107 protein-coding genes, 2 tRNA genes, 1 pseudogene and 1 riboswitch (2 of these 111 cut by a window edge) are annotated in these 115,343 nt (G+C 52.6%); of the genes and pseudogenes, 32 read left to right on the forward strand and 78 right to left on the reverse strand.

Annotated elements, in window-relative coordinates; genetic code table 11:
• Positions 1 to 1,127 carry the 5' portion of an aminotransferase class I/II-fold pyridoxal phosphate-dependent enzyme gene (locus KJS42_RS03845; RefSeq protein ID WP_213621997.1) on the reverse strand. The gene continues 250 nt to the left of window position 1, outside the view, so 1,127 of the gene's 1,377 nt are visible here — the first part of the coding sequence; its start codon is at positions 1,125 to 1,127; the stop codon falls past the left edge of the window.
• Positions 1,128 to 1,319: 192 nt separating this feature from the next.
• On the opposite strand from KJS42_RS03845, the gene KJS42_RS03850 reads away from it, so the two are divergent.
• Both KJS42_RS03850 and KJS42_RS03855 read left to right on the forward strand, forming a co-directional pair.
• Positions 1,320 to 1,730: a hypothetical protein gene (locus KJS42_RS03850; protein WP_213621998.1), complete on the forward strand. Its 411-nt coding sequence runs from the start codon at positions 1,320 to 1,322 to the stop codon at positions 1,728 to 1,730.
• The gene (locus KJS42_RS03855; protein WP_213621999.1) at positions 1,727 to 2,794 is read left to right on the forward strand and encodes a phosphodiester glycosidase family protein; all 1,068 of its coding nucleotides are present in this window, start codon (positions 1,727 to 1,729) and stop codon (positions 2,792 to 2,794) included. The genes KJS42_RS03850 and KJS42_RS03855 overlap by 4 nt, the downstream gene beginning before the upstream one ends.
• Positions 2,795 to 3,769: 975 nt before the next feature.
• Here KJS42_RS03855 and KJS42_RS03860 read toward each other — a convergent pair.
• From KJS42_RS03860 to KJS42_RS03885, 6 genes and pseudogenes are all read right to left on the reverse strand, one after another.
• Entirely contained in the window at positions 3,770 to 4,015 is a 246-nt protein-coding gene (locus tag KJS42_RS03860; RefSeq protein ID WP_155607094.1) for an AbrB/MazE/SpoVT family DNA-binding domain-containing protein, read from the reverse strand.
• A 91-nt stretch (positions 4,016 to 4,106) separates the two neighbouring features.
• A pseudogene (locus KJS42_RS23400) lies at positions 4,107 to 4,271 on the reverse strand (DapH/DapD/GlmU-related protein); the annotation flags it as partial.
• A gap of 155 nt (positions 4,272 to 4,426) precedes the next feature.
• A complete protein-coding gene (gene trmL, locus KJS42_RS03870) occupies positions 4,427 to 4,891 on the reverse strand; it encodes a tRNA (uridine(34)/cytosine(34)/5-carboxymethylaminomethyluridine(34)-2'-O)-methyltransferase TrmL (RefSeq protein WP_155607093.1) in 465 nt (154 codons plus the stop codon).
• Positions 4,892 to 5,059: 168 nt separating this feature from the next.
• Positions 5,060 to 6,148 (reverse strand): 3-phosphoserine/phosphohydroxythreonine transaminase, encoded by a 1,089-nt coding sequence (serC, locus tag KJS42_RS03875; protein ID WP_213622000.1) that lies wholly within the window; start codon positions 6,146 to 6,148, stop codon positions 5,060 to 5,062.
• A 162-nt stretch (positions 6,149 to 6,310) separates the two neighbouring features.
• Complete coding sequence (locus KJS42_RS03880) at positions 6,311 to 7,195, reverse strand: hypothetical protein (RefSeq protein WP_213622001.1); 885 nt, start codon at positions 7,193 to 7,195, stop codon at positions 6,311 to 6,313.
• A 20-nt stretch (positions 7,196 to 7,215) separates the two neighbouring features.
• Positions 7,216 to 9,945 carry a GH36-type glycosyl hydrolase domain-containing protein gene (locus tag KJS42_RS03885; RefSeq protein WP_213622002.1) on the reverse strand — a complete coding sequence of 910 codons (2,730 nt, stop codon included), beginning with the start codon at positions 9,943 to 9,945 and terminating at the stop codon, positions 7,216 to 7,218.
• 254 nt (positions 9,946 to 10,199) lie between these two features.
• Here KJS42_RS03885 and KJS42_RS03890 point away from each other — a divergent pair, with 254 nt between their 5' ends.
• Positions 10,200 to 11,216, forward strand: a complete 1,017-nt coding sequence (locus KJS42_RS03890) for a LacI family DNA-binding transcriptional regulator (RefSeq protein WP_213622003.1) — start codon at positions 10,200 to 10,202, stop codon at positions 11,214 to 11,216.
• 70 nt (positions 11,217 to 11,286) lie between these two features.
• Here KJS42_RS03890 and glnA read toward each other — a convergent pair whose 3' ends face one another.
• The 18 genes from glnA to metA all read right to left on the reverse strand — a co-directional run bounded on the left by glnA (position 11,287) and on the right by metA (position 32,457).
• Positions 11,287 to 12,711 carry a type I glutamate--ammonia ligase gene (glnA, locus tag KJS42_RS03895; RefSeq protein ID WP_155607088.1) on the reverse strand — a complete coding sequence of 475 codons (1,425 nt, stop codon included), beginning with the start codon at positions 12,709 to 12,711 and terminating at the stop codon, positions 11,287 to 11,289.
• 228 nt (positions 12,712 to 12,939) lie between these two features.
• Positions 12,940 to 13,983, reverse strand: a complete 1,044-nt coding sequence (gene aroF, locus KJS42_RS03900) for a 3-deoxy-7-phosphoheptulonate synthase (protein ID WP_213622004.1) — start codon at positions 13,981 to 13,983, stop codon at positions 12,940 to 12,942.
• Between the two features lie 415 nt (positions 13,984 to 14,398).
• The gene (locus KJS42_RS03905) at positions 14,399 to 15,091 is read right to left on the reverse strand and encodes a CAP domain-containing protein (protein ID WP_213622005.1); all 693 of its coding nucleotides are present in this window, start codon (positions 15,089 to 15,091) and stop codon (positions 14,399 to 14,401) included.
• 157 nt (positions 15,092 to 15,248) lie between these two features.
• Entirely contained in the window at positions 15,249 to 16,208 is a 960-nt protein-coding gene (locus tag KJS42_RS03910) for a 4-hydroxy-3-methylbut-2-enyl diphosphate reductase (RefSeq protein WP_155607085.1), read from the reverse strand.
• Positions 16,209 to 16,273: 65 nt separating this feature from the next.
• Complete coding sequence (locus tag KJS42_RS03915) at positions 16,274 to 17,731, reverse strand: sensor histidine kinase (protein WP_155607084.1); 1,458 nt, start codon at positions 17,729 to 17,731, stop codon at positions 16,274 to 16,276.
• A gap of 2 nt (positions 17,732 to 17,733) precedes the next feature.
• The gene (locus tag KJS42_RS03920) at positions 17,734 to 18,423 is read right to left on the reverse strand and encodes a response regulator transcription factor (protein WP_193418325.1); all 690 of its coding nucleotides are present in this window, start codon (positions 18,421 to 18,423) and stop codon (positions 17,734 to 17,736) included.
• A 151-nt stretch (positions 18,424 to 18,574) separates the two neighbouring features.
• The gene (locus KJS42_RS03925) at positions 18,575 to 20,200 is read right to left on the reverse strand and encodes a S1C family serine protease (RefSeq protein WP_213622006.1); all 1,626 of its coding nucleotides are present in this window, start codon (positions 20,198 to 20,200) and stop codon (positions 18,575 to 18,577) included.
• A 127-nt stretch (positions 20,201 to 20,327) separates the two neighbouring features.
• On the reverse strand, positions 20,328 to 20,981 hold the full coding sequence (locus tag KJS42_RS03930) for a response regulator (RefSeq protein WP_155607082.1): 654 nt from the start codon (positions 20,979 to 20,981) through the stop codon (positions 20,328 to 20,330).
• A complete protein-coding gene (locus tag KJS42_RS03935) occupies positions 20,944 to 22,020 on the reverse strand; it encodes a HAMP domain-containing sensor histidine kinase (RefSeq protein ID WP_155607081.1) in 1,077 nt (358 codons plus the stop codon). Before KJS42_RS03935 ends, KJS42_RS03930 begins: the two co-directional genes overlap by 38 nt.
• Positions 22,021 to 22,024: 4 nt before the next feature.
• Positions 22,025 to 22,984, reverse strand: coding sequence for a cell wall-active antibiotics response protein LiaF (gene liaF / locus KJS42_RS03940; protein ID WP_155607080.1), 960 nt, complete (start codon positions 22,982 to 22,984; stop codon positions 22,025 to 22,027).
• A 167-nt stretch (positions 22,985 to 23,151) separates the two neighbouring features.
• Entirely contained in the window at positions 23,152 to 23,301 is a 150-nt protein-coding gene (locus tag KJS42_RS03945; protein WP_016312938.1) for a hypothetical protein, read from the reverse strand.
• Positions 23,302 to 23,430: 129 nt separating this feature from the next.
• Positions 23,431 to 24,117 carry a 3D domain-containing protein gene (locus tag KJS42_RS03950; RefSeq protein WP_244868369.1) on the reverse strand — a complete coding sequence of 229 codons (687 nt, stop codon included), beginning with the start codon at positions 24,115 to 24,117 and terminating at the stop codon, positions 23,431 to 23,433.
• 328 nt (positions 24,118 to 24,445) lie between these two features.
• Positions 24,446 to 26,383, reverse strand: coding sequence for a threonine--tRNA ligase (thrS, locus tag KJS42_RS03955; protein ID WP_193418333.1), 1,938 nt, complete (start codon positions 26,381 to 26,383; stop codon positions 24,446 to 24,448).
• A 445-nt stretch (positions 26,384 to 26,828) separates the two neighbouring features.
• A complete protein-coding gene (locus tag KJS42_RS03960; RefSeq protein ID WP_213622007.1) occupies positions 26,829 to 27,737 on the reverse strand; it encodes a putative sporulation protein YtxC in 909 nt (302 codons plus the stop codon).
• A 116-nt stretch (positions 27,738 to 27,853) separates the two neighbouring features.
• The gene (gene mqnC, locus KJS42_RS03965) at positions 27,854 to 28,990 is read right to left on the reverse strand and encodes a cyclic dehypoxanthinyl futalosine synthase (RefSeq protein ID WP_193418337.1); all 1,137 of its coding nucleotides are present in this window, start codon (positions 28,988 to 28,990) and stop codon (positions 27,854 to 27,856) included.
• Between the two features lie 164 nt (positions 28,991 to 29,154).
• Positions 29,155 to 30,318 carry a trans-sulfuration enzyme family protein gene (locus tag KJS42_RS03970; RefSeq protein ID WP_155607076.1) on the reverse strand — a complete coding sequence of 388 codons (1,164 nt, stop codon included), beginning with the start codon at positions 30,316 to 30,318 and terminating at the stop codon, positions 29,155 to 29,157.
• Complete coding sequence (locus KJS42_RS03975) at positions 30,315 to 31,505, reverse strand: aminotransferase class I/II-fold pyridoxal phosphate-dependent enzyme (protein ID WP_280516395.1); 1,191 nt, start codon at positions 31,503 to 31,505, stop codon at positions 30,315 to 30,317. The genes KJS42_RS03970 and KJS42_RS03975 overlap by 4 nt, the downstream gene beginning before the upstream one ends.
• 16 nt (positions 31,506 to 31,521) lie before the next feature.
• Complete coding sequence (gene metA / locus KJS42_RS03980) at positions 31,522 to 32,457, reverse strand: homoserine O-acetyltransferase MetA (protein WP_155607074.1); 936 nt, start codon at positions 32,455 to 32,457, stop codon at positions 31,522 to 31,524.
• Positions 32,458 to 32,575: 118 nt separating this feature from the next.
• A riboswitch (SAM riboswitch) is annotated at positions 32,576 to 32,709 on the reverse strand.
• Positions 32,710 to 33,196: 487 nt separating this feature from the next.
• Here metA and corA point away from each other — a divergent pair.
• Positions 33,197 to 34,132 carry a magnesium/cobalt transporter CorA gene (gene corA, locus KJS42_RS03985; protein ID WP_155607073.1) on the forward strand — a complete coding sequence of 312 codons (936 nt, stop codon included), beginning with the start codon at positions 33,197 to 33,199 and terminating at the stop codon, positions 34,130 to 34,132.
• A gap of 356 nt (positions 34,133 to 34,488) precedes the next feature.
• Here the strand turns inward: corA and KJS42_RS03990 are convergent, their stop codons facing one another.
• Positions 34,489 to 35,493, reverse strand: a complete 1,005-nt coding sequence (locus tag KJS42_RS03990) for an HRDC domain-containing protein (RefSeq protein ID WP_193418343.1) — start codon at positions 35,491 to 35,493, stop codon at positions 34,489 to 34,491.
• 237 nt (positions 35,494 to 35,730) lie between these two features.
• Here KJS42_RS03990 and KJS42_RS03995 point away from each other — a divergent pair, with 237 nt between their 5' ends.
• Positions 35,731 to 36,033, forward strand: a complete 303-nt coding sequence (locus KJS42_RS03995) for a DUF3055 domain-containing protein (RefSeq protein ID WP_155607071.1) — start codon at positions 35,731 to 35,733, stop codon at positions 36,031 to 36,033.
• 203 nt (positions 36,034 to 36,236) lie between these two features.
• Here the strand turns inward: KJS42_RS03995 and KJS42_RS04000 are convergent, their stop codons facing one another.
• The 9 genes from KJS42_RS04000 to KJS42_RS04040 all read right to left on the reverse strand — a co-directional run bounded on the left by KJS42_RS04000 (position 36,237) and on the right by KJS42_RS04040 (position 42,140).
• A complete protein-coding gene (locus KJS42_RS04000) occupies positions 36,237 to 37,118 on the reverse strand; it encodes a 5'-3' exonuclease (RefSeq protein ID WP_213622121.1) in 882 nt (293 codons plus the stop codon).
• Between the two features lie 37 nt (positions 37,119 to 37,155).
• Positions 37,156 to 37,518, reverse strand: coding sequence for an arsenate reductase family protein (locus KJS42_RS04005; protein ID WP_193418347.1), 363 nt, complete (start codon positions 37,516 to 37,518; stop codon positions 37,156 to 37,158).
• Between the two features lie 13 nt (positions 37,519 to 37,531).
• The gene (locus tag KJS42_RS04010) at positions 37,532 to 38,515 is read right to left on the reverse strand and encodes an RluA family pseudouridine synthase (protein WP_193418349.1); all 984 of its coding nucleotides are present in this window, start codon (positions 38,513 to 38,515) and stop codon (positions 37,532 to 37,534) included.
• The gene (locus KJS42_RS04015) at positions 38,512 to 39,078 is read right to left on the reverse strand and encodes a cob(I)yrinic acid a,c-diamide adenosyltransferase (protein ID WP_193418351.1); all 567 of its coding nucleotides are present in this window, start codon (positions 39,076 to 39,078) and stop codon (positions 38,512 to 38,514) included. The genes KJS42_RS04010 and KJS42_RS04015 overlap by 4 nt, the downstream gene beginning before the upstream one ends.
• A 127-nt stretch (positions 39,079 to 39,205) precedes the next feature.
• A complete protein-coding gene (locus KJS42_RS04020; RefSeq protein WP_193418380.1) occupies positions 39,206 to 39,424 on the reverse strand; it encodes an aspartyl-phosphate phosphatase Spo0E family protein in 219 nt (72 codons plus the stop codon).
• 198 nt (positions 39,425 to 39,622) lie between these two features.
• Positions 39,623 to 40,831 (reverse strand): aminotransferase class I/II-fold pyridoxal phosphate-dependent enzyme, encoded by a 1,209-nt coding sequence (locus tag KJS42_RS04025; RefSeq protein WP_213622008.1) that lies wholly within the window; start codon positions 40,829 to 40,831, stop codon positions 39,623 to 39,625.
• Positions 40,832 to 40,844: 13 nt separating this feature from the next.
• On the reverse strand, positions 40,845 to 41,345 hold the full coding sequence (locus tag KJS42_RS04030) for an Lrp/AsnC family transcriptional regulator (RefSeq protein ID WP_213622009.1): 501 nt from the start codon (positions 41,343 to 41,345) through the stop codon (positions 40,845 to 40,847).
• A gap of 147 nt (positions 41,346 to 41,492) precedes the next feature.
• Positions 41,493 to 41,879: a spore coat protein gene (locus tag KJS42_RS04035; protein ID WP_213622010.1), complete on the reverse strand. Its 387-nt coding sequence runs from the start codon at positions 41,877 to 41,879 to the stop codon at positions 41,493 to 41,495.
• A gap of 27 nt (positions 41,880 to 41,906) precedes the next feature.
• The gene (locus KJS42_RS04040) at positions 41,907 to 42,140 is read right to left on the reverse strand and encodes a hypothetical protein (RefSeq protein WP_193418355.1); all 234 of its coding nucleotides are present in this window, start codon (positions 42,138 to 42,140) and stop codon (positions 41,907 to 41,909) included.
• A gap of 185 nt (positions 42,141 to 42,325) precedes the next feature.
• On the opposite strand from KJS42_RS04040, the gene KJS42_RS04045 reads away from it, so the two are divergent.
• On the forward strand, positions 42,326 to 43,567 hold the full coding sequence (locus KJS42_RS04045; protein WP_193418357.1) for an NAD(P)/FAD-dependent oxidoreductase: 1,242 nt from the start codon (positions 42,326 to 42,328) through the stop codon (positions 43,565 to 43,567).
• A gap of 5 nt (positions 43,568 to 43,572) precedes the next feature.
• Here KJS42_RS04045 and KJS42_RS04050 read toward each other — a convergent pair whose 3' ends face one another.
• From KJS42_RS04050 to KJS42_RS04065, 4 genes are all read right to left on the reverse strand, one after another.
• Positions 43,573 to 44,775 carry an MFS transporter gene (locus tag KJS42_RS04050; protein ID WP_213622011.1) on the reverse strand — a complete coding sequence of 401 codons (1,203 nt, stop codon included), beginning with the start codon at positions 44,773 to 44,775 and terminating at the stop codon, positions 43,573 to 43,575.
• 171 nt (positions 44,776 to 44,946) lie between these two features.
• Complete coding sequence (locus KJS42_RS04055; protein ID WP_213622012.1) at positions 44,947 to 45,537, reverse strand: hypothetical protein; 591 nt, start codon at positions 45,535 to 45,537, stop codon at positions 44,947 to 44,949.
• A gap of 138 nt (positions 45,538 to 45,675) precedes the next feature.
• On the reverse strand, positions 45,676 to 46,092 hold the full coding sequence (locus KJS42_RS04060; protein WP_155607061.1) for a DUF350 domain-containing protein: 417 nt from the start codon (positions 46,090 to 46,092) through the stop codon (positions 45,676 to 45,678).
• Between the two features lie 36 nt (positions 46,093 to 46,128).
• On the reverse strand, positions 46,129 to 48,495 hold the full coding sequence (locus tag KJS42_RS04065) for an endonuclease MutS2 (RefSeq protein WP_213622013.1): 2,367 nt from the start codon (positions 48,493 to 48,495) through the stop codon (positions 46,129 to 46,131).
• 154 nt (positions 48,496 to 48,649) lie between these two features.
• On the opposite strand from KJS42_RS04065, the gene KJS42_RS04070 reads away from it, so the two are divergent.
• Together KJS42_RS04070 and KJS42_RS04075 are read left to right on the forward strand one after the other, a co-directional pair.
• Positions 48,650 to 49,012 carry a phage holin family protein gene (locus KJS42_RS04070; RefSeq protein ID WP_155607059.1) on the forward strand — a complete coding sequence of 121 codons (363 nt, stop codon included), beginning with the start codon at positions 48,650 to 48,652 and terminating at the stop codon, positions 49,010 to 49,012.
• Between the two features lie 221 nt (positions 49,013 to 49,233).
• Positions 49,234 to 49,620: a cupredoxin domain-containing protein gene (locus tag KJS42_RS04075; protein WP_155607058.1), complete on the forward strand. Its 387-nt coding sequence runs from the start codon at positions 49,234 to 49,236 to the stop codon at positions 49,618 to 49,620.
• A 75-nt stretch (positions 49,621 to 49,695) separates the two neighbouring features.
• Here KJS42_RS04075 and zapA read toward each other — a convergent pair whose 3' ends face one another.
• The 3 genes from zapA to pheS all read right to left on the reverse strand — a co-directional run bounded on the left by zapA (position 49,696) and on the right by pheS (position 54,864).
• Positions 49,696 to 51,243 (reverse strand): cell division protein ZapA, encoded by a 1,548-nt coding sequence (gene zapA, locus KJS42_RS04080; protein WP_213622014.1) that lies wholly within the window; start codon positions 51,241 to 51,243, stop codon positions 49,696 to 49,698.
• Positions 51,244 to 51,358: 115 nt separating this feature from the next.
• Positions 51,359 to 53,800, reverse strand: coding sequence for a phenylalanine--tRNA ligase subunit beta (gene pheT, locus KJS42_RS04085; protein WP_213622015.1), 2,442 nt, complete (start codon positions 53,798 to 53,800; stop codon positions 51,359 to 51,361).
• A 29-nt stretch (positions 53,801 to 53,829) separates the two neighbouring features.
• Complete coding sequence (pheS, locus tag KJS42_RS04090; RefSeq protein ID WP_213622016.1) at positions 53,830 to 54,864, reverse strand: phenylalanine--tRNA ligase subunit alpha; 1,035 nt, start codon at positions 54,862 to 54,864, stop codon at positions 53,830 to 53,832.
• Positions 54,865 to 55,519: 655 nt separating this feature from the next.
• Here pheS and KJS42_RS04095 point away from each other — a divergent pair.
• Positions 55,520 to 55,726, forward strand: coding sequence for a YwbE family protein (locus tag KJS42_RS04095; RefSeq protein ID WP_155607054.1), 207 nt, complete (start codon positions 55,520 to 55,522; stop codon positions 55,724 to 55,726).
• Positions 55,727 to 55,743: 17 nt separating this feature from the next.
• Here the strand turns inward: KJS42_RS04095 and KJS42_RS04100 are convergent, their stop codons facing one another.
• The 8 genes from KJS42_RS04100 to KJS42_RS04135 all read right to left on the reverse strand — a co-directional run bounded on the left by KJS42_RS04100 (position 55,744) and on the right by KJS42_RS04135 (position 62,030).
• The gene (locus KJS42_RS04100; protein ID WP_213622122.1) at positions 55,744 to 56,376 is read right to left on the reverse strand and encodes a GyrI-like domain-containing protein; all 633 of its coding nucleotides are present in this window, start codon (positions 56,374 to 56,376) and stop codon (positions 55,744 to 55,746) included.
• Positions 56,377 to 56,389: 13 nt separating this feature from the next.
• Positions 56,390 to 56,671 carry a zinc ribbon domain-containing protein gene (locus tag KJS42_RS04105; RefSeq protein ID WP_239484046.1) on the reverse strand — a complete coding sequence of 94 codons (282 nt, stop codon included), beginning with the start codon at positions 56,669 to 56,671 and terminating at the stop codon, positions 56,390 to 56,392.
• A gap of 65 nt (positions 56,672 to 56,736) precedes the next feature.
• The gene (locus tag KJS42_RS04110; RefSeq protein ID WP_239484053.1) at positions 56,737 to 57,651 is read right to left on the reverse strand and encodes a helix-turn-helix transcriptional regulator; all 915 of its coding nucleotides are present in this window, start codon (positions 57,649 to 57,651) and stop codon (positions 56,737 to 56,739) included.
• A gap of 115 nt (positions 57,652 to 57,766) precedes the next feature.
• The gene (locus KJS42_RS04115; protein ID WP_213622017.1) at positions 57,767 to 58,306 is read right to left on the reverse strand and encodes a DoxX family protein; all 540 of its coding nucleotides are present in this window, start codon (positions 58,304 to 58,306) and stop codon (positions 57,767 to 57,769) included.
• 205 nt (positions 58,307 to 58,511) lie between these two features.
• Positions 58,512 to 58,585 (reverse strand) — tRNA-Gly (locus KJS42_RS04120).
• Between the two features lie 34 nt (positions 58,586 to 58,619).
• Positions 58,620 to 58,693 (reverse strand) — tRNA-Pro (locus KJS42_RS04125).
• Positions 58,694 to 58,822: 129 nt separating this feature from the next.
• Entirely contained in the window at positions 58,823 to 60,925 is a 2,103-nt protein-coding gene (locus KJS42_RS04130) for a putative bifunctional diguanylate cyclase/phosphodiesterase (RefSeq protein WP_213622018.1), read from the reverse strand.
• A gap of 139 nt (positions 60,926 to 61,064) precedes the next feature.
• Entirely contained in the window at positions 61,065 to 62,030 is a 966-nt protein-coding gene (locus KJS42_RS04135) for an aldolase catalytic domain-containing protein (RefSeq protein ID WP_155607516.1), read from the reverse strand.
• Between the two features lie 462 nt (positions 62,031 to 62,492).
• Here KJS42_RS04135 and KJS42_RS04140 point away from each other — a divergent pair, with 462 nt between their 5' ends.
• Genes KJS42_RS04140 through KJS42_RS04150 form a run of 3 tightly spaced genes read left to right on the forward strand, consistent with a single transcriptional unit; the run spans position 62,493 to position 64,982 of the window.
• On the forward strand, positions 62,493 to 62,735 hold the full coding sequence (locus KJS42_RS04140) for a FeoA family protein (protein ID WP_155607517.1): 243 nt from the start codon (positions 62,493 to 62,495) through the stop codon (positions 62,733 to 62,735).
• Positions 62,732 to 64,762 carry a ferrous iron transport protein B gene (feoB, locus tag KJS42_RS04145; protein ID WP_213622019.1) on the forward strand — a complete coding sequence of 677 codons (2,031 nt, stop codon included), beginning with the start codon at positions 62,732 to 62,734 and terminating at the stop codon, positions 64,760 to 64,762. The genes KJS42_RS04140 and feoB overlap by 4 nt, the downstream gene beginning before the upstream one ends.
• Before the next feature lie 34 nt (positions 64,763 to 64,796).
• On the forward strand, positions 64,797 to 64,982 hold the full coding sequence (locus KJS42_RS04150) for a FeoB-associated Cys-rich membrane protein (protein ID WP_155607519.1): 186 nt from the start codon (positions 64,797 to 64,799) through the stop codon (positions 64,980 to 64,982).
• Positions 64,983 to 64,984: 2 nt separating this feature from the next.
• On the opposite strand, the gene KJS42_RS04155 is transcribed toward KJS42_RS04150, so the two are convergent.
• From KJS42_RS04155 to ilvB, 7 genes are all read right to left on the reverse strand, one after another.
• On the reverse strand, positions 64,985 to 66,091 hold the full coding sequence (locus tag KJS42_RS04155) for an ATP-binding protein (protein ID WP_155607520.1): 1,107 nt from the start codon (positions 66,089 to 66,091) through the stop codon (positions 64,985 to 64,987).
• 298 nt (positions 66,092 to 66,389) lie between these two features.
• Positions 66,390 to 66,800, reverse strand: a complete 411-nt coding sequence (locus KJS42_RS04160; protein ID WP_155607521.1) for a hypothetical protein — start codon at positions 66,798 to 66,800, stop codon at positions 66,390 to 66,392.
• Positions 66,801 to 67,066: 266 nt separating this feature from the next.
• On the reverse strand, positions 67,067 to 68,146 hold the full coding sequence (gene leuB, locus KJS42_RS04165) for a 3-isopropylmalate dehydrogenase (protein WP_213622020.1): 1,080 nt from the start codon (positions 68,144 to 68,146) through the stop codon (positions 67,067 to 67,069).
• 166 nt (positions 68,147 to 68,312) lie between these two features.
• Positions 68,313 to 69,845, reverse strand: coding sequence for a 2-isopropylmalate synthase (locus KJS42_RS04170; RefSeq protein ID WP_213622021.1), 1,533 nt, complete (start codon positions 69,843 to 69,845; stop codon positions 68,313 to 68,315).
• Between the two features lie 109 nt (positions 69,846 to 69,954).
• Positions 69,955 to 70,947: a ketol-acid reductoisomerase gene (gene ilvC / locus KJS42_RS04175; RefSeq protein ID WP_155607524.1), complete on the reverse strand. Its 993-nt coding sequence runs from the start codon at positions 70,945 to 70,947 to the stop codon at positions 69,955 to 69,957.
• A gap of 218 nt (positions 70,948 to 71,165) precedes the next feature.
• Entirely contained in the window at positions 71,166 to 71,654 is a 489-nt protein-coding gene (gene ilvN, locus KJS42_RS04180) for an acetolactate synthase small subunit (protein ID WP_193415412.1), read from the reverse strand.
• A complete protein-coding gene (gene ilvB / locus KJS42_RS04185; RefSeq protein WP_213622022.1) occupies positions 71,651 to 73,396 on the reverse strand; it encodes a biosynthetic-type acetolactate synthase large subunit in 1,746 nt (581 codons plus the stop codon). Before ilvB ends, ilvN begins: the two co-directional genes overlap by 4 nt.
• Positions 73,397 to 74,121: 725 nt before the next feature.
• Here ilvB and KJS42_RS04190 point away from each other — a divergent pair.
• Positions 74,122 to 74,577, forward strand: coding sequence for a GNAT family N-acetyltransferase (locus KJS42_RS04190; RefSeq protein ID WP_213622023.1), 456 nt, complete (start codon positions 74,122 to 74,124; stop codon positions 74,575 to 74,577).
• 5 nt (positions 74,578 to 74,582) lie between these two features.
• Here the strand turns inward: KJS42_RS04190 and KJS42_RS04195 are convergent, their stop codons facing one another.
• From KJS42_RS04195 to KJS42_RS04235, 9 genes are all read right to left on the reverse strand, one after another.
• Positions 74,583 to 74,882 (reverse strand): hypothetical protein, encoded by a 300-nt coding sequence (locus KJS42_RS04195; protein ID WP_155607527.1) that lies wholly within the window; start codon positions 74,880 to 74,882, stop codon positions 74,583 to 74,585.
• Positions 74,883 to 75,091: 209 nt separating this feature from the next.
• Positions 75,092 to 76,051 (reverse strand): ABC transporter permease, encoded by a 960-nt coding sequence (locus tag KJS42_RS04200; protein WP_155607528.1) that lies wholly within the window; start codon positions 76,049 to 76,051, stop codon positions 75,092 to 75,094.
• Position 76,052: 1 nt separating this feature from the next.
• Positions 76,053 to 77,126, reverse strand: coding sequence for an ABC transporter permease (locus KJS42_RS04205; protein ID WP_155607529.1), 1,074 nt, complete (start codon positions 77,124 to 77,126; stop codon positions 76,053 to 76,055).
• Entirely contained in the window at positions 77,119 to 78,657 is a 1,539-nt protein-coding gene (locus tag KJS42_RS04210) for an ABC transporter ATP-binding protein (RefSeq protein ID WP_155607530.1), read from the reverse strand. Before KJS42_RS04210 ends, KJS42_RS04205 begins: the two co-directional genes overlap by 8 nt.
• A gap of 127 nt (positions 78,658 to 78,784) precedes the next feature.
• Positions 78,785 to 79,873 carry a BMP family lipoprotein gene (locus KJS42_RS04215; protein WP_193415417.1) on the reverse strand — a complete coding sequence of 363 codons (1,089 nt, stop codon included), beginning with the start codon at positions 79,871 to 79,873 and terminating at the stop codon, positions 78,785 to 78,787.
• 516 nt (positions 79,874 to 80,389) lie between these two features.
• Entirely contained in the window at positions 80,390 to 80,749 is a 360-nt protein-coding gene (rplT, locus tag KJS42_RS04220) for a 50S ribosomal protein L20 (protein ID WP_193415418.1), read from the reverse strand.
• Positions 80,750 to 80,792: 43 nt separating this feature from the next.
• Complete coding sequence (gene rpmI, locus KJS42_RS04225) at positions 80,793 to 80,993, reverse strand: 50S ribosomal protein L35 (RefSeq protein ID WP_059046389.1); 201 nt, start codon at positions 80,991 to 80,993, stop codon at positions 80,793 to 80,795.
• An 87-nt stretch (positions 80,994 to 81,080) separates the two neighbouring features.
• Positions 81,081 to 81,575 carry a translation initiation factor IF-3 gene (infC, locus tag KJS42_RS04230; protein WP_155607533.1) on the reverse strand — a complete coding sequence of 165 codons (495 nt, stop codon included), beginning with the start codon at positions 81,573 to 81,575 and terminating at the stop codon, positions 81,081 to 81,083.
• A 445-nt stretch (positions 81,576 to 82,020) separates the two neighbouring features.
• A complete protein-coding gene (locus KJS42_RS04235) occupies positions 82,021 to 83,262 on the reverse strand; it encodes a glycosyltransferase family 2 protein (RefSeq protein WP_155607534.1) in 1,242 nt (413 codons plus the stop codon).
• 612 nt (positions 83,263 to 83,874) lie between these two features.
• Here KJS42_RS04235 and KJS42_RS04240 point away from each other — a divergent pair.
• Complete coding sequence (locus KJS42_RS04240; RefSeq protein WP_213622024.1) at positions 83,875 to 84,402, forward strand: phosphatase PAP2 family protein; 528 nt, start codon at positions 83,875 to 83,877, stop codon at positions 84,400 to 84,402.
• Positions 84,403 to 84,451: 49 nt separating this feature from the next.
• Positions 84,452 to 85,591 (forward strand): MGDG synthase family glycosyltransferase, encoded by a 1,140-nt coding sequence (locus tag KJS42_RS04245; RefSeq protein ID WP_193415419.1) that lies wholly within the window; start codon positions 84,452 to 84,454, stop codon positions 85,589 to 85,591.
• Positions 85,592 to 85,662: 71 nt separating this feature from the next.
• Here the strand turns inward: KJS42_RS04245 and trmB are convergent, their stop codons facing one another.
• On the reverse strand, positions 85,663 to 86,373 hold the full coding sequence (gene trmB / locus KJS42_RS04250; RefSeq protein WP_155607537.1) for a tRNA (guanosine(46)-N7)-methyltransferase TrmB: 711 nt from the start codon (positions 86,371 to 86,373) through the stop codon (positions 85,663 to 85,665).
• A gap of 333 nt (positions 86,374 to 86,706) precedes the next feature.
• Here trmB and mnmL point away from each other — a divergent pair, with 333 nt between their 5' ends.
• The 4 genes from mnmL to KJS42_RS04270 all read left to right on the forward strand — a co-directional run bounded on the left by mnmL (position 86,707) and on the right by KJS42_RS04270 (position 90,029).
• Positions 86,707 to 87,660, forward strand: a complete 954-nt coding sequence (gene mnmL, locus KJS42_RS04255) for a tRNA modification radical SAM protein MnmL/YtqA (RefSeq protein WP_213622025.1) — start codon at positions 86,707 to 86,709, stop codon at positions 87,658 to 87,660.
• A 6-nt stretch (positions 87,661 to 87,666) separates the two neighbouring features.
• Complete coding sequence (mnmM, locus tag KJS42_RS04260) at positions 87,667 to 88,248, forward strand: tRNA 5-(aminomethyl)-2-thiouridylate-methyltransferase MnmM (protein ID WP_213622026.1); 582 nt, start codon at positions 87,667 to 87,669, stop codon at positions 88,246 to 88,248.
• A gap of 30 nt (positions 88,249 to 88,278) precedes the next feature.
• Positions 88,279 to 88,677, forward strand: coding sequence for a VOC family protein (locus KJS42_RS04265; protein ID WP_155607540.1), 399 nt, complete (start codon positions 88,279 to 88,281; stop codon positions 88,675 to 88,677).
• A 401-nt stretch (positions 88,678 to 89,078) separates the two neighbouring features.
• Entirely contained in the window at positions 89,079 to 90,029 is a 951-nt protein-coding gene (locus KJS42_RS04270) for an alpha/beta hydrolase (protein ID WP_213622027.1), read from the forward strand.
• Positions 90,030 to 90,106: 77 nt separating this feature from the next.
• On the opposite strand, the gene KJS42_RS04275 is transcribed toward KJS42_RS04270, so the two are convergent.
• The 6 genes from KJS42_RS04275 to recQ form a co-directional block, all read right to left on the reverse strand.
• Positions 90,107 to 92,056, reverse strand: coding sequence for an FtsX-like permease family protein (locus KJS42_RS04275; protein ID WP_213622028.1), 1,950 nt, complete (start codon positions 92,054 to 92,056; stop codon positions 90,107 to 90,109).
• Positions 92,031 to 92,801: an ABC transporter ATP-binding protein gene (locus KJS42_RS04280; protein WP_155607543.1), complete on the reverse strand. Its 771-nt coding sequence runs from the start codon at positions 92,799 to 92,801 to the stop codon at positions 92,031 to 92,033. The genes KJS42_RS04275 and KJS42_RS04280 overlap by 26 nt, the downstream gene beginning before the upstream one ends.
• Positions 92,802 to 93,013: 212 nt before the next feature.
• Positions 93,014 to 94,021, reverse strand: coding sequence for a sensor histidine kinase (locus KJS42_RS04285; protein WP_213622029.1), 1,008 nt, complete (start codon positions 94,019 to 94,021; stop codon positions 93,014 to 93,016).
• A complete protein-coding gene (locus KJS42_RS04290; RefSeq protein WP_213622030.1) occupies positions 94,018 to 94,734 on the reverse strand; it encodes a response regulator transcription factor in 717 nt (238 codons plus the stop codon). The genes KJS42_RS04285 and KJS42_RS04290 overlap by 4 nt, the downstream gene beginning before the upstream one ends.
• Positions 94,735 to 94,749: 15 nt before the next feature.
• Positions 94,750 to 96,561: a B12-binding domain-containing radical SAM protein gene (locus tag KJS42_RS04295; RefSeq protein ID WP_213622031.1), complete on the reverse strand. Its 1,812-nt coding sequence runs from the start codon at positions 96,559 to 96,561 to the stop codon at positions 94,750 to 94,752.
• Between the two features lie 12 nt (positions 96,562 to 96,573).
• Entirely contained in the window at positions 96,574 to 98,406 is a 1,833-nt protein-coding gene (recQ, locus tag KJS42_RS04300; protein ID WP_213622032.1) for a DNA helicase RecQ, read from the reverse strand.
• 185 nt (positions 98,407 to 98,591) lie between these two features.
• Between recQ and KJS42_RS04305 the strand changes: the two genes are divergently transcribed.
• The 6 genes from KJS42_RS04305 to KJS42_RS04330 all read left to right on the forward strand — a co-directional run bounded on the left by KJS42_RS04305 (position 98,592) and on the right by KJS42_RS04330 (position 105,054).
• On the forward strand, positions 98,592 to 100,286 hold the full coding sequence (locus tag KJS42_RS04305; protein WP_244868370.1) for a spore germination protein: 1,695 nt from the start codon (positions 98,592 to 98,594) through the stop codon (positions 100,284 to 100,286).
• Positions 100,234 to 101,331: a GerAB/ArcD/ProY family transporter gene (locus tag KJS42_RS04310; protein WP_213622033.1), complete on the forward strand. Its 1,098-nt coding sequence runs from the start codon at positions 100,234 to 100,236 to the stop codon at positions 101,329 to 101,331. Before KJS42_RS04305 ends, KJS42_RS04310 begins: the two co-directional genes overlap by 53 nt.
• The gene (locus KJS42_RS04315) at positions 101,324 to 102,547 is read left to right on the forward strand and encodes a Ger(x)C family spore germination protein (protein ID WP_213622034.1); all 1,224 of its coding nucleotides are present in this window, start codon (positions 101,324 to 101,326) and stop codon (positions 102,545 to 102,547) included. Before KJS42_RS04310 ends, KJS42_RS04315 begins: the two co-directional genes overlap by 8 nt.
• Before the next feature lie 12 nt (positions 102,548 to 102,559).
• Complete coding sequence (locus tag KJS42_RS04320; RefSeq protein ID WP_193415428.1) at positions 102,560 to 102,745, forward strand: CLC_0170 family protein; 186 nt, start codon at positions 102,560 to 102,562, stop codon at positions 102,743 to 102,745.
• A gap of 94 nt (positions 102,746 to 102,839) precedes the next feature.
• Entirely contained in the window at positions 102,840 to 104,285 is a 1,446-nt protein-coding gene (gene rlmD, locus KJS42_RS04325) for a 23S rRNA (uracil(1939)-C(5))-methyltransferase RlmD (RefSeq protein ID WP_213622035.1), read from the forward strand.
• A gap of 19 nt (positions 104,286 to 104,304) precedes the next feature.
• Positions 104,305 to 105,054 carry a GNAT family N-acetyltransferase gene (locus KJS42_RS04330; RefSeq protein WP_155607552.1) on the forward strand — a complete coding sequence of 250 codons (750 nt, stop codon included), beginning with the start codon at positions 104,305 to 104,307 and terminating at the stop codon, positions 105,052 to 105,054.
• Between the two features lie 32 nt (positions 105,055 to 105,086).
• Here the strand turns inward: KJS42_RS04330 and KJS42_RS04335 are convergent, their stop codons facing one another.
• On the reverse strand, positions 105,087 to 106,121 hold the full coding sequence (locus KJS42_RS04335; protein WP_213622036.1) for a HAMP domain-containing sensor histidine kinase: 1,035 nt from the start codon (positions 106,119 to 106,121) through the stop codon (positions 105,087 to 105,089).
• Positions 106,118 to 106,828 carry a response regulator transcription factor gene (locus KJS42_RS04340; protein ID WP_213622037.1) on the reverse strand — a complete coding sequence of 237 codons (711 nt, stop codon included), beginning with the start codon at positions 106,826 to 106,828 and terminating at the stop codon, positions 106,118 to 106,120. Before KJS42_RS04340 ends, KJS42_RS04335 begins: the two co-directional genes overlap by 4 nt.
• Positions 106,829 to 107,024: 196 nt before the next feature.
• Here KJS42_RS04340 and KJS42_RS23340 point away from each other — a divergent pair, with 196 nt between their 5' ends.
• The 5 genes from KJS42_RS23340 (at position 107,025) to KJS42_RS04365 (ending at position 111,269) form a co-directional block, all read left to right on the forward strand.
• Complete coding sequence (locus tag KJS42_RS23340) at positions 107,025 to 107,303, forward strand: thioredoxin family protein (protein WP_368858218.1); 279 nt, start codon at positions 107,025 to 107,027, stop codon at positions 107,301 to 107,303.
• Positions 107,303 to 107,995 (forward strand): cytochrome c biogenesis CcdA family protein, encoded by a 693-nt coding sequence (locus KJS42_RS04350; RefSeq protein ID WP_213622038.1) that lies wholly within the window; start codon positions 107,303 to 107,305, stop codon positions 107,993 to 107,995. The genes KJS42_RS23340 and KJS42_RS04350 overlap by 1 nt, the downstream gene beginning before the upstream one ends.
• 185 nt (positions 107,996 to 108,180) lie before the next feature.
• The gene (locus KJS42_RS04355) at positions 108,181 to 109,350 is read left to right on the forward strand and encodes a DUF4317 domain-containing protein (RefSeq protein ID WP_213622039.1); all 1,170 of its coding nucleotides are present in this window, start codon (positions 108,181 to 108,183) and stop codon (positions 109,348 to 109,350) included.
• A gap of 35 nt (positions 109,351 to 109,385) precedes the next feature.
• On the forward strand, positions 109,386 to 109,952 hold the full coding sequence (locus KJS42_RS04360) for a DUF4256 domain-containing protein (protein WP_213622040.1): 567 nt from the start codon (positions 109,386 to 109,388) through the stop codon (positions 109,950 to 109,952).
• Positions 109,953 to 110,369: 417 nt separating this feature from the next.
• Positions 110,370 to 111,269 (forward strand): spermine/spermidine synthase domain-containing protein, encoded by a 900-nt coding sequence (locus KJS42_RS04365; RefSeq protein ID WP_213622041.1) that lies wholly within the window; start codon positions 110,370 to 110,372, stop codon positions 111,267 to 111,269.
• Positions 111,270 to 111,315: 46 nt separating this feature from the next.
• Here KJS42_RS04365 and KJS42_RS04370 read toward each other — a convergent pair whose 3' ends face one another.
• Positions 111,316 to 111,816, reverse strand: coding sequence for a CarD family transcriptional regulator (locus KJS42_RS04370; RefSeq protein WP_155607560.1), 501 nt, complete (start codon positions 111,814 to 111,816; stop codon positions 111,316 to 111,318).
• Positions 111,817 to 111,965: 149 nt separating this feature from the next.
• On the opposite strand from KJS42_RS04370, the gene KJS42_RS04375 reads away from it, so the two are divergent.
• Positions 111,966 to 112,406: a MarR family winged helix-turn-helix transcriptional regulator gene (locus KJS42_RS04375; RefSeq protein ID WP_244868371.1), complete on the forward strand. Its 441-nt coding sequence runs from the start codon at positions 111,966 to 111,968 to the stop codon at positions 112,404 to 112,406.
• 39 nt (positions 112,407 to 112,445) lie between these two features.
• Here KJS42_RS04375 and KJS42_RS04380 read toward each other — a convergent pair whose 3' ends face one another.
• Both KJS42_RS04380 and KJS42_RS04385 read right to left on the reverse strand, forming a co-directional pair.
• Positions 112,446 to 112,850, reverse strand: a complete 405-nt coding sequence (locus tag KJS42_RS04380; protein ID WP_244868372.1) for a hypothetical protein — start codon at positions 112,848 to 112,850, stop codon at positions 112,446 to 112,448.
• Between the two features lie 89 nt (positions 112,851 to 112,939).
• Positions 112,940 to 113,818 carry a LysR family transcriptional regulator gene (locus KJS42_RS04385; RefSeq protein WP_193415437.1) on the reverse strand — a complete coding sequence of 293 codons (879 nt, stop codon included), beginning with the start codon at positions 113,816 to 113,818 and terminating at the stop codon, positions 112,940 to 112,942.
• A 185-nt stretch (positions 113,819 to 114,003) separates the two neighbouring features.
• On the opposite strand from KJS42_RS04385, the gene zwf reads away from it, so the two are divergent.
• Positions 114,004 to 115,343: the 5' portion of a glucose-6-phosphate dehydrogenase gene (gene zwf / locus KJS42_RS04390; protein WP_155607563.1), read on the forward strand. Its footprint extends 193 nt past the window's final position; the window shows 1,340 of its 1,533 coding nt (coding positions 1–1,340); it begins with the start codon at positions 114,004 to 114,006; its stop codon lies beyond the right edge, outside the window.

Genomic DNA, 115,343 nt, shown 5'->3' on the forward strand with positions numbered 1-115,343 from the left:
ACGCAGGCGCCGCGCCAAGCGGGCGCCTGCAGCAGCTCCAGCGCGAGCGCGCGCCGCGCGGCATACGCCGCCGCAGCCTCGGCGGCGGCGGCGCTCCCGCGCCCCGGCGGCTGGGCGAGCCAGGCGTGGAGCCGCCCGGCTCGCTCGGCCACGGCCGCCCCCGCGGCGCTGGAGCTGCCCAGCGATGGAACGCGGCGCAGCCGTTCCATCGTTTTCGCTTCGCCGCGCAGCCAGGCCAGCGGCAGCTGCGGCGTCAGCGTCCGTTCCAGAGAGCCGAGGCTGACGATCTCGGCTCCCCATAGGCCCGCTTGCTGGCGCAGCACATCCAGCGACGTCGTGTCCCCTTGTCCCCCGTTTTCTTTCAGATCCTTGGATAGGTCCTCTACTTCTGTTCCCGCCATCTCCTTAGCCGTACCTTCACACTCTGTCCCCGCCGTCTGCTCCAGTAAATCCTTGCTTCCCTTCTCTTCCCTATCGGTTACCAGATCTCCCACTTCGGCGAACGGCACCAAGCTCGCCGTATCATCCATAACGATCGGCAGGCCCAGCCGCTCGCTGAGCTCCAGCAGTGCCAGCTTGCGCTGCCGGCTCCACACCCGGCCGGACGGGTTCGAGTAATGCGGCGTTACATACGCCATAGCCGGGCGCCCCCCGGCCGCCTCGCATTTCCGCCGCAGGTCGTCCGGCAGCATGCCGTCCCGGTCGCAGTCCACCGGGACCGCCCGGATGCCGCGGCGGCGCATCAGCTCCAGCGCCTCCGGTGCAGCCGGCGTCTCAACGAGCACCGTGCCGCCGCCGGGAACCAACGCCCGCAGCAGCAGGTCTAGCGCCCCATCGGCGCTTTCGGCCAGTATCCATTGCTGCGGTTCCTTGCTAATGCCTTCGGCTTCTTCGTATGCCGAAGCCAACCAATCCAGCAGCGTGCGAATCCCACTACGCTCCGCCGGCTCCCCCTCTTGCCCATTGTTGTCCACGCTATATTCCCGATCCAGGCGTGCTCCGACTCCGTTCCCATGCGGCCCAGCCAGCGAAATCAGGTTCCCTTCCCGCAACCGATCTTCGATTTCCCGGGCGAAAGCCGGCGGCAGTCGGCGCTTCAACATATCCAGACCCGTATCCACAAGCACACCCCGCTTTCATCTTGTATAAGCGATTGTACCTCAGGACAAATTTCCCAGACAATGGGGACCTAACTGCGCGTCATGCCTGATTTTGACGAATCATTGGCAAATCTATCATTTTTGCGAACCTAGTGTCGTCATGATAGAATGAAAACTGCATCATGACAACTTTTAATATTACTTATGAGGTGATTTACCATGTCTTACTCTACGGAACCTGCAACCGTCACCGAAACGAGTCGCAGCAGGAAGACACGGCGGCCTTCCGTAGCCATGATCTTGTTGATTTGGGTCCTATTGATCGGCGCCGGGGTTACCGCGGCCTACATGTATAGCAATCATTTGAAGCAATCGATGATCGACCAGTTGGACATCAAATGGCAAAGTGAAGCCGAACAAATGAAGGCGGATTATACAGCTCAGCTAACGGCTTTGTCCGGCGAGGTGAAGGATTTGCAAAGCAAGGTGGAAGCGTTCAACGAATTGCTTGAATTCACGAAAGACAACAGCAGCGAAAAAACGGATAACAGCAACAAATTGTATTCGCAATTGAGCGAGGTCAAGCAGCAGCTAGCCGCGCTTCAGAAGAAAATGGACCTGCTCAAATGATTACGCCGGTCAAGCAAATCAACCGTTTTTTTCTGCTGACTACCGGCCCGTTGATCGGAATGCTGATTGCACTCTTCATCAGCGGAGCCGCCATCGAATGGAACCGAGTTCCCCATCCCATCACGCATGACGCTGAAGTTTTCCAAACCACGGCTTCGATTTTGGAAGGATTAACCAAGGCGGAGAAAGATGCCAAAACGACGATCTCCTCCATCCGCCAAACGGCCGAACTTTACCAGAAAACAACCCAAACGATGAGCACCATCGTCAAAACGGCAAAAACGACGGCAACTCGTCCTGAATCCATTTATAACCGACGTATTACGTCCAAGTTAGGTTCCCCCTTTGAGACCATTCAAAGTGACATGATTCGCATCGAATTGTACAAGGTTAACCCTGGCACTTATCGAGGGTATGCGATGAAGATCCGACTCAAGTCGCCGGACGCCATGAAAATGACGTTAGGGAAGGACCGTGTGGGTGGGGCGGAGACGACGAAGCAAGCCGTGCAGCGACATGGCGCGGTCGCTGGTATTAATGCCGGTGGATTTGCAGATTCCCGCGGGGAACGCTACCCTTTGAGCACCACGATCATGAACGGTCAGTACGTTAACGGCTTCGAGCCGACATATAAGGATTTGTTTTTTGTTGGAATGAATCGGTCGGGCCAACTGGTCGGCGGCAAGTTTCAGAGCAAGGCGAGCCTCGACAAGCTGCAGCCCAAGTTCGGCGCCTCCTTCGTGCCGATCCTGCTGCAGAACGGTGTGAAACTCCCGATCCCCCAAAAATGGAAGACGTCCCCGCTGCGCGCACCGCGTACGGTGATCGGGAATTACAAGGATGATCAGTTGCTTGTGCTAGTTGTCGACGGCGATAACGAAAAGGGACGTTCCGGTGCTACACTGGAAGAATTGCAGAACAAGCTGTGGAAGATGGGGGTACAGGATGCCTATAATTTGGACGGGGGTGGCTCTTCTACCCTGGTCGTCAATGGCCGAGTGATCAATAACCCATCTGATGGCGCACTTCGCCCAGTGCCCACTCATTTCTTGTTTTTCAAATAAGCATTGCGCCTCCACGCGATCGATTTGTCTATGAAATATTTCACATTTTGGATTTATTTTTGGGCCATCGCCGGGTATAATAGGATAAGGAGTACAACGTGGAGGTGTTCGGCTTTGTCATTCTCTTTAACGTTCTGGATTATTACTATCGTTTTGGCTATGTTTTTGTGCGGGATTTTGACTGCAGCCTATAACGAAGATAAAACCAAAGGCCTTTAATAGGTTAGTCAAAAAAGCGGCTTCCCATCACGAAGTAGTTCAATGTAGAAGGCTCGGCGTCGAATCTTAGGATTCAGCCGGGCCTTCCGTTGCTCTCGTAGCCCCTAGCTACGCTCCGCTACTCCGTCCCTAAGCTTCTTCCAACCTTCTCGGTGCTGAAAACCCTCCCTTTTGACTTTAGATTGAACCGGTTAGTCAAAAAGGCGGCTTCCCATCACGAAGTAGTTCAATGAAGAAGGCTCGGCGTCGAATCTTAGGATTCAGCCGGGCCTTCCGTTGCTCTCGTAGCCCCTAGCTACGCTCCGCTACTCCGTCCCTAAGCTAACGGACACCAGAGATGCTATTACACGCATTTTGGGATCCGCCAAACTCTAACGGACCCAGGAGACCTTATTTCGCACAAAAAGGGCTCAAACGCCGCTCGAAGGTGCCGATAAGGTCTCTGGAGTCCGTTACAGCGGGAAATAACCGGGAAATCGGCAAATAAGGTCGCTACGGTCCGTTAGCGCTGACTGCGGCTCTGCTGCATTCAACCTCGAGGCCCTCAACAAAGACGATCTGCCACAGTCGGTGGCATCTTCCACTAGAATCATTCTGCGACGCATCGGCCACTAACCATCATCCTCCCCTGCGCTTAGCGCATGCGTCAGACAGAAATCGACGCAAGCCGACAAAATAAATAAACTTCCCGCGAGGGAAGCTTATTTATTGTTGTGCTCTGGTGCTGCTAAACGTATCAAACGTCCTGAAATGGATCTAGGACAGTTGGCTCATTTCGACCAGGCATTGATTGCAAATGGAACGCTCTTTGAAATCGCTCACGCCTTCCATCGATCCGCAGAAAACACATTTCGGCCGGTAACGCTCCAAAATGATGTGATCGCCTTGCACCAAAATCTCGACGGGATCTCCCTCGTTCATTTGATATCTCTTGCGAAGCGACTTGGGTAACACGATTCTCCCGAGTTGATCCACTTTACGGACCACACCAGCAGGTTTCATAAAATTGTACACCTCTCCTGAAAAATAGTTATGTAAAAATAGAACCAAATACCTAATCTATTATATTTCGCTATTTTTTTCAGGATTCCTGCTACATTTCCACGTTTTTAATTATTTTCGCAGGATTGCCCCCAACAACGGCTCCATTGGGCACATCTTTCGTCACGACCGCACCCGCGGAAATTACCGCGTTATCACCGATGGTTACCCCGGGAACGATCACGGCCCGACCGCCAATCCATACGTTGTTACCGATGTTCACCGGTTTGCCATATTTGGCCCCGGAGTTGCGTTCAGCCGGATCCAGCGGATGGGTTGCGGTATAAATGTGTACCCTTGGCGCCATAAAGCATTATTCCCCGATCCGCACCTCGCACACGTCCAAGGTCCTCTCTCTTTCGTCACTAAAACTTACTGCATCCCCGGAAAATCAAGCTGCCGCAGTGCCTCGTACACAATGATAGCCGCAGAGTTCGACAAATTGAGCGATCGGACCTTGTCGGTCATCGGCATGCGCATGACCGTTTCGGGATGGGCGGCCAAAATTTCAGGTGCCAAGCCTTTGGTTTCTTTACCAAACACGAAGAAATCTCCGTCCTGGAACTGAAAATCCGTATAACGCTTGTCCGCCTTTGTTGTAGCAAAGAAGAACCGGCTACCCGCATACTTCTCCTCTACTTCCTGAAAAGAATCGTGGTATTCGATATGCACCGCATACCAATAATCCAAACCAGCCCGCTTCATCGTAGCGTCGTCTGTCCGAAAACCAAGCGGACGCACCAGGTGCAGATGGATGCCCGTCGCTGCGCAGGTTCTGGCGATATTTCCCGTATTGGCCGGAATTTCCGGCTCCACCAGCACAATATGTAAGGCCATGATGATCGAACTCCTCGTCCTAAATAATAAAATCGGCCCATCAGAGACCGTACTTGTTCCATTATAGCAAATTTTGTCCGCAAAAAACCTCCAACCCTCACCTAGCAACAGGCGGGTTTGGAGGTTGCGGCGTAACGGAGCGTTCCGAGGGAAGCCCCGCTATACACTTTATCCGTGCGTTTTTTGAAATTGATTCATGAAATCGACAAGCGCTTGAATATTCGCCTTCGGTACCGCGTTGTAAATCGATGCGCGCAGGCCGCCAACGCTGCGATGGCCTTTGAGCCCAACGAAGCCTTCCTTCTCGGATTCCTTCACGAACAGTTTCTCCAGCTCCTCGCTCGCGAGACGGAAAGTGACGTTCATCGTCGAACGGCTTTCTGGACGTACGCAACCCCGGTAGAATCCGCCGCTTCCATCAATCGCTTGATACAGCACATCAGCTTTATCTTGGTTCTTCTTCTCGATGCCTTCAAGCGCCCCTTGCTCTTCGATCCATTTCAGCACTTCATTCACCATATAAATCGAGAAGGATGGCGGAGTATTGTACAACGAGTTGTTCTCGGCATGCGTATCGTACCGGAACATCGTCGGCAGATGTTTCGGCGACTCGCGCAGCAGCTCCTCGCGGGCGATCACCACGGTTACCCCCGATGGTCCCAGATTCTTCTGTGCGCCGGCATAAACCATTCCGAACTGGGTCAAATCAAACGGACGGCACAATATATCGCTGGACATATCCGCGATCAGCGGAATGCTGCCGGTGTCCGGGAAATCGCGGAACTGCGTGCCTTCTATCGTTTCATTCGAGGTTACATGCAGATAAGCGGTGTTATCCGGCAGACGTAGGCTGCTGACGTCCGGGAGCGACATGTACTTGTCTTCTTCCGAGGAGGCCGCTACGAATGTTTCACCGATGAGTTTAGCTTCTTTTAACGCTTTCGTAGCCCAACTGCCCGATTTCACGTATCCAGCCGCCTTGCCTTCCGTAAGCAGGTTCATCGGCAGCATGGCGAATTGAGTGGAAGCCCCGCCCTGCAGGAACAACACCTGATAACCGGATGGAGTGCCGAACAGCTTCAGCAGCCGGCTGGCCGCTTCATTATGGACCGCTTCATAAACTGCGCCCCGATGAGACATCTCCATAATCGACATGCCTGTCCCGTGAAAATCAACAAACTCCGCCTGCGCCCGTTCCAGGACCTCCAGCGGCAACGCGGCTGGGCCCGCGTTAAAGTTATAAGCTCTGTTACTCATTTCTCCCCATCCCTTCCCTTTACAATCCATGTCTGGTTTCGAATATAATTAACGATTATCATAGCAACTATTCGATCTCCCAGCAAGCCGTTATTTCGCAAAAATTCACTATTTTGCAGAATTGACACATTAACGCTTCATTAAGGGAAAGGAGTAATGGGTTTATTCAACGCTAAATTCATAGATCCGTGTCCAGCTTTGTCGTTCTCCCGGCGCCACATGAACCGCGAAGAACATTTCCGGGGAAATGACATGTCCGTGTCCCCAAACGGCAGCCGAGCTTAACGGAAGCTTGCTCAACTCGCGTACGGTCAGGCCACTGGGATGGTGCGTCAATTCCCACAACCACGGAACCTCACGTCCGTCAAAATGGTCCATCCGGAAATAAAAATCCTTCTCCGGACGCCGCTCCCAGGTTACGTGATCCCCTTTAAACTCTAAGCCCTCTAGCGTCTCTGGTTCGTCGCTCCAAATTTTCGGAACAAACGGCAGCTTCAGCACGTAATCCGACCCAACCGCATATCCATCGATACCTAAAAAGTTATGACTGTATTCGTCAGTCAAAATCGCTCGGTTTCCAGTGTTCTCCACTGTATAGGTGACAAACAACTGGTTACCCGAAATTTCAATATTCTTGAGCATGCGCACGGCATATCCCCGGCATTCTGCCGGTTGGGTCGTAAAGCAGATCTGCTGCGCACTCTTTTGCTCTATTTCCGTCTCAAACCGTCTGCAGGCATATTCCCGGTAGAACCGGTATTCCGCTTCGTCCGGTCGGGTCAGCAAACCAACGCCCAGCTTGGGAAAAAGCTCGCCTACACGGGCATCCTCATACCCGATCGCTTCTTTAATGCCAAATTCGCTGCACAACCCGATCCCGCCTGTACCTGTACCCGGCGTCAGGCTTTCCGGCACGCAGAACTGGTGCCGTCCGTTCAGCTCGATACCGGTAATAATTCCGGACCCGTCGAACCGGGTCCCGCGGTACGCTTCGCCGAGTTCGGCAATTTTCACGCTCAATCGGTCGTTTTGTAAATGATAAGCCATCGACAATTCCTTCCTATCCGTTACGCTTTCAGCGTAATTTCTATGCGGTGAACGACTCCTTCCGGCAGTGTCTCGATCGCCTGACGCGGAATGAGGCAGACCTCACGATGAGGCGGGCAATCCAGCGCCTTGCCGTTTAAGGCAACACCTCCGATTCGATACTGTCCATATTCGGTATGCTGCAGGTTTCGGTAAACGATCTGCAGTTTCCGACCGGCGAAACTGGTGATCACGGAAGCTTCTCCTTCCGCATCGAATTGCTCCAAAGTCAACTTCGGCTCCAGACGCAGATCACCGTAATCGCCTTTCACCCCGTATACTTCTGTCAACAGCGACAACAGCAGCCAGCTAGCCGATCCCGTTAAATAAGTATACATGCCGCGGCCCCGTTCGTTAATATATTCCGGAACCCCTGGATACATCCGGCTCCGTTCGAAATCGGCGGACAAGCGGTAGACGGAATCCAGCACCTGCTTGCCGGCCTGGACAAATCCGCGTTTATACAGCGCGTTGGCGTACATCACGGTCATGTGACTGAACATCGCCCCGTTTTCTTTATGGCCGAAGGCAAATCCGAACGCCCGCCCCAGGTTTTGTTGGATTTCGCCAAATCGTGAGTTCAGGCGGTAACCGATTTGCTCATCCTTGAGGTACCGATCAACCGCAGCCGTGATTTTTCCGACTTGCTCCTCCGTCGCAATGCCGCCCATGATCGTAAACACTTGACCGGTTAACGTCATGCGTACTCCGTTTGGATGATCCCCTTCCACCCGCACGGCATCGTTGTTGTAATATCCGTTAAACCACTCGAACCCTTCCTTGCTGCGAATCCATTCCTGCTTCCGCAAATGTCCAAACGCCCAATCCGCTTTCCGCCGAAGGTCCTCGGACACCTGTTGAACACTTAACTTCCGCTTCTGCCCGCTGACGGCCGGGACAACAGAATCGAAGTAACGGTCCAGCAACTCCTGTTTAGCAGGGATACTCTCATAGTCGACTGGCGTTTCTAGGCTATCCAACAAAACGGCGATTTCTTCGGCGATCTCAATCGTGTCCGTTCCGCCTGGCGCATGTTCCAATCGGGCGATCAACTCGGAAAGTTCTCGCAAATTGCTGGCGTAGAACGCCGTAAAAGCGACGCTCTCCCCGCGTGCCGGCGCCAAATCAAGGCCGTCGTTCCAGTCCGCACCTTCCAGCTTAATATTGCCGTGTTCCCCAACGTTAAAGAACGGCACGATATTTTGGAGGAGGATATGCTCTAAAATGGTCCCTTCGTAAATGCGTCCGTCGTCCGAGTGCAATTTGTTTCCCTGATCCGGTGTCCAAGTGAGATCGCGCTCCCGGCATCGTTTGGTGAAAACGTCGCGAAAATACGTCTGCGGTTTCAGCAAGAATCTCAGATCCCCGCTTTGATGGATGTATAACAGCGTTGTCAACAGCGGCCAGGCACCATGATCCATCCATACCCGTGGAATATTGTTGCGGTCGGCGATAAATTCACCCGGCTTTGCACCGATAATTGTCGCGTTGCTGCCGTCGATCCGAACACCGGCATAGTTATTGTAGAGTAAATGGCCAACTTCGTCCGGCTCCATAACCAGCAATGCCAAACAGTCTTGCCACAAATCTCGCCAGCCCCGTCCGCCGCGTCCATAGTCGTGATACGGGAGGAAAGAATTCCCGTACATGCGTCTCAAAATGGGCTGGAGCGTGACCCATTTCATCCAGAGATCCTGTTGTTCGTCTCCGGATTGGAAGGAGAGCGTATCCAGCTTACCCAACCAATAGGATTGGTTTTGCTCCAGCAACTCGTTGAATCGCTGCTCTGACAAATACTCTGCGGCAACACGCTTGGTATCCATACGGTCGTCGGCGATGATCATGGCTACAATATAGGACACCGATGCTCCCGGCGCCAGCCGGACCGTGTCGAACCGCAACGCGCCAACCGCCTCGTATCCCTCTGCAACAGCCCCCGCTTCGACGTAGTGGCGGCGATTGGCGACCACGGCCTGCGGCCAGTCCAAGGCCCCGCCTTCGCCGATGAAATCCTCGGTTACCGGGAAGAAGCCGACTGGGGCTTTACCGTCCTGCGCCGCACCAAAAACGCCGTAAGTTGTTTGGTTGACACGATGCCCGCGCTCATCGAAAGACAGCGACGGTTGAACCTCAACGCCGTGGACGGAGGTATAAATCCGGTGAAGCAAGGACGTGACATGCCGGTGATCCCGCAGGTCGTCCGCCGAACGCGCATACAGCGGAATCGCGGCAGTTGGCGTGAACATGAGTTCCGTGTTACCTGTATTGGTCAGCCGAACCTTCATCAGTTCGATTTTGTCATCTGTCACGGGTACGAAGCTGGTCGTTTCTGCCCGCAGGTTCAGAAGGTTATTCTCCCGGGTCAACTTATGCCACAAGAACCCTGCCTCCAACGAGGAATGCTCGTTCTTCTCCGAAAACAACGCGGCGTTTTGCCGCGCCGAGTTTCCGGTCGCGGACCAAGCCCCGAACCCTTCGAGGTAGACCCAAAAATTCCGCGCCGCTTTGGAGTTATGCAGGCTCTCCACCGAGATCGGCTCCAGCAGAAACGAATTATGCCCCGTTGTCGATTGCCCATGCAGGGTTGGGGACACCGAGGACATCATTCCGGCTTCGTTCACCAAAGGAAAATACAAATAACTGCTCAACTCGGGCTGTTCAAGCCGAAACACGCCCTCTTTCCCCTGAAATTTCCAACCACTTGTCGCCATAAAGCTACTTCCTTTCCATATTGTATTGGCATATTCCGAAAATTTTCGGCCACTCAAACCATTATTGTGATAAAAACCAATTCCAGGACAAATACCCGAAACCGGTTTCGGTAACTCCATTATCCTTGCTATCCTTCAGTTTGTAAAGGGTTTCAACTCTTGATTTCCGATGAGTTATTGACGATGACGTGAAAGATCGGTATGCTAGGTTCACGAAAATATTTTCGCTAGAGAGAAACGGAAGGCTGAAGCGTATGAATATGAAACAGATTGCAGAATTAGCCGGCGTATCGGTGGCTACCGTGTCCAAGATCGTCCACAATTACAGCGATATTTCAGAGGAAACTCGAGCCAAGGTGCTTGAGGTCATGCGGCAAACCGGATATGTTCCCGCCCACACGGCAAAGACACTGGCGCAGAAGCAAACCCCGATCATCGGAATCGTCTTCGCCGGGAGACGGCATGCAGATTTTGCCCATCCTTTTTTTGCGGAGGTATTAAACGCATTTCAGAAGCAGGTGGGGTTGTTCGGCTACGACTTGCTGTTTCTTAACCCCGATCATAAGAGCAGCGGAAACGCCGATTATTTAACGCGTTGCCGACAGTATCGGACGGCTGGATGTTTTATCGTCAGCGGGCAAGAGGTGGGTACCGAGATCCGTGCGCTGGATCAGAGCGAAATTCCTTGCATCGGCATCGACATCCCGTTGCACGGGCGAAGCTCTGGCTATCTCATGTCCGATCATGCCAACATGTCGGCAAAAGCGGTGGAGCATTTCTATCTGCTGGGTTATCGGGAGCTTGGGTACATCGGCAGCACGGTCGAGTCCGATATCTCCAGGGAGCGGGAGCAGGGATATCGAAATGCCCTGGAGAGCTACGGACTCCCCCTCCGTGAGGAATGGTTCGCAGGCGGCGACAGCTTCTATGAAGCCAGCGGTTACGAGGCCATGACCCGCATGATCCAGGCCGGCTCATTGCCTAAGGCGATTTTTGCTGCCTCGGATTTGCTGGCCATCGGCGCTTTGCGAGCGCTGAGAGAACACGGGCAGCGTGTTCCTGAGGAGGTTGCCTTAATCGGCTGCGATGATATTGAAGCCTGCCGTTACGTAAGTCCTTCCCTTACGACCATTCGTCAAAACAAGGAGAAGTTAGGTCGTCTAGCCGCTTCTTTGCTCTTCGATCTGATTCACAACCAGTCGGTAGCCAGCTCCGTCGTCGTTGAGCCTGAGCTGGTTGTGCGGGATTCATGCGGAAGCAGGAGCGCTTAAGTAGATCGTGAATTCAAAAAACTCCCCATCCGTTGGATGGGGAGTTTGTCGTATGATAGCTAATTCAGCTTTACAGATCGTAATAAAGGCCAAATTCGTAAGGATGTACTCGCACGGCGACAGCTCTCGCTTCGGCGCGCTTCAACTCTACAAAGTTGTCGATGAACGCCTTCGTGAATACACCGCCTTGGGTCAGGAACTCATAATCGTTTTCCAAAGCGCTTAGCGCTTCGTCCAAGGAACCCGGAACACTGCGAATCGTCGCTTTCTCTTCATCGGACAATTCATAGATGTTCTTGTCGAACGGTCCGTAACCCAGTTTGACCGGATCGATTTTGTTCTTGATGCCGTCAAGGCCTGCCATCAGCATGGCAGAGAAGGCCAGGTACGGGTTCGCCGTGGAGTCCGGGGTACGGAACTCAATGCGGCAGCCCTTTGGTGTTACCGCGGCTACCGGGATCCGGACGGCAGCTGAGCGATTCCCCTTCGAGTAAACCAGGTTTACCGGAGCCTCGAAGCCAGGAACCAAGCGTTTAAACGAGTTCGTGCTTGGATTCGTAAACGCAATGATCGCTGGAGCGTGGTACAGGATGCCGCCGATATAGTTCAAGGCGATTTCGCTCAGGTTTGCGTAAGCCCCTTTGTCGTAGAACAGCGGAGTGTCGCCGTTGAAGATGGATTGATGCACGTGCATCCCGCTACCGTTGTCGCCAAACAGGGGTTTCGGCATAAACGTTGCCGTTTTCCCGAACTGAGCGGCGGTGTTGTGCACGATATACTTGTAAACCATCAGGTTATCCGCGGTTTTCAACAGCGTATCGAAGCGGAAGTTGATTTCCGCTTGACCGGAAGTCGCTACTTCGTGGTGATGACGCTCCACGCGGATGCCGGATTCTTCAAGCAAACGGCACATTTCGCTGCGGATATCCTGTTGCTTGTCGGTTGGCGCTACCGGTACGTAGCCGCCCTTGACCGGCACTTTATAACCCAGGTTGCCGCCTTCTTCCGAACGCCCCGTATTCCATGCCGCTTCCTCGGAATCTACCGAGTAGTACGTTTTGTTCATGCCACTTTCAAAGCGGACATCGTCGAAAATAAAGAACTCGGATTCCGGGGCAAAGAATGCCGCCGTGCCCACGCCGCTTTGCTTCAGGTATTCTTCTGCACGCACTGCAATGCTGCGTGGATCACGCTCATATCGGTCGCCGTCCGGCGTATAAATGTCGCAAAATACGTTCAACGTCGGATGCGCGGTAAACGGATCGACGAATACGGAACCATGGTCCGGCATCATGACCATGTCGGATTCTTCAATGCCGCGGAACCCGGGGATCGAAGATCCGTCGAAAGCTACGCCGTTCACGAAAGTTTCCTCATTCACTTCTTTAGCCGGAAGGGTAATATGATGTGCCCGTCCCGATAGATCAACAAAACGGAAGTCTACCCACTCAATTTGCTTTTCCTTGATTGTTTTTAAAACGATCTCTGCTGACATACTCTTTCCTCCCCAAATCACGAACATTAAATCTTATTTTTGCGATTAACGTTCATCCTTTAGTATGATTATGTCGTCATTATAGGACTGTGGGGGCGAAGTCGTCAATACTTATGTAAGGTATTTTTACATCCGAAATAAGGTATTATTACGCATAGTACAAATTTGTCTACAAAAAGTATAAAAGCCCACTCGCCGCAGGGCGAATGGACTTTAAGTCATTCTATGTTACACATGAAGTGCGGCCTTCGGGGTATCAAAGCGTTTCCCTATCAGTGGGGCCAATTTCTCCAAATCTTGCAATAAAGCGGCGAATTGGTCAGGGAACAAAGACTGTACGCCGTCACCGGTCATCGAGTTGTCCGGATCGGTGTGCATTTCGATGATCAGACCGTCTGCCCCGGCGGCCACGGAGGCCTTCGTCATCGGTTCCACGAGCTCACGACGGCCCGTGCCATGGCTCGGATCGGAAATGACCGGCAGATGGCTTAAGCCCTGGAGCACCGGAATCGCGGACAGATCCAGCGTATTACGGGTGTAGGTTTCGAATGTTCGGATCCCGCGTTCGCACAGCATCACGTTCGGGTTGCCGCCCGCCAGGATGTATTCCGCCGCGTTCAGGAACTCGTCGTAGGTGGCGCTGAAGCCTCGCTTGAGTAATACCGGCTTGTTGCAGGTGCCCAGCTTGCGCAGCAAATCAAAGTTCTGCATATTGCGTGTTCCAACCTGCAAAATATCGGCGTATTCAGCGCAGACATCGACGTACTCCGGCGTCATCACCTCTGTAATGGTCAGGAGGCCATGCTTCTTGCCCGCTTCCGCCATCATGACAAGGCCTTCCACGCCAACCCCTTGGAAGCTGTACGGACCGGTACGGGGCTTAAACGCCCCTCCCCGCAATACTTGCCCGCCGGCCGCCTTCACCAAACGAGCGATTTCGTCGATTTGTTCCGGCGATTCTACTGCGCAAGGGCCGCCCATAACAACCAGCTCGCCGCCGCCGATCTTGACATCACCGATAGAAATGACCGTATCTTCCGGATGAAAATCTCGGCTAGCCAATTTATAGGACTTCGAAATCTTAATGACATTCTCGACGTCCTTCATTTGGCGAAGATGTTCGGCGAGCTTCGGTTCGATCAGGCCGATCAAACCGATGACGGTACGATCCTTCCCGCGGGAAACATGGGTCTGCACTCCTTCCTTCTCAATCACGGCGATAATTTCCTGAACGCGCTCCTCAGGGGTTTGGTTTGATGTAATAACGATCATTCCGATTCCATCCTTTCTTAATAAGACGATTGTATGCAGGCTAAAAACCATTATTCGAACGCACAAGCACTATTTCGCTTGAACGCTTGTGTGCTTTTAAGCTTTTATTCACTAAAGTAACTATAGCTGAATTTGTCTCTCCCGTCAACCCCAATGGTCATAGGCTAGTGCTTAAATGACGTAACGCTCGGTCCATCACGCCTTGTCCGGACGTTTGCATGATTATCCCGTTAAGTCAGATCGTAGATGGCAGGTTACCTAGTTGGAAACACACCCCCTACCTTACTCCTGAACAAAAGGGATGATGGCGAAACGGACCGTACAAAGACATTGATCCCCACCTTTTCTATACGGCGAACAAATAAAAAAAGACCGGAGAATCGTGCTCCCCGGCCTTTCCTGTTTATGAAGCTATTTATCTTCCAACAAACTCCTGTGCCCAATATCCGTTATAATAGCCGACACCGATCAGATTGTAATTGGCGTTCAAGATATTGGCGCGGTGGCCTTCGCTGTTCATCCAGGCGTTGACGACCTCAGTTGGCGTCTTCTGCCCCATCGCGATATTCTCGCCCGCATAACCGAATTGAATGCCGAACTTCTTCATCATGTCAAACGGCGAACCATAGGTTGGAGAGGTATGGCTAAAATAGTTATTATCGCTCATATCCTTCGCTTTAGCCCAAGCCATATTGTTTAACTCTGCATTACCCGTGAGCGGCTTGAGGCCCTGTTTCGCACGCTCCTGATTCACCAGGGTAATAACCTGAGTAGCAAATTGCGACTTGTCGGTCGTTGCGCTTTGCGTAGTTCCTTGCGTAGTTCCTTGTGTCGTTCCCTGTGTCGTTCCGGTTTGCGCTTTGTTGCCTGTCGTGCCTTGGCTGCCGCTTTGTACCGGTTGCTGAGGTTGATAGTATTGATACCATGGAATCGTATAATAATTCGTCCAAGTGTTCGCGCCATAGGTTGTATAAGTCTTATAGGTTGAATAAGTTTTATAAGTCGTCGTATTCGAGGCTGCCGAGGCCGAAGCCGGCACAACGATTGCTGCGGCTAACATTGCGGTTAGTCCACCCGTCACCAAACGTTTCAGTCGATTCGATTTCATCCTGTCATCTCCTTGTTGTAGTTGATAGGTTAGTTACATTTTTGTAACCTTTCTACAACGAGTATAACATGAATCGAATCGTAGGGGACCCCGCAAATGTTGGTAAATGGACGAAAACCGCGGCACAGCGCGGTTTTCTCCCTATGAATCTATGCTTTTATTCCTCTTTACTTTTAGCTCCGACTTTAACCGGAGGCAATAATTTCGCTAGATTAACCGTTCGGATGATATCCCAGGTTGTCGGTTCTTCCGGGTCATATTGCTCAAGATAATGAATAACTTCCTTCGTAATTGGCGTTGGCGTCGACGCGCCTGATGTCACCGCTACTTTGCCGATGCCATCCAACCACTCGCGCTTGAGCTCCGTAACGTCTGCGATCCGGTACGCTGTAACTCCAGCGATCTCTTCCGATACCTGGGCTAACCGGTTAGAGTTGTTGCTCCGGGGATCGCCGACGACGATCACGAGGTCCGCCTGACTAGCTTGTTCCGCTACTGCCTGCTGGCGCATCTGGGTCGCTAGGCAAATCTCGTTGTGCACCTCTGCACCTGGATACTTCTCCAGCAGTTTTTTCATAATATGCTTAATATCCCATTGACTCATCGTCGTTTGGTTGGTGATTACGATTTTGTCGGCGGAGAGGTTTAGTTGCTCGATCTCCTCTTCTTTCTCGATCAGATGCACCTTGCCTGGCGCAACGCCTACCGCGCCTTCCGGCTCGGGATGCCCTTTCTTCCCGATATAGATCACCTCATACCCTTCGGCAACCTTCTCTTCGATGAGTACATGGGTTTTGGTGACGTCCGGGCAAGTGGCATCCACTGTTGTTAGCCCTTTGTCACGGGCCAGCTTACGGACCTCCGGAGATACCCCATGCGCGGTAAAGATGACTGTCCCGCTCTCCACCTTGCTCAAAATATCCAGGCGATTCGGGCCGTCCAGCGTAATAATCCCTTCATCCTCGAAAGAATTCGTGACATGGCTGTTGTGCACAATCATGCCGAGTATATATATCGGCCGCGGCAGATCGAGGTTCTTAGCCGCCTGCCGGGCCAGAACCATCGCGTCCACGACACCGTAGCAGTAACCGCGCGGCGAAATTTTAATCACTTCCATGAATCGTATCCCTGCTTTCTCGTCCCCCAGTTTTCCCTGACGGAGGGGAGCCTCTCTATTATAAACTATTCCGGGAGGGCGTTAAAGATCGCGGGAAGCCAGATGATGAAAGTCGTCCCTTCGCCTCGCTTGGTTAACACTTCCACGGACCCCTCATGCTCGTCGATAATCCATTTGGCAATCGATAATCCCAGTCCGGTTCCCTGAATGACTCCGCGGGACGGGTCGGCCCGATAGAAGCGTTCAAAAATATGAGGGACTTCGCTTCGGTCCATCCCGATACCCGTATCGGCGATGCGAATGCCAATCTGCCCTGCCGATTGAACGGCATCGATCGTGACGCTACCCTGTTCGGTATATTTGAACGCATTTTCAATAAAAATAAACAGCATCTGCTGCAGATAATCCTTGCTGCCAACAACCGACACACCCTCCAGCGCCTGTAAATCGCCCTGGATCCACTCCGCTTTTCGCGGCAAGAAGTGCGCCCGGCGGGCCACCTCCTCCACGACCGGAGCCAGCAGCAGCGGCTCCTTCGTTAACGTTTGCCCGGCATCCGCCCGGGCCAGCGACAGCATATCGTTCACCAACCGGCTCATGCGCTCAGACTCGGCAGCGATGTCGCTCACCGCCTCCAGCGAAAAGCTGCGTACCTGTTCCTCTTCACCGGGATCACGCCGAGCTTCATCCTGCGTCCACATTCGCTTCAATAAGTCAACGTTGCCGCGAATCGTCGTGAGCGGCGTTCGCAGTTCGTGGGAGGCATCCGATACGAACCGGCGCTGGGTCGAATAAGCTTCATCCAATTCTTTATAGAAGCCTTCGGTACGTGCCAGCATGTTGTTGACAGTGCCGATTAATTGACCGATTTCATCGTTAGGCCCTTCGTAATCAATCCTTACGCTCAAGTCGTTTCCGGTCTGAATCCCGTTTGCCGCCTCAATGACCTTTCCGATCGGTGCCATCGATTTACGCGCCAGAAAGAGGCCAAGTGAGCTGGCGGCCAGAATCGTGATGATCGAGCCGAATAACAAGACCGTGCTCATTCGGTTCATCAACTTATCTTCTGCGCCGGTATAGGCCGCTAGTTGAATTAAGCCGATCAAATTGTTATCGAGCGTAATCGGAAGCTGATACAGCAAGAAAGACTGATTATACAGCTGAACCTTCTTGAAGCCCGCGATCTTGCTCAACGATCCGGCGTCAGGAACGGGAAACTTCATGTTCCAACTCAGCAGATTTTGCGAATACCGCGTGTTTCCATCCGTATAATTGTGGATCTGCACAAACAGTTGGGCATCCTCTAACCGGTTCGCCTGCATCGGATCCAGATACAAATCCAGTCCCTGGGTGATGCTGTAGCTTTGGGAGTTTTTGATACGATTGGCCTGATCCTCCAACCGGTTCTTCACTTCCATATAGGTGTTGTATCGAACAAAGGCATAGATCGAAGCGCTGAACAAGATCAGCGTAACGGCCAAAATCCCGGTATACCATGCAGTTAGCCGCAGCCGGATCGACATGCTTAAGCCTCTCCTCTCAGGATGTAACCGGCCCCGCGGATCGTCTGAATGATACGCTTGCCGCCGTGCTCCTCCGTTTTTTGCCGAAGCATGGCAATATAAACCTCCAGCACGTTCGACTCCCCGCTATAGTCGTAACCCCAAATCTTATCCATGATTAGATCGCGGGTCAGCAGCCGTTTCGGATTTTGCAGGAACAGATGGAGCAGCTCGAACTCCTTGGCCGTTAGCTCCAAACGCTGCCCCGCCCGCGTGACCTCGCGGGAATCGAGATCCATGACGATGTCCTCAAAAATGAGGCGCTGGTTGCCCGCGTCTCCCGCCGAATCCTTGCGCCGGAGCAATGCTCGAACCCGGGCTAGCAGCTCCTCCAGGGCAAACGGCTTGACGAGATAATCGTCCGCACCTAGATCCAGACCCTTCACCCGGTTCTCGACCTCATCCTTCGCGGTCAACATTAGAACCGGAACAGTGCTTCCGCCTTCGCGCAATCGCCGGCATACTTCGAACCCGTCTACTTTAGGCATCATGACGTCTAAAATGATCAGATCCGGGTCGGCGCTCATCATCATCGACAATCCTTCCGCCCCATTTTGGGCCGTATAAACGTCATACCCCTCGAACGCCAGGCCGCGTCGCAGCATCGACGTGATTTTCTCATCATCATCTATGACCAAAATTGCCGATCTCACGAACAATCTCTCCTTTGCCTTGCGCTTGCCTCAGGCAAGCTCCACTGTCTCCATTGTACCAAAACGGATATCCCACCCGCATCCGGGTACCAAAAAAGGCGGCAGGCTCTATTCCTGCCGCCTTCGCCGCCCTGGTTACTTCCCGTGCGTATTAGTTCACGTTAGAGAACTCATTTTTGTCGCCAACCGTGACCTCGAGGTCGAGGTTCTTCCCGTCGCGCACGATGTTCATCGTCACTTTCGTTCCCACCTGTTGCTTCTGGATGAATTCAATCAATTTCTCCTTGGTGGCAAATTTGGTGCCGTTCGCCCCAGTGATGATATCGTAAGGTCGAAGGTCGGCATTGTAAGCCGGCGATTTAAAGACGATGTCCGTGACGATCGAACCTTCCTTCACGTCGGTTTGCATTTGCTTCGCCACTTCTTCCGTCATTGTCATCAAGGTAGCTCCGATGAACGGTACCGGTTTTTGCGGAATTTTCTCATTGTTCTTCAACTTGTCGAGCACTTCGCTGATTGTACTGGTCGGAATCGCAAACCCGATACCCTGTGAATCCGAGCTGACGGCCACGTTAATCCCGATCACTTCGCCGTTCAGATTCAATAGCGGGCCGCCCGAGTTGCCGGGATTGATCGAAGCGTCCGTTTGCAGTAAATGCTCATACTCACGATTTTTCTCGCCATTCTCGCCGGCAATCGTGATGTCGCGTTCCTTCGCGCTTAATACGCCAGCCGTAACCGTATGGTCAAAGCCCTGCGGATTGCCGATCGCTACCATCCATTCCCCGACTTGCGTGTTATCGGAGTTGCCGAGCGGAATCGACGGGAAGTTGCTGTCGCCTTCGATTTTCAGGACAGCCAGGTCAAGCTCATAACTCTTACCTAGCACCTTAGCTTCATAAGGTTTTTCTGTCCCTTGCACCGTGACCTGCACCACATCGGCATTATGAACGACATGCTCATTGGTTAGAATGTAACCCGTTTTATCGAAAATAAACCCGGACCCAATCCCCGTCGGTACCAGTTGGCTCGAACCGGAGGACGAACCGTTACTTCCGTCCTCGCTGCCGTTGTTCCCGCCAGAGCCAAACGCATCATCGCCGAAGAAATAGCGGTAGAACGGATCGCTGCTGTACGGATTGTTGCTGTTTTGCTTGCTGGCATCCGTCAATGTTTCGATTTTGACGACGGCCGGTCCGGCTTGGCTGACGACTTTGGTCACTTCTCCGGAATCCGTTACCGGGTACAACGCGGTTGTCGCTTTGCCCGTCGATTCGACGCCGCCGCTATTCGACGCGCTTCCCGATGCTGGCACCGATGCGGAAGCCGCCTGATCCGACGTAAACAGATTGGCGCGGTCCGCAAAGACCATAGCTCCGGTCATGATCAACATACCGGCCAATACACCGGCAATCACCGAACGTACCGAAGATTTTTTCGTCGGTTTGCTATTGTATTGCCAATTGATGCTTTTTGCCGCCGGCAAGTTGTTGCGCCCGTCCCCACTAGAGCCGTTGGTAGGTTCAACCGTGCTGCGAATCACATCGTAGGAAGAAGGAAACGGTTTAAGCGGCTGCGGTTTCGTCACTTCCACCTCTTCGGGCTGGCTGCGTTCGTAGTCTGCACCTTGGCCTGGTTCCTCGTTTGTTTTTCCATAGGATTGAAAAGGTCCGTAAGAGTAATAATAGGAAGAGCCTGACTCCGAAGATTCCTGACGCTTCGAATCATTTGCGTCTTCGTCAAAGGGTTGGCCCGATTTGTTCTTTTGATCGTCCATGGTATGATTGACCTCCTTCCCCTGCGTGATTCAGGGGTAACTTGTTTTCTTGTTTTTATTCTGTACCAGAAACCTTAAACGTACATTAAAAACAATTAAAAAGGAGATAAAAGCTAGAGTTCCCCTATTAACGCGTCACCCAGCCTTGTCGGTGTGCATAAATTGCCAGCTGTGTACGGTCTTCCAGTTCACATTTCATCAGCAGGTTGCTGACATGGGTTTTGACCGTTTTGATGCTGATATGCAGCTCCTCGGCAATATCCTTGTTACTTTTGCCTTCGGCAATCAAAAGCAAGACTTCCTTCTCCCGCTCGGTCATTCCCGAGTCATCACCTTTTACGGTTCGTTGTCTGAGGCCTCGCGTGAGCGCCTGGGCGACGTCGCCCGTCATCACCGGCATCCCACGGAAAGCGCCTTGAAGCGCATAAATCAGCTCTTCGGCGGAGACCGTTTTGAGCACATAACTGACCGCACCGGCTTCAACTGCCTGGACCACGAGATCATCCTCTAAAAAGCTGGTCAAAATCACGATTTTCATGCCCGGAAACCGACTCAACACTTCCTTAGTCGCTTCCGCCCCGTTCATGTTCGGCATCATCAAGTCCATCAGAATGATATCCGGCGGCCCCTCCGGAAGCCCGCGTTCCAGGACTTCCACCGCCTCGCGTCCGTCTCCGGCTTCACCGATCACCTCGAACCCCGGATCCAGCATTAAATATGTCTTTAATCCCATTCGCACCATGTCATGGTCGTCGACGATCATCACCTTGATTTTGCTCATTCGCGGCTCCCCCTTTACCTTCCTCGAACTTCGGAATATGCACCCGAATCGTCGTTCCCGCCCCCGGCTTACTGATGATTTCCGCGTTGCCGCCTAGTTTCTCGGCTCGCTCCTTCATCGTCGTTAAACCGTAAGAACCCTGCTTCTGGTACGTGCTGCTGAAGCCTTGTCCGTCATCGCTGATGCTGAGCACAACCTGGCGTGGGCCTTCCCGCAACGACAAGCTAACCATGCCGGCTCCGGCATGCTTCACGATATTTGCCATCGCTTCCTGGATGATCAGGAACAGCTGATGCTCCTTCGCTTCCGACATGTCCCCTTGGATATCCATGTCCTTGATCCCCTTTAGCCCATTTTGCCGGCAATAATCGGGAAACCACTGATCCAATGCCTCCGCTAAGGATTTGCCCACCAGCTCCATCGGGCGTAATTGGGCGATCAATGCCCGCATCTGTTTCTGTGCGGTATTCGACATCTGAATCAGTTGATTCAGTACCGTTTCCGCCTGGGCCGCGTTAACCTCCAGCACCTTTGGCAAGGACGAAGCCGCCATATGTATGGCGAACAACTGCTGACTGACGGTATCGTGCAGATCGCGGGCGAGCCGTCTGCGCTCCTCAAGCACCGCTTTTTCCGTCGCCTGCTCCTTCTCGATAACCTCCTGCTCGCCAAGCTGTTGAAGGAGCTGCATCTTTTTCTCCATCGCATCAATCATGTTATTGAATTCCTGGTACAACCCGTTAAACGTCTGGTCTGCCGTCTCCGGCATCCGTACCGATAAATTGCCTTTGGCCACTTGGAGCATGTTCAAGTGCAAATGATCGATCTTCCCCTGAATGCGCCGACCGGCAATATACCCGATAATCAGCGCCAAAACGACGATGCCCGCCATATCGTAAATCCACACCCAGGGATCGCTGACAACGATCACCCCGGTATTGGTTCCGATATAGAAGGCAACCGCCGTTAGGCTGCCGGTAAGCAAAAAGTAGCACAGCAACTCCCACTTCGTATTCTTCAATATCCGCTGCACGATCATGGGATCAACCTACCATGTTTACTTTGACGTCACCTACAAATACGCTGACGATCAGCTTAACCCGCTTGTTTGCTTCGCCGTAATACGGAGATTCGGCCGTGACGCTGCTCATAAATCCGCCTTGCTTCTGCGTCAATACTTTCAGGTCGCCGATGAACGCACTTGAGGTGGCCACGATGCCGATATCCATATCTTCAGGGACGAACACCTTAACGTCGCCAATGAATGACGATACGTTAATTTTCGTTTCGCCGTACGGAATTTGCGCCTTGGTCAAGTCGATGATCGTATCGCCGATAAAATGTGAGATATTCATCGGTTTCAACTGAAAATAGTCCTGGCCCAAATGCACGTCGCCAATAAATCCCGACTTTTGAATCACGGATCCATGATCTCCCGGAACGCTTCCCCCGTGATACGGGTTAAATTTCGGGTGTTCATAATACGACTTCTCCTGTTTTGCCTGCTGCTCCCGCTCCTTCTCTTTCTCCTTCTCCATCGAACCGAAAATCGAATCGAGCGGCGACTCCATCTCCGGATGGAACGTTGGCGGAGGAGGCGGCGGATCAAGCGGCGGCATCGGAGGAGGTGGAAAATCCTCATGCCGCTTCCGTCGGTGCGGATCGCGTGGTTTGAACAATACGTATAACCCGCCGATGATCAGCATCATCGGGAAGAAGAATCGGAAAAATTCACCTGGACTTAAATCGATCAAATTCAAGTTGCGGCCCAGGAAATAACCGCCGATTAGAATTAATATGGCACTGCCGATAAAGTTACCGCCCCGCAAGCCGCTGTTGCTGAGGTTCACCAATCCCCCCAGAATTAAAAACACGGGCCAGTACGTAGAGAACATCTCGCCGATGCTGAAATCGGTCACACCGAACTGGTTCAGAAGAAAAACCCCCCCGATACCAATCAGCACCATCCCGCCTATAAACCTACCAAATAAGCCGTTTCTCATGTCGTTACCTCCAATGGACTGCCTCTTTCTAATGTCAGTTTACCTGAAGCCAGAGCTGATGAACAGCGGCGCGGGATGGAAAGGGAGCTCGGTCCCGAGACCGAGACGTTTGGAGATATATGTAAAAAAGCGTCCCTGAGGGACGCTCTTTGCGCTTCACGCTATCATTATTGTTGTTTGTTCACAGGAGTCGTTGCATTGCGAGAAGCTTTCGCTTTCTGAGCAACGGTAGCCGTGCTTTCCTCAGCAAATTCCTCATTAAACTTCTCATTAGGTGTTTTGTAACCTGGAGAAGCGGCTTTCTTTTGATTTGCCATGAATTTCACCTCCCTCTCGCATACGCCGAATCGTGAATCACCGGCGTTTCACGTGGCCCTCTCGTTGTTGACCACGAAGCTTATTATGCGAACCGGGAAGGCGAATTATGCGAAGGGTTAAACCGAACTTCAAATCGCCTTTTCCCACAGGTTTTCGGGAATTTCCTTGCTCACTTCCATCACTTTGCCAAGCTCCCGCAGCATCGCTTCGGTCAACTTGCCGTCTCCTTTACGGACCACCTGTACCTCGACCTCTTTTTTCCCCCACTCCTTATAAACCTGCTTAATGGTGTCAAAATAAAGATCGATTTTGTGGCCGCGAATTGCCGAGCCTTTATCGGCGACGACTCCGTAACCGTATCCGGGGATATAAAGGATGGTGCCGAGCGGAAAGATCTTCAAATCGGCGGCGATCGTCGAGACGGTGTCTTTGTTCCGTCTCACCTTCACGCCCGAATAAGTTATGCCGTATTGCGGATGGCTTGGCTTTTTGCCGGTTGACTCGTAACCGGCCGTATAACCGGTCGCTAAGACTTTGACGGTTTCGACTTTCTTGCGTTCAGGCTGGGCCTGTTTATGTTCCGGGTTCATAACGTTGACCCGCTGATATTGGGTTTGCCGTGCAGCCCTTTCTGCCTGCATTTGCTGCAACTGCTTAAGGTCCAACCATTCAGCTAAATTCCGGGCTTGCCGGTTCGCGTTTAAGTGTTGCGAATGAATGCCGCTGGCTGGCAGATCCGCTGCCATCGTAAAAACAAGCAGTCCTGCAAGCAAACAGCGTTTGCTTATCTTTTGCCAGAAATGAAATTGGCGCATGAGAAAACCTCCCCCTTATCCGAAAGGTTTTCCACATCCGCCCAATTCTATACCTATTGGCTTTCCAGCACGAAGTTAACTCGAGAAGCGGGGGTCGGCGTCGAATCTTGAATTCAGCTGCGCTCTCCGTTGCTCACGTAGCCTCCAGCTACGCTCCGCTACTCGATCCCATCTTCATCCAACCTTCTTGGTGCTGAAAAGCCAAAGTAGCAAGCAGCACGAAGTTCCATCGAGGAGGCTTACTCTGCGTCGCTCACGTGCAAAATGTTGCATAAAAGGCAACATTTGCTCCGAAGCGGATCACGGGATTTATAGCGTCGCGCGCCAACTAAATCACGTGATTACGAATTTCTTCCTGCAACTGAGCGACCACTTCATCCACCGGTTTAGCGCCAAGATCGCCCTCGCCACGCTTACGCACGGAGACGGTGCCGGCACTTTGCTCGCTTTCGCCGACGACGAACATGTACGGCAGCTTCTCGAGTTGAGCTTCACGGATTTTATAGCCGAGCTTCTCGTTGCGCAGATCGCTTTCGGCGCGAATGCCGGCAGCGCGCAGCTTGTCTTCCACTTGACGTGCATAGGCGTCGAAGTTGCCGGAAACCGGAATCACCTTCGCCTGAACCGGAGCCAGCCACAGCGGCAAGTTACCCGCGAAGTTCTCGAGCAGGAAGGCGGTGAAGCGTTCCATTGTGCCGAGGATCCCGCGGTGTAATACGACCGGACGGTGTTTTGCGCCGTCGTCGCCGACATATTCCAACTCGAAGCGTTCCGGCAACAAGAAGTCGATCTGAACGGTCGACAGCGTTTCTTCTTTGCCCAGCGCCGTTTTAATCTGCACGTCAAGCTTCGGTCCGTAGAACGCCGCTTCGCCTTCCGCTTCGAAGAACGGCAGACCCGCTTCCTCTACTACTTCGCGGAGAATCCGCTGTGCTTTATTCCACATCTCATCGTTTTGGTAGTATTTCTCCGTATCCTGCGGATCGCGATAAGACAACCGGAACCGATACTCATGTATGCCGAAGTCATTGTAAACCTGCTTGATCAGCTCCAGCACACGCGTAAATTCTTCCTTGATTTGATCGAAGCGGCAGAAGATATGGGCATCGTTTAATGTCATGGAACGAACGCGGTGCAAGCCAGTCAAGGCGCCGGACATTTCGTAGCGATGCTGCATTCCTAGCTCGGCGATCCGGATCGGCAGATCCCGGTAGCTTCTCATATCGCTTTTATATACCATCATATGGTGCGGGCAGTTCATCGGACGAAGAATAAATTCTTCCGTATCAATTGCCATTTTAGGGAAAATATCATCCTGATAATGATCCCAGTGTCCCGACGTCTTGTACAAATCCACATTACCAAGCACTGGCGTGTATACATGCTGATAACCCAAACGTTCCTCGATATCAACGATATAACGTTCCAGCGTCCGGCGAACCGTAGCTCCCTTTGGCAGCCAGATCGGCAAACCTTGACCTACCAGGTTATTGAACGTGAAAATATTCAGTTCCTTACCCAGCTTACGGTGGTCACGCTTCTTGGCTTCTTCCAACATATGCAGATGCTCATCCAGATCGGCTTTCTTCATAAACGCGGTACCGTAAATCCGCTGCAGCATTTTGTTGTTGCTATTGCCGCGCCAGTATGCGCCTGCCACGTTCAAGAGCTTAAATACTTTAATCTTCCCGGTGGAGGGCACATGAGGCCCGCGGCACAAGTCGAAAAATTCGCCTTGATCATAAATCGAAATGACGCTATCCTCCGGCAAATCGCGAATGAGCTCCAACTTGTACGGATCGCCTAGCTCGGTAAAGATCGCCACCGCTTCCTCGCGGCTCACTTCCCGGCGGGTAATCGGCAGGTTTTCGCCGATGATGCGTTCCATTTCTTTTTCGATCTTTTGCAGATCTTCCGGATTCAGCGGGTGTTCCAGATCCATGTCATAGTAGAATCCGTCTTCGATCACCGGACCGATCCCCAGCTTCACTTCCTTGTTGCCAAACAGGCGCTTCACCGCTTGAGCCATCAAGTGGGCGCTGCTATGGCGCATGACTTCCAGGCCGTCCTGGGAATCCCCCGTAATAATCTCAACTTTGGCGCCATCCACCAGCTTCGCGTTCAAATCAACCGTAACGCCGTTGATCTTCCCGGCCAACGCATTTTTGCGCAAACCACTGCTGATTGAAGCCGCCACATCCTCCAAGCTGCTGCCTTCCGCATACTCCCGAACCGAACCGTCCGGCAAAATAACCGATACTGCCACTTTTTGTTCCTCCCTAGTCAAAATGTTGTTGGATTTACCGGTGCGGACAAATCAAAAAACGCCCGTCCCGGAAAGGGACGAGCGTCATATACCCGTGGTTCCACCCTCATTCGGCCTCTCCGCAACACCAACAGCGCATTGCATTCGGATATGACCCTTAATTCGGCATTCGATAACGGGAATGAACCGGTATTCCCTACTTCATGAAGGTTCGGGAATACAGCTACAAAGGGGTAAACCAAAAGCGAAACCGAAGGGAATTCCAGCCAAGTTCCCTTTCTCTGTACGGCTCAGGCCATCTGGCTCATGTCTTTGTCAACGCTATTAAGGTTGTTCAATAATCAGCTTTGGATCACGAAGCTCATCCTGATACGAATTCGACTTCGAATCTTTAACTTGCAAGTAATTATAATGCTAACCTTTCGAGCCGTCAAGAAACCAAAGCTTATCTGCCTTGATCCAGGCGGCGAAACTCCTGATGGAATGGCTTGCAATGCGGACAAAGCAAACACAACTCCACACGCTCTCCGAAAATCCGCGAGATGGTCGTAATCACCTGAGCATCGGGGTCCTGCGTATGAATCAGGATTTTATCCGGGGACAAGGAGATCAAGGTGCTGACGATCACGTCTTCCATCTGCATCTCCTGATCGGCTATCCGGGCAACGACCCCGCCGGAAGCTGGTACGTGGACCGGTGTAAACTGTTCGTTCAAAATCGCGAATTCATGGCCCTGCTTATGCATCAAATGAACCAATGGCGTTAAGGGCTCCTGAAAATATACGAAATACTGCAGCAGCCCAATAAACTCTTCATACTGCTTATCAAGCAAGTATTCATCCACGGCAAAATCCACAATTTCCCGCAGCTTGTCCTCGTATGTCTTAAGGCGAAACAAGGCGAATCCATCCAGATGAAGATCGAAGGAAGCCTGCATATACCCGCGAAGCGCCTTTTGGACCAACGCTTTTCGTTCCTCTCGCGAGCCCCCGGTTTCCGTGCCCTCCGCCAGCATCCGGTTCACCATCTGCTGCACCTGAAGCGCTTCTTCCCGGGATTCGAAGCTGTAGTCCCGTTTCATGACTCGAGCAGCCAACTCTTCTTCCTTCACGTCCACGAGGTATTCCGCGAATTCGAGCGATAACAGATCGATCAGTTGTTCCGGGTGATCTTGTCCGCCGTCCTTATCCGACCGACCAACTATGACAGCCTCCAGCATTCCGCCTCCAGCCGCTTGAAAAGTAAGCTGAAACTCGCGGTTATGTAAGCTGTTAACGGCATCTTGTATCATGCTTTTGAACCGTTCCTCCGATTCGGCGGAACCGCATTTAACGCGTACGGTAAAAAAATCCATGAACCTGGCCCCCTTCCGCTTCCTTCTCCAAGTATATGGTGGGAAGGAAACGGATATACGGGAACCGTTCATGGAATGAAAGGTAGTTCTTCCAATAAATTGCCAACAAAATCCTGTTAGTTTTGCATAATAAAATCGCGTTCGACCGTAGCTTCTTCGTCGAAGACACGCAAAATTTCATATTTCGTATTGCGCTGAGCCGGGATTTTACCTGCCGCGCGAATGATGGAGAGAATCGATTCGATATTGACCTTATGCGTCGCTCCGGCGGACGATACGACGTTCTCCTCGATCATCGTGCTGCCGAAGTCGTTGCAGCCGTACTGCAGCGACAGCTTGCCGACTTCCGGTCCCATGGTCACCCAGGAGGATTGCAAGTTCTTGATGTTATCCAATACAATTCGGCTGATCGCCACGGTTTTTAAATAAGATTCCGGCGTCTGGCGTTCGGCTTTCAGATTCGTATTATCCGGTTGGAAAGTCCATGGAATGAAAGCCAGGAACCCTTCCGAGGCATAGCCGTTTTGGATGCATTCATCTTGCGCTTCACGCACGCGCAGCAAATGAAGCGCCCGCTCTTCCATCGACTCGCCGAACCCGATAACCATCGTGGCCGTCGTGTTCATGCCGATTTTGTGCGCGGTTTGCATTACATCCATCCAGTCTCTCCAGGAACCTTTCAGTCGGCTGATTTTCCGGCGTGTCCGATCGTCCAGGATCTCCGCTCCGCCGCCCGGCAGCGAATCGAGGCCCGCCGCGTGAATTTCGCGTACCACTTCCTCCAGCGAAAGACCTTCCGACACTTCCTTCATTTTCATAATCTCCGCAGGAGAAAACGAGTGCATCGTAATGTCCGGGAACCGCTGCTTGATTGCTTTAAGCAAGTTCGTATAATAGCTAAATGGCAGGTTAGGGTTCGTCCCGCCCTGCATCAGAATTTCCGTTCCGCCTACATCGATCGTTTCCTGAATTTTTTGGAAAATCACTTCGTCCGGAAGCACATATCCCTCATCCGAACCCGGTTGGCGGTAAAAAGCACAGAACCGACAGTATACGTCGCATACGTTGGTATAGTTGACATTTCGCCCGATGACGAACGTCGTAATCGGTTCGGGATGCTTGCGCTCCATCAGAATGTTCGCGGTATGTCCCATCTTCTCGACTTCATCGGACTCGTACAGCCGTATGGTATCTTCCAGATCGAGGCGTCCACCCTGCAGCGCCTTGTTTAATATATCGTCGATTGCAGTCATAATCACTGCCTCCTTAGAACAATAAATGAATACCTAAGAATACCTGAAAATTGAAATGATAGTTCAATCGTAACACAGGTACGCCCAGAAAAACAGCACCCGATTTGCAGGTACAAATGACAAAAGGCCGCAAATGCGGCCCGAGTTGATTCAGGTAGAAATCATTAACTATTCCGAAGCGCCTCGTCCAAATCGGCGAGCAAATCGTCGATATCCTCGAGCCCGACGGAGAAACGCAGCAGACCGTCGGTAATGCCCCGTTCCGCGCGAACCTCCGGCGGCATCGAGGCGTGTGACATCATTGCCGGATAGGAGAGGATGCTCTCGACTGCGCCTAAGCTGACTGCGACGAGCGGCAGCTTCACGAGGTTCAGCAAACGCTTCGCCCGCTCGCCCGAGCCGACGTCGAAGGAGACGACCGCGCCATAGCCGGTCGATTGCTTCTCCTGGACCTCGCGGCCAGGATGGTTCGCTAGGCCGGGGTAGAACACCGCGTCGATATCGCCGCGGCGGCTCAGCCAATCAGCCAGCTTGCGGGCGCTGATCTCACTATGCGCCATTCGGGCCCCCAGCGTTTTCATGCCGCGCATCAGCAGCCATGAATCTTGCGCACCCAGGACGGTGCCCAGTCCGTTCTGCACGTATTTCAGCTGACGGGCCAACTCGTCCGTCCGCGCCACCGCTAAACCGGCCAGCACGTCGCTGTGACCGCCAAGGAATTTGGTCGCGCTATGCAGGACGATATCCGTTCCAAGCTCGATCGGGCGCTGATAATACGGCGTCATAAACGTATTGTCCACGATGCTGAGCAATCCCTTTTCCCGCGCCCAGGCGGAGATTTCCGCGATGTCAGTGATTTTCAGCGTTGGGTTGGACGGCGTCTCCATATAAACAGCTTTCGTATTGGCTTTTAATGCGGCCTTCACCAACTCCGGCTGCGTCATGTCCACAAACGTCGTCTCGATATTCATCCGAGTCAAAATATTCGACAGCAACCGGTATGTACCCCCGTACACATCTTCCGTCACGATAATATGGTCGCCGGCAGAGAGCAGCATCAGCGTCGTTGAAATGGCCGCCATCCCACTTGCGAAGGCAAAGCCCTGCACCCCGCCTTCCAGCACCGCAATATAATCCTCAAGCGCTTGCCGTGTCGGATTGCCGGAACGGCTATAATCATGCTGCGGCGGATTAAAAATATCGTGGTGATGAAACGTCGACGCCTGATAGATCGGTACGCTGGATGCGCCCGTCGCTTCGTCTACCTCACTGCCGAAATGGATTAGCTTCGTTTCGAATTTGTTTTCCCGTTTCTCCTGCCCGCTCATGCGCCTTGTCCCCCTTCGACTTCCTGTCGCGCCGCTTCCAGTGCTCCGCTCAAGTCGGCGATCAAATCATCAACATGCTCGATACCAACAGAGAATCGCAGCAACCGGTCGTCCACGCCAACCGCTTTTCGAATCTCCTCGGGAATGTCCGCATGCGTCTGGACCGCCGGATACGTCATGAGCGACTCCACGCCGCCAAGACTTTCAGCGAACGCGATCAAGTTCAGATGGCGCAGCACCGGCTCCACGTAACGGGCATCCGTGACCTTAAAGGCAAAAATCCCCGTGTTCCCGCTCGATTGCTTCCGTTGCGTCGCGTACCCCGGATGATCTTCCAAGCCCGGGTGAAACACTTCCGCTACCTGCGGATGCGACTGCAGGAATTTCGCGATGGCGAGTGCATTGCTTTCATGCCGTTCCATCCGAAGCGCCAATGTCTTCATTCCACGCATCAATTGGTAGGAATCGGAGGGGCTTAGTACCGCGCCAATCGAATTGTGCAGGATCGCCATTTCCTGCGACAGTTCTTCCCCTTTAGTTACGATCAATCCGGCCAGGACATCGTTATGGCCACCTAAATATTTCGTCGCGCTGTGCACAACGATATCCGCGCCAAGCTCGATCGGCCGCTGAAAATACGGGGTCATCAGCGTATTATCTACGACCGTTAGCAACCCGTGAGTGCGCGCCCATTTCGATACCGCCTCAAGATCGGTGATCATCATCAACGGATTGGTTGGCGTTTCGATGATCACCGCTTTCGTGTTGACTTGGCGGGTCTTTTCCAGTGCATCCAAATCATTCGTATCGACATAAGAAGCGGTTACGCCATATTTGGACATGATCCGCTCCAGCAAACGGTAGGTCCCCCCATAGAGATCCAACGACACGATGAGGTGATCCCCTTGCGAAAACAACGTAAACACCGTCTGCAGCGCCGCCATTCCAGAACTACAGGCAAACCCCGCGTCACCGGATTCCAGGGTGGCCGCCGCGTCTTCCAGCACTTTGCGGGTAGGGCTCTTCGTTCGAGCGTAGTCAAACCCCGTGCTTTGCCCAAGGCGCGGGTGGCGAAACGCCGTTGCTTGATAAATCGGGTAGTTCACCGCACCCGTAACCGGTTCCTCCATCGATCCGATTTGCGCCAGTCTGCTCTCGATCCGCCATTCCTTGTTCTGCTCCCCCACCTGCAACCCCTCCACTTTAGATCTCATATACAAAGTCGGCCGTTAGATCGATATCGTACGGCGTTTCTTGATACACATAGTAGTTTAGCCAATTGGAAAATAATAAGTTTGCATGGGCCCGCCAGGAAGAACGCGGCGCTCGGGTCGGATCGTCATTCGGATAATAATTCACCGGCAACTCGATCTCCATGCCTTTGGCAACATCTCGATCATATTCCCATTTCAACGATTCCGGATCGTATTCCGAATGGCCGGTTACGAAAATATGTCTACCATCCCGAGTGGCCACCAAATAAATTCCGGCTTCGTCCGATTCCGCCAGAATTTGCAACTCCGGCACCCGATCGATGTCCGACCGCTCCACGTCGGTATGGCGGGAATGCGGCACCTGGAACACTTCATCAAACCCTCGCAGAAGCTTCACCTTCGGATCGTTTACCGTGTGGGAGAATACGCCAAAGCATTTTTTCGCGAGCGGTACTTTACGAACCCCGTAATGGTAATATAAGCCTGCCTGCGAGCCCCAACAGATATGCATGGTCGAGGTCACATGGGTTTTGGTCCATTCGAAGATTTCCTTCAGCTCTTCCCAATAATTCACTTCTTCGAAGTCCAGCTGTTCCACGGGGGCTCCGGTCACGATCATGCCGTCAAAGCGGCGGTTCCGGATCTCGTCGAACGTTTTGTAGAACATCTCCAAATGCTCAGCTGGCGTATTCTTCGAGGTGTGGGAACTGGGGTGGAGCAGGACGATTTCAACCTGGAGCGGCGTATTTCCAAGTAAACGAAGGATTTGCGATTCCGTCGTTTCTTTGGTTGGCATCAGGTTGAGAATGGCAATCCGCAAAGGACGGATATCCTGATGATAAGCGCGGCTCTCATCCATAACAAAGATGTTTTCGCTGGCCAGTACATCCTTTGCCGGCAAATGATCCGGTACTTTAATCGGCATGTGGTTTCACTCCTTTTATCGTAGCGTCATTAAGAAATCAACATCCGTTTGAGGGGCCATGTAAACAGAATGACCTCTCTCACGGGGAGAAAGGTCATTACGTATCCGGTATGCGCCTCTCTCATCTCTCAGAAGCCGCTCAGCGTTCGAAGCTGACAGTTCTGCAAGAATTAGCACCGCTGCGATTTTTTAGGAAAATCGCCGGTTGCCGGGTATCATCGGGCTAGTCCCTCCACCTGCTCTTGATAAGATTTCGCTATATTTAGTTTAGTTAAGGACCTCGGCTTCGCGCCTACTCCTTGACATTCACTTTAAAGGATCTGGCGGCATTCCGTCAAGAACCTGAGAGAAAAATCACACGAATATTCATGGACCGCTTTGAACCGGCTCACATAGTATACTTTTGGGTTGAAACATTTCATTCGCTGGCGTTATACTAGACAAGTGCCTTTAGGCCCAGACGGCCCTAGGGTTTGACGAATGTTCAAACAACCTGAAAATAGCGAGGTGAAACCGAGAATGGAAGGCGACCCGAGTCCGCAGAGGACAACCCAGGAATACCAATCGCATAGGAAACCGACCCGCTGGATGCCTGCGGAACGCTTAGGGCACTTTCTTTTCCCGGTGTTTGCATAAACGCCTTTTTCATCGTTCCGGGCAAGCCACGGTTGGTCCCTTTCCTATGCTTCAACCAAGAGCATCCCAGGCCGGCAGGCCCGGGGAAAGGGAGTGAAAGCTTATGAAAATTCGTCATGTCCAAGCCGGCGTATTTACCCCTGTAGAAGATGTGGAACTGACGACCACCGCTCCGGAAGAAGGCTTCTACTGGATCGATGCCGACGTCGATGATCTCGCCCTGCTGCAGCCCTTATTTTCGCTGCACGATCTGGCTGTAGAAGACTGCTTGAGCGAGGAAGAACAACGTCCGAAGATCGAAACCTACGATAACCACTATTTTATCGTGGTGAACAGCATTCGGTATGATGATGAAGAAATTTTTCTGCGCGCGTTAAACCTCTTTTTGGGACGGCATTATATCATTACGGTTACTAAGCAAAAAATTAACGAGCTTCGCGCCGTGAAGCCGATTCTGTGGGAACAGGAGGTCAGCGAGCCCGACCGGTTCCTGTACCTGCTGGTCGACCTGGTGGTCGATAACTACTTTACCGTCGGCGACCGGATCGAAGTAAAGATCGAGAAGCTGGAAGAAGATATCTTGATGCATACCAAACGTTCGCATCTGAACGAAATCATCGGGCTGCGAAGCGAAATCCTGTGGCTGAAGAAAGTGCTTGGGCCGCAGAAGGAAGTCATCAACATTCTGAACAAGAAAGACCTCCGGCTGATCGACGACCAGTTGCAAAAATATTTCAGCGACATTTACGAAAACGCCGTGAAGATCTCCGAGAACTTCGATACGTTCCGCGAACTCGTCGGCAACTTACGCGAGGCCTATCAGGCCGCCATCGCTAACCGAGCCAACGAAATCATGCGCGTGTTTACCGCGATTACAACAATCTTCATCCCGTTAACTCTGATTACCGGCATCTACGGTATGAACTTCGACCATATGCCGGAGCTGCATTCGCAGTACGGCTACTTTATCGTCCTCGGCATCATGCTTGCCTTGGGTTTAGGGATGTTTTATATATTCCGGAAAAGGGATTGGATTTAGAGGAACGTACACATTTGAACCATGAGGCCAACTTGGACGATAAGTCCTCGTTGGCCTTTTTCGATGGATGAGTGGACGTACAGTTGATTTCGGGATAAATATGTATTTTTCCTTATATCCCCCACAAATGAACTGCATTTTTGCAGTTCATTTGTGTTTTAGCGACTAAAACGGCCGAACGAACTGCACTTTTACAGTTCATTCGGCCGAAGGAGGGCTCAACCCTCCGGCTGAAGCTCGAGTAGGTCCTCAGGCAGTTGCCTTTACTGCCTTTACCGTCTCTACTGCTATACTCCGTTCTTACTGTTCCAGCTACTTTTACTGCTGTTACTGGCGTTACTGCTGTTTCCGCCGTTTTACCCCGCGTGCCGAGCGCTCTCCCGCTGGCGGCGGTACCGGATGCGAATCAGGCGCAATCGTTCATATAACGTATCGAGACTGCTGCCTTCTGCGACTTCGGTCCCGTACACTTTGTGCAAGACCGGCTTCAGGAGTGCATCACCCAGCTCTTCGTAAGCATGCCAAACGGCCTGTTGCTCAGCTTCAGACATCTCTTCCAGCTCTGCACTCACCAAATCATCGGTGTTGTAGCCTTCCTTCTCCAAATTCTCCAGTAACTCGACCGCATCCCGCCGCTCAATGCCCGTTCGCATGCAAATATCCTCCACCTTTAGCCCTTCCGCCAACGCCTGCAGCGCAGCCCGTCGGATGCTGAACTTCTCCATCTCGGCCCGGTATTTGACTTCCTTCTGTTTATACAGCCAGGTACGGAATACCTCGCCATCAATCTCCTGCTCGACCCAATCCAGCGGGAACGTCCGCTTTCGCTCCACCGCTTTCGTGATTTCGAGCAGCTCAGCTCCGTATTCGCCGGCTTTGTTCTCCCCGACGCCCGGCAACTGCAGCAGTTCATCCGCCGTTTGCGGCAAAAATACGCTGATCATCCGCAACAATCGGTTGCTGGCAATCAGATAAGGCGCTTTGCGTTCCGCTGAAGCTTTCTTCCGGCGCCATGCCGTCAATTCGTTGTAAACCGGCTCGTTACCGTTTAACTCGCTATAGCAAAACAGCTTCTGCGCCGCCATGCCGCGCCCGGTCACCCCTTCCTTCTCATCCCAAATGCCTTCCATCACGGGGCGAAATCCCTCGCCCAGCTTAGCGGCTAATCGATGGCGATAAACATGCAGCATCTCCGACCAGGATGACCCTTCATACCACAGATCTTCACTCTGGCCGTCAGCCAACAGCTCATTCCAGCCCATCCGCCAAACGCCTTCCTCCTCTCCAATCCACACCTGCGCCCCCTGGATCATGGCCCCGCTATCCTTCTTCTCCAAACTGTTTAAAAATACGATTCGCATCAACCTGTCGCCTCCTTAAAATTTCAGCTACGAAGGAGTATCTTACATGAACCGCAAACGCAAAAAGCACCTCTTCCGCGAATTTCGCAAAAGAGGTGCTTCCCCCAAACGTAACCTGTTATCCCTAATAATACCATGTTTAACCAAGCTGTCAATGCGGATTTTTTCATTGTCCCATCGCTTCACGTTTTCCGGTATAATAGCGAGAGACATTCCCAATTCAAGGAGGCATACAGAATGAGCGACCCGCATCAAGAACTCGATTTCCTGTCCGACAGCACCGAAAGCACCTCGACCCGATTCGTTACCTTTATCGGCGGATCCCTGAAACGCTTTGACCTCGCGGTCACGACCACCAATCGTTTTTATGGCAAGAAGCTGGTCACCGACCTGCATAACGGACGCACGGCCATTCTTGGCACCGACGATTTGGACGAGGAAGGTTACCTCGAGCATATTTATAACCTGACCGAAGAGGAAGGTTCCGAGCTGCGCACGTTCCTATACCAAGTCCTGGGAGAGCCGTACTTCACCGATTAAAGGGATGAATTCAAGATTCGATGTCAAAAAAACTTCTCGAATCACTTCCGTGAAACCGGCTTTTCAGCACCGAGAAGGTTGGATGAAGCTAGGGACTGAGTAGCGGAGCGTAGCTGGAGGCTACGTGAGCAACGGAAGGCCCGGCTGAATTCAAGATTCGATGCCGAATCCGCTTCCTGATTCACTTCGTGATCAAAAGTCGGTTATACAACGCCCATCCAGGCGCTGACGCTGGCCATCTCCAACTCCTCGAACTTGGAGACCACTTGAGCTGCGTTCAACTCGAGCCGGCAAGCTTCTACCGCACACTCCAACTCGATGTCGCAGCGGATGGTGGCCAGTTGCCGGGAGAGATGGAGCATGTCCAGATCGGCTTCGATTTTGGCGCGGACCGACTTGGACAGCTGGTCCAGGTTGGCCAGGATCCCTTCCACCGAGCCGTGCTCCTGCACCAGCTTCAGGGCTGTTTTCTCGCCGATGCCGCGCACGCCCGGATAGTTGTCGCTCGTATCGCCCATCAAGCCCTTCAGATCTACGATCTGTCCGGGCGTTAACTGCTTCTCCTCCATCAAGGCCTCCGGCGTATACACCATGTAATTGCCGTGGCCTTTCTTCATGATGATCACGCTCGTCCGGTCACTAACCAGCTGCAGCATGTCGTGATCGCCCGTCAGCACCAGCACGTCCATCTCCTGACCAAAGCGGGAAGACAACGTCCCGATGCAATCATCCGCCTCGAAGCCCGGCGAGCTGACATTCGGAATGCCCAAGCTGTCCATCACCTCGCGGATCATCGAAAACTGCGGGATCAACTCTTCCGGGGCATCCGAACGATTGCCCTTGTAGTCGGTGAATTGCTCCGTCCGGAACGTTTTGCTCCCCAGATCCCAGCAGCAGGCGATATGCGTCGGCCCAAACCTCTGTACGGCATCCCAAAAATACCGCATAAACCCATACACCGCATTGGTTGGAACACCCGCCTTCGTACGGCGGATATACCCTGTGGCAGCCGAAGCGTAAAAAGCACGGAACATCAGCGCCATGCCGTCCACCAGCAGAATCGTATCTTTACTGCTTTGCACCAAATTCACGATAATCCCAAGCCACCTTTCTCTTCAGAATTTATTTGCTCCAAACCTGCTCGTAGGTTTCTTCCTTGTACCCGACGGTCACATTCTGGCCATCAGTCACGATCGGGCGTTTAATCAGCATCCCGTTCGAGGACAGCAGCGCAAGCTGTTCTTCCCGCGTCATCCCCGCCAGCTTGTCCTTCAAGCCTAATTCCTTGTAAACCTCGCCGCTGGTATTAAAAAACTTCTTCAATTCCAACCCGCTCTGCTTCACCAAATCATCCAATTCAGAGGCGCTAGGCGGCGTTTCCTTGATATGATGTAACTCCAATTCATGCCCTTTGGACTGTAGCGATTTAATCGCATTTCGGCAAGTCCCGCATGGCGGATAATGATATACAGTCAACTTGCTCACGTTGGTATTCCTCCTAATCATTTGCAGAAAAAAATAATCTGTCTCCGCGCAGAAGCTCCTCGAGCTTCCGCATATCCGCGGGCAGCTTCGACTCAAAGGTCAACGCTTCACCGGTAAGCGGATGGCGAAAGCCTAGCTCCGAGGCATGCAGCGCCTGCCGTCCGATGGCTCCGTCTAAACGTGCGATCGCCTCGCGCGCAGGCTCCGGCAGTTCTGCGAGGCCCGGCAGCCCGTAGAATTTATCGCCGATCAGCGGATGGCCGATCGACGTCATATGCACGCGGATCTGATGCGTCCGACCGGTGCCGAGGCGTAGCTCGGCCCGTGCTCCCTCCGCATACGATTCCGCCACCTTATAATAGGTCAGCGCCGGATAACCCGACGGGGTCACGATCCGGCGATGAGGTTCCTCCGGATCGCGGTCAATCGGACCGTCGATCATCCCTTCCGGCACCGACGGACAGCCATGCACCAGTGCCGTATATTTCTTGGTTACCTCACCGGCGATCAACTGCTCGGAAATATGTTGGTGCACATACGCATTTTTGGCAATGGCGATCAAGCCGCTTGTCTCCTGATCCAGCCGATGCACCGGACGAAACCGGAACTTCGCGCCTTTCTCCTGCCAATAGTGCACGACGCCGTTCGCCAACGTACCCGTATAGTGGCCATGCGTTGGATGCACGATCACTCCTGCCGCCTTATCCACGATGAGCAGCGCTTCGTCTTCGTACACGATGTCAAACGGGATCGGCTCTGGCAGGATATCGGTGGACGTTTCCTTCTCCAGCGATACGCTCACTGTGTCTCCGGCTTTGACCGGGACGCTGATGAATACCCGCTCCCCATTCAGCATCACTCCGCGCTCCGTCAACTTAATCCGGGACAGCAGCTTCCGAGATACGCCTAACCGGCGCTGGAGTACGGTTTTGACCGTCCACCCTTCTTCCGTGGCAGGCACTTGATATTCAATCGGATCATAATACTCGGATCTCACTTGTTGCCAAACACCTTCCCGCTCCGCACGTATTCGATATCCGCAACCTTGGCATGGTGATTGGCGTTACGGGCCGCTGCGAAGAAATAGTCCGATAAGCGATTCAGATATTTCAGTACCTCGGCATTGATCTCCTTGCTCTTACCCAGCGTGACCACCCCCCGTTCCGCGCGGCGACATACCGTTCGACAAATGTGAAGGACCGCAGCCAACGGTGTTCCGCCCGGCAAAATAAACTTCTCCAGCGGCGGATTCTCCAACTCATACCGATCGATCCAGGCCTCCAATTGCTCCGCCAACTCCGACGTGACCTTATAGCGGCTTTCCGACAACTTCACGTACGCAAGATCGGAGCCGCAGTCGAACAATTCCTGTTGAATTTGCAGCAACTGCTCGTGAAGCTCACCAAAGGTTTCCTCGTCCGACAAACAGACCGCTTGGCCAACAAAACTATTGAGCTCATCGATCGTACCGTAAGCCTCCACCTGCGCATCGTCTTTAGTCACTCTACCGCCGATGACCGAGGTCTGACCCTGATCACCGGAGCGCGTATATATCGACATTCAAATTCCTCCCCGTGGCATACTCTCGTACCATCTTACCATAAATCGCAGCCCGGCTGGTCATGGAACTACTGGAACCGCAAAAGGGGACCCGCATGCGGGTCCCCTTCCAAGTGATAAAGACAGGTTATCGTCTATTTGATTTTGGATTGGATTTCATCGTTTTCATGAATTCATTGATCTTTAGGTCCAATAAGCTGCTGATTTCAATCACAATATCCGATGTAAAGGATTTTTCCTGCAGGAAGAGCCGTTCCATCTTGCTGCGCAGCAAGTGAATTTCGTCCTCCAGCGTTACGGCTTGCGGTGAATGCGGCCGATCCTCTTGATCCATCCATGGGTGCATGTCGCGGCCTTCAGCGATTAGAGCATTATCGTATGGCAAGTTGTACTCACCGCGCAAAAGAAATCCCTCCCTGAGAAACTAAAACCTTCTTCCAAAATCAAATTATACCATGTATATAAAACTTAAATCAATTAGAAAATGAAAGAAATGTTAATTAACTCCAAATTCCGAGGGTTTTCGAGTTTTATCGTCAGCGAATCAGCCTTGTTTCAATTTATGGACAAATTGCTCCATACGATTAAGGGCTTCGTTCAGTTGGTTCACTCCCGTCGCATAGGAGCAGCGAAGGAAACCTTCCCCGCCGGCGCCGAAGACGTTGCCCGGAACCGCTGCGACCTTGGCCTCAAGCAGTAAACGTTGGGCGAATTCCTCCGAGCTCAGTCCCGTTGAGGCGATGCTCGGGAAAGCGTAGAACGCCCCTTGCGGTTCATGGCATTCTAGCCCGATATCGCGCAAGCCCTGGACGATCAACCGACGGCGCTGGTTATAGGACTCTACCATCTGGTCTTTATCCGGAAGCCCGTTCTTAAGCGCTTCGAGTGCGGCGACTTGCCCCATAACCGGAGCGCACATCACCGTGTATTGGTGAATTTTCAGCATCGCATAGATCAGATCAGGATGGCCGCAGGCATACCCCATTCGCCAACCGGTCATGGCAAATGCCTTGGAAAAACCGTTGACGAGAATCGTCCGGTCTCTCATCCCCGGAATCGAAGCGAAGCTGACATGCTTCTGCCCGTAGGTTAGTTCCGAATAGATTTCGTCCGAAATGACGATTAGATCATGCTCCTCCACGAGTTTGGCGATCGGCAGCCAATCCTCGTAGGTCATAATACCGCCTGTCGGGTTGCTCGGATAATTTAAAATAAGAACCTTCGACTTGGGCGTGATTTTCGCCTTAAGGTCTTCAGCTTGCAGCTTGAATTCGTGGCGGGCATAAGTCTCGATTTCAACCGGCACTCCTCCCCCGATCGAAGCGATCGGCGAATAGGAGATATAGCAAGGCACCGGAACGAGAATTTCGTCGCCCGGTTCGATCAACGCCCGCAGCGCAAGATCGATCGCCTCGCTGCCGCCAACCGTAACGAGAATTTCATCTTTGGGATTGTATTTCACGTGATAACTCGTGTCCAAGTATTCGGCGATCGCTTCCCGAAGCTCAGGCGTTCCCGCGTTAGACGTGTAGCTCGTATATCCGCGTTCCAGCGAGTACACGCAGGCCTCCCGCACATGCCATGGCGTAATAAAATCCGGTTCTCCTACGCCTAACGTGATAATATCCTTGCTTCCGCTTGCCAGGTCGAAGAAACGGCGGATGCCGGAGGGTTGAATCTCCCGGACCCGCGGGGCCAAATACGACGTCATCGTTTTATCCGGTTGCTCAGCACGCTGTGATTGAATGCTCATAACATAACTTCCTTTACGGAGATATCAACAAACGGCGATCTTCCTCGGGATCCTCGAAAATGATACCGTCCTGCTTGTATTTTTTCAAAATAAAATGAGTTTTCGTCGACAAAACCGACTCCAGAGTGGACAATTTGTCGGAGACGAAGCTCGCCACTTCCTTCAGGTTGCGGCCTTCCACTTCCACCAGCAGATCGTACGCGCCGGACATCAGAAATACCGATTTGACTTGGGGAAACAGGTATACCCGCTCCGCGATCGCCTCAAAGCCGCGCCCACGTTCGGGCGTAATTTGCACTTCGATCAACGCCGTGACCTTCTCGTCATCCAGCTTGCTGGAATTCACCACCGTCGCGTATTTGACGATCACATGGTCCTCTTCCAATTCCCGGATCGCTTCCGCCACTTCTTCCGAAGACGCGCCAATAAGTGTCGCCAATAAGTTCGCATCCCGGCGGGCGTCCTCTTTGAGGAGGTCCAGCAGTTTGAGCTTCATTTCGCTTAGTTGTTTCATCCCTCATCCTCCAGCGATGCTTCCACAAGCCCCTGAAATTCAAACGGCCTGCAGAACAAATTTAATACTTATATTACATGAATTTTGTGCGTCTGCATAGGAAAACCGTCCACTCCAGGTGAGCTTTCGGAATGGACGGTTCTACAATTAAATATAGTAGGGCGCCTGCACATTAGGCCGATGCGCTTCCACGTTAGCCGGATGCGCATGGGGCGTCCAACGGGAGGTTCGACGCTCGGTAAACTGGCGCAGTTCCTGCTGTTTATTTTCCGCTTCCTGCAGCTTACTGTCCAATATTTGACGTGGCGCTGGAGCTGGTGCCGTATAGATCCCCTGATGTTTCATCAACTCATATAGCGTCCCTTGCAATCTCAAGGTGCTATTCGTCAACTCCGTAAACAGCTGCCGGACGGCTGGACACGAAGACTCCGTTGTTGCTGTTGTGTATTCCCGGACCGTACGCCGTAAATCGGCCAAGATAGATTTCAACAAATCGTTCTGAGGTAGAAGCTCTTGATTGTCCGTCTGATTCATCGGGCTGTTCCTCCTAAAGACAAGTGGTTAATGGTTTGGCGTCGGAGCCGCCATTTGATGTTGGCGCAGCGAATCCGTCAATTGGTGGAGATGATGCTCATGTACGCGAATGTGCTCCAGCATCGCCTGCTCGATTTCAAAGTTTTGCGAAACGGCGGCGGCCGCCGCGCAGAGCTTGCTTAGCATTTCCTCATTAGAGATCGAATCGGCGATATAGTCCAGTTCTTTCATGGACAACGGTTGCATCTGAGAGTACATCATCGGGTTTCCCTCCTGGTGAATGATCCTACTCACGGTATTATGCCCTGCCGCCGTGAGGATATGTTATAGATGAAAACCTGACTTGTTGAGCATGCGCTTATAGAGGGAGGGTTCGCCGTTTTTAGTTCATGGCGGTTGGATATAATGATGGAATCCCTAACGATTGAAAGGATGAACCGGCATCAATGAAACTTCATACCGGCAAACTTTTTTGGCCTTCTACGCTGCCTGTTGTGGCTGAATATCCCGTGCTTGACTGTGATCTTCACTGCGAAGTGCTCATTGTGGGCGGCGGTGTCAGCGGTGCGCTCTGCGCTCACTTACTGGCAGAGCGAGGAATCGATGCGATCCTGGTGGAACGGGACCGGATCGCCGAAGGAAGCACGATGGCTAGCACGGGCTTACTGCAATATGCCAGTGACAAAACACTGGCTTCGATGATCCGAACCTTTGGAGAGGAACCGGCCGTTCATTTTTACCGGCTCAGCCAAACGGCTCTGGAACGGTTAAAGGAGATCTCCAACAGACTTGAAGGCTCAGCACGTTTGACGGAACGCAGCAGCCTTTACTTGGCGAGCTCCGAGCAGGACGTTAAAGCGCTTCGGGAGGAATGCGTCACGTTGCAACGCTTCGGGCTTCCCGCTATATGGTGGTCGGCTGCCGATCTCGAGGAAAGATTTCCGTTTCGTTACCCCGGCGCGATATACGCGGGAGGAGATGCGGAGATGAACCCCTATGCCTTCGTTCATGGCTTGGTGCAGAAGGCGGCACAGCTAGGGGTGAGAATTTTTGAACGGAGCAACATGAACGGCAGCGAGCGAACTGACGACGGACGGATCCTCTGCCGCTGCGGCAAAGGGAGGGTGACGGCTAGGCACGTCATTTGGGCAACCGGTTATGAGACCCAACAATTTAAGAAGGAGAGTGGCGCTCATTTACGCGCCTCTTACGTGACCGTTACGGAGCCGGCGGCTTCTCTGAACGGTTGGTTCGAACAGTGCCTGATCTGGGAGACGGCCAGGCCGTATCTCTATATGAGGACAACAACCGACGGACGGATCATCGCCGGCGGGCTGGATGAGCTTCTGCCTGGCGGTAAGCTACCAGAGGGTCGAGAGATCCGTCAATGCGAAAGGCTGCTGACAGAGATTCATCGGCGGTTCCCGGATCAGGAGGGCTTGACCGCTCGCTTTGGCTGGGGCGCCGTATTCGGGGAATCCCGGGACGGCCTTCCTTTTATCGGGCCACACCCGAATTATCCGAACTTTTATTTTCTGGAGGGTTACGGCGGAAACGGGACGGTCTGCAGCATGATCGCAGCGGAGATGATCGTGGATGAACTGACCGGAATCCGGCGGGAGGACATGGCCATGTTTTCGCTAATGCGAAGTTCGAAACCCAAGCCCGTGCCTGCACGGCTGCAGTAGGTCCTTTAGGCGGCCTTGGTCCCTCGTTTTAACAGCCGACGCAAGGCTAACCAGCTTAGCACCGGCGTAGCTCCCAAAGCGAACATTAGCCAGGTGATCGTTGGCATTCGCGGAATCATGGAATAGACGGTAATAAACAACAACGTGCCCCCCAAACGGCCAACGGTCATGCTAAGCTCGCGCAACACGATCAGCTCAACCCGCCCCTCGACGCTTTCTGGACTATTGCCAATCAAGTCGAAGACCGAGGAGATGACCGGTATCAGGTAAAGCGGCAAAAACAATGACGTCCCTACCCCCATCACCATGAGGGTGGTGTAATTGACTTTCCAGAGCAACGGAATGATCACCACGGTGATCAGCAAGGCTCCGACCAACATCCCGTGGTAGCGTGCACGGATCTTCAACCATTTCCCCACCGCCCAGAAGCTGACCAGAGAAACCAAGGACGTGACTAGGGAAAATTGCCCGATCCGCCACTCTGCCGAAGTACTGATAAAGATCAACAGATTGATCAGGAATGAAAACACGCCCTCGCGTAAACCATGAGCTGCCGAGGCCGGAGCAGCCTGGCGCCAGGGGCTGCCCTTCTTCATGTAATGGACCGGGGCTAACCAGCTGTATGGCCCGCCTGTTTTTCTTTTTTTCAACCAAAAGCTCAGCAGGATCCCGACCCCATAAACAATCAAAGAAATCGTGAAGATGAGTCGGTATCCGGCTTCACCCTGTTTCATGGAGATGAGCCAACCGGATACCCACGGGCCGAAGATCCCGATCACCGAACCCAGAATTCCTACCCAGCCATTAAATCGATCCCGAGTCTCGACATCGGTGACTTCGAAATAAACGACGTTGAAGGACAACCAAAACAATCCCGAACCGGTCCCGAACAATAAACCAAGCGGCCATATGTAGTCCACTGTCTGCTTGCCTGTCCAAAGCACCAGCAAATAGAAGATGCCTGAAACGATGATCCCGAGCCGCAGAAAGATCATTTTATCGCGTTCCTTCACCCATTTCCCGGCAATCCAGAAGACAAGTCCCAGTGCCAGCTGTTGGCTGAACGTAAACCAGGAGATCAAGTTAAAATCCGGTTTGACTTTCCAGATGTAGACGTTCAGGAACGTGCCCGACAAGGCGCCGGCAAGCACGAACAGACCGTTCACTGCCAACAGCAGGATGGATTGGCTGTTCAGCTGTTTTTTCATGAATTTGCTCCCCCGCCAAACTTCGAGTTTCCCCCTGTAAGAGGTTGTGCAACTGTAAGATACCCAAAAATGGCCGAAGCATGAGACGTTCCCGGGAAGCCCGAGGACCCTTGGAAGCCAAAAAGCCCCGTCCGTAAAGGACAGGGCGTATCACTGCCAATTATTTATAGCTTACTCATTGTCTTCCTCGCCGGAGATGGTGCGGATCATGGCGATCCGAGAGGCTTCATTCAAAAACCGGCTGACGTGGAAGCAGGCGGAGCATACATATACGTTCATCTCAGCATCCTCCGATAGGAGCGGGCGGGCGCCTCCGGCTGGGATAGCTGCTACAAACCCGCCATCCAGCGCGGTCAATTTCTGCTTCCCGGCATAAACCATATATTCCCGACAATGCGGGCATTCGGGTACCTCATCCTGTCCGTCAAGCAGCTTCTCGACGCCGGTTTCGTACTTCAGCAAATCCCCGCCTGAAGCCGTAAACGCCTCGATTCGGCGGACGGCGCCTAGATGCACTTCCCCTTCTTCCTCCCAAAGCGAATCGCCATCCATTTCCTCGTCATCTTCGTCGTGACGATGCTTCCGATCTTGAAAGGGATGATCATTCTCCTCGTCCTCGAACTCATCATCTTGGCCAAGCGAGATGTTGACCGTCCGATAGCCCTTCAATTCGTTCTGGCAGTGAGGACACTCCTCCTCCGGCCCCAGCTCTTCGTCCCAAACGATTTCCGTTTGGCACCATGGGCAAATCGTCGTTTCCATACCATGTTCGTCCTTTCGTTATCAAAATATTAAGCATTCCACAAATAAATAATGCCCGCGGCCAAAAACAGAATAGAGGCGATAAATAACACCTTGACCAGGTTTTTCACGTCGTTTCTACTCCTTCAATTTAGATCCCTAACCGATACAAGCGCCGATCAAAAAAGACACCGCCACCGAAACGGCCATGGCGATAAAACCGACGCTCGAGTTCCCCGCCGCGATTTCTTCGTCGATGCGGAATACCGGCGTTAAGAACTCGAATAACAAATAGGCAGCAAACAGCAGCAAGGCACCGACCGATGACCAAATCATGAAATCGTAGATGGACGGATGTGCCGCCGCATAACGGATGATGTTGGCTAACCCGAATATTTTGCCGCCGGTTGCCAGCGATGCGGCCATGTTGCCGCGCTTGATCTCCTGCCAACAACGGTACCTTGCAAACAGTTCGAAGCAGGAAAGAAACACAATCAATTCCAACACCGCTACGGAAAAATATCCGATCATCAGCCCCAGCGGTTGCTCCAAGAGCGGATCAATGCTTTCCTTCATAGCGCCCTCTCCCCTTTGCCATGAGGCTATTCGTTCTTACTTCAGCTCGGCTACCGTCACACCGGTACCGCCTTCTCCGTAATTCCCTAGGCGATAGCTCTTGATATGCTTATGCATGCGAAGATAATCGGAGATCCCCGTCCGCAAGATCCCTGTGCCTTTCCCATGTATGATATAAATTTGGCCTAAATTACTTAAGTAAGCTTCGTCGATGAAGCGGTCGACCTCGATTAACGCCTCCTCCAGGTTGGCTCCGCGTAAATCCAGCTCGCTGCGAACGTTCTCGTCGCGCGTACGCTTGACGTTGGCTACCGTCCGTTGGACCGGCTTGCTGGCCGGGGCCGCAGCGATCAGCTCTATGTCGTCCAGGCTCACCTTCATCTTCATGATGCCGAGCTGCACAACCGCTTCTTTGCTGCCGGAAAGCTCCACGACGTGGCCTTTCTGATTCAAGCTGTACACCATCACCTCGTCGCCCGATTCGATCTGACGCGGCGGTTTCGCGGCCTTGCGTGCTGCCCCGGCTTTCTTGCGACGTTGCGGCTCGGCTTCATCCAGCTCCTTACGGGCAGCGATCAACTTATGCTCCTTAACGGCCGCCCCTTCCTCCAGCGCCAGTCGACGCAGATCCGCGATGATCCGCTCGGCCTCCTGCCGTGCCTTGGCGATGATCGCCGATGCTTCCTCCTCCGCTTTCTCGAGGCGTTTATCCCGCTGCTGCTCCAGCTTCTCCAGCTCCGTCTCGTGACGTTTGCGGAGCTCTTCCATTTCCCGCCGCAGCTGCTCGGCCGTTTCCCGCTCCTGCTCCGCACCGAGGCGGTTCTGCTCCAGCGAGGCGATCATATTCTCGACGCGCATATCCTCTTCGGTCACTTCGCCGCGGGCATACTCCAGGATTCGCTCCGACAGGCCCAGCCGCTCGGCAATGGCGAACGCATTGCTTCGTCCGGGAACTCCCACCATCAGGCGGTAGGTCGGACTTAACGTTGCAACATCGAACTCCATGCTGGCGTTGATGACGCCTTTCCGTTCGTAGGCATAGGCTTTCAATTCGCTGAAATGGGTCGTCGCGACCATCCGGCTCCCGAGCGAATGGATATGCTCCAGAATCGCGATGGCGAGCGCCGATCCTTCGGCCGGGTCGGTGCCCGCGCCAAGTTCATCCAGCAATACAAGGCTCTTAGGCGTCATCCGGCTCAAAATCGAGATGATGTTCGTCATATGGCTGGAAAACGTACTCAAGCTCTGTTCGATGCTTTGCTCATCCCCGATATCGGCGTAAATCGCGTCAAAAACGCAAAGCTGGCTGCCGTCTTCGGCGGGAACGAACAACCCGGACATCGCCATCAGGCTAAGCAGACCGATCGTTTTCAAGGTGACGGTCTTCCCGCCGGTGTTCGGACCAGTTACGATAATCGTCGTGTATTGATTCCCCAGCTCTACGTCGATGGGTACGACCTGTTCCGCCGGAATCAGCGGATGACGGCCCTTCTTCAACTTGAGGTAGCCGCGGTCGTTCATTCGCGGAAGCGTTCCCTTCAACTCCCGGGCCAGTCGGGCTTTGGCGAAGACAAAATCCAGTTGGCCCAGTACATCGCCGTCATACAACAGTAGTTCGGCTTGCTCGCCGACGAGGGCGGTAAGCTTCTGCAAGATAACCTCGATTTCGCGTTCCTCACGCAGCCGCGTCTCGCGCAGCTTATTGTTCATCGCCACGATCGATTCCGGCTCAATGAACAATGTAGCGCCAGATCCGGATTGGTCATGCACGATCCCGCCGAAATGGGCGCGGTATTCTGCTTTGACAGGAATCACGAAGCGGTCGCCGCGAATCGTAATCAGTTGATCTTGTAGCATCTTCGACACCGAAGACGAACGAATCATCGCGTCAAGCTTCTCCCGGATCCGTACTTCCCCGCCCCGCAGCTCACGGCGGATGCTGGCGAGTTCAGAACTAGCCGAATCCAGCACCTCCGCGCTTTCATCAATGCAGCGTTTGATCGCGTCTTCCAAAGGCTTCTGTTCGCTTAAAGTATCGCTTAAGTTGAACAGCAGCGGGACTTCGTGCTCTTCATGCATCGAAGCGATATACCGTTTGATCCGGCGCGCCCCTTCCAACGTGGTCGCAATGCCTAGCAGCTCGTGTGGATTCAGCGTCCCGCCGATCCGTGCCCGTTTGACCGCCGGAGTGATGTCTACAATCCCGCCGAATCCGGGCGCGCCTTTGAGGCGATCCACCTTAAAAGCTTCGTCGGTGGCTTGCAGCAGCCGCTTAACGTCTTCCAAATCGATGACGGGCTGCAGCGCTTCCGCCGTTTTTTTCCCGAGCGCCGTTTGGGAATAGGCTGTCAATTGATCTATAATTTTTCGATATTCCATGGTTTTAAAAATTTTCTCGTCCAAGTACGTTCACAACTCCCCTCGGGCTATGATCTCATTATAACGAAACCATTCATTTTTCGCCATTTGCCCCACCGGACACATAAGAATGCGAGTCGCGGAACATGCTAATTGCGTATAGCCAAACGTACTTACTTCTAAAAGGAGGCTATGTACCATGCATTTTCTGGGACACGTCGTGCGATTCATCGTCTCCGCCCTGGTTCTGCTGGTTGTGGGGTGGCTTGTACCGCAATTCAGCGTCGGCGGATTCGGCAGCGCTTTGCTGCTCGCCTTGGTCATCGCCCTGTTAGGCTGGGCCATTGAGGGCATTTTCGGAACGAGGGTTACCCCGTTCGGGCGCGGAATTGTCGGTTTCCTTACGAGTGCGCTCGTGATCTGGCTCGCCCAGTTCATCATTTCCGGCGTATCCGTGTCCGTTATCGGCGCTTTGCTTGCCGCATTGGTGATCGGGATTATCGACCTGTTCATCCCTGTGGCAACACCCTTTGACGCAGGTAAAGACAAAGCTAACCGTTAATGGCGGTGCTCCAGGCAAGAGGCCTTTCTTTCGCAGATACAACCCTGCGGAGGAACGGTCTCTTTCTCATTGACACGGACACGAAACCATCTGACGGCGGGTTGCTCACGACAACTGTTCTTGCGGAAGTTCAACAATTCTTCAAACCTTGGGCATTCCGCCCTCCGCAAAATACGGTATGATATTCTTAAAATTGTCACAAATATACTGTATCGCGAGGGATGATTGTGAAAAAAAGCATAGCCATCGTCGCAAGTTCCGTATTATTGCTTCTTGTTACCGCTTGCAGCAGCGGGAATGCGACGGAGTCCGGCGGGTCTGCTGCCGAAAGTAATCTCAAACCGGAAGCCGAATTGGTCATCGAAGCCAGCAATTATCAATTTGATCAAACCGAATACCATTTAAAGAAAGATGTTCCGGTTAAAATCGTCTTTAAGAATGCCTCAGGCAATCATGGTGTCCTCATTCCGGGCCTGAAGGTGCAGCTCGACCGCAAGAACGACTCCGCCGTGATCGTCCCCACCGAAACGGGCGAATTCGAAATGTCCTGCTCCGTGATGTGCGGCTCCGGCCACAGCGGCATGATTTCTAAAATTATCGTCGAATAAGCGAATCACTCAAGCAACAAGAGCCCTCGGCGCCTGCCGGGGGCTCTTGTGCATGAAGCGATCCTTGAACCATGTTTACGATGGATCCTGTTCAAGCAATTCAATCCATTCGTTATATTCCGATTGGAGCTTCGCATAATCGTCCTTCAGGCGTCGATATTCCTCGTCCCGCTCAGCCTGCTGCTCCTGCTCTTTCTCCCGTTCGAGCTGTAGGAGACGGAACTGATGGGAAATCAGCTCATAGCTGTCCGTGACCTCCTGCAGTTGCTCCGCTAATCGGCGTTTATCTTCCTCGATGGCCTCAACATCGCCGGCCATCGTCATTACTCGTTCGCTGCCGGCCGCGCTTTCCTGTTGCCATTCTTCCAGCTGCCGCTGCAGCTCGGCCTCCTTCTCCCGCCAGGAGCTGAGCTCGCGTTCGGCTGAAGCCCACTGCTTCCGCCACTCCTGTTCCCGCTTCTCCGCTGCCTCGCGGTAGCGATCCAGCTCGGCTTCCAGCTTATCAACTGTCTTGCGACCGTCTTCGAGCTCCTGCAATCGCAGATTCAACTCGTCCCGTTCTTGCTCCAGCTGCCACTTCTCTTCTCCGGCGGTCTCTACCGCAAGACGGGCTTGTTCCCGCTCATCGGAGGCCCGCTCCAATCGGGAACGCAATGAATCCAGCTCAGCGGCCAATGCGTTGGCCCGGTCCCGCTCGGCCTGCAGCTCGCCTCTTGCTTCCTCCAGCCGGCTTGCTTCGGCTGCCTGCTGCTCGGCGAGCCGTTCGCTCTTGTCGGCGGCCTCGAGCAAGCTGATTTCCACGCGGCTTAATTCCTCGTTGCGTTTCTCGGCCAGCTTCTGCCAAGACTTCTCGTTCTGCTGCGCCGCAGATACCTCGGTCCGGAGCTTGTCCTCCCGCTCCTTGGCTTCCTGCAGCTTCTGCTGCAGCTGCTTCGTCTCCGCTTCCGCGGTCTGGAGCGAACCCTGAAGCTGCTTCGTCTGCTCCTGAAGTTTGCCGCTTTGCTGCAGCGCCCGCTGCTCGGCCGCCTTGGCGTCTTGCTCCCGCCGCTGCAACTCGCTCACCTGCTTCTGCAGCTTAGCGGCTTCCTCCTTCTCCTTCGCCGTCTGTTGCTCGACCTGGCGCAGTTTGGTCTGGAGCTGCGAGTTGCTGCCACGCTGCTCCGTCAATTGGCGCTCCAGCTCCTGCAACCGGGTACGCAGCTTGCGGGATTCTTCCTCCTGCCCCAGCAAAGAGGCTTCCAGCTTTTCCGTTTGTCCAGCAAGCTCGCGTTTTTCGTTCTTTAGCTGTTGCTGTTCCTCCTGTAATGCCTTATACATGTTTTCCTGTTTCGCATGTAAATCCTGCAGGACGGAATTTTCCTGAAGCAGTACCGTTTTTTCCTGTTTGGCGTTCTGCAAATCGTTCTGCAGCTGGTCCACCCGGATCGCTTCCTCGGCCATGCGCACGGCCGCCAGTACGGCTAGCCGCGGCGTGTCCAAATGGGGGTAGGCCTGGGAGATGCTGCGCATATGTTCATCCACGCGGCGCGCCACCTGTTTCATATACTCCGAGCTGCTGCCGACGATTTTATAGGAAGTTCCGTAGATTTCCACGTTTACGCTAATTCGGCCTTGGTTATTCAACGCTATGTGCCTCCTTCGGTCCTGTGTGTCGTCTCTAAGATGCTGAAAATTACACGAAAGTCACATCGAATCGGTCGTCTTTCAAATGATTCGATGTGACTTCGCGTAATTCCTGCTATTTTCTAAGCTCAGCCGCAAAAGTTTGCGACAATCCATCGACCACCCGGTCGTGAACCGCAGCCACTTCTTCGTCCGTCAGCGTCCGTTCCATGTGACGATACACGAGCGATAAAGCCACGCTCTTCTTTCCTTCGCCTAATTTGGATCCGGTAAACACATCGAATACCTCCACCGACTCCAGCAGCTCGCCCGCCGTTTCGCGGATCACCCCGATCAACGAGCCCGATTCCACTTCAGAGCCGACGACGACGGCGATGTCGCGCTGCATTGCCGGATAACGCGGCAGTTCTTGGTAGACGTAAGCTTCACCGGCGTAACGATACAGCGGTTCAAGCCGGAGCTCGGCAACATAGGTATCATCGAGATCCATCTCACGCTGCAGCTCCGGATGAAGCTGACCCAGCGTCCCGATAAGCTCCTTCCCGGCTGTCCCGTTCAAGAAGACCGAAGCCGATCGACCCGGATGGTAGCCTTGCGGCCGATCCGCTTCAAACGAAACTCGATCAGCTAAGCCGAGGTATTGGAGCAGGCTCTCCAGCGTGCCTTTGAGGTCAAAGAAATCGACTTTCTCCGCCGGTGCATTCCAGCGTTTCTCCGCCCGATCGCCTGTCAGCAGCAAAGAAAGCACAGGTAGCTCGCTTGGCTGTTGGGTCAGTTTCTCTTCCGAAGTCCGAAAAACACCGCCGATTTCAAACAACGCCAGATTGTCCTGCTTGCGGTTGCGATTATAGACAGCGATGTCGATCATCCCCGGAAGGAGGCTGCCGCGCAGCACGCTGCGGTCCTCGCTCATCGGCATGGCCAATCGGATTTCCCGATCCCCTTCACCTAGTTGCGGGAAGCTCGCGCTCGCACCTTCACGGATGAAGGAGTAGCCCATCACTTCCTGCCATCCGCCATGTCCGAGCAGACCGCGAATGGTACGGCGCAACGCCTGCGGCTTCGTATAGCCGCCGACCGTTGTGACTCCTTCGATCATCGTCGTCGGAATGATGTCGTAGCCGTACAGCCGAGCCACCTCTTCGATCAAATCAACGTCGCGCGTAATATCGCCGCGGCGTGTCGGCACGCGAACCTCGATCACCTCTTCGGAGCCTGCGCTTTCGAAGCGAAGTCGGGTCAAAATGGCTTTGGCTTCCAGCGAGGAGATGCTCGTGCCCAGGTAATCGTTCAGCTTTGCAAGGGATAGGGCGATGACCTTCTCTTCTGGCTCGCGACGAACGACTTCCACGATCCCTTGGGCCACATGGCCTCCGGCATGGGCAGCCATCAGCGCAGCCGCACGATCCAGTGCCGGGAGAACGGCCGCCGGATCCACCTCTTTCTCGAATCGCTGCGAAGCCTCCGAGCGAAGCCCCAATATCCGCGATGTTCTGCGGACGCTCCCACCGGCGAATTTCGCCGATTCCAGCACGATATTGACCGTTTGATCCGTCACTTCCGTATCCAGTCCGCCCATCACGCCGGCCAAAGCAACCGGACGATCCTCACCGTCTACGATCAACAAGGCGCCTGCTTCCAACTCGCGCTCCTGGCCGTCCAGCGTCACCAGCTTCTCGCCGGCTTTAGCCTGGCGCACACCGAGCGTACCGCCCGCAATCTTGTCGGCATCGAACGCGTGCAGCGGTTGCCCATACTCGAGCATCACGTAGTTCGTGATGTCGACGATGTTGCTGATCGGACGAATCCCCGCCGCCATCAGCCGATTTTGCATCCAAAGCGGCGAAGGGCCGATCTTCACGCCAGCGATGTAGCGCACCGCATAACGACTGCACAGTTCAGGCGCGTCAATCTTCACTTGAATCCGCTCCTTGGCCGATTCGCCTGAGCCAGCAAGCTCCGGCTGCGGCAGCTTCACGTCGCGGCTCAAAATCGCCCCAACTTCATAAGCGGCCCCGAGCATGCTCAAGCAGTCGGAACGGTTCGGCGTGAGGTCAAAGTCCAGCACCTTGTCGTCCAAACCCAGCAGGCCAGCGATCGGTGCGCCGATCTCCGCGTCCTCGGGCAACACGAGAATGCCCTCCTGCTGTTCCTTCGGCAACAGCTTGTCGTTCATACCTAGCTCCTTGGCCGAACAGATCATCCCTTGCGACAAGACGCCGCGCAGCTTGGCTTTCTTGATTTCCAGCCCGCCCGGCAGCTTCGCGCCAACCAGGGCTACGGGGACCTTCTGGCCAGCGGCTACGTTCTTCGCGCCGCAAACGATTTGCAGCTCTTCCTCCTGCCCGGCGTCGACAAGGCAAATGTTCAGCTTGTCGGCATCAGGATGCTTCTCTTTGCTCTTCACAAAACCAACCACGACATTGGTGACGCCTTGATTGCGGTTCTCGATCGAATCGATTTCGATCCCGGAACGGGTGATTTGCTCAGCCAGCTCTTCAATGTTAACCCCGTCCAGGGAAATATAGTCGGACAACCATTCGGTTGATACTTTCATTGTCAGTTCCCTTCCCTCTTTACGATAAATTAAACTCTGGCAAACTGCTGCAGGAAACGCAGATCGTTATTGTAGAAGTAGCGGATATCGTCGACGCCGTACTTCAGCATGGCGATCCGTTCCACGCCCATTCCAAACGCGAAGCCGCTGTATTCCTCGGGATCGTAGCCGCTCATCTCCAGCACGCGCGGATGCACCATCCCGCTGCCGAGAATCTCCAGCCAGCCGGACTGTTTGCACACCCGGCAGCCGTCGCCGCCGCATTTCATGCATGTCACGTCAACTTCGACGCTTGGCTCGGTGAACGGGAAGAAGCTTGGACGCAGACGGATTTGTGTGTTTGGTCCGAACATTTTGCGTGTGAACTCCAATAAGGTACCCTTCAGGTCGCTCATCCGGATTCTTTTCCCAACAACCAGCCCTTCGATTTGATGGAACTGGAACGAGTGGGTCGCATCGTCGTCGTCCCGCCGGAATACGCGTCCCGGGCAAATAATCTTGACCGGCACCTCGCCTTGCATCGCTTCCATCGTCCGTACCTGCACCGGTGACGTTTGCGTGCGCATCAACAGCTCCTCTGTTAGGTAGAAAGAGTCCTGCATATCGCGGGCCGGATGGTCCTTCGGCAAATTCAGCGCTTCGAAATTGTGGTAGTCGGTTTCCACCTCGGGACCTTCCGCAATCCGATAACCCATGCCGATGAAAATATCCTCGATCTCCTGGATCACCTGGTTGAGTGGATGAATGCTCCCTTGCTTGAGCGGACGGCCGGGCAGCGTTACGTCCACTTTCTCGGCAGCCAGCCGCGCTTCGGTCTCTTGACGCTGGAAGAAGGACTGCTTCTCTTCGATCACCGCTTCGATGGCGCCTCTTACCTCATTACCTACTTGGCCGATCACCGGACGCTCCTCCGCGCTTAAAGTTCCCATCCCGCGCAGAATTTCGGTCAACGCACCCTTTTTGCCCAAATATTTGACCCGCAGGTCGTTCAAATGCCCAGCGTCCGTTGTTCCCGCCAGCTCTTTGAGCGCCTCTGCTTTAAGTGCTTCAAGACGTTCTTTCATGAATAGCTCCTCCTAAACGTTTTGTAGTACGAGTTCAAAGTCAAGTTTTCAGCACCGAGAAGGTTGGATGAAGCTAGGGTCTGAGGAGCGGAGCGTACGATTTGGGTACGTGAGCACCGGAAGGCCCGGCTGAATTCAAGATTCGACGTCGAATCCGCTTCTTGACCTGCTTCGTGATCAAAAGATGACTTTTTGAACAACCTCTATAAGACAAAATAAAAAGGCCTTCTCTCCCGTAAGGGACGAAAAGACCGTGGTACCACCCTTGTTAGCGCGCCGCATAACCTTCCTCAGCTTCAAGGCACATAGATTGTACGCCGCTCTCACTTGAACGAAATAACGGCTCGTAACCGGTATCCCCTAATGTGCCGACCAGCCCGATAAACCTTGCGGCGTTACCGTTTGCAGCGACAGTTCAAGGAACTGCTCCGAAGCGAACTTCAGCAGCACCGTCTCCCTAGCGACGCTCTCAATCTTTGGCGTCCCTTCCCTGTTGGTCGGTTCTCTGCTTACTCTTCTTCATCAACGCATTTCATGTCATAATTATCTGCTATTATATGCTAAACCGGCTGCCGTTGGCAAGCTGCCGTGAAATTATGGTATCTTAAAGAGGTTATTTGGATCATCAACCTAAACGCCAAGGAGGAACACACCTATGAACGGCAACGAACGAAAGAACATCGCGCCTGGACTCACCGTGGACATCGTATTAAAAAAAGATCAGCCCACCGGCAAGCTGACCCGCGGCGTGGTCAAGGATATCCTGACCAATTCCGCTACCCATCCGCATGGCATCAAGGTCCGGTTGCAGGACGGTCAGGTGGGCCGGGTGAAAACCATCCTCCCGGGCCAAACTGAATAGGCAAGGCGGCGATAAAGCTATAGCCGCTTTACCGGATGCCTCAGCACGGTTTTCAGCTTCTCCGGCGCGGTTTTGCGCGGGTCCGACAAATAGATTTCGTGATGTTTGCGAAGGACATTGAAATTCTCGGTTAAACCATTCGCCTCAAGAAACGAAGTCATCCGGGCCACCGATTCCGGTTCGGTCTTAAAAGGGCCGATATGCATCATTTGGACGCAAAGCCCCTCCTCGAAGACGGCTAATCTTACGTCATTCAAATCGAGCTCGGGTTTCTTCTTTGCCGTCCGTTCCTTCACCCGGTCCAGCAGTTCCTCAGTAACAAAATCGGGCTGCCGGATCATCGAGGTCCAAACCCACTTGTCCCGATTCGGATCAAACCCGACCTCTTCCGAATCCCATAATCCCTCCAGCGGAGGAACGACATATTCGAAGTAACCGGTCGGCTTGTCTTCTCCCATTTTGCTCATTTTGATTCCATACGATAAGGTGTATAACTTCTGCACAGCCAATGGATAGCTCTCTCCATCGGGATCACCTTTACCGTCCACCATGAGGAACCGCATCGGCGGCACCTCAACCAAAACCGGATCTGTCCCCGGTAGATACAGGTCCTTGTATTTCTTTTTGAAATCCAGCTTATCTACCATGATCCCACGCTCCATCCTAGTCTTGCTTCCAGCGCTTCAGCGTCGGGAACCAAGCCAACATCGTCTCCTTAGCCTTGGCTTTATCCGCAAACATGCCGGAATCCCCGCCATACTTCAAGCATTGCTCTATCATTTCCTCCATCGTGACCTCACTCGTAAACTGTCCACCGTCATAGCAATAAACGCAATACTCCTGATGTTTGCTGCCATCCCCGTTTGTTCCCAGCAATTCTTCGTTCGAGAGCGGCATCCCGCAGCTTTGGCAGAACGTTTCGTTCCCCATCTGATTCATATTCATAATCAATCCCTCCTTCTTAAGATGCCCTCATTGTAGCAAGGTGAATTTGACATCTGTCTGTCATATTAAGAAGGATCGGAATACATTTCGGCTATTTTCTTTGCTTTGCTTCCTAAAATATCCCGGATATGTGACGGTGAGAGGACTTTAACGTCCTCGCCAAAAGACAGCAGATAGCCATATACCCAATCATCCTCCGGGTAGCTGGCCGTAACGAGGTAATGGCCGTCCTCCTGCTTGCGAATGCGGGTCCGCTCAAACTCATCAAAGATTCTGTATGCTAGATGCGGCGGAAACAAGAGCTCAAGGTCGACATAGGTGAAATGATCGTCCGACGCGGCGATATCCACAGGCATTAGTTGAATATCCCGCCGGAGTTCATACAACCTATCGGTGGTCTCAAGCTCCTCAATCCGGCTGATTTTAAACGTGCGTAATTCCCGGCTCTGCAGGCAATAGCACTGCAAATACCACGAGCGGTTCTTAAACTGCAGCTTCATCGGCTCGACTTGCCGCTCCGTCCGCTTGCCGTAAGAGCTATAGTAAACGAATTTCACAACCCTCTGCTCCAGAATGGCCGTCTTCAACTGTCCAAATTTGCTGCGCTCCACCTCCCCACTGTTCCAGCCGGAGAAATCGACGTCGATCCAATGGACCTCGTCCTTTCGAAAAAGAGTGCTCAATTTGGACAACACCTGGCTCGTTTGCAGGGCGTTCGTCGCTTCCAGGCTCTGCAGACCAAACAGGATTTCCTTCTGTTCGTCTTCGGACAGCAGCGATTTATTTAGCACAAAGTCGGGCAGCAAGCCGATTCCTCCGCCTTTTCCTTTGCTGGCGTATACGGGGATGCCCGCACCGCTTAACGTATCGATGTCGCGGTAGATCGTACGGGTGGATACTTCGAACCGCTGCGCCAGTTCGGCGGCGGTCATCGTTTTGCGCTCCAGCAACAAATATACGATCTGGAACAGCCGGTTCATCTGCACGTGTACCCTCTCCTTTGAAATCAGTATACCCGAGAAATGAGACATATCAATGTCATATTAACAAAAAGAAGAGCTCTCAAGGAGAGCCCTTCTGATTGGTTACTGTTCGTTACGCCGTACGTTTTACGTTCAGCGGTTGTTTAGGCGTCGGGGTTTGCGTACCGGCATCGTCTTTCTTATGGAACAGCTTGCGGAGGTAAGGAAGTACGTAGGTGTCGAGGCCGATTTTGCCGGCGTTGGCGGCGGCGACGAGGACCAGTACTTCAAGAATCAACATTTGCGCGTTGGTGCTTACCGTACCCGAGAAGAGGAACGCGGCGTTCATCACGAAGCCCATCAACGCGGCGAAGGTGGTAAAGGTACCGAGAATGAGCCCGATGCCGACCAGGAATTCGCCGTAAGGCACCATCACGTTGAAGAGGTCGACGTTCGGCAGGGCGAAGTGTTGCAGGAAGGTCGCCCACCAGCCTTGCACGGCGGGATGGTCACCGGTGCTGTTCGCAATCGCTCCGGTCAGGAAGCCTGCGGCGTCGAAGCCGCCGGTCAGTTTATGATAGCCGGCTTCGATCCATTGATAGCCGAGGTAAACGCGGATGACGGTCAAGAGCCACATTGCCACTTTGTTTGTTCTAAGGAAATTGTTAAACATGATTCCCACTCCTTTGGTTTGTCGTTCGATTTTGTTTTTCGGATGATCATCTTTGATGTCTTTATTATATGTGATTTTTTTCACTATATATGTGATTTAAATCACATATATTAAAAATTGTGTATTTAAATTTTGAGGGACCTCTATTTCTTCTTTAATACGCAAAAAAATCCTTACCAGAGTAAGGATTTCGACTTCTTCATTATGGAGCGGGTGATGGGAATCGAACCCACGCTACCAGCTTGGAAGGCTGGAGTTCTACCATTGAACTACACCCGCATATGACCTGCTATAGATTAAGAATCATGAAAGATCGGGACGACACGATTCGAACATGCGACCCCCTGGTCCCAAACCAGGTGCTCTACCAAGCTGAGCTACGTCCCGATGTAAATGCAGGCCCCTTTTGGGAAGGCAAAAATTAATATACCACGTTTCGGGAGGCGAAGCAAGCGGGAATTCCTGGAAACCTTCTGAGGAATCTATATCCGCGAAGCCCTACAAGATAAAAAAACCTTAGCCGGCAAGCCGGCTAAGGAACTCGCTTTCCAGCACACCGGCAGGTACCGGCTTGCTAAACAGATATCCTTGTCCTTCGTGGCATCGCTGGAGCTTGAGGAACTCCAGCTGCTCCTCGTTCTCGACGCCTTCAGCCGTCACTTTCAGCTTTAAGTGATGAGCCATGGTGGTAATGGTGGAGACGATGGCCGCGTCATTCCCGTCGTACATGACTTCTTTTACGAAGGCACGATCGATTTTCAAGCGGTCGATCGGCAGGCTTTTCAAATAATAAAGGGAACTATAGCCTGTGCCAAAATCATCGATACTGATATGTATTCCCAAACGCTTCAAGCGATGAAGCTGATCCAGGGCGGTTTCAATATCGTACGTCATACTTTCCGTTACTTCAAGCTCCAGGTAACGAGGGTCCAACCCGACCTCGCGTAATATCGCGTCCACGTGCTCAGCCAAATTATATTGCCGGAACTGTCGCATCGATAAGTTGACGGATACGCAAACCGGTTCAAAGCCGTCCAACTGCCATTTTTTATTGTGCAGACAAGCCGTTTTCAGCACCCATTCTCCGAGCGGAACGATGAGGCCACTCTCCTCGGCTAGCGGTATGAATTCGCTTGGCGGCAAAAGCCCCCGCTTCGGATGGTTCCAACGGACCAGCGCCTCCATCCCGACCATTTTGCCTGTATTCAAACTGATCTGCGGCTGAAACTCCAGGAAGAACTCTTCTCGCTCCAGCGCCTTACGCATATCGTTCTCCAATTCCACCTTGGATTGGGTACGTTGCTTCATGGCCGCATGATACCGCATAAAGTCCACGCCTTGTTCCTTGGCATGATGAACTGCCATATCCGCATATTGAATCATCTGGTTCACCGAATCCCCGTCATCCGGGAATACGGACAAGCCCATGCTTAGTGAAATATGATATTCAGTATCATCGATCAGCACCGCCGGATCTACAGAAGCTAACAGCTCCTTGGCCCGCTCCTCGGCCGCCGCATCATCCGGCAGTTCTGGAAAGATCACGGCAAATTCGTCTTCGCCCATCCGGTACACTCGCCGCTGCGTTCCCCCTAGCGCCGACAATCGACTTCCCAGCTCGGTCAACAGCTTATCTCCCGCACTGTAGCCCAAGGAATCGTTAATCGCCTTAAACCGGTCAATATTAATCACCGCAACGCCGGTACAAGCTTGAGAAAACGCAAGCAATTCGCCCAACTGCTCTTTCATTTGCCGCAGGTTCGGCAGACCGGTTAAATCATCGTGGTAAGCCATATGCTTCATTTGGGCTTCCGCCAGCTGCTTGCCGCGCATCGGCTCTTCAATCGTCAGCCGGTAGACGCCTTTAAGGACGAAATAATAAGAAATGCTCATAAACCATTGGCCCGCTGCCTGCGCCAAATCTCCACCCTGCCCCGGTGGGGAGGTCAGAAGAACATGCCCCATCGCCATGAACAACAGCGCTCGGGTTACCGTCATAATTGCCGGCGGACGCTCTGATCGATGCCGGTATAGGACCGCTATAGCGGCGATGATGTACAATAACGGAATACCAACCCGCAGGATGAACTGCCCAATCTCTAGATTGAACAGCGAGGGGAGGCTGCTTTGGTACCGGTTTAATCCCAATAACCCCACCAGGGTTAACAGGCCTGCTCCCGTAAACATGACGATTTTCTGGCGTCCGTTCACCTGCTGATCCTCTGTGGCAAAAATCCGCAGCATCCCGAGCGCCCCCAGCGTATGCGAGATCACCAAAAACCAGGTCGCCAGGCTTCCACCCGGTTTAAAGCCGAGCAGCATGATGTCACCGTATGAAGCGGCGTACAGAATATCCAAGATCCCGATCATTGTAAATAAAACGGCCGTGTATAGCCGCTGCTTGGAAAGTTTGTCGATGAACAGAATCCATCCCTGTGCAAATATGGCAAACGAAACAGCCAGGCACATCAAACCGGCCAGGAGATGCATCGTTTGAATAAGCGTGTCCGTTCCTGGCGGAAAATCGTTCCCCGCCGACAGCCGGACCACCCCGACCATTGCCGCCAACCCGATTACCCCTTGGATGATTGTCGTTTGTTCCTCTGCCCTAATCCTCAATGCGTATCAACCTCCGGAGGTAAGTTCTGTCTTCCGTCATGAAACTACTAATTCAACATATTCCGCTTATTTCCTGCCTTTTCCCCAAATTTGTCGATGAAAAAAGAAGCCCGGACGCGAGGCGCCGGGCTTGATATCCTTATTTTTTTGTCCGATTTACCGTCGTCTCAGGCGTCGTCAGCTTATCGTAAAAATCGACGGCCTTATCCTTGTCCTCTGATGCCCGAAGCGCCATCGCGGAGCGTGGATGCTCGTCAAGCGTCCCGGTGATCATGTAAGGGATCAAATACCCCCACTCCTCTTTTTCACGAAGCGGAATCAGCAGTTCTTCCAAAACTTCCAGAATAGGGCGCAACTTGTAACTCGTGTTCTTCAGATGAGTTACAAGCAATTCGGTTGGGCAGTTGCCGGCCGCGCGCCCCATGCCGTACACGGAAGCGTCCAGCAGCTCTACTCCGTGATCGGCAGCCACCAGCGTATTGGAGAACGCCAGCTGCATGTTGTTATGGGTATGCACACCTAAGCGTTTACCCGGAAGATGAGTTTTGAACTTATTGACCAAATACTCCATGTCTTTATAGTCGAGACTTCCGTACGAATCGACGATGTAGACAACGTCAACGACGCTCTCCTTAATCATCTCGAACGCTTCCAGCAGCTCGTTCTCCATTACATTAGACAACGCCATAATGTTCAGGGTGGTCTCGTAACCTCGGTCATGGAACAATTGAACCAATTGCAATGCCTTATCAACATCTTTAATGTAGCAAGCGACCCGAATCAAATCGAGCAAGCTTTCGCTGCGCGGTAAAATATCGTTTTCATCCACCCGACCGATGTCGACCAGCGCGGATAGTTTCGTCGTTCCTTTTTGAGGAATTACCTTGCGCAGGAAATCGTCGTCCAGAAACCGCCAAGGGCCGGCTTCATCAGCGCCTTTCAGCAGCTTGGGCGAGTTTTTGTAGCCGATTTCCATATAATCCACGCCTGCCTCGTTTAAGCCTGCGTACAATTTTTGGACAAATTCTACGCTGAAGTCCCAGTTATTCACCAGTCCTCCGTCACGTATGGTGCAATCGACGATTTTGCATTGGTTGGCTTTCATACCCGCATATTCCTCTCCATCGTTTTACTATCCATCTTACTAAAGGTTGTTCGAAAAGTCATCTTTGAATCACGAAGGTGATCAAGAAGTTTGTCGGCATCGAATCTTGAATTCAGCCGGGATTTCCGTTGCTCACGTAGGTTCGCCTACGCTCCGCTACTCAATCCCTACCTTCATCCAACCTTCTCGGTGCTTCAAACCTGACTTTTCGATCTTTCATTATATTGGTTGTTCGAAAAGTCATCTTTGAATCACGAAGTGTAGTTTAAAGAAGCATAATCGGCATAGAATCGATATGAAGTAAATCACAGTGCAGTTTGCCTGTGCATGATATATTACATTTGAATTCAATTGAGATTGATTCTCAATACCAGTCGTTCAACTAGAACTTCAAGCCGTCTTCGGCTTACATACATGACGTTACAAATGATCCATTTGATCAGGATAAGGAGAGAAAATCCCATGACAACCTGTCGATGCTGCCTGCTTGGATTGAAGCCCGGAACCTCTTGTGCCATTACGCAAATCGGAAATATGGACCCTGTCCTGAAACGGCGCCTCGCCGATCTCGGGATTCGAGAGGGGACTCACGTAGTAGTGAAGCGTTACTGCCTCTGGGGCGGTCCGGTCACTTTGGAATGCGCCGGTCAACTACTGGGCATCCGCCAGAAGGAAGCCGCACATATCGAGGTGGCGGTCTCATGAACAATGCTGCTTTGATCGGGAACCCGAATACCGGGAAAACCTCGCTCTTTAACACCTTAACCAGCTCCTACGAATATGTCGGCAACTGGGCTGGCGTGACGGTTGAGAAAAAGGTGGGGCAACTGCGAGGAAAAGCCGGCCAACTGACCGATCTGCCCGGAATCTACACCCTCCGCCCCCTCTCCCGTGACGAAGGCGTTGCGGCGGAATACTTGGCTGTGGAGTCCCCTTCGGTGCTGGTGAACATCGTTGACGCCTCAAATCTGGAACGCAACCTTTATCTGACGCTGCAACTTCTCGAATATGGTAAACCGGTGATCATTGGGCTAAATATGATCGATGTCGCCAAAGCTAGCGGGCTTCAGGTCGATCCGGAGAAGCTGTCAGCCCGGCTCGGAACTCCGGTTCTCCCCCTGATCGCCCGCACAGGGAAAGGCAGCAAAGAGCTATTGCGGGCGATTGAACAACAGCATCCCGGAGAGGCGGACGTCCCGCATTTTGCCATTCATTATGGCGAAGCGATCGAACGTGCCATCCGCGACATCTCCCGGGAGCTTGCCGCCGGCTGGGAGCAAGGGCGACCGGGCTTGCGCTGGATCGCCTTGCAGGTGCTTGAAGATAATCCAGCGGTGATCGCTGTGCTCCCGCCTCAGACCAACCTGAACAAGCTGAAGGCGATCCGGGCTGAAGCGGAGAAGCAGTTGGGCGCAGACGGGTTCGACTCTTCCGTAGAAGAGCACATCCGCACCGTCCGTATCGAGCGCATTCAAGCAATCTGCAGCGAGGCGGTCGACGCCTCCCAGAAGAAACCCCATACGATGACCGAACGCATCGATCGTATCGTCACCCATCCGGTTCTCGGTATCCCGATGTTTATGGCCTTCATGTTTCTTACCTTCCAGCTCACGTTCGACTGGCTCGGCAACCCGCTCTCGGACCTGCTCGACGGTTTCATTACCGGACCGCTGACTGGCGGCGCGGAGAGTCTGCTGACGAATGTAGGGGCTTCAAGCTTCACGCATGCGCTAATCATCGACGGTATCATCGGCGGTGTCGGCGGCGTGTTGGTATTTATCCCGCAGATTTTCATTATGTTCCTGATCATCTCTTTCATCGAGGACTCCGGTTATATGGCCCGGATCACCGTCATTATGGATAAACTGATGGAAATCGTCGGCTTAAACGGCAAAGCGTTAATCCCGTTTATCTTAGGCTTCGGCTGCAACGTCCCGGCCGTCATGGCTTCTCGCAGCATCGAGCAGCCAAAGGAGCGGATGTTGACCATGCTGCTGATTCCGCTGATGTCCTGCTCTGCGCGGCTGCCGGTTTACGCTTTGTTTGCCGGTATCTTTTTCGCCGAGTCGCAAGGACTGATCGTCTTTTCCTTGTATATGCTTGGCATCGTGCTGGCGCTTGTGCTGGCCAAAGTCTTCTCGCTGTTCCTGTTTAAAAACGAACGTTCCTTCTTTATGGTAGAACTCCCGCCTTACCGTATGCCGCAAAGCGTAACCCTGTTCCGCAGTACCTGGGAGAAAGGCAAAGGCTTCCTGCGCAAAGCCGGTACCTTCATTCTTGGCGGTTCGGTGCTGATATGGCTGCTTACGTACCTCGGTCCGGGCGGTGTGGCGGATAATATGGACGACAGCTTCCTGGCTGCGATCGGCGGTTTGTTCTCGTCTGTCTTGCAGCCGTTAGGCTTCGGCACCTGGCAATCCGGAGCCGCTTTAATTACCGGTTTTATGGCCAAAGAGGTCGTGGTGTCGACCATGAACATCATCTACCATGCGCCGGATATGACCGGCCTGCAAGGCCAAATTGCCGCATCCTTCACAGGGCTTCAGGCCTACAGCTTTATGGCCTTCGTTCTGCTCTACACCCCGTGCCTTGCGACGGTGGGCGTCCTTCGCAAAGAAACGGCTTCTTGGAAATGGACGTTCTTTTCAATCGCCTATTCGTTGACGCTTGCCTATCTCGTATCCCTTCTCATTTATCAAGTCGGATTGCGACTAGGTTTTGGTCTGGCTTAAGGAATGGATCTGAAAACGAAAGGAGCAATCCATCATGATCGATATTGTGATCGTCGCCGCTATTTTCGGCTACGCTGCCTTTGCGTTATACCGCGGCTTCAAGAAAAGCAAAAAAGGCGCCTGCGCCTCCTGCTCACTGCAGAAATCCTGTTCTGCGGCTTGCGAAAGTCACGCGGCGTCCTCTTCGGTTTCTCCGGCCAAAGGCCCTCAAAATGAATAAAACTACAAGGCCAGCGGGAGCGAGATGACAAAGATCGTTCCCGCTCCTTTTAAGCTATCCACGGATATATTTCCTCGATGATTCCGGATGATTCGGTAACTCACCGATAATCCCAATCCGGTTCCCTTCTCCTTCGTCGTAAAAAATGGATCAAACAATCGGCTTAGCATTCCCTTGTCCATCCCGCCGCCGTTATCCTGCACCGAGATATTCACCGATTTGCCTTCCATCTCCGCACGGACATCGATCACCCCTTGGTGGTCACCGCCTACCTCGGCGATCGCGTCCATGGCATTCTTGATAATGTTCAGCAGCACCTGCTTAATTTGCTTGACGTCGATGGAAACAAGCAACTCCTCCATCGGCTCGTGAAGGATCATTTGGCACCCCTTCATCAGCGCCTCGCTTTCCGTGAGGAGAACGACCTCTTTCAGCAGAGAAGAAACGCTGACCGTCGATTTCTGCGGGGCGGATGGCTTCGATGAATTGAGAAATTCGTGAATAATGTCGTTGGCCCGGTCGATTTCCGTCAAAATAATCCGAGCATACTCATCTTTGCCCAACTGGAGCAAATGAGGCCGAAGCAGCTGAATGAACCCGCGGATGGCGGTAAGCGGATTCCGAATTTCATGGGCAATCGCCGCCGAGATCTTCCCGAGCATCGCCAGCTTATCGTTCTGATAGGCCGTTTGTTCGATCCGCTTGAAATCGGAAACGTCCTTGACGCTCAGCAGAAAATCTCCATCCATTTGATCGCCGTACGTGACCGTGATGAGCCAATGCCGGCCGTATTCGTCGATTAACTCATGGTACTTTTTTCGGTGAAAAATCGTCTCCCGGTAAATACGCAAAATCTTGCGCTTCTTAAATTGGTTGAGATGTGGATGCCGCAGCATCTGAAGCAAGTTACAGCCGATCAGGGATTGGCGTGGCATTTCGAGCAGCTTGGCCATCTGTACATTGATAAAGGTCAGAACCCCATCGCTGTCAAACAGCATAATTCCGCTGTCCAGGTGTTGGAGTACGTTCTCATACTTGTTTTTAACGAGTTGGGTCGATTGGTATGCTTTGACGGACTGGAGCAATGTCTCTTGAAATTCACTCAACAAGTGTGGTTCCCCCTTTACTCAAATGATCATACGATCACTACCTAGAAGAACTTACCCTGACTCGGCGCGTTTCACTCAACTTTCGATGCGATCTATGGCTTATTCGTACAAAGACGATGGATGCATGTCCACAAAACAGATCAGATAAGTCAAAAGCCACCTGTTTCAATCATAGTCAAGTTTTCCAAATACCGTCAATCAGAGATACTGTCGAAAAAAGTTGGATGAACGCAAAACGACTACCATAGTCCTAAAAAAGTAAAAATAGCCTCCCTTCCGGAAGACTATTTCTGTTCATTCAACTATTGTTGTGTTGAAGCCGAGCTCTACGTCGGCTCATGACCGCCAGCCTTTTTTTGAGCTCCTCCGTCCATTTCTCATCGCCGATTTGTTTGGCTACGGACAGAAGGTCCAAGGAAATATCGATTTGGCTTTGCACGATCACCAGGGGATCTTCATCCTCCCGATTGACGCAGTTCCCAAAAATGGACTCATCGTCTTCCATCACAAAATCCTGAAAATCAATTTCCGAAACTCCGTCGCCATGCGCGTATTCCGCCAGAATTTCGTATTCATTCTCCACTTTATAATGAACCTCAACCCGATGGCACACCGGGCAAAACAACAGGGGTACATTATGTACCTGCGTACGATAATGCTTTAAAGTCCCCTTTGTTCCCAGCATGCTGGCTCCGCAGCAAAAACTCATTCCCCTTCACCCTTTCTCGCGTTCGGTTCATTAACGCCTCCCAGCCCTCCCAGGCCGGGATTTCAACTAATTTATTCGTGAGGCTTGCTTCAAATTCCTGCGTACAGAATGTAAATCCTGGGATTCCAGCCATTCCCCCTACAGGCGTTGCTACTGGGCAAAAAACCCCCGATTTGAGCAAAGCTCAAACAGGGGGTCCATCTTCTTATCTTTATCACATGGTAACATCGGCCATCTTCAAAGTCAATTTTCTTGCTCGCTGTGCATTACTTCTTGATTGCAGCAACGATCAAATCGCCCATTTCCTTCGTACCGACCGCTTGGCTCTTGTCGATGGCGATATCGCCGGTGCGGTGACCGGCATTCAGTACGTCGGCAACAGCGGCTTCGATCGCGTCAGCGGCATCCGCATAACCGAAGGTCATACGGAACATCAACGCTACGGACAAGATTGTCGCGATCGGGTTAGCCAGATTCTGACCGGCGATGTCCGGCGCGGAACCGTGAACGGGCTCGTATAACCCGAAGCTGCCTTCACCCAGGGAAGCCGAGGACAGCATTCCGATCGAGCCGGTAAGCATAGCCGCTTCGTCGCTCAGAATGTCGCCAAACATGTTCTCCGTCACGATGACGTCGAAGCTGGCCGGACGGCGGAGCAGCTGCATCGCGCAGTTATCGACAAGGACGTGCTCCAGTTCAACATCCAGATATTCCGGTGCGACCCGGTTCACAACTTCGCGCCACAACCGTGAGGTCTCCAACACGTTGGCTTTATCGACCGAAGCTAGCTTCTTGCGGCGCTTCTGAGCGATCTCAAACGCTTGGCGAACGATACGTTCGACTTCGCTGACGTTATACGCGCACGTATCAACGGCTTCCTGACCTTGCTCCGTATCGCGGCGGTACTTCTCGCCGAAATAAATGCCGCCGGTCAGCTCGCGCACGACGATGAGATCCGTGCCTTCAAGCACTTCCGGTTTAAGCGTTGAAGCATCCTTGAGACAGTCGAACACGACCGCCGGACGCAGGTTCGAGAACAGGCCTAGCGCTTTACGGATGCCCAGCAATCCGGTCTCCGGGCGTAGTTCCTTCGGATTGTTGTCCCATTTCGGACCGCCTACGGCCCCGAGCAATACGGCGTCGGCCTTTTGGCACACCTCCAGCGTTTCTTGCGGAAGTGGTGTCCCCTTCTCGTCGATAGCGATGCCGCCGAACAATGCATGTTCCGTTTCAAACTTGTACCCGAACAGCTCCTCCGTCCGTTTCAACACTTTCTCCGCTTCGGCTACCACTTCCGGTCCGATGCCGTCGCCCGCGATCACCGCGATTTTTTTGACTTCTGCCATTGCTTCCAGCTCCCTTTCGTGAACATCCTCTTCTTCTGTTGTAACACACCGGGTTGTGATAAACAAAGATATAGAATCTATTAAGGTCATAGGTATTAACTATAAGCAGGCAAAAAAACAGCGGAGCTGAATGAATCAGCTCCGCCGCAGCCGTCTCCCGGTTCGGTTATGCCCGAATCGCAGAGTTCGAGTTTCTCTTCTCAATCAACCGGTTGAGGGCATCGACATAAGCGCGAGCACTCGCTTCCAAGATGTCGGTACTGACGCCGCGGCCCTGCACGGATACGCCGTTTTGAGTCAACACGACGTGGACTTCCCCTTGGGCGTCCTTACCATGGCTCACCGATTTGATCGAGTAATCGGCCAGTTTGACCTCTTCGCCGGAAGCCAGGTCAATCGCGTTATATATCGCGTCAACCGAACCGTTGCCTTCGGCTTCCTTCTCGATAATATCGCCAGCAAGCGTGACCAGACGGATCTTCGCCGCTGGGGTCGCCTCGTTGCCGTAAGAGACGAAAATCGTCTCGAGACGGAATTCCTCCGGCGTGTCGATCAGCTTCAGCTCGACGATCGCCAGCAGGTCCTCGTCGGTGACTTCCTTCTTCTTGTCGGCCAGCGCTTTGAACTTGGCAAAAGCTTCGTTCATACGCTCGTCATCCAGCGTATATCCCATATCCACCAGCTTCTCGCGGAAGGCATGACGACCGGAATGCTTACCCAGCACGAGCTTGCTCTCCTTGAGCCCGATCGTTTCCGGCGACATGATTTCGTAAGTCGTTTTCTCCTTCAGCATGCCGTCTTGGTGGATACCTGATTCATGAGCAAAAGCATTCGCGCCAACGATCGCCTTGTTCCCCGGCACCACCATCCCGGTCAAGCGGCTGACCAGCCGGCTCGTACGGGCGATTTCCGTCAGCTCGAGCGACGTTTTTGCACCAAAGAAGTCGAAGCGCGTTTCCAGCGCCAACGCCACTTCCTCCAGCGCGGTGTTGCCGGCCCGTTCTCCGATTCCGTTGATCGTCCCTTCGATTTGGTCGGCGCCACCTAAGATCGCAGCCAGCGAGTTCGCAGTCGCCAGACCCAAATCATCGTGGCAATGGGCGCTAAGCTGGATCTTCTCGATGCCGGGCACCTTCTCCTTCAACGTACGGAAGATGTTGCCATACTCCTCGGGATATAAATATCCGACCGTGTCCGGAATATTCACTACCGATGCGCCTTCACGAATCGCCATTGCCGTCATTTCGCACAGGAAATCCAATTCGGTTCGACCCGCATCCTCGCAGGAGAATTCGATCTTCGAAAAATACTTGCGGGCATACCGCAACGCGGCCTGCGCCGTTTCCAGCACCTGATCTTTGTCCATCTTCAATTTATATTTCCGGTGAATCGGACTTGTAGCCAGGAACAAATGAATGCAAGGATCCTCGGCCCCTTGCAGCGCTTCACGGACCGCATCGATATCCTGCGTACGCGAGCGCGACAAGCCGATCACCGTCGACTTCTTCACCGCACGCGCTACGGCATTTACCGCGGCCAAATCCCCGGGCGAAGCTGCGGGAAAACCCGCTTCGATTCGGTCGACCCCAAGCTTCTCCAGCTGATAGGCGATCTCCAGCTTTTCGCGAGTATTCAGGTTGACTCCAGGGGATTGCTCACCATCCCGAAGCGTCGTATCGAAAATGTAGATTTTGCGCATTCCAAGCACCTCCTCCGAAAAGCTCCAATGCGGCTCACACAAAGGGGCGGCCGCATTGGGTATTCAGGTTCATTCTTATCTTACGTTGGGTCTTATCAACGATATGCCGTTATTTCTTGATCCAGTGCATCAAGCCGCGAAGCTCTCTGCCGACCACTTCGATCGGATGGTTTGCTTCATTGCGGCGAGTTGCCGTGAGGAACGCACGGTTCGATTGGTTCTCCAAGATGAAGTCGCGAGCGAATTTCCCTTGTTGGATATCGGAAAGCACAGCTTTCATCGCTTTCTTGGTTTCTTCTGTCACAACGCGAGGCCCTGTTACATAGTCTCCATACTCCGCTGTATTGGAAATGGAGTCACGCATCGTTGCCATGCCGCCTTCATAGATCAAGTCAACGATCAGCTTCATTTCGTGCAAGCACTCGAAGTATGCCATTTCAGGAGCATAACCCGCTTCAACCAGCGTTTCGAAGCCGGCTTTGATCAGGGCGGTTACGCCGCCGCACAATACAGCTTGTTCACCGAACAAATCAGTTTCGGTTTCTTCACGGAACGAGGTTTCGATAACCCCTGCACGTGTACAGCCAATCCCTTTTGCGTAAGCGAGGCCGATTTCTTTCGCTTTGCCGGTAGCATCTTGATGGATAGCAATCAGACCAGGAACGCCAAAGCCTTCCACATACGTACGGCGAACCATGTGACCCGGCGACTTCGGAGCAACGAGCAATACGTCGTTGTCCGGGGAAGGAACGATTTGACCAAAATGCACGTTAAAGCCATGGGCGAACAACAATGCAGCGCCTTTTTTCAGGTTAGGCGCGATTTCGCTGTTGTAAACCGCAGCTTGAGTCTCGTCCGGCATCAGGATTTGCACGACATCTGCACGTTTGGTCGCTTCCGCAACGGACAATACTTCGAAGCCGTCTTCCTTCGCTTTGTTGAAGGATTTGCCTTCCCGCAGGCCGACAACGACATTCAGTCCGCTTTCGCGCAGGTTTTGCGCATGGGCATGTCCTTGGCTGCCGTAACCGATGATCGCGATCGTTTTTCCTTTCAATACGCTGAGTTCTGCATCTTGTTCATAGTACAAAGTAACTGCCATTTCTTATGCCCTCCTAAGATTTGCGGGACAGTCAAGCTGTGCCCTTAATTAAAATAAGTATGGTTTCCTCCGCCTGTGACGAGCGGGTGTTTCAATGGACCGACGCCTTGAAGCGATAAAGTGGCATCTTGACAAATCGATCCCCTCAAACACCCGCCCGTTGTCTGGCGGAGGGGTGAAGCCGCGGGTAGCGGCAAATTACGTAACCCTTTGAGCGCTTAAGCGTTCCCGCGAATCATGGCGGTAACGCCGGTACGCGAGAGCTCCCGGATGCCGTAAGGACGAAGCAGCTCGATCATGGCGTCGATTTTCTCGGTATCGCCGACGACTTGGATCATCATGCTGTTCGTCCCGATGTCGACGACCGCGGCGCGGAACGTTTCAACGACGCCCATGATTTCCGGGCGCTCCGCCGGCTCGGACTTGACCTTGATCAGCGCAAGCTCGCGAGCGACCATCGGTCTGGAGCTAAGATTGACGACTTTGATGACATCGATCAGTTTATACAGCTGTTTTTCGATTTGCTCGAGCGTTTTGTCATCGCCTTGGGTGACGATGATCATCCGGGACAAGCCTTCTTCCTCGGATTGGCCCACCGTAATGCTTTCGATATTGTAGCCGCGCCGGCCAAACAGGCCGGCAACGCGCTGGAGAACCCCTGGCTGGTCGTTAACTAATACGGAAATCGCATGGTTTTTCATCATCATTCACTGTCCCCCATCAGCATTTGATCAATGGTGGAACCTTGGGTAACCATCGGATATACGTTTTCCTCTTTGCTGACCACGAATTCCACCAGAACCGGTCCCGGTGTGTCGAGCGCTTCCTGCCATGCACGTCTGGCTTCTTCCTTGTTCGTTGCCCGTAGACCCTTCACGCCATAGGCTTCGGCCAACTTGACGAAATCCGGACTGCCTTCAAGATTGATATGGCTGTAACGGTTGTCATAGATCAATTCCTGCCATTGACGGACCATACCGAGCACTTGGTTGTTGATCACGACGACTTTGACCGGGATCTTGTTGATGGCACAGATCGCCAGCTCCTGGGCACACATCTGCATGCCGCCGTCCCCATTAATCGAGATGACTAACCGATCGGGATGCCCCATCTGCGCGCCGATCGCCGAAGGGAATCCGAAGCCCATCGTCCCGAGGCCGCCCGAGGTAATCCAGGATCGAGGCTGGTTAAATTTGTAATACTGCGCCGCCCACATTTGATGCTGGCCAACGTCGGTCGTGACGATCGCCTCTCCGCCTGTCGTGTCATTGAGCAACTCGATCACCCACTGCGGTTTCAGAACGGTATCCGAATCGATGTATTTTAGCGGCTTCTCGATTTTGGAACGTTGGATTTGCGCTCTCCATGCATCCGCTTTGTCCGCCCGCGAAACGATCGGGTTCAGCATCTCCAGCACGGTTTTCACATCGCCAACGATCGGAATGTCTGCATGAACGTTCTTGCCGATTTCCGCCGGGTCGATGTCGATGTGCACGATTTTGGCCTTCGGCGCAAACCCGTCCAGTTTGCCGGTTACCCGGTCGTCGAACCGTGCCCCGATGTTGATCAGCAAATCGGATTGCTGAATCGATTGGTTCGCCGTATAGGTGCCGTGCATACCGGGCATTCCCATCCACAGCTCGTGGCCGCTTGGGAAAGCACCCAAGCCGAGCAGCGTTGTCGTAATCGGAATTTGCGTCTTGTTCACGAATTCGAACAGCTGCTCATGTCCGCCGGAGTAAACCACGCCGCCGCCGGCGATAATGACCGGACGCTCGGCTTCCTGAATGGCCGCCGCCAATTTGTCCAGCTGCAGTCGATTCGGCACCACCGTCGGATTGTAGCCGCGCAGGTTGATGGTCTGGGAAGGCTCGAACAAAGCCTTGTTCGCGGACACGTCCTTCGGAATGTCGATCAGGACCGGACCTTTCCGTCCGGTGTTCGCAATGTGGAACGCTTCGTGGATAACACGAGGCAGATCCTCAACGTTCCGAACAAGATAACTGTGTTTTGTGATCGGCATCGTGATGCCGGTAATATCTGCCTCTTGGAACGCATCGGTTCCGATCAGGCTGGAAACGACGTTCCCCGTAATGATAACGAGCGGAACGGAATCCATAAACGCCGTGGCGATCCCCGTCACCGTGTTGGTCGCTCCCGGTCCGGAGGTGGCGATACATACGCCGACTTTGCCAGTGGCTCGGGCGTACCCGTCCGCCGCGTGGATGGCGCCCTGCTCATGTCGGGTCAGCAGGTGGTGGAAATCGGTAAATCCGTACAACGCGTCATAAATGTACAACACCGCTCCGCCCGGATAACCAAAGACGCACTCGACACCTTCCAAAAGCAAGCTGCGAAGCAGGATATCCGAACCTGTAATGACTTCCGGTTTCATCCATTTTTCTCGTAATTGTTCTGTGGACCGCGTTTCTGGAATTTGCGCGCTCATCAGTCATCCTCCTTCCAAATGATGTTCAAAAAGTCATCTTTCGATCACGATGCTAAATCAAGCTGTGATACGACGTCGAATCTTGAACTCACCTGGGCCTTCCGTTGCTCACGTACCCAATACGTACGCTCCGCTACTCAGTCCCTAGCTTCATCCAACCTTCTCGGTGCTCGAAACCTAACTTTTTGAACTTGATCTAACTTTTTTCAAACCCCATTAACCTACCTAAACTAAAAAAACCTTCCGCCCGCCGGAACAGTTTCCTGCTCCGAGGGACGAAAGGTTTGATCCTCCGTGGTACCACCCATTTTCACTTAGCACCTCGCAGTGCCAAGCCTTGACGAGTAAAAGCGTGACCCGCCTTACTCGTGGTCCGTAACGAGGACCAAACGATTTCCCCTAATAAGCTTTAAACGCAAGCGCCACCGCGGATGGCTTGCAGCTTTTCAGGGAAACAGCTCCGAGGTGAGCTCGCAGTTAAGGGATTTTGGTGGTGGTCTCAGCAAATCCACCCACTCTCTGAGCAAAGAGCCCTTAAAGCTTCGTCCTCTTCATCGCCGATGCAAGATATGTCTTAAAATGTTTAGAAACATTATATGATTAGTTTACACCACGAGTCAATACCCTAAAGAATTAAAGTTTCTGACAGGAACCCTTCCCCTCCTCCTTCTCATATGATAAAAGATAGCGCCTAAAATTATGCACGGTTAGGAGGAGATTCGCGCATGATTCGATACAGAAGGCCGAAACAGGACGATCCCATCATCCACGATTTGATCCGCGGAGAGCTTGTCCCCTTCTCCCATCTGCCTCCACAGGACATCGAGGCCGTCTTCAAGGATATTCCGTTGCGTCTGTCGCGTGGCGTCTCGTTGGTGGCTTCCCCTACCTACGAAGCGGATCCGGTAGCTTTTATTCATTTTCTCATTCACGGCGATTTGTTATATATTGACATGATGGCGGTGGCGTCGGCTCATCAGCGGCAACGCCACGGTAAAACACTGATGGCGCATGCAGAAAATTTTGCCGTCTCCCGCGGTTGTCTGCGCGCAAAAGTAATGGTGGACCGGGACAACACCCGAGCCCACCTATTTTACCGTAAATTGGGGTACCGAACCCAGCGTTACGTCCCGCTATCCCAATGTTATGAGCTGGAAAAAAGGCTGCCCAACCGCAATTAGCCGTTTTACCAGAAATAGGGGTAAGGGTAGCCTCCGCCATAGGGGACGCCGCCACCATAGGGCACGCCACCGTACGGAACCCCGCCAAAGGCGTACGGAGCGGTGCCGATCGCCAGCAGATCGAACAAAACAAGCGGGATGATCGCTTTGGTTCTGACTTTTTTACCGGGGGCCTGGCGAACAATCAAACGATTGCCGCTGATTTTCACCAGTTTGCCCGTAACAACCGTACCGTCTTTTTTATAAGCCGCGATCGACTTGCCCAGCCATTTCTCGGCTTCTTTTCTCGTAACCGTTCTGCCCATCCTAATTCCTCCTGTCAGGTTAGATCGTATAGCCGCGAAAAACCGCTCTGGCCGAACCGTTTGAATCGGCTATTTTGTGTACACCCCTAACCTATTCACTCGTCCCTATCCTTGCTTACACCATCGCCTTGTCTTCCAACAATCGGGCTTCTCCCCCTAAATAAAACAAAAAAAAGGATGCTGCCCATGCAGCATCCTTTTGCTTCATTCTAACGTTTCCCCGGATCGTAAGGCGTACCTAACGCCGCCGGCGCTGAGGAACGTCCCACCGCTCCAACGAGGACGATAATCGTCAGTACGTAAGGGATCATGAAGATAAATTCCTGAGGAATACTTCTCGACCATTCAAACAACTGTACGTAGTTGCGAATCGCCTGCGAGAAACCAAAGAACATCGCCGCGCCGAAAGCGCCCAGCGGATTCCATTTGCCGAAGATCATCGCCGCGATGGCAATAAAGCCCTGGCCGGAAATCGTATTATGGGCAAACGTACTAGTTGTCGTCAGTGTGATCGTTGCGCCGCCGATGCCCCCGAGAATACCGCTGAGAAGCACCCCGATGTAGCGCATTTTCGTCACGTTCACGCCCAGCGTGTCCGCCGCGCTTGGATGCTCACCGACGGAACGAAGACGTAACCCGAACGGGGTCTTAAACAGAACAAAATAAATGACAACGACGAGAATCAATGCCAAATACGTCGTCGGATACGAGTTAAAGAAGCCCTCCCCGATAATCGGGATGTCGCGCAGAACCGGGATCGGGACTTTATGGAATACCGTAACGAGCGGCGTTTCGGCTGCCCCTTCAAACAGCAATTTGACGATGTATACGGTCAAACCCGCTGCCAAGAAGTTGATGACGATCCCGCTGATCGTCTGATCCGCCTTAAACGTGATCGTAGCAACAGCATGGATCAAAGCGCCAAGTGCCCCCATAACCATGGCTGCAATCACCCCGACCCACGGCGAGAAGGCGCCCATGCCCGCTTCCTGGGCATAATAAGTCCCCACGCCGGCGGCGAACGCGCCGAATATCATTAACCCTTCCAAGCCGATGTTAACGACGCCGGAACGCTCGGAGAAAATGCCGCCAAGCGCCGTAAAGATCAACGCCGTTGAGAACACGAGTGTGGAGTTCAGCAATTGACCAAGTAGTGTAAGTACGTCCATCTTACGACACCTTCTCTTTCTTGCGCTTCAGGTAAAACGGCTTCAGTACGATTCTTACGATGCCCTGAGCGGCAATGAAGAATATGATCGAGCCAATCACGATCTTGATCAACTCCGGAGGTACCCCGGCACTAAAGCTCATCCCGGCCGAGCCATAGGTCAGCACGCCGTACAGGATCGATCCAAGCACCACACCAAACGGATGGTTCATGCCGAGCAGCGCAACCGCGATGCCGTCAAATCCGTATCCTGGCGAGGCGGCGAAGACCGATTGATAATGGAACACGCCCAACACCTCGAAGGTGCCGGCCAGGCCAGCAAACACGCCGCTGATGAACATTGCTTTCACAATGTTGCGGCTGACGTTCATCCCGGCATATTCCGCCGCATTCGGGTTCAAACCGACGGAACGCATTTCGTAACCTTGCTTCGTTTTCCAAAGGTAAACAAAGAAGAATACCGCCGTCAGAAGAGCGATGATCGTTCCCCAGTGGATCCGGGCATTATTGAATACGTCGTTCAGGAAGGTCATCGAGGCCGATGCGGCGATGTCCTCGGAACGGTTTTGGCCCTTCAACAGGTAGAAATTGCGGATGACGTAATTCGATAAATACAACGCCGTCCAGTTCAGCATGATCGTTGTAATAACTTCATTGATGCCCCGTTTGGCCTTCAGGTAACCTGCAATGCCAGCCCAGAGTCCGCCGCCGATCCCCCCCGCAATCACTGCCAGAGGAACCAGGATGCCGGACGGCAGTCCCGAGAACGACAACGATACCGCCGTTGCCGCCGTCATCCCGATCAAGACCTGGCCGTCTGCACCGATGTTAAACATCCCGGAGCGGAATGCAAACGCAACTGCCAAACCGGTAAACATGAGCGGTGTAATTTGCCGGATCGTTTCACCGAAGTCATAGGGATTGCCTACAACCCGCTGCAAAAGTGCGCTATAGGCGACGATCGGATTGTATCCCCCGATCAGCATAACCACTGCGCCAACCAACAAACCAAGCACGATGGCAACCAGCGGAAGAATGACGCTGTCTAATGTAAATATTTTTCGCAATTTATCCAACGCTTTGACCTCCCCGTTCCAGGCTTCCCGCCATCATTAGGCCAAGCTCTTGATCGTTGGTTTCCTGTGGTAGCACTTCACCGACGATCCGTCCTTCATAAATGACGGCGATCCGATCGGACACGTTCATAATTTCATCCAGCTCGAAGGAGATCAGCAATACCGCTTTGCCTTGGTCTCGCTGCGCAATCAGTTGCTTATGAACGAATTCGATAGCCCCAACGTCTAGTCCCCGCGTTGGCTGGGCAGCGATTAACAGATCCGGGTTCTTATCTATTTCCCGCGCAATAATCGCCTTCTGTTGATTCCCCCCGGACAGCGAACGCGCCTTCGTTTCCACGCTTGGCGTACGCACGTCAAACGCCTCGACTAACTGCTTGGCATGCTCGTCGATCGCCCGCTGGTTCAACAGGCCGCCCTTGCTGTACGGCGCTTGGTAATACGTCTCCAGCACCATATTCTCGCTAACGGAGAAATCGAGCACCAAACCATGCTTGTGCCGGTCCTCAGGGATGTGCGACAAACCGCTCTCGATGATCTTTCGCGCCGGCAAATTCGTAATTTCCTTACCTGATAGCTGGATCGACCCGGATTCGATTTTGCGCAGCCCCGTGATCGCTTCGATCAATTCGCTTTGCCCGTTACCGTCAACCCCGGCGATACCAACGATTTCTCCGGCACGCACCTCTAGATTGAGTCCGTTCAGCACATGGAGGCCATGCTTGTCCTTGGCTTTCAAATCGCTTAGCTTCAAGACAGGTTGTCCGATTTGAGGTTCTTGTTTATCCACTTTGAAGGAGACGCCACGGCCAACCATTTTCTCAGCCAGCTCTTGCGGGTTCGTCTGATTCGTCTCTACGGTATCGATCACTTTGCCGCGGCGAATAATCGTAACTCGATCCGAAATCTCCATGATTTCCTTCAGCTTGTGGGTAATCAAAATGATGGATTTGCCTTCCGCCACCAACCGTCTCATGATGGCCATCAGTTCCTCGATTTCTTGAGGCGTGAGCACGGCGGTCGGCTCGTCAAATATAAGGATATCCGCGCCGCGGAACAGAATTTTCATAATCTCGACCCGCTGCTGCATCCCGACGGAAATATCGTGGATTTTCGAGTTGGGGTCCACTTGAAGACCATACTGCTCCGACAATTTCGCCACCTGGGCGGACGCCGATTTATAGTCGATATTAAGTCCCTTTTTCGGTTCCATGCCAAGAATGATATTCTCGGTAACCGTAAAAGGCTGTACTAGCTTGAAATGCTGGTGAACCATACCGATGCCTAGCTTGATTGCCTTGTTCGGATTGTCGATTGTCACCGGTTGGCCGTCCATCTCAATCGAGCCTTCATCCGGCTGATAGAGGCCAAACAAAATGTTCATCAACGTTGATTTGCCCGCACCGTTCTCGCCGAGCAGGGCATGAATTTCGCCCTTTCGTAAGGTTAGGCTGATGGAGTCGTTGGCGACTACACCGGGAAAACGTTTTGTGATTTGCTTCAACTCGACTACGGGAGCTTCAGCGCTCATGAAACCACCCTCACCATTATGGGATTAACGCAAGCAACAAGGCCAGTTGATCCACTGGCCTTGCCTGCTTGAATGACTCTATTATATTCTACTGTCCATACGGACGTAAACGTGTCCGCTTGCTTTCTTACTCGGCAGGTACCGTAACTTCGCCGTTAACGATTTTTTGCTTGAATTCTTCCACTTTGTCCAAGATTTCTTGGCTCACGTTTGGATTCTTTTCAGGCAAGCCTACGCCGTCTTCTTTCAGCGTCAGGTTTGTTACTTGACCGCCTTTGAACGTACCGTCGATTACTTGTTGAGTTACGTTTTTAACGGCAACGTCAACGCGTTTCATCATCGAAGTCAATGTCACTTCATCGCCGAATTCAAGCGATTGGTCTTTGTCGACGCCGATAACCCACAATTTGTTAGCGCCGCCGGCTTGGTTGCGCGCAGTTGCTTCGTTAAATACGCCGTTCCCCGTTTGACCAGCAGCTGGGAAAATGATGTCGGCGCCATCGTTGAACAATTGGCTAGCCAAAGACTTACCAACGTCTGGTTTGTCATAAGCACCAGCATAGGTAACCGTAACTTTTGCGTCCGGGTTAACCGCAGCTACGCCTGCTTGGAAACCAACTTCAAAGCGTTTAATAACCGGGCTTTCCATCCCACCGATGAAGCCGATTTTATTTGTTTTTGTCGTCAGACCAGCTACCACGCCGACCAGGAAAGAACCTTCATTTTCGGCAAAAGTAACGGACTCTACGTTTGGAGCGTCAACAACGTTGTCGATGATCGCCATTTTCACATTCGGATTCGCGTCAGCAACTTGTTTCGTTGCATCGCCCAAGTCGAAACCGATCGACCAAGTCAAGTCGTAACCGCCTTGCACAAATTGAGTCAGGTTAGGAACGTAGTCGGAGCTTTGGGAACTTTGCAGATATTTGTTCTGGATCCCTTGTTCCTTGTTCATGGCTACGAGTGCTTCCCATGCGGATTGGTTGAAGGATTTGTCGTTTACGCCGCCTACGTCGGTTACGAGACCGATCTTAAACTTCGATGCATCGGTAGCCGTGTTTCCGCCGTTACCCGCTTGCGTGTTGTCGGTCGTGTTGCCGGCATTTCCGGTATTGGCGTTTCCACCGTTGTTCGCTGCATTGTTGTTGCCGCATCCCGCCAAAACGAGAGTAAATGCGAGCACCATGAGTAAAGATAGCTTGAAGGCTTTGTTCATTGCGGTTAATCCCCCTTAATATTTTGTGAGCCTTGTCTAAGTTGACCACACAGACCGATTATACCTGTAAAATATGCTAAAATCCATACTTTTAATAACCTTGGGTTAAATAATTTTCGTCTTTATTTTGAATAAAACGCTTACTTTCGACAAATTTATCATTCAATGTTCGCTTCATGTAAAGTAATTCCGTAAACACTGCTATTCACGAACATTCAAGAGAGATCCCAACGAAAATATCGGCATTTTCCCAAGATCACATGGATATCCGGATATGTCGTGCGGCTTAGATATAGCATTCCTAATTTCCCACATTTCCATGCCTCATTAGCCGAACTTCTGGAAATGTCCAACAGCTCCGTTTGATTCATCCCCACGAATTTCCAGTGAAAATCGATTCTGAAAGCATCTTTGGCCGAATCCGCTGACTTCGCTTATGTATCCGGGTTACCCCGGCATCCCCAAAAAAAGCGCCGTCCCGGAATCAACCGGAAACAGCGCCTTAATCATTTGAACTTAAGCGTTGATTTTTTCTTTAGCTACGGCAGCCAAAGAATTGAAAGCATTCAGATCGTTAACCGCGAGGTCAGCCAGCATTTTGCGGTTGATGTTCACTTCAGCAAGCTTCAGACCATGCATCATTTTGCTGTAGGACAAACCGTTCATACGAGCTGCTGCATTGATCCGGACGATCCACAGTCTGCGGAAGTCGCGTTTTTTCGTGCGACGATCCCGGTATGCGTACAGCAAGGATTTCATTACTTGCTCGTTAGCAGTTTTGAAAATACGGTGTTTCGAACCAAAATAACCTTTAGCCAGCTTCAATACTTTTTTATGACGACGACGAACGACGAATCCGCCTTTAACTCTTGCCATTTAAAAAACCTCCCAAAAAGTTGTGTTAATTGTTTCTCGGTAATTACTTCAAGTTTGCCAATTGTTGCTTCATGCGGCTCACGTCACCTGCGTAAGCAACAGGGCTGTTGGCCAAAACACGTTTTGCACGTTTCGACTTATGGGACAGCAAGTGATTGCGGTTCGCTTTGTAGCGTCTTACTTTACCGGATCCGGTAATTTTGAAGCGGCCTTTCAGGCTACTGTGGGTTTTCATTTTAGGCATTGTACTTCCCCCTCAAAGGATTATGAACGTAAGCTTTCTCTTCCGAGTCATTCCGCAAACGAAACGATCATATATAGAAGCAAACGCTTAGTTTTTCGGTGCCAAAATCATGATCATGCTGCGCCCTTCCAGCTTCGGAAGGCGTTCAATGGTAGAGATTTCCGCGACCTCTTCTTTGACGCGGTCGAGAATTTTCTTCCCGATGTCGGCGTGGGTAATTTCCCGTCCGCGGAAGCGAACCGAGCATTTTACCTTGTCGCCTTCTTTCAAAAATTTGATCACATTGCGAAGTTTCGTCTGGTAGTCGTGTTCCTCGATGTTCGCGCGGAACCATACTTCCTTGATGTCCACAATCTTCTGATTCTTGCGAGCTTCCTTCTCTTTCTTCTGCTGCTCGTAACGGAACTTGCCATAGTCCATAATCCGGCATACCGGCGGCTTGGCAGTCGGCGCAACGTTCACCAAATCCAGATTCAGGTCGATCGCCATCTGCAGCGCTTCGCGCAACGGCGTAATCCCGATTTGTTCACCTTCGGCACCCACCAGACGGACCTCTTTCGCACGAATCTCATCATTGATCAAATGTTCCTTACTGATAATTCTCCACCTCCAAATGGTCTTAAGTAATGACTTGGACCGGTACTCACACACATAAAAAGGATGCAGGTCCTCACCCGCATCCCTCATTGATCGTCGTTAGTCTTCATGAACATTCCATTCATAAATCAACGGATCAAGACCAGCCAACACGAACGTCGGTCAGGTGAGAAGCCGGGGCCTCTGCTTGCAATCCAATAACTTTCTTGCAACCTCAAATACTATATCATGTGCCATGCGCCAAGTCAAGGGTACCTTTCAAATCAAAAGTTAAAAACCGGCTTTTCAGCACCGAGAAGGTTGGATGAAGCAGGGACCGAGTAGCGCAGCGTAGGTGAGCCTACGTGAGCACACGGAGGGCCCGGCTGAATTCAAGATTCGACGCCGAGCCCGCTTCGTTAGCTTATACTTCGTGATCAAAAGCTGGTTTTTAACTTACCTTGTTGCTTTGGACTTCTTCTAAGCGAACAACGCGCGTATGCTGCGTATGACTCCATTGCTTGTTGTTTTGCGTGAAGAACGCGTAGAACGTGATCGGCCACCAGGAAATCAAGTAAATCGGGAACAGGATCAGGTAAGCATACACCTTCTTGGACTTTACCTTCTCAAGGAACATCGCCATCAGGAAAATAAAGACATTCGCGACGATCGCCACGTAGGACACCCACATCGGCAGGTAGCCGTACAGCGTATCGAAGTGCGGTCCGCGAAGCAGCGACTGGTCAACCCAGATGAATGCCGTCAGCAGGAACGTCAGCAGCACGATGTATACGTTAGCGCCGTAGAGCGCCATGTCCAGCTTCACCATGCTCCGCTCTTTAATACTCTTCCAGAGCAGCGGGAAGAAGTAACGGCGAGCAACGGTGAAGTGTCCTTGCATCCAGCGAAGGCGCTGGCGAGCCGACGCTTTAAACGTCAACGGCTTCTCGTCAAACAGCTTGGCGTCATAGTTAAATACCGGGTACACACCGCGTTCGACGCAGCGCATGGTGAACTCCAGGTCTTCGACTAGGCTGGTCGCGCCCCAGCCGATTTCCTTGAGCAACTCAGTTTCGAAGCACATCCCCGTGCCCCCGAGGAAATTTGCCATCTTCAGGTTTGTTCGGGACAGCTGCCACAGACGGTTGCAATACCAGTAGGAAATCCCGTAAGAAGCGGTAATCCATGAATCCTCCGGATTCTTCGTGTCGATGTAGCCTTGAATCACCCGGGCGCCAGAGCAAAGATCGTTATTCATTTCACGCAAGAAATCCGGATGAGCCAGGTTGTCGGCGTCGAACATGACGACCGCGTCATATTGGCGCGGCATTTTCCACAATTGCTTCAGCATCCATTCGATGGCGTAGCCTTTCCCGCGCAAATTCGGATTGCTGCGCACGCAAGCGTTCATGCCGTGGCTCCGGACGATGCTCGCGGTATTATCGGTGCAGTTATCGCAAATGACAAACACGTCGTATAATTCTTTCGGATAGTTAAGCTGCTTCAAATTCTCCATCAACGCCCCGACTACTCTTTCCTCGTTATGCGCCGCGACCAACACGGCAAAGGATTTGCTCGGTGCGTGTTGAACTTTGTTTTTCTTCCTGTACATGCCAAATAAAGCCAAACCAAATTGATACACCCCTACCACTGCAAGCACAACCTGCAGCGAGATCAAGATGACATCTAACATGATTTCTTGCCCCCTTTTTCTCCGATGATTTGTTTTTTTATTTACTTCGGAGTTTTTTTGTTGTTTATGACCCTTTCATTCTTCTTGCGTTTTCTCACTGATACGATTACCGGCTCTTTTTTTAAACCATTACGATTTTCCATGAGTTGACTGCTTTTGTCAAAACCACTATGACCCCGTCGTCGCTCAAATACCTCGAAGTCCGGCAATTTTGGCATACGGGACCACCGCATCCTGCTTTCAGGTACGGTTACATCTTATTTTCATCACTTTTGGCATTTTTTATTTCTAATTTCTTCTTTTTTTTAACGACCCGGCTGACGACGCATTGGCATTACATCTACATAAACGTGATAACCCAGCAAAAAGTTTACAATTCTGCACCCTTTTTTTTAAACTTATTTGCTATGATTTGAATCATTGTACAGGGGCAAGGGACGGAAAGTCAAAAAAGAGCACGGCCTGCAACCCAAAAAACGTCCTTGAAAAGGCCATGGATTAAAAATATGATAAGTCTAACTTGAAAATGCCATGCTATTTGAAACGGGCAGCCCTTGGACAGGCAGTTCTCGGGCGGTAAGAATGCGGTCAAACATCGTGCGGAGGGATTTCATGATTCGTTTATTCCATAAGCTTCAACAACTCGACCAGCAGCTCTTTGTAGGGATCAACGGCCGCTTGCATCGCGGCTTCCTGAATTTTTGGCTGTACCACTTAACCCATTTAGGTGGAGCCTGGTTTACCATTCTCTCATCCTTGTTCATTTGGTTGGCCGCTCCGCAGCCGTGGAGCCGAATCGGCTTGCAATCCTGCGTTGCGCTTGCAATTAGTCATCTTCCGGTAGCGCTGGTGAAAAAGACCTATCCGCGTCTCCGGCCCTACTTAACGCTGCCAGGCACGAACACTTTCCGAAATCCGCTGACGGACCACTCGTTTCCATCCGGTCATACAACAGCGATTTTTTCCGTCACCGTGCCGTTTATGGCGGCTGCTCCTGGACTCATATTGGTGCTTTTACCGGTGGCTCTGCTCGTCGCGGTATCGCGTATTTATTTAGGTCTGCATTATCCATCGGACACCCTGGCAGGAGCCGTGATTGGCTCCTCCGTAGCGCTCGGAACGGTTGCAATATGGGCTTAAAGGGGATATTGTAGACAGTAGGAAAACCTTGCAGGAAAAGGTGAAACCAGTGCAAAAACAGAGAGTCTTGCTTTTATCCGAGGGGTTTGGAGCCGGTCATACACAAGCGGCCTACGCGCTCTCCAGCAGTTTACGAAAGATCGCGCCAAACGTGCAGACGAAAGTCCTAGAGCTTGGCAGTTTTTTAAACCCTAGAGTGGCGCCGATCATCATTACCGCTTACAAAAAAACGGTGTCCTCGCAACCTCGGCTTATCCGTATGATGTATCGCAGTAACTATAAAAAGTCTTTGAACCGATTGACGACGCTGGCTCTTCATCGGATTTTTTATACGCGTACGATTCAAATCATCCGTCAGCTTCATCCTGACGTCATCGTCTGTACCCATCCGATTCCCAGCGCGGTCATCTCACGTCTGAAGCGGCTGGGCATGCTGGACGTCCCGCTTTGCACCGTGATTACCGATTACGATGTACACGGCGCCTGGGTCAGCCGAGAAGTGAATTGTTTCCTCGTCTCTACCGATCAAGTGCAGAGGAAATTGTTGGAGCGCGGTGTAGACAAGAACAAAATTCTAATTACCGGCATTCCGGTCCACCCCAACTTCTGGGAGCGCCACCACAAGGAGGATATCCGGCTGCAGTTCGGCTTGAAGGATATGCCTACGGTACTCGTCATGGGTGGGGGCTGGGGTTTTATGAAGGATGAGGCGGTTAATTCGCTACTCGCTTTGTACCGAGAGCAAATCCAGATCATCTTCTGTTTTGGCAGCAATGAGAAGTCGCTGGAGAAGATGAAGAAGGACCCCCGGTTCATACATCCGAATATTCACCTGCTTGGGTTCACAAAGGAAATCGACAAGCTGATGGAAGTTTCCGACTTGCTGATAACCAAACCCGGCGGCATGACCTGCTCCGAAGGGCTGGCCAAAGGCATCCCCATGTTGTTTCACAAGCCCCTTCCCGGACAGGAAGAGGAAAATTCACATTATTTTACGCAACAGGGATGGGGAACCCCTATCAATTCGTTGGACGACATTACCAATTGGGTCAAACGGTTGACCGAACAGTACGACGATGTCGTTCGCAAGCGGGAAGAGGTCTTGAATCATATTGCCCTATTCCGGCCGATGCAGAGTGCCCAAGCTATTATCGATCTTCTTGCAAATACGAATTTCATCCGAAAATAACCGGCCTGAAGGAACGGCCAGTCGCAAAAAAAGCGGAGCTAAGGATATCCATCCTGCTCCGCTTTTGTTCGCTATTCAAACATCTCCATCTTCCGCTCCTGGTACCGCCGCACTGCCGCTTCGCCGACCATGACCTCGCAGCGGTAAATCGGCATCCCTTGTCCAACGAATTTGCTCTCATACTCCGTCATGACATGGGCCTCGTTGATCCCGCCTTCATGCAAGCTGAGCGAGATGTCATTCATCTGCAGTCCCACAGCAGCGAAGGCATTCAGCGAGAATTCAAACAGCACGCGCGAATCCGTCTTAAAGTGAATTTCGCCGTTCTCATTCAGAAGCTGGCGGTACTTGTCCAGAAAACGCGGATGGGTCAGCCGCCGACGCCAATGCTTCTTCTTCGGCCAAGGATCGCTGAAATTCAAATAAATGCGTTCCACTTCCCCCGGCGCAAAAAACTCTTCGATCATCTCGATGTTGCCGAGCGCCAGACGAACGGTTTCCGGCTCCTTCGCTCCCTGCTCATCCCACTTCGCACGAACCTTCTCGCTAGCCCGTCGGATCAGCTCGTCGTACATATCCATACCGATGAAATTCACGTCCGGATATTTCACGCTCATGCCGCTGATGAACTGGCCTTTGCCCATGCCAAGCTCGATGTGGATCGGCCGACCGTTACCGAACACCTCCGCCCAACGCCCTTTATATTCCCGAGGATTCAGGACAACCAGCTCCTGCTGTTGTTCCAAATTTTCCCGTATTCCTTTTCTACCGCGTAAACGCATGTTATTCCTCCGCTTTCTTGTTATCCATTCCTTGCAATATTGTGCCGAAGATCGCCGAAAATGTAAAGCGCGCAATGAAAAAGGAACCAACCGTTCGCCGGGGAGACGAGACGAGTGATTCCTTTTTCGATATATTTTGGAATTGGGGTCCAACGAATTTGATACTTTCAAAATAACATATTCCGAAACCTGCCGCAAGGAATCAGGCAAGCACACTTCCCCTTTTTGCGCGAAATTTGATACAATGAATCCAGTGGAAGCGGCGTACGGACGCGGCTTTCGCCGTTGTATAAATATGCATAAATTATTTTGTGACAAAATGAAGGAGCCGCAATGAGTACACTGATGACGGACACTCCTACTTGGTGGGGAGACAAAAGATTTCATACATGGAATACCGAGATGCGACGCGAGTTCGGGGACAAAGTATTTAAGGTCATGCTGGATGCCGGATTCACTTGTCCCAACCGGGACGGTTCGATCGCAAAAGGGGGCTGCACGTTCTGCAGCGCCCGGGGATCGGGCGACTTCGCCGGGAGCCGCAGAGACGATCTGGTCACACAATTTGCCACGATCCGCGACCGGCAGCATCAGAAATGGCCGCATGCCAAATATATCGGGTACTTCCAGGCCTATACGAATACTTATGCGCCGGTGGAGGTCCTTCGTGAATATTACGAGGCGATCCTTGAGCAACCGGGGGTCGTCGGCTTATCCATCGCCACGCGGCCGGATTGCCTGCCCGACGATGTCGTCGATTATTTGGCCGAGCTCAATGAGCGGACCTACCTTTGGGTGGAGATGGGCCTTCAAACGATCCACGAATCGACGTCTATGCTGATCAACCGGGCGCATGATACGCAGTGCTACCTCGATGCGGTGGAGAAGCTGCGCAAACGAGGCATTCGCGTCTGCACGCATATCATTTACGGACTGCCACAGGAAACGCACGAAATGATGCTGGAAACCGGCCGCGCTGTAGCGAACATGGATGTGCAGGGGATCAAGATCCATCTGCTCCATCTGATGCGCAAAACGCCGATGGTCAAGCAATATGAGGCGGGGTTGCTGCGATTTCTGGAACAGGACGAATACATCAAGCTGATCGTGGATACGCTGGAATTTCTACCGCCAGAAATGATTGTCCACCGGCTAACCGGGGATGCTCCACGCGACCTGCTGGTCGGACCGATGTGGAGTCTTAAGAAATGGGAAGTGCTGAACGCCATCGACGCCGAGCTGAAGCACCGCGATTCCTGGCAAGGCAAGTATTGGAGAGGACGCTGATAGGCTATGGGCTTTCTCTCCGTATTAAGCTTCGCACATAAACTGGCGAGCGAACGGCTTGCGCCTGGTGACGCCGCGGTCGACGCCACGGCGGGCACGGGCGCGGACACCCTGTTCCTGGCCAAGGCCTGCGGACCGAAGGGGCGGGTATTCGCTTTCGATATCCAGCCGCAGGCGCTGGCGCTCACGCAGGCCAGGCTGGACAAGGAGCCGGCGGACTCCATCGCCGCCGTGTCCCTGCTCCAGGCCAGCCACGCGGACATGGCGGCCGTGCTGCCGTCCGACGTACACGGCCGATTGGGCGCCGTCATGTTTAACCTCGGCTATCTTCCTGCCGAGGGCGCCGATCCAGCGCTGATCACGCTGCCGGACAGCACGCTGCCGGCCCTGGAGGCCGGCCTCGCCCTGCTGCGGCCGCGCGGGATCCTGACCGCCGTTCTCTACCCCGGCCATCCCGGAGGTGACGCCGAAGCGGCGGCAGTAGAAGCATGGGCGGCGCTACTCCCTGCTTCCGCCGGGCAAGCAATTCTCTACCGACAGCCGCAAAGGTCGGCTGCGCCGTATTTGATCGCTGTCGAGAAGAAATAACAAACCATCAATCAATTGGGGGTCATCGATTTGGGGATTCGCAAAATTGAGCATATCGGAATCCGCGTTTCGGCGCTGGAGGATTCCATTGAATTTTATGAACGAATTATCGGCATGAAGCTGCTATCCACGATTGGCGAGGTGGGTGAATCGCTGCGTTTGGCCTTCCTGACCTTTCCGGGGCAGGAGTCGGTCGAAGTGGAACTCGTATATATTCGTGAAGGCGAAGATTTGCCGAATGAAGGCAAAGTCAATCACATCGCCTTTACGGCCAGCGATATTGAGGAGGAGTATGACCGTATTTCCGCTCTGGGCCTGTCGGGACTCGATCCGGAAATTCGCAGTTTGCCCAACGGCTGCCGTTTCTTCTTCTTTAACGGCCCCGATGGCGAGCGGATCGAATTGTTCCAACCGGCGTTCCTAGCTTGATCTCCTCTATTAGTGCATGTTCAAAAAATTAGGAAACATGCATCGGAAGCATAAGCTTGGGACCGGCTGAATTCAAGATTCGATGTCGAATCCACTTCACATGCTCTGCTTCGTCATGGAAAGATGACTTATTGAACAACCTCTTACAGAATTGCATGTTCAAAAAGTCAGGTTTTCAGGACCGAGAAGGTTGGATGAAGCTAGGGAGTGAGTAGCGGAGCGTACGTTTTGGGTACGTGAGCAACTGAAATGTTTCCGTAGGAAACATGCATCGGAAGCATAAGCTTGGGACCGGCTGAATTCAAGATTCGATGTCGAATCCACTTCACATGCTCTGCTTCGTCATGGAAAGATGACTTATTGAACAACCTTTATTAAAATCAAGGAAAGAAGGGCTGTGCGTGGAAGAGCATACGTTTACCTTCGACAATGACACCGGCCATCCTGTCTTCGTGTACCGCTGGAGTTCTGACGATTCCGAGGCGCCGCTGCGGGGCGTGCTGCAAATCGCTCACGGCATGGCGGAGACCGCCAAGCGCTACGAACGTCTGGCGCGGGTGCTGACCGCCCATGGCTTCATCGTGTACGCGAACGACCACCGTGGCCACGGCCGCACCGCCGGGAGTCCGGAGGAACTGGGCTGGCCGGGCAAGCAAGGTTTTACCGGCATGGCGGAGGATATCACCGGGCTCTCCGCCATCATCCGCCGGGAGCACCCGGACCTGCCTCTGTTTCTGCTCGGTCACAGCATGGGCTCCTTCTTGACTCAGAAGGTCATGTACCGAACGCCTGAGCCTTACGCCGGATTTATTCTCTCGGGGACGAACGGTCCTCGAGGCCTACTTGGCATCGGCCGTACCTTGGCCCGAGTCCAAGCCCTGCTGCAAGGCGACAGCCATCCCAGCCTGCTGATGAACGCGGTGACTTTCGGCAGCTTTAATCGGAACTTCCTTCCGGCGCGAACGCCGTTCGATTGGCTTTCCCGAGACGATGAGGAGGTCGATAAATACATAGCGGACCCGCACTGCGGCTTCTTGTGCAGTGCCGGCTTCTTTTACGGGTTCTTTGGCCTCTTGCAGGAGATCCACCGCCCGGAGAAGATGCGCTCCATCCCCAAGGAGAAGCCCATCTATATCTTCGGAGGCGATCTGGATCCGGTCGGCCGGAACGGCGACGGAATACGGCGACTGGCCGAGTTATACGACCGACTGGGTCTCAAAGAAGTCTCGGTCAAGCTGTACCCCGGCGGTCGCCACGAAATGCTGAATGAAGTCAACCGCGACGAAGTGATGTCGGATGTGCTGGGTTGGCTGGAGAGCCACATGCCATTGGCGGCATCCCCCGCAAAATAAACTATAAAGCGAGCATGCAAACCGGAGCCTCCCTTACGGAGAGGATACCGACAGCAAGCTCGCTTTTTGATTGTACATTATACCATTACGCGTTTTAATTGCACCACATAACGCGAGCGAACTACGACATAATACAGTAGCTGCGCCGCCAGGAAAGCACCGGTGGCCGTCAGTACCGGAACCGTGACATCCCCTAGCAGGAATCTAGCCCCTAACAAAGACAGGACAACCATCGTCTGAATCCCTGAGATGACCACCGGGATGAAGAAGAGCAAGGCGATTTGCAGGCTGGAGGAATAACGCATTTCACGGTCTCCCAGCCCGACCTTCGACAACGAATGGTACATCCGCCGGTCCTGGTTCAATTCGCTGTACAGCTTGAAATACAGGAAGCTGGCAGAGGACACTGAGAAAATGGCGGCGATGAAAATCCCAACAAAGCTCAGCATCGAGAGCTGTTCTCGAGTTTCCGCGTAGGATCGGCCACGCGAGCTCATATAATTATCGGTCACCTTGTTTTCAAGGCGATTCATCATTCCATGAAACAGCCTCTTCCCGATGACGATCTCCGGATCTTGGAGACGAGGCGCCCCTTTGTGCTGCCAACTTGGAACGTAAATCTCGATATCACGGTACAGACGATTCTGATTTTCTTCCGTTAAGCCGTTCTTGAGTTCCGTAAAATCAGCGTCGGACAACACGACAACCGAGGTGTAGCTATTGGAGCCGATTAACGGAACCTCATTGGGCAACAGCTCGAGCTCCATGGGCTCCTCCAAAATCGAAAGAGTTAACGGGATGGTTTTCCCCTTCATCATACGCTCTGCGGCGGATCCTTCCATGGCATGCGCGACGGATTGCCCTTTGCCGATCTCGGGCAACATCTCCTTGCCTAACAACGCTGCGGCTTTGTTATATTCCGAACGCGAATAAACTTTCACATAGGATTCCATTGTACCGAGGTAACCCGAGAACGATTCCTGCTCGATGGTTTCATAACGAATCCCTTGTTCAGACAGCTGTTGATCGATCCAGGCCACATCCGCTTCCACGAATTCTTCTTCATAGATGCCGTACGAGAAGGCAAATGGATCCCCCTCGTATATCCGTTCATTTTGGGCCTGGGCTGCCAGTATGACGCCAACGCTCATGCACGCCAGCGAGATGGCGACGGTAACCATAAACAACATCCGCGCATTATCTTTGATTTTATAGGCCATTTCGGACACCCAAAGCAAACGAGTTCCGCGCCACAACAGGCGGCGACTGCGTCTTAGTAGTCGAATGAGCGCCACCGTCACTTGGGTATAGAAAAAGTAGGTCCCCCAGATCCCCGTTGCAGCCGCCATCATCACTTTGGGGAAGTCCAGGCCTTCGCCGCCCTTCAGGAGCAGCACCGCGCTCGCCAGCAGCGCGACGCCAAGCAGCGCCAGCACCCAGGAAACGCGCGGTTCCGTCTTCGGCTTGCTGCTTCCGCCAAGCAGTTCAATAACCTGATTTTTCCGGAAGAAAACCAGCGTAAAAACCGACAACACGGCAAACAAGACCAGAAACGCGATCGCCGTGAACCCCATCGCCTTCCAAGGCATGTAGAAGGGCAGCCGGTTCATCCCCGTCACCTTCACGCTCAGCAGCAGGAATAGCTTGGAAAGCAGCAGCCCCCCGGCCAAGCCCGCAACGATGGAACCTATGCCAATGATCAGGTTTTCGAGAAACACAAGCCGGTTGATCGAGCCGGTGGTCGCCCCCAGCAGTGACAGCACACCAAACTCCTTACTGCGCGCCTTCAAGAAACTGCCGATTGAAAATAACACGAACAGAATAGAAAACACGAAAATGATATATTCCGCGACCTCCATCCCGATACTCGTCATCCGTCCCATTTCGCTCTGGGCTATACCCGGGTGAAAAATGAACATCGCATAAGTAAAAAAGATCATGACCATAAAAGCGCTGCTCAGGAAATAAGCGAAGTAAGCCCGAGCATTACGTCTGACATTGTTAAACGCGAATTGAAGAAAGTTCATGCGCGTTCCCTCCCAAATACGACAGCATATCGATGATCTTTTGGAAAAAAGCCTGCCTGCTGTCGCCCCGGTGAATTTCGTTTGTCAGTCTGCCGTCCTTGATAAACACGACCCGATCGCAATAGCTCGCTGCCAGCGGATCATGGCTGACCAGCATCATCGTGGTGCCTTCGGTACGGTTCAAGGTCTCCAGCAACTCCATGACGTTGCGGGACGCATTCGAATCGAGTGAGCCCGTTGGTTCGTCAGCCAGCAGCAACGACGGCGAGGAGATCATCGCCCGTGCAATCGCGGCTCGCTGCCGCTGACCCCCAGAGATTTCGTAGGTTCGTTTGCCTAGAATGTCCGTAATCCCCAACCGATGTGCGATGGCTTGCAGCTTCTGCTCCATTTCCCGGAAAGGACGGGAATCCAGCGTTAAGGGAAGGACGATATTTTCCGCAACGGTGAGCGTATCCAGCAGATTGAAATCCTGGAACACGAACCCCAGCTCGCGTCGGCGAAAGGCGGCAAGCTCCTTCCGTTTCAAGCCATGCGGATTTTTCCCGTTGATTCGCACCTCTCCCGAGCTGGGCGAATCAATGGTCGAGACCAGATTGAGCAGCGTCGTTTTCCCGCTGCCGGAGGGTCCCATGATTCCGACGAATTCGCCTTTCTCAATCGTCAGCTCTATGTCCTGCAGCGCTCGCGTCGCAATTTTTCCCGGGTATACCTTGTTTAATCCCTGGACCTTGAGTATTTCCATTTGTATCTAATCCCCTTTCGCGGAGCCTTCGGCAAGCTCGTCTTGCGTTGTTGCCGCGGCCCGGGTGGTTATGGTTATACTCTAACCTATCGCCGGGATGCCAGCCATCGATGGATCTTAATCCAATCTTAAATGTCTGTAAGGTTATGTTCGGGCAAAAAAAACAGCGGTTCGCTGACCTTGAAGAAACCGATCAACGTTACCCCTGTGCTCTATAACGGTCGCTGTCGCTCAAACAGCAGGCTTATAGTCGTTCCTTGTCCCGGCGTGGACGCAAGCTCTACGCGATGCCCCAGACGGCTGCACACCTCATGGACCAAATAGAGGCCCATCCCAGTCGATTCGCTGTACTGCCGCCCGCGTTGTCCCGTGTAGTAAGGTTCGAAGACGCGGCGGATATCTTCTTTCAGAATGCCGATACCGTAATCGCGAACATCGAGCACCGTCTTTTTGCCGCGAGTGTATGCGGTAAACTCTACCTTCTCCCCCACTCCGGCGGAATAATTTACCGCGTTCGTGATCAATTGGCCGAGCACAAACGTCAGCCACTTCTTGTCGGTATACACCTCAAGCTCCTCAGCGATGCGAATGTCCGGGTACACTCCCTTACGGATAAACAGCTTGCGGTGGTCGGCAACGGCCTCATTCACCACATCCAAAAGCCGAACCGGTGCCACGTGAAAATCATGCTCGAATTGTTCCAGCCGAGAGGTGTACAATGCCATCTCCAGCCCTTTACGCAATCGGTCAAGCTCCTCCTGAATGCTGTCGAGCACGGATTCCGGTAGCGTCTCTTTCTCGCGTTCATTCTCCAGCGTGAGCTGAATGACCGAGATCGGCGTCTTCATCTGGTGAACCCAACGGCCCGAAAACGCTAATTGCTGCTCGCGTTGCTTGCCGTAGCGATAGAGTTCTGACTCGTATAACCGGTACCCCGATTCGAGCAGTTCATGCAAAGCCAGAGCAAGCGGGGTATCCCCCGCCGGCTGCAGCAACTCCTCCAGTGTCTGCGGCGGCTCCATCATCCGCCGGTACACCTCCCGGTTGCTAACGTACCGGTAGATCAAGTAAAGCAGCAGCAACGTAAAGCTTAGCAGGAGGGCATAACCGGCAATTTCGGCCTGGCGGGTCCCGGCCAACCAGTATAGGAAAGGAACCAGCAGAATCTGCGGCACGAGAAACAGCAGCAGCGGGACATGCTCCTTCCAAAACAGCCTCATTCCGAAATCACCCCGGCTTCGGCATGTCCATTCGCTTGAAACAGATACCCTGCCCCGCGTACCGTCTCCACCGCTTCCTCCATGCCTAACTCCTTCAGCTTTTTGCGGATGCGGGTTACATATACGTTTAACGTGTTATCGTCGATAAAATGATGGCCCTGCCACATCAGATCCAGCAGCTTCTCGCGACTGACGACCCGGCCCGCCTTTTGCAGGAGCGCTTCCAAGAGCACCGCTTCCTTCTGCGTCAGCAGCACGTTCGTTTTTCCATTCGTCACGGTAAACCGTTCAGGGTAAAGGATCAGCCCCGCCGCACTTACGGTCCGCTCTTCCTGTTTGGCGGAATAATCGCCATAAGCTCGCCGCAAGTGGCTGCGGATCTTAGCCATGACGACCTCGTAGGAAAATGGCTTGGTGATGTAGTCGTCAGCACCGTTATCGAGCGCCATAACCTGATCCATCCCGCTGTCGCGCGCCGACAGGAACAGGATCGGGCAGGTGGACAAGCCACGGATTTGACGGCACCAGTAAAAGCCGTCGAACTTCGGCAGGTTGACGTCCAACAGCACCATATCGGCGGCAGATTCCCGAAACTCGTCCAGCACCCGACCGAAGTCGTTCACACGAAACGCGCGGTAACCATATTTCTCGATATGCCCGGATAACATCCCGGCCATTTTGGCGTCGTCTTCGACGATCAGGATCGTAAACATCCTTCAGTCCACTCCTCACTTGGCCAGGGTACGATGCCCCGGGGACCAGGCACTTAAAGGCGCTTGGAAGAACACCGGTTGCTCATCCGGCTCCTGCTGGTAGAGAACGACCAACAGCGTTCCTTGCGGCGTCCCTTCTGCGGTTCCCAGCCCGGAAGAATTCTCCGCGTCTCCCCTGGTCAGCACATCGCTCAGCGAGAACGGCAGTTCCTCCATGCAGGCGTATTTCTGCAAGTCGCGTTCGTCCAGGCCGTATGCCGCGAATCGTTCGGACAAGGCGCCCGGCGTCTCGGCCAGCGCCCGGAAATAATCGCTGCGCCGGTCTTTGTCCATCCGGTCTTCCCACCATATTTTCCGCGGCTTGTACTTATGTCCCAGCAGGTAGTCGAGCTTCATCAACCCCAACACCACCTCCGGTTCTTTCAAGGCGCGTTGGCCTAAAAATTCATGAAGCCGGGTGAACAAGTCCTCCAATTGATGACCGATGCGCTGCCAGCCTTGTTCCTCCCAATAATCGCCGAACCCTTGGAAGAAGTCGAACGGCGAGTCAAATTCATGGGTGACCAGGTATTCCAGCGTATGGTCCATCCGGTGCGCATTCCAATATTTCTCCAGCACATCCTCTAGCCGCTTCAGCCGGATCACGTCCGTAAATGGAAGCACATCGTTACCCAGGATTTCATAAGGCGCGTGGTCCATAAAAACGTAGTTGTATTTGGCGGCGTCGTTTCGCAGTCCGGTCCCGCGCAGCATCTTCAGGAAGCCGAGCTGTAGCTCCTCGGGACGCATGGCGAACACGTCGTTAAACGTCTTGCGGAACGTAGCGTAATCCTCTTCCGGCAGTCCGGCGATCAAGTCGAGATGCTGGTCGATTTTGCCGCTCTCCTTGATTTTGGTCACGGTCCGGGTTAACTTGGTGAAATTCTGGCGGCGCTTCACCAGCTCGTTGGTCGGATCATTCGTCGACTGCACGCCGATCTCGAACCGGAAGATGCCGGGCGGCGCGTTCTCCGCCAAATAGTCCAATACCTCCGGCCGCATGATATCCGCCGTGATCTCGAACTGGAATACGCAGCCCTGATGGTTATTAATGAGAAATTCGAACATCTCCATCGCATAGCTGCGGTTGATGTTAAAGGTACGGTCAAGGAATTTAATGATCTTCGCGCCATGCTCGATCAGATAAAGAATGTCCGCCTTCACCCGTTCAATATCGTAATACCGCACCCCCACCTCGATGCTCGAGAGGCAAAACTGGCAACTGAACGGGCAGCCGCGGCTTGTCTCGAAGTAGACGATCCGTTTGCCAAGGTTCGGGATATCCTCGGGGAACCGATGCGGCGAAGGCAGCGTGTTCAAATCGGACTTGGGCCGGCCTGGATTCAAAACGATCTCTTCCCCTTTGCGGTAGGCTGCGCCAAAAACGAAGTGGAACTTTCGTTCTCCGGACAGCTCTTGCAGCAGATGGTGGAACGTCTCCTCGCCATCCCCCATCACGATAAAGTCGACCTCCGGGGCGCGTTCCATCCAATATTCCGTGTCATAGCTGACCTCGGGTCCGCCCAATACGATCTTCACTTCCGGCAGCACTTTTTTGAGTAATGCGACTAGCTTGATCGTCTCCTCGATGTTCCAGATGTAGCAGGAGAAGCCAATCACATCGGGTTTGCGGCCAAACAAGTCCGCTACGACGTTCATGACCGGGTCCTTGATCGTGTATTCCGCCAAATCAATGTCGAACTCGTTGCCGCTGTAGGCCTTAAGCAGCCGGATGGCCAGCGAGGTATGGATAAATTTTGCGTTAAGCGTCGCCAATATGACTTTCACAAGTTCACAACCCTATTCCATATTTTGAAAAAACTCCAGAAACGGCTTTCCATATTTGCGGTACTTCACTTCACCGACCCCTTTAATTCTCAGCATATCCGCTTCGTGGGTCGGACAGACGACACTCATCTCGCGCAGCGTCGCATCGTTGAAAATAATGTAGGATGGCACATGCTCTTTCTCGGCCAAATCCCGGCGGATCAGGCGCAGTTGCTCGAACACCGTCTCGTTGACGGCAGACGGACCTTCGTCGTACCCACGGCGCCGTGAACCGGAAGACGATTTGGATGGAGCCGCGGGCTCCGGGGCGCGCATCATGACTTGATGGCGACTCTTCAACACCTCAACCGCCAGCGGTTGCAACCGTACGACCGGGTACTGCCCTTCCGACAAAGCTAAATAGCCTTCCGCAATAAATACGTTGATCAGCTCGGAGATCTCCTTCTCCGTGCGCGTGCGTAGCATCCCGTATGTAGGCAACGCATCAAAGCCATACTGCAACACTTTCTTGTTCTGCGAGCCCTTCAGTACGGAAGCGACAAGCGAAACCCCAAATCGTTCTCGCATCCGGTGAATGCAGGAGAAGACGATTTGCGCGTCGCGAGTCATGTCGACGAGTTCCCGTTCGTCCCGGCAGGAGCTGCAGATACCGCAAGGCTTATGGTCGTGGGCTTCGCCGAAGTAATCCAGCATCGCCCAGCGCAGGCAGCTAGTTTGGTAGCAATATTCGATCATCTGCTGCAGCTTGCGGTATTCGTTGCGTTTGCGATCCCCTTCTTGGGGATTTTGCTCGATCAGGAATTTCTGCGTCATGATGTCCTGCGGACTGAACAGCAGGATACATTCGCTGGGCTCGCCGTCCCGGCCTGCCCGACCGGCTTCCTGTACGTAAGCTTCCATGTTCTTCGGCATATTGTAGTGGATGACATAACGAACGTTCGATTTGTCGATCCCCATCCCGAAAGCGTTCGTTGCGACCATCACGCGAATGTCGTCAAAGAGAAAAGCCTCCTGGCTCTCCTCCCGCTCCTTATCGGACAAGCCGGCATGGTAACGGCCGGCAGGGATCCCGGCGCGGCGCAGCCGTTCGTACAAGTCGTCGACCTCCTTGCGGGTCGCGGCATAAACGATGCCAGGCTGGTGGGCATGCGTATTCGTGTAATTCAGGACGAATTCGCGCTTGTTCTCGCCGCGCAGCACAGACATCGCCAGATTATCCCGGCCGAGGCCGGTGACGAATACGGCCGGATCCGCAAGACGAAGCAGGCGGACCATGTCGTCCATGACTTCCGGCGTTGCCGTGGCCGTAAAGGCGGCCAAAATCGGACGTTGCGGCAGCGACTCGACAAACGGGGAGACCGCCAGATAGCTTGTCCGGAAGTCATGGCCCCACTGCGAGACGCAGTGCGCCTCGTCGACGGCAACGCAAGAGATGGTCAACCCGCTCATTTCCTCGCGGAACCAGTCCAGCTCCAGTCGTTCCGGGGCCACATACAGCAGCTTGATCTCGCCGCGGCGAGCCGCCCGGATGCGGTCGTTCACTTCCTTGCCCGACAACGTACTGTTGATGTAGGCCGCAGAGACGCCCATCGCCGTGAGCGCATCCACCTGGTCCTTCATCAACGAGATCAACGGCGACACGACCAACGTTAGACCTGGCAGCATCAAGGCCGGGATCTGGTAGCAGATCGATTTCCCGCCGCCCGTTGGCATGATGCCCAAGGTATCCGCACCGGTCAGTACGCTCTCGACGATCCGCCGCTGCCCTTCGCGGAAATCGGGATACCCGTAATATTTCTGCAGCAGCTGCTGCGCATGTTCCATTGTCAGTACATCCGTGCTCATTTTACCATTTCTCCTAACTTCCCATTAGGCCGTCGTCCTCCCGGATTCCGGGACAGACCGGCTTTATGCACTCTTAAGTTTACCGGGGTTTAGGGAAATGGGCAACCGCTGCAGCGGGTACATAAACTTTTCCAAAAAGACCAACACTCTCTATTAATCATGTGCTAAGACCGGAGGCGGCAGATATGCTGGATTGGAAAGCCAACTACGAAGCATTCAAGAAAAAACATCCCTCCCATCCAACTGAATCTCTAGCTTCCTCAGACACTCCCGCTGGCATGGATAGCGGGCCTAGGCAGCTTGAGGCCGATCTGGACGACAATCTGAGCTCGATTCAGAACCGAATGAGAAACTCTACGGATTTGGTTGTCCGCCGAGTGAAGATCATGAGCAAACACAACGCCGCTTTGTTATTCCTCTCGTCCTTGACGGATTCAAAGTTGATACAGGAAGGGATTGTTGCTCCTTTACAAGCTCCGCCCCTTGCCTTTGAGCCAGGGATGGAGGGGGACCCGCTTCGCCAGGTGGACCTGTTTGATCTGGTGTATCAGGAGCGGGTGCACGCCAACCTGGGTCAGCGAAGCTCCGAATGGAACGTTCTTTTGGATCAGCTCATGAAAGGGCAGACGTTGTTGTTCATCGACGGTCATGCCGAAGCGGTGACCTTCGATACCCGGTTGGTTGAGAAGCGGGCGATCGAGCAGCCTCAAACCGAACAGGTGATCCGCGGCTCGCGGGATGGATTTATCGAGCAGTTGGAGACGAACTTGTCGCTCATCCGTTATCGACTGCAATCCGTCGATCTGGTTATCGAAACCGGCGAGTTGGGCGCCCGCACTAAATCGAAGACGGCCGTCTGCTACATCGCTGGAATTGCCAATCCGGAATTGGTGAGCGAGGTCATGCGACGTCTGTCCAAAATCGATATCGACGGCATCATCGACGCCGGTTACATTGAACAGTTTATCGAGGATCAGCCGATTTCGCCGTTTCCGCAAATCCAAAACACGGAACGGTCGGACAAAACAGTGGCCGCCTTATTGGAAGGCAGGGTGGCTATTCTGGTGGACGGTTCCTCCTTCGCGTTAATTGTCCCATCTTTGTTCGACCAATACTTCCAAACGATTGACGACTATTCCGAACGGTTTATGATCGCCAGCTTGCTGCGATTCGTCAGATTAATCGCCCTGCTCTTTTCCGTGTTTTTTCCGTCATTATACGTCTCCGTCATCTCCTACAATCCCGAGCTCTTGCCAACCGATTTTGCCGTGGCGATCTCCGGCGGACGCGCAGGGGTTCCCTTCCCCGCCATGCTGGAGGTGCTGATTATGGAAGCTTCGATGGAGATCTTGAGAGAAGCGACGATTCGCCTGCCGCAAATGATCGGCGGCGCGTTGTCGATCGTTGGCGTTCTGGTGATCGGACAAGCAGCCGTTTCCGCCGGCCTGTCGAGCCCGATCACCGTGGTGATCGTGGCTCTGACGACGATTGGCTCCTTTGCAACCCCCGCCTATAATGCGGCGATCGCCATGCGAATGCTGCGTTTCCCGCTTATCGTGCTGGCCGGCTTATTCGGATTGTACGGCGTCGTGTTAGGCAGCATTTTCATCATCAATCATATGTTGTACCTGGAATCGTTTGGTGTGCCATTCCTGCAGTCCATCCTGGCCAAGAAACGGGCGGGGTTCACAGATACCTTGATCCGGGCTCCCCTGTGGTGGATGGGGAAACGTCCGAGTTACCTTCATGCCCTGGATGATACGCGGCGCGCTGAAGGCACGTTCCAAGCGAATATCGATAAGATTTTTGACCCGGAGGGAAAAGCCGATGCAAAAAGCCCAGAAAATCAGCACGACTCAGCTGGCCATCGTCATCAGTAGCACGATATTTGGCCCCTACGTTCTGAGTTTCCCGAAAACGATCGCTGAATCGGCCGATAGCGCCGCTCCGCTTATGACCGTTGCGGGCACCTGCTGCGCCATCTTCAGCCTGTTCGTGTATACCCGGATCAGCCAAAGATTCAGTAATCAGACGCTGTTTAGTTACAGCCAGACGGTGATTGGAAAGATCCCTGCCCTGCTCGGCAACCTTCTTGTGTTCGCCTGCTTCTTCATCACCTCGGCGATGTTGTTCCGCCAGTTTGGCGAAGTATTGTCTACGGTCGTCTTCCGAAGAACTCCCATCGAAATAAGTATCCTGATGATCTTGATCCTGGTCGCCTTATCCTGCCGAAGGGATTCGGTGAAATTCACCTATATACACCTGTTCTATTGGCCGTTTGTCGTCTTGCCCTTCCTCTTTGTCATCATGATGTCGATGAAATCTGTGCATCTCTTAAATTGGCTTCCCCTACTAGGCAATGATTCCCTTAACGGGTTGCCGGCTTTGCTATCTCCGGCCTCCCTCTATTTGGGCTCCTTCATCATCACGATTATGCTTCCGATTACAGAGAAACCACGTCACGCGATGAAGGCGGCAATGCTGGGCATTGCCGTCAGCGCGAGCTTATACCTGCTGTTGGTCTTATCCACGATCGGGATTTACGGGGTTCAGGAGACCCTCCAATTGTTATATCCAACCCTGGAAATGGCGCGCTCGATAGCGATTGGCGGTGATGTCATAGAACGTTTGGATGCGATTTTTATTATTATGTGGGTGATTAATGTTTACACGACCATGTTCTCCAACTATTATCTAACTTCGCTCTCCCTAAGCCATATGCTTCGGATCCAGGATCACCGTCTTGCAACTACCCTGTTAATCCCTATATTGTTTGCCGTCTCCCTGCTCCCACAGGATCAACTCCAACTTTACAAATTTTCTCGAATCGCTGACGGGGCCGGGTATCTCTTCCTGACCGGCTACGCTCTTCTTCTGTGGATCGTAGCTGTGATCAGACGGAAGGGCGGGCAGCAACATGGGTAAAATACGGGCGCGTTGGGTATTGGGCTTGCTTAGCATGACTCTGGCGTTCCATTTGACCGGTTGCTGGGATCAGGTCGAAATTGAAAACCGTGCCCTGGTACTTGGCCTGGCCATCGATGAGGCTCCTCCCGATACCGCGCAGTTGGAACCGACCGTCGCCCATCTGAAGAACGAACCCCTGCCGAAGAAGATGCTCCGGGTGACCGCCCAAATCGCAGTCCCCGGTCGAGTTCCCCTCGGTCCAAGCAACGGCGGCGCGGGAAGCGGCGGCGACGGAGAAAGCCCGGTGTGGGTCGTTCAAGTGTATGGGCATAGTCTGGACGAGGCGTTGAACAATCTGCAGCAGCAAATCGCCGATCCCCGTTACCTTATTCATTTGCGGGTGATCGTGATAAGCAAGGGCATCGCTAGGGAAGGGCTGGACGAACTAAACGATTATTTGCGCCGGAATCCGGAGGTCCGCCGCCGCACGTGGCTGCTCGTCTCCGAGTCCGAAGCGGCGGAACTTATGAAGGTAGCTCCCCCGCTGGAGCGCGTGCCTACGCTATATCTTCAGGCTATGGTCGAGAAGTCCATCATGATGGGGAAATTCCCGGCGAATTATATAGGCGAGTTTTGGGTCGAAGAGTCGAACTGGGGGCAGGACGGATACCTGCCTTACATCGCAATCCAAGGCAAGGAGAATGTTCTCATTAAGGGTTTGGCTTACTTCAGCGGAGGTCGACTTGCCGGAACCGGCACGGCCGTTGATATCGGAGCCTATATGGCAGTCAAAGGGTACAATCCCGGAGGTTATTCCGCTTTGATTCGAGTACCCGAGCTCGGTTACGTCATGATCAAGATCACGGAACGGCATGCGAAAACCGATGTCCGCATCGTTGAAGGTAAACCCCAAGTGAATCTCAAGATTCATGTAGAAGGGATTCTGGACGAGCATTTCGATTCAGGACGGAATGTCAGCTCAGAAACGGACGTCGACCTCATCGAAGAAGCGTTTGAAGAGGATGCGACGAAATTACTCCAAAAGTTCTGCCGCCAAACGCAGCGCCACCATTCCGATATTTTTGGCTTTGGCGAATATGTGAGGGCCTATCATCCTGGATTCTGGAAGAGCAACATCCGTCAAAAAAGCGATTGGGAACAAATGTATGCGGATATTCCAATATCCATTAAACTAGCCCTTTCGATCCGTCGAACCGGCCTAAAAGCAAAATAGGAGGTGTTTGGGATGTTTCGTGTCCTCGCTTTTACCGCTGCCCTATTTCTATTCTCCGGACTCGTCCTGCTCCTGGTGGATCATAGGGTATATAAGGTCCGGCAGATGCAAAAGGAACAAAAGGTTGCGAGGTTCTTCGGATGGGTCCAACTCTCCTTGGCAAGCGTTAGTTTGCTGATCAGCTTAATCATGCAGTAGGAACCTATCCCCACAGGCGGGTGATGGTGCCGTTAAGGTTCGCATGGTATATTGAGTCTAGTACAAACTTCAGTAGGATGGAGAATCAGGATTGATGAAAGAACGCAATTACTCCGGCAACCGCTCGGACAAAAAAAAGCAGTCACGACCAATGCCGTCAATCGCTAAACGGGAGCAGGCCGATGAGGTACGCTCCGGCGACCGCATTGTCGTTACGATCAAGCGGCTGGGGATTAACGGCGAAGGCGTCGGCTATTACCGACGGAAGGCCGTTTTCGTCGAAGGCGGAATTCCCGGCGAGGTCATTAAAGCGGAAGTCACCCGCGTTGAGAACAAATATATCGCCGCCGCGATCCGGGAGATCGAGAAGCGTTCTCCACACCGGGTTGACGCACCATGCCCGGTATTCGGCATCTGCGGCGGCTGCCAAATCCAGCATATGTCCTATGAGGGCCAGCTGGCCGGCAAGGAAGAGATCATCCGCGAGGCGTTTGCGCGTTACGCCGGCCTGCAGGATGTACGCCTGAAACCCATGCTGGGAATGGATCACCCTTGGGGTTACCGCAACAAGGCACAGCTCCAATTAGGTATGGCCCAGGAAGGGATGATCGCCGGCTTGTATGCTGCCGATTCCCACAAACTAATCGACATTACCGGCTGCCCGATCCAGCACCCGAAGGTAAACGAAGTGGTGGACAAGACGCGGAACGTCCTGCAAAGACTAGGTATTCCGGTGTACAAGGAGAAAGGCAATCAAGGGCTCGTCCGCACCCTTGTCGTCCGCGTTGGATTTCAATCTGGGCAGCTGCAGGTCACGCTCGTGACCGCCAGCGACAAGCTGCCGCGCCGGGACGAATTGATTAAGGAACTGCGGCTGGCTATGCCGGAACTAACCAGCATTGCGATGAATGTGAACCCGAAGAACACCTCGCTCGTATTTGGGAATCGGACGGAAATCCTGTGGGGAGCGGACGGCATTCAGGAATCGCTTGGCGACCTGGAATTCACCTTATCCCCCCGCGCCTTCTTCCAGCTGAATCCGCTGCAGACGGTCAAGTTGTACGAATCCGTGCGTGCGGCCGCTGGATTAACGGGCCGGGAAACGGTCGTCGACGCATACTGCGGCACTGGCACGATCGGCCTGTGGCTTGCGCCTTACGCGAAGGAAGTTCGCGGGATCGAATCAATCCCCGAGGCGGTGGAGGATGCCAAAGCCAATGCCGCTTGCAACGGGCGAAATAACACGGCGTTTTACGCGGGTTACGCCGAGGAATTGCTCCCCCGCTGGGTGAAATCCGGATTTACGCCGGACGTGATCGTCGCCGACCCACCGCGCACCGGTCTTGATCCCCGCTTCCTTGAAGCGGTTTTAAAGACCAAGCCCAAGCGTTTCGTCTATGTCTCCTGCAACCCTTCCACTCTGGCGAAGGATTGCAAGGCGCTGCTGGACGGCGGTTACGCGCTCGAATGGGTGCAACCGGTGGACATGTTCCCGCAGACGAGTCATGTGGAGACGGTTGTTTTGATGTCAAAAAAATAAATGACGGAGGCATGAAGGCATGCTGGAGGAGTTTATTCATTTAACGCAGGATAACCTCGTAGATGAGCATTTATGTTGCATCATCAGAAGCAAGAAACCTCACCCCGGTGTTGAAGCGAAACGAGCATGGCTTGCCGAGCGATTGAAGGAAGGTCATGTGTTTCGAAAGTTAAACGCTAAGGGATGCTGTTTTATTGAGTATTCGCCATTAAAGTCAGCGTGGACTCCCGTGGTAGGCCATAATTATTATTATATTTATTGCTTATGGGTCTCCGGTGATTTTAAAGGAAAAGGTTACGCGAAAGCCTTGATGGATTACTGCATTTTAGATGCAAAGGAAAAAGGGATGTCCGGCGTTTGTATGCTTGGCGCAAAAAAGCAGAAGAACTGGCTTTCCAACCAGTCCTTTGCTAAAAAGTACGGGTTCGAATCGGTGGACTCTACCGAAGACGGATATGAATTATTGGCACTTTCCTTTGATGGAACCCTACCCAGGTTTACGGATAAAGCAAGAAAACAGCAGATCGAAAATCAGGAACTGACGATTTATTACAGCATGCAGTGTCCGTTTATTCACCAGAAGATTGAAGATATTAAGCAGTACTGCAATGATCATAAGGTGACAGTATCCATGATTCCGGTTGACTCGTTAGAAAAAGCAAAGGACTTGCCCGGTGTATTTAATAACTGGGGGGCATTTTATAAAGGAAAGTTTCTAACCGTGAACCTGCTTGATGTGGGGACGCTTGACAAGATATTGAAGAGCTAACCCAATGGACGAATTGCCCCGTATGTTTCGGTTTAGCCCCGAAGCAACGTAACCTTAAATACGCTTCCCAGTTCGGAAGATGCCTCCAGCTCAACGGTCCCCTGGAAGAAGGAGAGCAGATGGCGGACGATCGACAGGCCTAGGCCGGCGCCGCCATGCCTGCGCGCCCGTGACGAGTCGAGGCGATAAAACCGTTCATATATCAACTCCCTGGACTCCAGGGGAATCCCCTTCCCGGTGTCCGACACCCGAACCACAACCTGTTCATCCTCTTCCGTGACCTGTAGGGTAACGCTCCCATTAGGCCGATTATACCGAATGGCATTATCCAGCAGGTTACGGAATACGAGGAATAAGAAGTTCTCCTCCCCCTTCACCAGGGCCGTACAGGGCTCCATCAAATGAAGCGTCACCCCGTGTTTGTCAGCCATCGGTTCCATAAAGGAAATCACATCTCGAAGAATGTCCGCAAGCCCCACTACTTGATGCTCCCGCTCGTCCCGATCATTCGTCCCGTCCGCCAGCAGCAGCAAATCTTCCGTTAAGGATTCCAGCCGCGCAAGCGTCCGTTCCGTGGTCTCCCTGTACTCTCTCCATTCGTCCGGATCGATACTCCGGCTATCCCCGGCCACTTCCAGATTCGTGCGTAGGATGGAAAGCGGGGTTCTTAACTCATGTGCGGCCGCCGAAACAAACCTGGTCTGCTGGTTAAACGAATGCTCCAACCCATCCAGCATCGTATTAAAGGTAATCCCCAGCTTCTTTAATTCATCATGGAGCTCATCGATCTCCAGCCGTTTATGCAGGGTGGAAGCGGTAATGCCAGCCGAGGTTTCGCTCATCCGTTTTACGGGTTTCAAGATGATCACGGCGAGCCATTGCGCGCTAAGCACCATCCCCGTGAGAACAACCAACAAGCTGATGATTCGCCCCTGCATCTCCGGTACAATTCGAGTCGTAGAGAAGAAAGTTTCTATCGATACATATAGCGTAATTAAGATGGCCAGAAAAAGAATTTCGAACAGCGTTAATCTGAGACGTAGCGAAAGTCGATTCCCTCTTCTCATTTTAATTCCTCTTTCTTTGCAGTTGTGCCCGCCCATTTGTATCCATGACCTTGAACCGTCTGAATGTACCTCTCCCCAGCCTCCGGATCATGGTGCGAGAGCTTTCTTCGCAGCGAGTTGATATGAACCCGGACCGTAGAAGTCAAGGGATCGGCATGGATATCCCAAACATGCTCCAGAAGCCTTTCCGACGAAATGACCTCACCGGGATGCAGCATCAGATATTCAAGCAGACCAAATTCTTTTCGCGTTAATGAAATCCGTTCCTCCCCATCCCAAACTTCTTTCCTATTCGTATCAAGGGTCAGCCCCTCGTATTGTAAAACCGGGCTTTTCACGGACGAGCTCCGGCGAAGCAGCGCCCGGATGCGGGCAAGCAATTCATTAAACACAAACGGTTTGCGGAGATAGTCATCCGCCCCGGAATCCAACCCTTCTTCCACCTCATCTGGGTGGCTGCGTGCGGTCAGCATGAGGATAAGCACATCGGGATGGTGCGAGGATCGGCGAATTTGCTGGCAAAGAGAAATACCGTCGAGCTCTGGAAGATTGATGTCGAGAATCACCACATCGTACTCATTCGTATCCGCCATCTCCCAGCCGATCAGCCCGTCCAGCGCCATGTCCACGGCATACCCTTCCCGCTTGAATCCCTTGGCTAATGCACGGGATAGATCCTCCTCATCTTCAACAATAAGGATTCGCATTACACCGCCCCTTTCTTCAATGACATCAATGACAATACCATATCATACCCGTTTTCGGGATGCGAGCAAGTCCTGGGGTTTGTGGAAGCTCCACTTAACAAGGATTTAACACCCCGGTCTTTATAATAAAAACAAATCTTCCTGAAACGGGGAGAATGGTTCACAGCACGAAGTAAAGGAGGAGGTCCATCTGTTAATTGAAGTAGTATCCGCTGGTCCGGGGTGTTCCATTTGTCAGAAAGCGATCAAGCTGGTCAAGCAAGTCGCGGAAGATGTTCCGCAGATTGAGATCCAGGAATTACATGTCGTTGATCAGTTTGAACGTCTTCAGGAGTTGAACCTATTTAGCGCCGGAGCGATTCTCATCAATGGAAAAACGGAATTTGTTACTTTACCCACATTCATCAAGCTTCGCGAACGTGTCGTTGAACTGCTTCGTCACGAAAATCATCCACAAGATAAAAGGAGTCACTAATGGAAAATTTATATCATTTTACGATCTCGGGCGGTATTTCCGCCTCGACCTACATCCTGGTGTTCATTGTTGGCATCGTGAGCGCGGTGTTAGCCTGCTATTTACCCGTACTTGCGATGTTTGGAGGATATGTCCAAAAAGGGGCCTCCGGCAGTAAAAGAAAAGCCCTGACGATTGCATTTAACTTTATCTTAGGCATGGGGGTCACTTCGTTGTTGGCGGGTTTCATTTTCGCCCTGCTTGGCCAGCAGTTTCTTCCCTTTATCGAGAAATATCACTTGCTGACCTGGATCCCGCCGCTCTTTGACATCTTGGCAGGTCTGCAGCTGTTAGGAGTTATTTCATTCGCGATGCCTGCCTTCCAGAAGCCGATGAGCCGGCCGGATAAACAGCCTGGCCTGTTGGCTGCTTTCAAGCTGGGGATTCCATATGGACTTGTCATTTCGCCCTGTGCGATCCCGATCTTTTTCGCGTTGATCAGCTATATTGCTCTTCAAGGCAGTCCGCTTCACGGCGCGTTGCTCATGACGACGTACTCCCTGGGCAAAGGCGTGATTCTCGCATTGGTTGCGGTCTTCTCCATTTCCGTTCTCAGCAAGCTGTCCAAATGGGGCGGGCCGATCAAAAAGATCGCCGGCTACTTCTCCATCGCACTTGGGATCATCTTGCTGATTGTGGGGTTCATGAAGTAATTACATCATAGAAGGAAGACACGCGTCTGTTCTTCGGTTCATTCTCACGGATCCAACCTGCAATAGAGTTTTGGCCTCGGCCGCTCCTCTTTGACAGTTTGGATCTTTTTCGTTTTGGCGGATCATGACAGGTGACGAGCATTGTAGTACAATGCAAATATTGATTTTTGCAAAGGGGAATCGCCTTGATCAAGAAAGAAGTCGCTTATATCCGTAAACAGTTCAAGTTGGATCATGAAAGACTTAGTATTTACGACATTCTTAACGTCTATATTATGAAGGAAACGAATGAAATCTATCATTTTGAACGCACGCCGTTCGAACTCTTGGAGCGGGAGAAGCAGGAGCTGCATATGGGCAATTTCAAGAAGCTGCTGGCCGGTGAATTGGATCAGAAACTGTTCGAGTTAAAGTTCCAGGAGCAGCCGGAAACGGACAAGCCCTCTCAGCCGCTTCTCCATCAAGCTCTGATTACCGGTGATGCCGAGGAGTGGCATGATTTGATGCTTCTTCTGGTGGAGAAAATGTTGGAGGATACGAAGTATGAGCGGGATACAGTGATCACCTTCGTTCGCGGACAATACTACAAGCCAACCAAGGAACGTAACGAGGAAGCCGAGGAAAGCGAAAACGATGAGATGTTCGCGAATCCGTTTATTCTATGCAGTATCAATTCCACGGAACCGCAGCGAAAAACTCTGATGTTTGATTATATTGAACGCGAATTCAAATACAATGTCATCGTTGATCCGATCATCAAGCTGCGTACGCCGGAGCAAGGCTTCTTCTACCCTAGCGTAACGGACGGTTTCTCCGATGTGAATCGGGTGCTGTATTGCGCGGGCAAAGTCAACGATCCGAATCAGCATTTTATCGATCAGGTTCTGAATGCCGAGAAGACCGTAACCGCGTTAGAAGAGAGAGCCATCTTCGAGGATATCGTCAAGGAAATTGCCGGGGATCAGCTGGACGCCTCCACGATTGCGAGCGTCTACGAGGAAATTCAGCAGGTCATCGAAACCCACGAAGAGGAAGAACCTCCGAAGCTGGATTATAAAGATGTCGAGCGCGTGCTGACCGCCAGCGGCGTGGAGAACGTTACTACGGAAAGGGTTGAGCTCGCCTACCAAACGGTTATCGATGACAAGAATTATGAGATCAAAGCGAGCAGCGTCGTGCCGAAGTTTACTTCGAAATCAATCAAGATCGATACGAAGGTCGCCACGATTTCGGTCAGCCCGCAGGATTTAAGATACGTGAAACAAGTCAATTATCATGGTAAACGTTGCATCTTGATCGAGGTCGATGAAGATGCGGTGATCGAAGGATTTACGCTTAATACCGAAGAATTATAAGGATTAAGCTTAAATAACGCAAAGGAGGCTTCATGATGACGAATGAACAAACGGACTTGCTGCCAGAGCAACGCGAGGAACTGCTCCAAACCCTGAAGGCCCGATTCGAGAAAAATTTGGGCCGCCATCCCGGGTTGGGATGGGCTCATGTACAAGCTAAGCTGGAGGCTCAGCCGAAGAAGCTGTGGTCGCTCCATGAAATGGAACGGACCGGCGGCGAACCGGACGTAATCAGGTATGACGAGCAGACGGATGAATTTGTATTTGTAGACTGCTCGGCGGAAACGCCTAAGGGTCGCAGAAGCATCTGTTACGACCATGAAGCACTGGAGTCGAGAAAACAGCACAAGCCGGAAGACAGCGCGATGAATATGGCGGAAGCCATGGGCGTTGAGCTGTTAACGGAAGAACAATATCGGGGGTTGCAAAAGCTTGGGAACTTCGATCTGAAGACATCCAGTTGGGTGAAAACCCCTGCTCCGATCCGAAAGCTTGGCGGCGCCCTCTTCTGCGACCGCCGCTACGATACGGTCTTTGTGTACCACAATGGAGCGGACTCCTACTACGGCGCCAGAGGGTTCCGCGGGGCTTTAAGGGTATGAAATACCCGGAGATAAACACAAATGGGACAAGGCTTTTTCAGGTTGGGATGGAGACCTACACAATCCGGATTGATTGCTGATATCGATGGGCCGTCCTATTTTTAATAACTCCCAAACCGCAATGCTCCTTAACGCTTGTCAGCAACGCTATTAGGCCCAAAATGGGGGGATTCCCAATGTAACGCTTATGGTAGAGCTTATTTGCCTGTTTCTCCTCGTAAAAGAGGCGTTTTTGCCCAAATAAGCTCGCTGGTAAGCGTTAGAGCTGACATCCCCCTTATTTGGCATCAATAAGCATTGAGGCAAGCGTTAGCCTGGGGTTGTACGAATAGGACCTTGGATTGAAAAGAAGCCATTCGAATGGTACCCTGTCCATATTGACCAATCAACAATAGTTCGTGGAAACAGGTGAGCCCTTTGCCAGAACAACAACAACCAACACAGGAACAACAGAAACAAATCCGCCAAGACAATCACAAAGTATTCGCATTACTGAGCAGTTATTTGAACCATGCACCCGATCTCATCCATGAGGCGGAGGTCGAAGAGATTGTCCAAAGCGGCGTGTCGGTCGAATACGCCTTCAAGCTGATTCTTGCTGCCAAGTTCGGGCTAGATATCGTCGATAGTGACGAGGATAAGGCGCTATTTAACGCGTATTTCCACCCCATGATTCATCTGCTCGACGTTGGGGAATACGAACAAAACCCCTTTTATCGGAATATCCGCCTCCCCGAAGTGCGCATCGGCGGTAGCGAGCTCACATACAAATGCTATAAGCCGTATGAAGGTTTTGTCTGCAATGACATCCTCCAGACTTCGGAAGGACGCCAGTTTCCGCAAATCGGTATCTTTCCCGCTGAATTCAAATATCCGGCGGTTCTGGAACAGGGCCGCGTCTGGATGACGGTGACACCAAACGAAATCGAGACGATGAAGGTACCCGTCGCGGAGGCTTTTGGGAGCGTCCTTACGTTTGGTCTTGGCCTTGGCTACTATGCTTATATGGTTTCGGAGAAAGACAACGTGGACAGCGTGACGATTGTGGAAATCAATGAGGACGTTATCCGTTTGTTTAAGCAGCATATTCTGCCCCAGTTCAAGCAGGCCGGGAAAATTCAGATCATTCATGCGGATGCTTTCGAGTTTGCCCGCACACGGTTGTCCCAGGATGCTTACGATTACGTGTTCACCGATTTATGGCATGACGTTTCCGATGGGATCGAATTGTATTTGAAGATGAAGCTCATTGAACAACAGTATCCGGAGACAAGGTTCTCGTATTGGATTGAAAAGTCGATTCAATGTTATTTATAAGGCAAAGAAGAGAGGCGCGGCTTGCACCTCTCTTCTTCTATTATATTTATAAGTTCACGGCAACCTTCTCATGCACTTCGCTTATCACGTCTTCGTAAGTGATATTCAAGGCAATGGCTAGCTCTTTGAACAGGACGTTCTGAATTCCGAGCAACAGTTGATGATCCTGGTTGCCCAATTTCTTATGATTCAGCTCAGCTAGTTGTTTCTTACGCATCAACGTACTGGCGACTTGTACGATATCCTCCCGGTTGCCCGTTTTAACGATCGCAGTATAGCTGTGATGCCGTTCATTATTATTATCAATCCATTGGATGCCCGGTGCCTGAAACGAATCCAATATCGTCTTGGCCTCCTCCGGACCCATCAATTTCTGCATCAGCACCGACGCATTATCGACCGGAGTGCTAATTTTCAAGGTCTCGTTGCCGAGCGGATGCAGCTCATAATAAGACTTGGAAACGCCGGCTAGCGATTTGACGCAAACGTCGTCGATGCGGCAAACGCCATGCACCGAATAAATGATCAAATCCCCCTCATGAAACATGGTCGTGATCCCGCCTCTCTATTTTTGTCAACTAAGTTGACTATTATCAATATACCTGTTTTTCGACAAAATGTCAACCAAATTGACAATTTACGGATGCTTTTGTATAGTGTAGGGAAATAGGAACGTGAATGGAATGGAGGAACGGAGTGTACCTTGAATTCGAGGAATTGAATCTGATCGACCTGATCAGCGAACGCCATGTCCAGCTTCGCTCCATCTGCGAGCAGTTGTGGAACGACCGTCATGATATCTACATTTCCAATTCAGAGTGGTTTATTATGGCAAGGATTTATAAGAGAAATCCGACCATCTCTCAGGTGACCAGGCAGGTGGACATTTCACGGCAGGCTACCCACAAATTCATCAAGAGTTTGGAATCAAAAGGATGGGTCGAGATCACCAAAGCTCAGAACAATAAGAAGGAGAAATGTCTCAAATTAACGTCGCTAGGCGAGAGCAGTTATGAGAAGAACGCCTTGATTAAGGCATCGCTGGAGCAAAAAATCATGGATGCTCTCGGAGCCGATCAGGTCGCCTTGTTGAAACAGCTGCTCCAAGCGGACTGGGGCACCTTGAATGAGGCGTGAAATAAGGAGGAAGGAGGGGTACACCCCCTCCCTCCTTTTTTACATCCCAATAAACACGTTACGGCTGAAAGGGCCCCAATTGGCTCCGCCATACCCGGTCATGCCTTCCACACTGACGAAGCAAGGCAGAACGATATGAGTGACACCGGTCAATGCCCGCTCCCTGAATGTGATGACAAATCGTGTGTTCGTATTATCCGCTGCCGTAATCATCGCCGCTTCTGGCCTGATCGCGTTTGCCGCAGTCAGCGCCTCCCCCATCCCTAGGCTAGCCGCTCCGCCTGCTCCTTTATTACTGCGGATCCAATAGTTCGAGATCCGTGTTGCCGATCCAAAATCGGCTCGCTGATCGTATACCAGGAGAACTTGGTTGGCTGCGATTTGTCTCACCTCCGTTAACACGGGGTGAGGTACCATTTGCCGGGCTTCTTGATAGATGTACACGAGTTATCCTCCCACAGGAAAAATAGTCAAACACCTATTTCATCCTATGCTGGAGAAATCTCGCGGGTCCCCCGTTCTTAAACTTTGACTTAACGGAATTCCTCGATGAATTTCTGGGCCGCACTCGTGAGCGGCATATTCCGCATATTCATAATCCCCACTTGCGACGGCGGCAGTTCCACGTCCAGCCGGATTTCAAACAACGACCCTTCCTCCAGCTCCTTCGACACGAATTCCCGAGCTACATAGGAGACTCCCAGTCCTTTGCGGGCCAATTCGATCAGCAGATCGACACTGCCCACTTCGATTTCCGGCTTAAGCTCGTAACCGTACTCGTGGAACAACTCGGTGATCGCCATGCGAGCACGGCTATTCCGCGAGAACAAGACGAGCGGATGCTCCAGCAGTGTATCCAGCGGGATCACTTTATCCTTGAGATCGGCGTACGCGCAGCCGGCCACGAAGCAATCTTGCAGTAGAATCCCTTCCCGCACCTCGATATGAGAATCAACGATCGGCATCCGGGCGACGCCAAGATCGATCTTCCCCTCCTTCAGGTAACCCATGATTTCCGGCGTCGTACCGTGAAGCAGCTGAATCCCAACGTCAGGATATCGGTGGTGAAACTCTTCTATATACGGAAGCAAGTAATGCTTGAATAACGAGTCGCTGCCGCCGATCCGGAGCACACCGGTATCGAGGTTTTTGAGCTCAGCCATTTTTTTCTCCGCGAGGGAGATAAGAATTTGCGATTGCTCGATATAGGAGTACAAGAGCGCGCCTTCTTGCGTTAGAGACACCCCCTTGGAGTTGCGGTAGAACAACGTGAGGCCAAAGCTCTCTTCCAGCTGCTTAATGGCATGGCTTACGCTCGGCTGCGTCAAAAACAAGGCATTGGCTGCCTGAGTCAGACTGCCGGTTTTGGCCGCCCAATAAAAGACTTTATATAATTCATAATTATTTGTCATAAATGCAGTCTATAGCTCCTGTCAAATATATTAATTTCACCTATGGCGATATTCGTATTATAGTGGAGTCAGTCAAAATAATCCATAGCTTAGAGATGGGATTTAGGCGGTTACCCCGGAATCAAGACCGAGGCGCCTCCCAAGAACACATAGATGAAAAGCTATGCCGAGAGGAGAGAACCTGGATGGATGCCAATACGTTTGTATTGTTTGGGGCAACCGGGGATTTGGCAAAACGCAAAATTTACCCTGCCCTGTTTAACTTGTTTTTGGATGGAAAGCTGCCGGATGTTTTTTCCGTGATTGGCTTGGGCCGCAGAGAATGGTCCGACGAGACCTTTAAGGCAAACATCGAGCGGTCTCTGCACAGCTTTTCGCGACGGGATGCCAGCAACGCGGAGGCCGTGAACCAATTCCTCGGCTTCTTCCGCTATCATGTGCTGAACGTCGACCGTAAGGAAGATTATCAAAGCCTGCTGCAACGGGTCGAGGAAGGCGAACGAACCGCAGGGATTGCCCCAAACCGATTGTTTTATTTGTCGGTAGGTCCGGAACTGTTCGAAACGATCGCCGCCCATATTCAGGATAGCGGGCTTGGCGATACGAAAGGCTGGAAACGCCTTGTGATCGAAAAACCGTTTGGCCGCGATTTGCAATCTGCTCGGGATTTCAACGCGCAGCTCAGCAAAGCTTTTACCGAAGAGGAAATTTTCCGCATCGACCACTACCTCGGCAAGCCGATGGTACAGAAGCTCCAGCTGCTGCAACAGACGAACCCGGTGCTTCAGGCTTCCTGGAACAAGCGTTATATTGCTAACGTGCAAATTACGGCCAGCGAAACGGTCGGCGTCGAAGAAAGAGCCGGCTATTACGATCATTCCGGCGCGTTGCGCGACATGTTCCAAAATCATATGCTGCAACTGTTGATGATGTTGGCCGGACACCTGCCAAAAGGCGATGATTCGGAGCAAGTGCGTAACAAGAAGAAACACGTCATGCAATCCTTAGAGCCGCTGCCGCGCCAGGACGTCGCAACCCAGGTGGTCCGCGGTCAGTATGCGAGCGGGTCGATTCAAGGGAAGCCGGTCGTTGGCTACAAGGACGAAGCCGGAATCCCGCAGGATTCCCATAACGACACGTTTATCGCTGCCAAGCTGCAAATCGAAGATGATTTCTGGCGGGGGATTCCGTTTTATATCCGCACCGGCAAACGCATGAAGGAGAAAGCGACGCGGATCGTCATTGAATTCCGGGAGCCGGTTAAGCAAATTGCTGCGTCCAACAACGGCGGAGCCCCGAACTTGCTGGTGTTCGAAATCAGCCCGAATGAAGGCATTTACCTGCGCCTGAATACGGAAGGCGAAGCGCAACAGCAGGATCTCACGAAGGTCCTGATCGGATCTCACAAGAGCGGTAGCGATGTGCCAGAGGCTTACGAGAACCTGATTTATGACGCGCTCCGCGGCGATTCTTCCTTCTTCGCCCATTGGGACGAAGTCGAGTTGTCCTGGAAATGGGTGCAGCC

The organism is Paenibacillus sp. J53TS2, assembly GCF_018403305.1.
Taxonomy (GTDB): domain Bacteria; phylum Bacillota; class Bacilli; order Paenibacillales; family Paenibacillaceae; genus Fontibacillus; species Fontibacillus rhizolycopersici.

Excerpts from the sequence above, each read along its gene's own strand:
- KJS42_RS03850 (WP_213621998.1), top strand. The coding sequence starts at position 1,320 with ATGTCTTACTCTACGGAACCTGCAACCGTCACCGAAACGAGTCGCAGC.
- KJS42_RS03855 (WP_213621999.1), top strand. The coding sequence starts at position 1,727 with ATGATTACGCCGGTCAAGCAAATCAACCGTTTTTTTCTGCTGACTACC.
- KJS42_RS03860 (WP_155607094.1), bottom strand. The coding sequence starts at position 4,015 with ATGAAACCTGCTGGTGTGGTCCGTAAAGTGGATCAACTCGGGAGAATC.
- trmL (WP_155607093.1), bottom strand. The coding sequence starts at position 4,891 with ATGGCCTTACATATTGTGCTGGTGGAGCCGGAAATTCCGGCCAATACG.
- serC (WP_213622000.1), bottom strand. The coding sequence starts at position 6,148 with ATGAGTAACAGAGCTTATAACTTTAACGCGGGCCCAGCCGCGTTGCCG.
- KJS42_RS03880 (WP_213622001.1), bottom strand. The coding sequence starts at position 7,195 with ATGGCTTATCATTTACAAAACGACCGATTGAGCGTGAAAATTGCCGAA.
- KJS42_RS03885 (WP_213622002.1), bottom strand. The coding sequence starts at position 9,945 with ATGGCGACAAGTGGTTGGAAATTTCAGGGGAAAGAGGGCGTGTTTCGG.
- KJS42_RS03890 (WP_213622003.1), top strand. The coding sequence starts at position 10,200 with ATGAATATGAAACAGATTGCAGAATTAGCCGGCGTATCGGTGGCTACC.
- glnA (WP_155607088.1), bottom strand. The coding sequence starts at position 12,711 with ATGTCAGCAGAGATCGTTTTAAAAACAATCAAGGAAAAGCAAATTGAG.
- aroF (WP_213622004.1), bottom strand. The coding sequence starts at position 13,983 with ATGATCGTTATTACATCAAACCAAACCCCTGAGGAGCGCGTTCAGGAA.
- KJS42_RS03905 (WP_213622005.1), bottom strand. The coding sequence starts at position 15,091 with ATGAAATCGAATCGACTGAAACGTTTGGTGACGGGTGGACTAACCGCA.
- KJS42_RS03910 (WP_155607085.1), bottom strand. The coding sequence starts at position 16,208 with ATGGAAGTGATTAAAATTTCGCCGCGCGGTTACTGCTACGGTGTCGTG.
- KJS42_RS03915 (WP_155607084.1), bottom strand. The coding sequence starts at position 17,731 with ATGTCGATCCGGCTGCGGCTAACTGCATGGTATACCGGGATTTTGGCC.
- KJS42_RS03925 (WP_213622006.1), bottom strand. The coding sequence starts at position 20,200 with ATGGACGATCAAAAGAACAAATCGGGCCAACCCTTTGACGAAGACGCA.
- KJS42_RS03930 (WP_155607082.1), bottom strand. The coding sequence starts at position 20,981 with ATGAGCAAAATCAAGGTGATGATCGTCGACGACCATGACATGGTGCGA.
- KJS42_RS03935 (WP_155607081.1), bottom strand. The coding sequence starts at position 22,020 with ATGATCGTGCAGCGGATATTGAAGAATACGAAGTGGGAGTTGCTGTGC.
- liaF (WP_155607080.1), bottom strand. The coding sequence starts at position 22,984 with ATGAGAAACGGCTTATTTGGTAGGTTTATAGGCGGGATGGTGCTGATT.
- KJS42_RS03945 (WP_016312938.1), bottom strand. The coding sequence starts at position 23,301 with ATGGCAAATCAAAAGAAAGCCGCTTCTCCAGGTTACAAAACACCTAAT.
- KJS42_RS03950 (WP_244868369.1), bottom strand. The coding sequence starts at position 24,117 with ATGCGCCAATTTCATTTCTGGCAAAAGATAAGCAAACGCTGTTTGCTT.
- KJS42_RS03960 (WP_213622007.1), bottom strand. The coding sequence starts at position 27,737 with ATGGATTTTTTTACCGTACGCGTTAAATGCGGTTCCGCCGAATCGGAG.
- mqnC (WP_193418337.1), bottom strand. The coding sequence starts at position 28,990 with ATGACTGCAATCGACGATATATTAAACAAGGCGCTGCAGGGTGGACGC.
- KJS42_RS03970 (WP_155607076.1), bottom strand. The coding sequence starts at position 30,318 with ATGAGCGGGCAGGAGAAACGGGAAAACAAATTCGAAACGAAGCTAATC.
- metA (WP_155607074.1), bottom strand. The coding sequence starts at position 32,457 with ATGCCGATTAAAGTACCGGATCATTTGCCGGCAAAGGATGTACTGGCC.
- corA (WP_155607073.1), top strand. The coding sequence starts at position 33,197 with ATGAAAATTCGTCATGTCCAAGCCGGCGTATTTACCCCTGTAGAAGAT.
- KJS42_RS03990 (WP_193418343.1), bottom strand. The coding sequence starts at position 35,493 with ATGCGAATCGTATTTTTAAACAGTTTGGAGAAGAAGGATAGCGGGGCC.
- KJS42_RS03995 (WP_155607071.1), top strand. The coding sequence starts at position 35,731 with ATGAGCGACCCGCATCAAGAACTCGATTTCCTGTCCGACAGCACCGAA.
- KJS42_RS04015 (WP_193418351.1), bottom strand. The coding sequence starts at position 39,078 with ATGTCGATATATACGCGCTCCGGTGATCAGGGTCAGACCTCGGTCATC.
- KJS42_RS04020 (WP_193418380.1), bottom strand. The coding sequence starts at position 39,424 with ATGCACCCATGGATGGATCAAGAGGATCGGCCGCATTCACCGCAAGCC.
- KJS42_RS04025 (WP_213622008.1), bottom strand. The coding sequence starts at position 40,831 with ATGAGCATTCAATCACAGCGTGCTGAGCAACCGGATAAAACGATGACG.
- KJS42_RS04030 (WP_213622009.1), bottom strand. The coding sequence starts at position 41,345 with ATGAAACAACTAAGCGAAATGAAGCTCAAACTGCTGGACCTCCTCAAA.
- KJS42_RS04035 (WP_213622010.1), bottom strand. The coding sequence starts at position 41,879 with ATGAATCAGACGGACAATCAAGAGCTTCTACCTCAGAACGATTTGTTG.
- KJS42_RS04040 (WP_193418355.1), bottom strand. The coding sequence starts at position 42,140 with ATGATGTACTCTCAGATGCAACCGTTGTCCATGAAAGAACTGGACTAT.
- KJS42_RS04045 (WP_193418357.1), top strand. The coding sequence starts at position 42,326 with ATGAAACTTCATACCGGCAAACTTTTTTGGCCTTCTACGCTGCCTGTT.
- KJS42_RS04050 (WP_213622011.1), bottom strand. The coding sequence starts at position 44,775 with ATGAAAAAACAGCTGAACAGCCAATCCATCCTGCTGTTGGCAGTGAAC.
- KJS42_RS04055 (WP_213622012.1), bottom strand. The coding sequence starts at position 45,537 with ATGGAAACGACGATTTGCCCATGGTGCCAAACGGAAATCGTTTGGGAC.
- KJS42_RS04060 (WP_155607061.1), bottom strand. The coding sequence starts at position 46,092 with ATGAAGGAAAGCATTGATCCGCTCTTGGAGCAACCGCTGGGGCTGATG.
- KJS42_RS04070 (WP_155607059.1), top strand. The coding sequence starts at position 48,650 with ATGCATTTTCTGGGACACGTCGTGCGATTCATCGTCTCCGCCCTGGTT.
- KJS42_RS04075 (WP_155607058.1), top strand. The coding sequence starts at position 49,234 with ATGATTGTGAAAAAAAGCATAGCCATCGTCGCAAGTTCCGTATTATTG.
- pheT (WP_213622015.1), bottom strand. The coding sequence starts at position 53,800 with ATGAAAGTATCAACCGAATGGTTGTCCGACTATATTTCCCTGGACGGG.
- pheS (WP_213622016.1), bottom strand. The coding sequence starts at position 54,864 with ATGAAAGAACGTCTTGAAGCACTTAAAGCAGAGGCGCTCAAAGAGCTG.
- KJS42_RS04095 (WP_155607054.1), top strand. The coding sequence starts at position 55,520 with ATGAACGGCAACGAACGAAAGAACATCGCGCCTGGACTCACCGTGGAC.
- KJS42_RS04105 (WP_239484046.1), bottom strand. The coding sequence starts at position 56,671 with ATGAATATGAATCAGATGGGGAACGAAACGTTCTGCCAAAGCTGCGGG.
- KJS42_RS04110 (WP_239484053.1), bottom strand. The coding sequence starts at position 57,651 with ATGAACCGGCTGTTCCAGATCGTATATTTGTTGCTGGAGCGCAAAACG.
- KJS42_RS04115 (WP_213622017.1), bottom strand. The coding sequence starts at position 58,306 with ATGTTTAACAATTTCCTTAGAACAAACAAAGTGGCAATGTGGCTCTTG.
- KJS42_RS04135 (WP_155607516.1), bottom strand. The coding sequence starts at position 62,030 with ATGAAAGCCAACCAATGCAAAATCGTCGATTGCACCATACGTGACGGA.
- KJS42_RS04140 (WP_155607517.1), top strand. The coding sequence starts at position 62,493 with ATGACAACCTGTCGATGCTGCCTGCTTGGATTGAAGCCCGGAACCTCT.
- feoB (WP_213622019.1), top strand. The coding sequence starts at position 62,732 with ATGAACAATGCTGCTTTGATCGGGAACCCGAATACCGGGAAAACCTCG.
- KJS42_RS04150 (WP_155607519.1), top strand. The coding sequence starts at position 64,797 with ATGATCGATATTGTGATCGTCGCCGCTATTTTCGGCTACGCTGCCTTT.
- KJS42_RS04160 (WP_155607521.1), bottom strand. The coding sequence starts at position 66,800 with ATGAGTTTTTGCTGCGGAGCCAGCATGCTGGGAACAAAGGGGACTTTA.
- leuB (WP_213622020.1), bottom strand. The coding sequence starts at position 68,146 with ATGGCAGAAGTCAAAAAAATCGCGGTGATCGCGGGCGACGGCATCGGA.
- KJS42_RS04170 (WP_213622021.1), bottom strand. The coding sequence starts at position 69,845 with ATGCGCAAAATCTACATTTTCGATACGACGCTTCGGGATGGTGAGCAA.
- ilvC (WP_155607524.1), bottom strand. The coding sequence starts at position 70,947 with ATGGCAGTTACTTTGTACTATGAACAAGATGCAGAACTCAGCGTATTG.
- ilvN (WP_193415412.1), bottom strand. The coding sequence starts at position 71,654 with ATGATGATGAAAAACCATGCGATTTCCGTATTAGTTAACGACCAGCCA.
- ilvB (WP_213622022.1), bottom strand. The coding sequence starts at position 73,396 with ATGAGCGCGCAAATTCCAGAAACGCGGTCCACAGAACAATTACGAGAA.
- KJS42_RS04190 (WP_213622023.1), top strand. The coding sequence starts at position 74,122 with ATGATTCGATACAGAAGGCCGAAACAGGACGATCCCATCATCCACGAT.
- KJS42_RS04195 (WP_155607527.1), bottom strand. The coding sequence starts at position 74,882 with ATGGGCAGAACGGTTACGAGAAAAGAAGCCGAGAAATGGCTGGGCAAG.
- KJS42_RS04200 (WP_155607528.1), bottom strand. The coding sequence starts at position 76,051 with ATGGACGTACTTACACTACTTGGTCAATTGCTGAACTCCACACTCGTG.
- KJS42_RS04210 (WP_155607530.1), bottom strand. The coding sequence starts at position 78,657 with ATGAGCGCTGAAGCTCCCGTAGTCGAGTTGAAGCAAATCACAAAACGT.
- KJS42_RS04215 (WP_193415417.1), bottom strand. The coding sequence starts at position 79,873 with ATGAACAAAGCCTTCAAGCTATCTTTACTCATGGTGCTCGCATTTACT.
- rplT (WP_193415418.1), bottom strand. The coding sequence starts at position 80,749 with ATGGCAAGAGTTAAAGGCGGATTCGTCGTTCGTCGTCGTCATAAAAAA.
- rpmI (WP_059046389.1), bottom strand. The coding sequence starts at position 80,993 with ATGCCTAAAATGAAAACCCACAGTAGCCTGAAAGGCCGCTTCAAAATT.
- KJS42_RS04235 (WP_155607534.1), bottom strand. The coding sequence starts at position 83,262 with ATGTTAGATGTCATCTTGATCTCGCTGCAGGTTGTGCTTGCAGTGGTA.
- KJS42_RS04240 (WP_213622024.1), top strand. The coding sequence starts at position 83,875 with ATGATTCGTTTATTCCATAAGCTTCAACAACTCGACCAGCAGCTCTTT.
- trmB (WP_155607537.1), bottom strand. The coding sequence starts at position 86,373 with ATGCGTTTACGCGGTAGAAAAGGAATACGGGAAAATTTGGAACAACAG.
- mnmL (WP_213622025.1), top strand. The coding sequence starts at position 86,707 with ATGAGTACACTGATGACGGACACTCCTACTTGGTGGGGAGACAAAAGA.
- mnmM (WP_213622026.1), top strand. The coding sequence starts at position 87,667 with ATGGGCTTTCTCTCCGTATTAAGCTTCGCACATAAACTGGCGAGCGAA.
- KJS42_RS04275 (WP_213622028.1), bottom strand. The coding sequence starts at position 92,056 with ATGAACTTTCTTCAATTCGCGTTTAACAATGTCAGACGTAATGCTCGG.
- KJS42_RS04280 (WP_155607543.1), bottom strand. The coding sequence starts at position 92,801 with ATGGAAATACTCAAGGTCCAGGGATTAAACAAGGTATACCCGGGAAAA.
- KJS42_RS04285 (WP_213622029.1), bottom strand. The coding sequence starts at position 94,021 with ATGAGGCTGTTTTGGAAGGAGCATGTCCCGCTGCTGCTGTTTCTCGTG.
- KJS42_RS04290 (WP_213622030.1), bottom strand. The coding sequence starts at position 94,734 with ATGTTTACGATCCTGATCGTCGAAGACGACGCCAAAATGGCCGGGATG.
- recQ (WP_213622032.1), bottom strand. The coding sequence starts at position 98,406 with ATGAGCACGGATGTACTGACAATGGAACATGCGCAGCAGCTGCTGCAG.
- KJS42_RS04305 (WP_244868370.1), top strand. The coding sequence starts at position 98,592 with ATGCTGGATTGGAAAGCCAACTACGAAGCATTCAAGAAAAAACATCCC.
- KJS42_RS04310 (WP_213622033.1), top strand. The coding sequence starts at position 100,234 with ATGCAAAAAGCCCAGAAAATCAGCACGACTCAGCTGGCCATCGTCATC.
- KJS42_RS04315 (WP_213622034.1), top strand. The coding sequence starts at position 101,324 with ATGGGTAAAATACGGGCGCGTTGGGTATTGGGCTTGCTTAGCATGACT.
- KJS42_RS04320 (WP_193415428.1), top strand. The coding sequence starts at position 102,560 with ATGTTTCGTGTCCTCGCTTTTACCGCTGCCCTATTTCTATTCTCCGGA.
- rlmD (WP_213622035.1), top strand. The coding sequence starts at position 102,840 with ATGAAAGAACGCAATTACTCCGGCAACCGCTCGGACAAAAAAAAGCAG.
- KJS42_RS04330 (WP_155607552.1), top strand. The coding sequence starts at position 104,305 with ATGCTGGAGGAGTTTATTCATTTAACGCAGGATAACCTCGTAGATGAG.
- KJS42_RS04335 (WP_213622036.1), bottom strand. The coding sequence starts at position 106,121 with ATGAGAAGAGGGAATCGACTTTCGCTACGTCTCAGATTAACGCTGTTC.
- KJS42_RS04340 (WP_213622037.1), bottom strand. The coding sequence starts at position 106,828 with ATGCGAATCCTTATTGTTGAAGATGAGGAGGATCTATCCCGTGCATTA.
- KJS42_RS04350 (WP_213622038.1), top strand. The coding sequence starts at position 107,303 with ATGGAAAATTTATATCATTTTACGATCTCGGGCGGTATTTCCGCCTCG.
- KJS42_RS04360 (WP_213622040.1), top strand. The coding sequence starts at position 109,386 with ATGACGAATGAACAAACGGACTTGCTGCCAGAGCAACGCGAGGAACTG.
- KJS42_RS04370 (WP_155607560.1), bottom strand. The coding sequence starts at position 111,816 with ATGTTTCATGAGGGGGATTTGATCATTTATTCGGTGCATGGCGTTTGC.
- KJS42_RS04385 (WP_193415437.1), bottom strand. The coding sequence starts at position 113,818 with ATGACAAATAATTATGAATTATATAAAGTCTTTTATTGGGCGGCCAAA.